Origin of the sequence: Citrobacter sp. Res13-Sevr-PEB04-36 (assembly GCF_015672735.1) — a bacterium.
Lineage (GTDB): Bacteria > Pseudomonadota > Gammaproteobacteria > Enterobacterales > Enterobacteriaceae > Citrobacter.
Genome location: NZ_JADABY010000029.1, coordinates 115,344 through 199,744 on the forward strand (window position 1 = coordinate 115,344; position 84,401 = coordinate 199,744).

78 protein-coding genes and 1 pseudogene (1 of these 79 only partly in view) are annotated in these 84,401 nt (G+C 52.2%); 34 read left to right on the forward strand and 45 right to left on the reverse strand.

Annotated features, from left to right (window positions below; translation table 11 throughout):
* The 4 genes from nagE to chiQ form a co-directional block, all read left to right on the forward strand.
* On the forward strand, positions 1-1,799 hold the 3' portion of the coding sequence (nagE, locus tag IMQ48_RS08500) for a PTS N-acetyl glucosamine transporter subunit IIABC (protein WP_196208673.1). The gene continues 148 nt to the left of window position 1, outside the view; the window shows 1,799 of its 1,947 coding nt (coding positions 149-1,947); its start codon lies off the left edge, out of view; it ends in the stop codon at positions 1,797-1,799.
* A 212-nt stretch (positions 1,800-2,011) separates the two neighbouring features.
* Positions 2,012-3,679 (forward strand): glutamine--tRNA ligase, encoded by a 1,668-nt coding sequence (gene glnS, locus IMQ48_RS08505; protein WP_196208674.1) that lies wholly within the window; start codon positions 2,012-2,014, stop codon positions 3,677-3,679.
* Positions 3,680-4,114: 435 nt separating this feature from the next.
* Positions 4,115-5,521, forward strand: coding sequence for a chitoporin (gene chiP / locus IMQ48_RS08510; protein ID WP_196208675.1), 1,407 nt, complete (start codon positions 4,115-4,117; stop codon positions 5,519-5,521).
* A 49-nt stretch (positions 5,522-5,570) separates the two neighbouring features.
* Positions 5,571-5,903 carry a ChiQ/YbfN family lipoprotein gene (gene chiQ / locus IMQ48_RS08515; RefSeq protein WP_196208676.1) on the forward strand — a complete coding sequence of 111 codons (333 nt, stop codon included), beginning with the start codon at positions 5,571-5,573 and terminating at the stop codon, positions 5,901-5,903.
* Between the two features lie 51 nt (positions 5,904-5,954).
* On the opposite strand, the gene IMQ48_RS08520 is transcribed toward chiQ, so the two are convergent.
* The 9 genes from IMQ48_RS08520 to ybfF all read right to left on the reverse strand — a co-directional run bounded on the left by IMQ48_RS08520 (position 5,955) and on the right by ybfF (position 13,597).
* Positions 5,955-7,250 carry an MFS transporter gene (locus tag IMQ48_RS08520; protein WP_196208677.1) on the reverse strand — a complete coding sequence of 432 codons (1,296 nt, stop codon included), beginning with the start codon at positions 7,248-7,250 and terminating at the stop codon, positions 5,955-5,957.
* Positions 7,251-7,303: 53 nt separating this feature from the next.
* On the reverse strand, positions 7,304-8,443 hold the full coding sequence (tcuB, locus tag IMQ48_RS08525) for a tricarballylate utilization 4Fe-4S protein TcuB (RefSeq protein WP_196208678.1): 1,140 nt from the start codon (positions 8,441-8,443) through the stop codon (positions 7,304-7,306).
* Complete coding sequence (gene tcuA, locus IMQ48_RS08530; RefSeq protein ID WP_196208679.1) at positions 8,430-9,833, reverse strand: FAD-dependent tricarballylate dehydrogenase TcuA; 1,404 nt, start codon at positions 9,831-9,833, stop codon at positions 8,430-8,432. The genes tcuB and tcuA overlap by 14 nt, the downstream gene beginning before the upstream one ends.
* Positions 9,834-9,930: 97 nt before the next feature.
* Positions 9,931-10,857: a tricarballylate utilization LysR family transcriptional regulator TcuR gene (gene tcuR / locus IMQ48_RS08535; RefSeq protein ID WP_196208680.1), complete on the reverse strand. Its 927-nt coding sequence runs from the start codon at positions 10,855-10,857 to the stop codon at positions 9,931-9,933.
* A gap of 128 nt (positions 10,858-10,985) precedes the next feature.
* Positions 10,986-11,432 (reverse strand): ferric iron uptake transcriptional regulator, encoded by a 447-nt coding sequence (fur, locus tag IMQ48_RS08540; protein WP_196208681.1) that lies wholly within the window; start codon positions 11,430-11,432, stop codon positions 10,986-10,988.
* Positions 11,425-11,511 carry a ryhB-regulated fur leader peptide gene (locus IMQ48_RS08545; protein ID WP_196208735.1) on the reverse strand — a complete coding sequence of 29 codons (87 nt, stop codon included), beginning with the start codon at positions 11,509-11,511 and terminating at the stop codon, positions 11,425-11,427. The genes fur and IMQ48_RS08545 overlap by 8 nt, the downstream gene beginning before the upstream one ends.
* 210 nt (positions 11,512-11,721) lie before the next feature.
* Positions 11,722-12,252: a flavodoxin FldA gene (fldA, locus tag IMQ48_RS08550; RefSeq protein ID WP_167456047.1), complete on the reverse strand. Its 531-nt coding sequence runs from the start codon at positions 12,250-12,252 to the stop codon at positions 11,722-11,724.
* Positions 12,253-12,407: 155 nt separating this feature from the next.
* On the reverse strand, positions 12,408-12,695 hold the full coding sequence (gene ybfE, locus IMQ48_RS08555; protein WP_196208682.1) for a LexA regulated protein: 288 nt from the start codon (positions 12,693-12,695) through the stop codon (positions 12,408-12,410).
* A gap of 128 nt (positions 12,696-12,823) precedes the next feature.
* A complete protein-coding gene (ybfF, locus tag IMQ48_RS08560; protein ID WP_196208683.1) occupies positions 12,824-13,597 on the reverse strand; it encodes an esterase in 774 nt (257 codons plus the stop codon).
* Between the two features lie 195 nt (positions 13,598-13,792).
* On the opposite strand from ybfF, the gene seqA reads away from it, so the two are divergent.
* The gene (gene seqA / locus IMQ48_RS08565; protein ID WP_096757864.1) at positions 13,793-14,335 is read left to right on the forward strand and encodes a replication initiation negative regulator SeqA; all 543 of its coding nucleotides are present in this window, start codon (positions 13,793-13,795) and stop codon (positions 14,333-14,335) included.
* A gap of 24 nt (positions 14,336-14,359) precedes the next feature.
* Positions 14,360-16,000 carry a phosphoglucomutase (alpha-D-glucose-1,6-bisphosphate-dependent) gene (pgm, locus tag IMQ48_RS08570; protein ID WP_196208684.1) on the forward strand — a complete coding sequence of 547 codons (1,641 nt, stop codon included), beginning with the start codon at positions 14,360-14,362 and terminating at the stop codon, positions 15,998-16,000.
* A 43-nt stretch (positions 16,001-16,043) separates the two neighbouring features.
* On the opposite strand, the gene IMQ48_RS08575 is transcribed toward pgm, so the two are convergent.
* The 10 genes from IMQ48_RS08575 to kdpF all read right to left on the reverse strand — a co-directional run bounded on the left by IMQ48_RS08575 (position 16,044) and on the right by kdpF (position 28,519).
* Positions 16,044-16,520: a pyridoxamine 5'-phosphate oxidase family protein gene (locus tag IMQ48_RS08575; protein WP_196208685.1), complete on the reverse strand. Its 477-nt coding sequence runs from the start codon at positions 16,518-16,520 to the stop codon at positions 16,044-16,046.
* A gap of 66 nt (positions 16,521-16,586) precedes the next feature.
* Positions 16,587-17,906, reverse strand: coding sequence for a putrescine-ornithine antiporter (potE, locus tag IMQ48_RS08580; protein ID WP_196208686.1), 1,320 nt, complete (start codon positions 17,904-17,906; stop codon positions 16,587-16,589).
* A complete protein-coding gene (gene speF, locus IMQ48_RS08585; RefSeq protein WP_196208687.1) occupies positions 17,903-20,101 on the reverse strand; it encodes an ornithine decarboxylase SpeF in 2,199 nt (732 codons plus the stop codon). Before speF ends, potE begins: the two co-directional genes overlap by 4 nt.
* A gap of 255 nt (positions 20,102-20,356) precedes the next feature.
* On the reverse strand, positions 20,357-20,461 hold the full coding sequence (gene speFL / locus IMQ48_RS08590) for a leader peptide SpeFL (protein ID WP_196208688.1): 105 nt from the start codon (positions 20,459-20,461) through the stop codon (positions 20,357-20,359).
* Positions 20,462-20,737: 276 nt separating this feature from the next.
* On the reverse strand, positions 20,738-21,415 hold the full coding sequence (kdpE, locus tag IMQ48_RS08595; protein ID WP_196208689.1) for a two-component system response regulator KdpE: 678 nt from the start codon (positions 21,413-21,415) through the stop codon (positions 20,738-20,740).
* The gene (gene kdpD, locus IMQ48_RS08600) at positions 21,412-24,096 is read right to left on the reverse strand and encodes a two-component system sensor histidine kinase KdpD (RefSeq protein ID WP_196208690.1); all 2,685 of its coding nucleotides are present in this window, start codon (positions 24,094-24,096) and stop codon (positions 21,412-21,414) included. Before kdpD ends, kdpE begins: the two co-directional genes overlap by 4 nt.
* Positions 24,097-24,106: 10 nt before the next feature.
* The gene (kdpC, locus tag IMQ48_RS08605; RefSeq protein ID WP_196208691.1) at positions 24,107-24,673 is read right to left on the reverse strand and encodes a potassium-transporting ATPase subunit KdpC; all 567 of its coding nucleotides are present in this window, start codon (positions 24,671-24,673) and stop codon (positions 24,107-24,109) included.
* 8 nt (positions 24,674-24,681) lie between these two features.
* The gene (kdpB, locus tag IMQ48_RS08610) at positions 24,682-26,730 is read right to left on the reverse strand and encodes a potassium-transporting ATPase subunit KdpB (protein ID WP_196208692.1); all 2,049 of its coding nucleotides are present in this window, start codon (positions 26,728-26,730) and stop codon (positions 24,682-24,684) included.
* A gap of 20 nt (positions 26,731-26,750) precedes the next feature.
* Positions 26,751-28,430: a potassium-transporting ATPase subunit KdpA gene (gene kdpA, locus IMQ48_RS08615; RefSeq protein ID WP_196208693.1), complete on the reverse strand. Its 1,680-nt coding sequence runs from the start codon at positions 28,428-28,430 to the stop codon at positions 26,751-26,753.
* Positions 28,430-28,519: a K(+)-transporting ATPase subunit F gene (kdpF, locus tag IMQ48_RS08620; protein WP_196208694.1), complete on the reverse strand. Its 90-nt coding sequence runs from the start codon at positions 28,517-28,519 to the stop codon at positions 28,430-28,432. The genes kdpA and kdpF overlap by 1 nt, the downstream gene beginning before the upstream one ends.
* A gap of 307 nt (positions 28,520-28,826) precedes the next feature.
* Between kdpF and IMQ48_RS08625 the strand changes: the two genes are divergently transcribed.
* From IMQ48_RS08625 to IMQ48_RS08640, 4 genes are all read left to right on the forward strand, one after another.
* Positions 28,827-29,033, forward strand: coding sequence for a YbfA family protein (locus IMQ48_RS08625; RefSeq protein ID WP_181490441.1), 207 nt, complete (start codon positions 28,827-28,829; stop codon positions 29,031-29,033).
* A 96-nt stretch (positions 29,034-29,129) separates the two neighbouring features.
* The gene (locus tag IMQ48_RS08630; RefSeq protein WP_196208695.1) at positions 29,130-29,699 is read left to right on the forward strand and encodes a DUF1722 domain-containing protein; all 570 of its coding nucleotides are present in this window, start codon (positions 29,130-29,132) and stop codon (positions 29,697-29,699) included.
* 18 nt (positions 29,700-29,717) lie between these two features.
* On the forward strand, positions 29,718-31,136 hold the full coding sequence (gene phrB, locus IMQ48_RS08635; RefSeq protein WP_196208696.1) for a deoxyribodipyrimidine photo-lyase: 1,419 nt from the start codon (positions 29,718-29,720) through the stop codon (positions 31,134-31,136).
* Between the two features lie 161 nt (positions 31,137-31,297).
* Positions 31,298-32,212 (forward strand): Rpn family recombination-promoting nuclease/putative transposase, encoded by a 915-nt coding sequence (locus IMQ48_RS08640; protein ID WP_196208697.1) that lies wholly within the window; start codon positions 31,298-31,300, stop codon positions 32,210-32,212.
* 52 nt (positions 32,213-32,264) lie between these two features.
* Here the strand turns inward: IMQ48_RS08640 and dtpD are convergent, their stop codons facing one another.
* Complete coding sequence (dtpD, locus tag IMQ48_RS08645; protein ID WP_196208698.1) at positions 32,265-33,746, reverse strand: dipeptide permease DtpD; 1,482 nt, start codon at positions 33,744-33,746, stop codon at positions 32,265-32,267.
* A gap of 288 nt (positions 33,747-34,034) precedes the next feature.
* On the opposite strand from dtpD, the gene ybgI reads away from it, so the two are divergent.
* From ybgI to nei, 8 genes are all read left to right on the forward strand, one after another.
* The gene (gene ybgI / locus IMQ48_RS08650; RefSeq protein ID WP_196208736.1) at positions 34,035-34,778 is read left to right on the forward strand and encodes a radiation resistance protein YbgI; all 744 of its coding nucleotides are present in this window, start codon (positions 34,035-34,037) and stop codon (positions 34,776-34,778) included.
* Between the two features lie 29 nt (positions 34,779-34,807).
* Positions 34,808-35,464 carry a 5-oxoprolinase subunit PxpB gene (gene pxpB, locus IMQ48_RS08655; protein ID WP_196208699.1) on the forward strand — a complete coding sequence of 219 codons (657 nt, stop codon included), beginning with the start codon at positions 34,808-34,810 and terminating at the stop codon, positions 35,462-35,464.
* Positions 35,458-36,390, forward strand: coding sequence for a 5-oxoprolinase subunit PxpC (gene pxpC, locus IMQ48_RS08660; protein ID WP_196208700.1), 933 nt, complete (start codon positions 35,458-35,460; stop codon positions 36,388-36,390). Before pxpB ends, pxpC begins: the two co-directional genes overlap by 7 nt.
* Complete coding sequence (pxpA, locus tag IMQ48_RS08665; protein ID WP_196208701.1) at positions 36,380-37,114, forward strand: 5-oxoprolinase subunit PxpA; 735 nt, start codon at positions 36,380-36,382, stop codon at positions 37,112-37,114. Before pxpC ends, pxpA begins: the two co-directional genes overlap by 11 nt.
* A gap of 180 nt (positions 37,115-37,294) precedes the next feature.
* Positions 37,295-38,017 (forward strand): DUF969 domain-containing protein, encoded by a 723-nt coding sequence (locus IMQ48_RS08670; RefSeq protein ID WP_096757850.1) that lies wholly within the window; start codon positions 37,295-37,297, stop codon positions 38,015-38,017.
* A complete protein-coding gene (locus IMQ48_RS08675) occupies positions 38,014-39,009 on the forward strand; it encodes a DUF979 domain-containing protein (protein WP_196208702.1) in 996 nt (331 codons plus the stop codon). The genes IMQ48_RS08670 and IMQ48_RS08675 overlap by 4 nt, the downstream gene beginning before the upstream one ends.
* Positions 39,010-39,018: 9 nt before the next feature.
* Positions 39,019-39,663: a pyroglutamyl-peptidase I gene (pcp, locus tag IMQ48_RS08680; RefSeq protein ID WP_196208703.1), complete on the forward strand. Its 645-nt coding sequence runs from the start codon at positions 39,019-39,021 to the stop codon at positions 39,661-39,663.
* 14 nt (positions 39,664-39,677) lie between these two features.
* Positions 39,678-40,469 carry an endonuclease VIII gene (gene nei, locus IMQ48_RS08685; protein WP_196208704.1) on the forward strand — a complete coding sequence of 264 codons (792 nt, stop codon included), beginning with the start codon at positions 39,678-39,680 and terminating at the stop codon, positions 40,467-40,469.
* Between the two features lie 2 nt (positions 40,470-40,471).
* Here nei and IMQ48_RS08690 read toward each other — a convergent pair whose 3' ends face one another.
* Positions 40,472-41,320, reverse strand: a complete 849-nt coding sequence (locus IMQ48_RS08690) for an AraC family transcriptional regulator (protein ID WP_196208705.1) — start codon at positions 41,318-41,320, stop codon at positions 40,472-40,474.
* 191 nt (positions 41,321-41,511) lie between these two features.
* On the opposite strand from IMQ48_RS08690, the gene IMQ48_RS23020 reads away from it, so the two are divergent.
* From IMQ48_RS23020 to IMQ48_RS08715, 6 genes are all read left to right on the forward strand, one after another.
* On the forward strand, positions 41,512-42,549 hold the full coding sequence (locus tag IMQ48_RS23020) for a DUF2264 domain-containing protein (protein WP_230326333.1): 1,038 nt from the start codon (positions 41,512-41,514) through the stop codon (positions 42,547-42,549).
* Positions 42,542-43,291, forward strand: coding sequence for a hypothetical protein (locus IMQ48_RS23025; protein WP_230326334.1), 750 nt, complete (start codon positions 42,542-42,544; stop codon positions 43,289-43,291). The genes IMQ48_RS23020 and IMQ48_RS23025 overlap by 8 nt, the downstream gene beginning before the upstream one ends.
* Positions 43,292-43,315: 24 nt before the next feature.
* Positions 43,316-44,581: an oligosaccharide MFS transporter gene (locus IMQ48_RS08700; RefSeq protein ID WP_196208706.1), complete on the forward strand. Its 1,266-nt coding sequence runs from the start codon at positions 43,316-43,318 to the stop codon at positions 44,579-44,581.
* Positions 44,582-44,602: 21 nt separating this feature from the next.
* On the forward strand, positions 44,603-45,793 hold the full coding sequence (locus tag IMQ48_RS08705) for a glycoside hydrolase family 88 protein (RefSeq protein ID WP_196208707.1): 1,191 nt from the start codon (positions 44,603-44,605) through the stop codon (positions 45,791-45,793).
* 77 nt (positions 45,794-45,870) lie between these two features.
* Positions 45,871-46,662 (forward strand): oligogalacturonate-specific porin KdgM family protein, encoded by a 792-nt coding sequence (locus IMQ48_RS08710; protein ID WP_196208708.1) that lies wholly within the window; start codon positions 45,871-45,873, stop codon positions 46,660-46,662.
* 148 nt (positions 46,663-46,810) lie between these two features.
* Entirely contained in the window at positions 46,811-47,227 is a 417-nt protein-coding gene (locus IMQ48_RS08715; RefSeq protein WP_196208709.1) for a hypothetical protein, read from the forward strand.
* A gap of 9 nt (positions 47,228-47,236) precedes the next feature.
* Here the strand turns inward: IMQ48_RS08715 and IMQ48_RS08720 are convergent, their stop codons facing one another.
* The 5 genes and pseudogenes from IMQ48_RS08720 to IMQ48_RS08745 all read right to left on the reverse strand — a co-directional run bounded on the left by IMQ48_RS08720 (position 47,237) and on the right by IMQ48_RS08745 (position 52,295).
* On the reverse strand, positions 47,237-48,286 hold the full coding sequence (locus IMQ48_RS08720) for an AbrB family transcriptional regulator (RefSeq protein WP_196208710.1): 1,050 nt from the start codon (positions 48,284-48,286) through the stop codon (positions 47,237-47,239).
* Positions 48,287-48,408: 122 nt separating this feature from the next.
* Positions 48,409-48,744 (reverse strand): bacteriocin immunity protein, encoded by a 336-nt coding sequence (locus IMQ48_RS08730; RefSeq protein WP_230326335.1) that lies wholly within the window; start codon positions 48,742-48,744, stop codon positions 48,409-48,411.
* A 57-nt stretch (positions 48,745-48,801) separates the two neighbouring features.
* Positions 48,802-49,143, reverse strand: coding sequence for a hypothetical protein (locus IMQ48_RS08735; protein WP_196208711.1), 342 nt, complete (start codon positions 49,141-49,143; stop codon positions 48,802-48,804).
* A pseudogene (tssD, locus tag IMQ48_RS08740) lies at positions 49,140-50,783 on the reverse strand (type VI secretion system tube protein TssD). The gene IMQ48_RS08735 and the pseudogene tssD overlap by 4 nt, the downstream one beginning before the upstream one ends.
* A 228-nt stretch (positions 50,784-51,011) precedes the next feature.
* Positions 51,012-52,295, reverse strand: a complete 1,284-nt coding sequence (locus IMQ48_RS08745; RefSeq protein ID WP_115259051.1) for a citrate synthase — start codon at positions 52,293-52,295, stop codon at positions 51,012-51,014.
* A 694-nt stretch (positions 52,296-52,989) separates the two neighbouring features.
* On the opposite strand from IMQ48_RS08745, the gene sdhC reads away from it, so the two are divergent.
* From sdhC to sucD, 8 genes are all read left to right on the forward strand, one after another.
* Positions 52,990-53,394, forward strand: coding sequence for a succinate dehydrogenase cytochrome b556 subunit (sdhC, locus tag IMQ48_RS08750; protein WP_167817543.1), 405 nt, complete (start codon positions 52,990-52,992; stop codon positions 53,392-53,394).
* Positions 53,388-53,735 carry a succinate dehydrogenase membrane anchor subunit gene (gene sdhD, locus IMQ48_RS08755; RefSeq protein ID WP_115259050.1) on the forward strand — a complete coding sequence of 116 codons (348 nt, stop codon included), beginning with the start codon at positions 53,388-53,390 and terminating at the stop codon, positions 53,733-53,735. Before sdhC ends, sdhD begins: the two co-directional genes overlap by 7 nt.
* Positions 53,735-55,501 (forward strand): succinate dehydrogenase flavoprotein subunit, encoded by a 1,767-nt coding sequence (gene sdhA, locus IMQ48_RS08760; protein WP_181618928.1) that lies wholly within the window; start codon positions 53,735-53,737, stop codon positions 55,499-55,501. The genes sdhD and sdhA overlap by 1 nt, the downstream gene beginning before the upstream one ends.
* Positions 55,502-55,516: 15 nt before the next feature.
* Complete coding sequence (gene sdhB / locus IMQ48_RS08765) at positions 55,517-56,233, forward strand: succinate dehydrogenase iron-sulfur subunit SdhB (RefSeq protein WP_032948848.1); 717 nt, start codon at positions 55,517-55,519, stop codon at positions 56,231-56,233.
* Between the two features lie 384 nt (positions 56,234-56,617).
* Complete coding sequence (gene sucA / locus IMQ48_RS08770; RefSeq protein WP_196208712.1) at positions 56,618-59,419, forward strand: 2-oxoglutarate dehydrogenase E1 component; 2,802 nt, start codon at positions 56,618-56,620, stop codon at positions 59,417-59,419.
* Positions 59,420-59,433: 14 nt separating this feature from the next.
* Positions 59,434-60,657, forward strand: a complete 1,224-nt coding sequence (gene odhB, locus IMQ48_RS08775) for a 2-oxoglutarate dehydrogenase complex dihydrolipoyllysine-residue succinyltransferase (protein ID WP_196208713.1) — start codon at positions 59,434-59,436, stop codon at positions 60,655-60,657.
* Positions 60,658-60,748: 91 nt separating this feature from the next.
* Positions 60,749-61,915, forward strand: a complete 1,167-nt coding sequence (gene sucC / locus IMQ48_RS08780; protein ID WP_196208714.1) for an ADP-forming succinate--CoA ligase subunit beta — start codon at positions 60,749-60,751, stop codon at positions 61,913-61,915.
* Positions 61,915-62,784, forward strand: coding sequence for a succinate--CoA ligase subunit alpha (gene sucD, locus IMQ48_RS08785; protein WP_196208715.1), 870 nt, complete (start codon positions 61,915-61,917; stop codon positions 62,782-62,784). Before sucC ends, sucD begins: the two co-directional genes overlap by 1 nt.
* 94 nt (positions 62,785-62,878) lie before the next feature.
* On the opposite strand, the gene IMQ48_RS08790 is transcribed toward sucD, so the two are convergent.
* The 8 genes from IMQ48_RS08790 to otnK are packed head-to-tail and all read right to left on the reverse strand — an operon-like array spanning position 62,879 to position 69,643.
* Positions 62,879-63,532, reverse strand: coding sequence for an aspartate/glutamate racemase family protein (locus tag IMQ48_RS08790; protein ID WP_196208716.1), 654 nt, complete (start codon positions 63,530-63,532; stop codon positions 62,879-62,881).
* Positions 63,529-63,948 (reverse strand): heme-binding protein, encoded by a 420-nt coding sequence (locus IMQ48_RS08795; RefSeq protein ID WP_196208737.1) that lies wholly within the window; start codon positions 63,946-63,948, stop codon positions 63,529-63,531. The genes IMQ48_RS08790 and IMQ48_RS08795 overlap by 4 nt, the downstream gene beginning before the upstream one ends.
* A gap of 6 nt (positions 63,949-63,954) precedes the next feature.
* Entirely contained in the window at positions 63,955-65,301 is a 1,347-nt protein-coding gene (locus IMQ48_RS08800; RefSeq protein WP_196208717.1) for a bile acid:sodium symporter family protein, read from the reverse strand.
* Between the two features lie 19 nt (positions 65,302-65,320).
* Entirely contained in the window at positions 65,321-66,133 is an 813-nt protein-coding gene (locus IMQ48_RS08805) for a 3-keto-5-aminohexanoate cleavage protein (RefSeq protein ID WP_196208718.1), read from the reverse strand.
* Between the two features lie 34 nt (positions 66,134-66,167).
* Positions 66,168-66,944 (reverse strand): hydroxypyruvate isomerase family protein, encoded by a 777-nt coding sequence (locus IMQ48_RS08810; protein WP_196208719.1) that lies wholly within the window; start codon positions 66,942-66,944, stop codon positions 66,168-66,170.
* Positions 66,925-67,734, reverse strand: coding sequence for a DeoR/GlpR family DNA-binding transcription regulator (locus IMQ48_RS08815; RefSeq protein ID WP_196208720.1), 810 nt, complete (start codon positions 67,732-67,734; stop codon positions 66,925-66,927). Before IMQ48_RS08815 ends, IMQ48_RS08810 begins: the two co-directional genes overlap by 20 nt.
* A gap of 11 nt (positions 67,735-67,745) precedes the next feature.
* Positions 67,746-68,390: an aldolase gene (locus tag IMQ48_RS08820; protein ID WP_196208721.1), complete on the reverse strand. Its 645-nt coding sequence runs from the start codon at positions 68,388-68,390 to the stop codon at positions 67,746-67,748.
* Positions 68,387-69,643, reverse strand: coding sequence for a 3-oxo-tetronate kinase (gene otnK / locus IMQ48_RS08825; RefSeq protein WP_196208722.1), 1,257 nt, complete (start codon positions 69,641-69,643; stop codon positions 68,387-68,389). The genes IMQ48_RS08820 and otnK overlap by 4 nt, the downstream gene beginning before the upstream one ends.
* Positions 69,644-70,016: 373 nt before the next feature.
* Here otnK and IMQ48_RS08830 point away from each other — a divergent pair, with 373 nt between their 5' ends.
* Positions 70,017-70,907, forward strand: coding sequence for a PocR ligand-binding domain-containing protein (locus IMQ48_RS08830; protein WP_196208723.1), 891 nt, complete (start codon positions 70,017-70,019; stop codon positions 70,905-70,907).
* Here IMQ48_RS08830 and cobA read toward each other — a convergent pair.
* Positions 70,886-71,674, reverse strand: a complete 789-nt coding sequence (gene cobA / locus IMQ48_RS08835; RefSeq protein ID WP_196208724.1) for a uroporphyrinogen-III C-methyltransferase — start codon at positions 71,672-71,674, stop codon at positions 70,886-70,888. The genes IMQ48_RS08830 and cobA overlap by 22 nt on opposite strands.
* 405 nt (positions 71,675-72,079) lie before the next feature.
* On the opposite strand from cobA, the gene IMQ48_RS08840 reads away from it, so the two are divergent.
* Complete coding sequence (locus tag IMQ48_RS08840) at positions 72,080-72,982, forward strand: LysR substrate-binding domain-containing protein (protein WP_196208725.1); 903 nt, start codon at positions 72,080-72,082, stop codon at positions 72,980-72,982.
* Positions 72,983-73,064: 82 nt separating this feature from the next.
* Here IMQ48_RS08840 and cobO read toward each other — a convergent pair whose 3' ends face one another.
* The 10 genes from cobO to glmS form a co-directional block, all read right to left on the reverse strand.
* Positions 73,065-73,667, reverse strand: coding sequence for a cob(I)yrinic acid a,c-diamide adenosyltransferase (gene cobO, locus IMQ48_RS08845; protein WP_196208726.1), 603 nt, complete (start codon positions 73,665-73,667; stop codon positions 73,065-73,067).
* 9 nt (positions 73,668-73,676) lie between these two features.
* Positions 73,677-75,329, reverse strand: coding sequence for a class I fumarate hydratase (locus IMQ48_RS08850; protein ID WP_196208727.1), 1,653 nt, complete (start codon positions 75,327-75,329; stop codon positions 73,677-73,679).
* Between the two features lie 59 nt (positions 75,330-75,388).
* Positions 75,389-76,390: a glutaminase A gene (glsA, locus tag IMQ48_RS08855; protein WP_196208728.1), complete on the reverse strand. Its 1,002-nt coding sequence runs from the start codon at positions 76,388-76,390 to the stop codon at positions 75,389-75,391.
* A 125-nt stretch (positions 76,391-76,515) separates the two neighbouring features.
* Complete coding sequence (locus tag IMQ48_RS08860) at positions 76,516-77,820, reverse strand: dicarboxylate/amino acid:cation symporter (RefSeq protein WP_196208729.1); 1,305 nt, start codon at positions 77,818-77,820, stop codon at positions 76,516-76,518.
* Between the two features lie 168 nt (positions 77,821-77,988).
* Positions 77,989-78,306: a DUF4387 domain-containing protein gene (locus tag IMQ48_RS08865; protein ID WP_196208730.1), complete on the reverse strand. Its 318-nt coding sequence runs from the start codon at positions 78,304-78,306 to the stop codon at positions 77,989-77,991.
* Positions 78,303-79,673: an acyclic terpene utilization AtuA family protein gene (locus IMQ48_RS08870; protein WP_196208731.1), complete on the reverse strand. Its 1,371-nt coding sequence runs from the start codon at positions 79,671-79,673 to the stop codon at positions 78,303-78,305. Before IMQ48_RS08870 ends, IMQ48_RS08865 begins: the two co-directional genes overlap by 4 nt.
* A gap of 3 nt (positions 79,674-79,676) precedes the next feature.
* Complete coding sequence (locus IMQ48_RS08875) at positions 79,677-80,918, reverse strand: methylaspartate ammonia-lyase (RefSeq protein WP_181618936.1); 1,242 nt, start codon at positions 80,916-80,918, stop codon at positions 79,677-79,679.
* Positions 80,918-82,363 (reverse strand): methylaspartate mutase subunit E, encoded by a 1,446-nt coding sequence (locus IMQ48_RS08880; protein ID WP_196208732.1) that lies wholly within the window; start codon positions 82,361-82,363, stop codon positions 80,918-80,920. Before IMQ48_RS08880 ends, IMQ48_RS08875 begins: the two co-directional genes overlap by 1 nt.
* 18 nt (positions 82,364-82,381) lie before the next feature.
* Positions 82,382-83,770 carry a methylaspartate mutase accessory protein GlmL gene (gene glmL / locus IMQ48_RS08885; RefSeq protein ID WP_196208733.1) on the reverse strand — a complete coding sequence of 463 codons (1,389 nt, stop codon included), beginning with the start codon at positions 83,768-83,770 and terminating at the stop codon, positions 82,382-82,384.
* Positions 83,770-84,219 (reverse strand): methylaspartate mutase subunit S, encoded by a 450-nt coding sequence (gene glmS / locus IMQ48_RS08890; RefSeq protein WP_096757824.1) that lies wholly within the window; start codon positions 84,217-84,219, stop codon positions 83,770-83,772. Before glmS ends, glmL begins: the two co-directional genes overlap by 1 nt.
* Positions 84,220-84,401 lie beyond the last annotated feature (182 nt).

The window sequence follows — 84,401 nt, forward strand, 5'->3', positions numbered from 1 at the left end:
ATAACCTCGCGTTAATATTTGCTATCGGTGTGGCATCCAGCTGGTCTAAAGACAGCGCGGGTGCGGCAGCATTGGCAGGTGCGGTCGGTTATTTCATCTTGACCAAAGCGATGATTACCATTAACCCGGCAATCAACATGGGTGTTCTGGCAGGTATCATCACCGGTCTGGTCGGCGGTGCCGCGTATAACCGCTGGTCTGGCATCAAACTGCCTGACTTCCTGAGCTTCTTTGGTGGTAAACGCTTTGTACCAATCGCTACCGGCTTCTTCTGTCTGGTGCTGGCTGCTATCTTCGGCTACGTGTGGCCGCCGGTGCAAAACGCTATCCATGCAGGTGGTGAGTGGATCGTAGGCGCTGGTGCGCTGGGTTCCGGTATTTTTGGTTTCATCAACCGTCTGCTGATCCCAACCGGTCTGCACCAGGTTCTGAACACCATTGCCTGGTTCCAGATTGGTGAATTCACCAACGCGGCAGGTACGGTCTTCCACGGTGATATCAACCGCTTCTATGCGGGTGACGGCACTGCAGGTATGTTCATGTCCGGCTTCTTCCCAATCATGATGTTTGGTCTGCCGGGTGCGGCGCTGGCGATGTACTTCGCCGCTCCGAAAGCACGTCGTCCGATGGTTGGCGGTATGCTGCTGTCTGTGGCAATCACCGCGTTCCTGACAGGTGTTACCGAGCCGCTGGAATTCCTGTTCATGTTCCTGGCGCCATTGCTGTATCTCCTGCACGCACTGTTAACGGGTATCAGCCTGTTCGTTGCAACGTTGCTGGGGATCCACGCGGGCTTCTCCTTCTCCGCAGGTGCTATCGACTACGTGTTGATGTACAACTTGCCGGCTGCAAGTCAGAACGTCTGGATGCTGGTAGCGATGGGCCTGGTGTTCTTCGTCATCTACTTTGTGTTGTTCAGCGCGGTTATTCGTATGTTTAACCTGAAAACGCCGGGCCGCGAAGATAAAGACGACGAAATTATTACTGACGAAGCCAACAGCAACACCGAAGAAGGTTTAGCACAACTGGCCACCAGCTACATTGCTGCGGTTGGCGGTACGGATAACCTGAAAGCGATTGACGCCTGTATCACTCGTTTGCGTCTGACCGTTGCCGATTCAGCGAAAGTGAACGATGCGATGTGCAAGCGTCTGGGTGCTTCCGGTGTGGTTAAGCTGAACAAGCAAACTATCCAGGTCATCGTGGGTGCGAAAGCAGAATCCATCGGCGACGAAATGAAGAAAGTGGTTGCACGTGGTCCGGTTGCAGCAGCGTCTGGTGAAAGTGCGCCTGCAGCAGCCCCGGTTGCAAAACCGCAGGCCGTGGCGAATTCTGTCACTGTTGAAGCGCTGGTTTCTCCGATTACCGGTGATGTGGTTGCACTGGAGCAGGTGCCTGATGAAGCCTTCGCCAGCAAAGCCGTCGGTGATGGCGTGGCGGTGAAACCAACGGATAAAACCGTGGTTTCTCCAGCAGCGGGCACCATCGTGAAAATCTTCAACACCAACCATGCGTTCTGTCTGGAAACCACGAAAGGCGCGGAGATCGTGGTCCACATGGGTATCGATACCGTGGCGCTGGAAGGTAAAGGCTTCAAACGTCTGGTCGAAGAGGGGGCGGAAGTGGTTGCAGGTCAGCCAATCCTGGAAATGGATCTGGACTTCCTCAACGCTAACGCGCGCTCGATGATTAGCCCGGTTGTTTGCAGCAACAGCGATGATTTTGGCGGCTTGGTTATCAAGGCTGACGGTCACGTGGTTGCCGGTCAAACACCACTGTACGAGATTAAAAGTAAGTAATCGCTCATAGGCCGGAGAAGGCGTAAGCGCAGCCATCCGGCAACATGAAATGCGTCACCTGCGGCGGGGAGCAATCTCCGCCGCTTTTTTTTGCAGCAAATGCCCTCATAATGACTGTCTGATACGTATTTTGCGTAACTAAAGGTTGTCAGTCAGTCCTGCTTATAAGATCATACGCCGTTATACGTTGTTTACGCTTTGAGGAATCCACGATGAGTGAGGCTGAAGCCCGCCCGAGTAACTTTATTCGTCAGATCATCGATGAAGATCTGGCCAGTGGTAAGCACACCACTATCCATACCCGTTTCCCGCCGGAGCCAAATGGCTATCTGCATATTGGCCACGCGAAATCCATTTGTCTGAACTTTGGTATTGCGCAAGATTACCAGGGCCAGTGCAACCTGCGTTTTGATGATACGAACCCGGTCAAAGAAGATATCGAGTACGTTGAATCCATCAAAAATGACGTTGAATGGTTAGGTTTCCACTGGACTGGCGACATTCGCTACTCGTCGGATTACTTCGATCAACTTCATGCCTATGCGGTAGAGCTCATCAACAAAGGTCTGGCGTACGTCGACGAACTGTCTGCTGACGAGATCCGCGAATACCGCGGCACCTTGACGCAGCCAGGCAAAAACAGCCCTTACCGCGATCGTAGCGTTGAAGAGAATCTCGCGCTGTTCGAAAAAATGCGTGCCGGTGGTTTTGAAGAAGGCAAAGCCTGCTTGCGTGCGAAGATCGACATGGCCTCGCCGTTTATTGTTATGCGCGACCCGGTGCTGTACCGCATTAAGTTCGCTGACCACCACCAGACTGGCAATAAGTGGTGCATCTACCCGATGTACGACTTCACCCACTGTATCAGCGATGCGCTGGAAGGCATCACGCATTCGCTGTGTACGCTGGAGTTCCAGGACAACCGTCGTCTGTACGACTGGGTGCTGGACAACATCACTATTCCTGTTCACCCGCGCCAGTACGAATTCTCGCGCCTGAATCTGGAATACACCGTGATGTCCAAGCGTAAGCTGAACCTGCTGGTGACCGACAAGCACGTTGAAGGCTGGGATGACCCGCGTATGCCGACTATCTCCGGCCTGCGTCGTCGTGGTTACACTGCTGCCGCTATCCGTGAGTTCTGCAAACGCATTGGCGTGACCAAGCAGGATAACACCATTGAGATTGCCTCCCTGGAATCCTGTATTCGCGAAGATCTGAACGAAAATGCGCCGCGCGCGATGGCAGTCATCGATCCGGTGAAACTGGTTATCGAAAACTACCCGCAGGGTGAAAGCGAACTGGTCACTATGCCGAACCATCCGAACAAACCGGAAATGGGCAGCCGTGAAGTGCCGTTCAGCGGTGAAATTTGGATCGATCGCGCCGATTTCCGTGAAGAAGCCAACAAACAGTACAAGCGTCTGGTGATGGGCAAAGAAGTCCGTCTGCGTAATGCTTATGTGATCAAAGCTGAGCGTGTAGAGAAAGATGCAGAAGGCAATATCACCACCATTTTCTGTACCTACGATGCCGACACTCTGAGCAAAGATCCGGCTGATGGACGTAAAGTCAAAGGCGTTATTCATTGGGTTAGCGCGGCACATGCGCTGCCAATTGAAATTCGTCTGTACGATCGTCTGTTTAGCGTACCGAACCCTGGTGCTGCGGACGACTTCCTGTCCGTCATTAATCCGGATTCACTGGTTATCAAGCAAGGTTACGGTGAGCCTTCGCTGCAGTCCGCAGTAGCGGGTAAAGCCTATCAGTTTGAGCGTGAAGGGTACTTCTGCCTCGATAGTCGCTATGCAACGGCGGACAAGCTGGTGTTTAACCGCACCGTTGGTCTGCGTGATACGTGGGCTAAAGCGGGCGAGTAAGCCGCATTGCATCTTTTCAAACGCCGCGTTCAGCGGCGTTTTTTTGTCTTTATATCCCGCATTACAGGCTCTGTTTGCAGAGCGAATTAATTACTATTTAGCCTGATGTTTAGAATAAATTAATTTTCCATCAAAACCTTATGTTTTAGGTGAACGATGGACTGTAACCGTTTTCATCCATATGGAAAACAAGCAATTATTTCATTGTTGCAACGTTTTTTATCTGCGAGTGAAAATGTAACAGAAAGCAATCAAATATGTGCGGTTGCTCATGTTCTTACATACTGGTTACAAAAAGAGATTGATAATTCGCGTCGCGAAAAATAGTCTATTCATTGTAGTCAATGAGGTTTTCTCAACGCTAATTTTTTACTTTTTTGTTTTTCGCTGTTTGCCTTTGGTAACAGCATTTTATATGTCAAAGAGGATTAACATATGCGTACGTTTAGTGGCAAACGTAGTACGCTGGCGCTGGCTATCGCCGGTATCACAGCAATGTCAGGTTTAGTTGTCGTTCCCCAAGCCCAGGCTGAAGGTTTCTTTGATGATTCCACTCTAACAGGCGGCATCTATTACTGGCAGCGTGAGCGTGACCGTAAAGATGTCACTGACGGCGACAAATACAAAACCAACCTTTCTCACGCCACCTGGAACGCCAACCTTGATTTCCAGTCTGGCTATGTAGCCGATATGTTCGGTCTTGATGTGGCTGCCTTTACCGCGATAGAAATGGCGGAGAATGGCGACAGCGGACATCCAAACGAAATTGCATTTTCGAAGAAAAATAAAGGCTATGATGAAGATTACTCCGGCGATAAGAGCGGGATTAGCCTTTATAAAGCGGCGGCGAAATTCAAATATGGCCCAACCTGGGCACGCGCCGGTTATATTCAACCTACCGGGCAGACTTTGCTGGCTCCGCACTGGAGTTTTATGCCAGGTACCTATCAGGGTGCTGAAGCCGGTGCCAACTTTGACTATGGAGATGCCGGTGCGCTGAGTTTCTCCTACATGTGGGCCAACGAATATAAAGCACCGTGGCACACCGAAGTTGATAAATTCTATCAGGCCGATAAAAAGACCAGCGTTGATTACCTCCACTCGATCGGCGCGAAATATGACTTTAAAAATAACCTGCTGCTGGAAGCGGCATTTGGCCAGTCCGAAGGTTATGTTGATCAATACTTCGCGAAAGCCAGCTACAAATTTGATTTAGGCGGCAACCCGTTTACCACCAGCTATCAGTTCTACGGTACACGCGACAAGGTTGATGACCGTACCGTCAACGATATTTATGACGGTACAGCCTGGCTGCAGGCGCTGACTTTTGGCTATAAAGTAGCGGAAGTGGTTGATCTGCGTCTGGAAGGTACCTGGGTTAAAGCGGACGGGCAGCAGGGCTACTTCCTGCAGCGTATGACTCCAACCTATGCTTCTTCAAACGGCCGTCTGGACGTGTGGTGGGATAACCGTTCTGACTTCAACGCCAACGGCGAAAAGGCGGTTTTCTTCGGCGCAATGTATGACCTGAAGAACTGGAATCTGCCGGGTTGGGCTGTGGGTGCTTCTTACGTTTACGCATGGGATGCCAAGCCAGCGACCTGGCAGGCTAACCCGGATGCGTACTACGACAAAAATCGTACCATCGAAGAGTCGTCTTACAGCCTGGATGCGGTCTATACCCTGCAGGATGGTCGCGCGAAAGGCACCATGTTTAAACTGCACTTCACTGAATACGACAACCATTCAAACATCCCGAGCTGGGGCGGTGGTTACGGCAACATCTTCCAGGATGAGCGTGATGTGAAGTTTATTGTGATTGCACCATTCACCATCTTCTAATGCCAACTGCGGCGGGCCTGGTGCCTGCCGCAACGTTGAGGACTGTTCTATGAAAAAACTGATACTCATCGCCGTTATGGCATCTGGGTTGGTGGCTTGTGCACAATCTCCGGCACCAAAAGAAGACAGCCGTTTGAAAGAAGCCTACAGCGCCTGTATTAACACCGCGCAGGGATCGCCAGAGAAAATCGAGGCCTGCCAAAGTGTGTTAAACGTGCTGAAGAAAGAAAAGCAGCACCAGCAGTTTGCCAATGAAGAAAGTGTTCGCGTACTGGATTATCAGCAGTGTATCCAGGCGACGCGTACAGGCAACGATCAGGCCGTTAACGCTGATTGTGATAAGGTCTGGCAGGAAATTCGTAGCAAGAATACCGCGCAGTAAAGCGGAAAACGAAAAAGATAACGGGCGGAGAATTCTCCGCCCGTTTACATTTCAGAGCTTATGTTCCACCGGTTGATAATGGCGACTCAGGCGGACAAACAGCATAGCCGTGGCGGCGAGTCCGCACAGTGCCGCGCACATCAGCCACCATCCAGGTGAGCTTTTATCTCCGGTTAGCTGGACCAGTGCCGTGGATATGACCGGCGTCAGCCCTCCAAAAATCGCCGTAGCAAGACTGAAGGCCAGTGAAAAAACCACCGTACGGACATAGACAGGCATCACCTCGGTGAGTGCCGCGACCATTGCCCCGTTGTACATGCCAAAAAAGAACGAGAACCAAAGCAGGACCAGCGTCATGCGCGTGAAGTCTGGTGCGGCGGTGAGCCAGTGCATGGCAGGCCAGGTGGTGAGTAGTGCGAGTACGGTAATCCCCATCAATACCGGACGACGACCAATTCGGTCAGAAATCGCCCCGCCAATCGGCAACCAGATAAAGTTAGAGATACCGACCAGCATGGTAACGATTAGGCTGTCGCGAGCGCTCAGGTGGAGTACGGCCCTGCCATAGGTTGGGGTATAGACGGTAATGAAGTAGAACGTCGTGGTAGTCATTGCCACCAGCAGCGTACCCGCGGCAATGAGGCGCCAGTTTTTGATGATAGTAGTGAAAATTTCCCTGGTGTCGGGACGGTGCGTACGTTGTAAAAATTCGTCTGTTTCCTGAAGCGAACGGCGCAGGACGAAGATCAATGGAATAATCATGCAACCAATAAAGAACGGAATGCGCCAGCCCCATTCAGAGATCTCATCGTGCCCCAGCGTGGCATTCAGGCCGTAGCCGATCAGAGCTGCCACCACAATGGCGACTTGTTGGCTGGCGGACTGCCAGCTGGTGTAGAAACCTTTATTGCCAGGCGTGGCGATTTCAGAAAGATAAACTGAAACGCCTCCCAGCTCCACACCCGCAGAGAATCCCTGTAATAATCGACCGACTAACACCAGCACAGGAGCCAGCAGGCCAATACTTTGATAACCGGGTACCAGGGCAATCAGCAGGGTTCCGCAGCCCATGATCGCCAGCGTCACCATCAGTCCTTTACGACGACCAATTCTGTCGATGTAAGCACCCAGTACGATTGCGCCAATGGGCCGCATTAAGAAACCCGAACCGAAAACCGCAAAGGTTAACATTAGCCCGGCAAATTCACTCTCCGCGGGAAAGAAAGTCTTTGCGATATAGGTGGCGTAAAACCCGAACAGAAAAAAGTCGAACTGTTCGAGGAAATTACCGCTGGTAACCCGTAGTATTGCGCCGAAAGTTCCGGCGCGCGATGGTTGTTGTGTCATTGGGTTTGCTCCACTGTCTTATCATAATATTTATAGAGGTAAGAGTTTGCGGGCTAGTCGCTTGTGACCCCCGCCTGTTTGCCGCGCCGTTTCTCAATCGCCCACTTGAGTAAGGCTGCGCAGCGGTAAAATCCGTGGGCAAATTTTCCGTAAGGAATGGTCAGAAAAAGCGCCATGACTACGCCAAGATGAATGGCCAGTAAAATAGCCATCCATGAGGTGTCTCTTCCCGCCAGCAGCGCCAGACCGGTCAGACTGGTCAGCAGTAGCAGCAAAATAAAACCGCGGTCCATCGGTTTTTGCCGTGCGTCGCCATGTAGCGGTGAGCGCTTAAGATTCAGCCATAGTAAGCCAGCCGGGCCGACAACCAGACCAATGCCGCCCAACGTGCCCAGCATCACCGGAACGCTGAAGAACGGGTAGGGCGCTTCTATGCCTGCAAAGTAGTGATAGCCCGTTGCCACTACGGTGGCGGCAAAACAGAGCATAAAACCGTAGAAGGTAAAGTGGTGGAAACGGCGCCGCATCAGGGTGAAAGCATCATCCGCTTCGTTACAACCTTTGCCGTGGCCACCATCGAGATATTTCAGCGTCAGCGCATCGTGTGAGGCTTCAGCAATCTCGGCAGAACGCGGCATACCCGGAGAGATCTCTCTCCAGAAACGGATCACGCCCGCCATAAGCAAACCGATTGCCAGAATAAAGACCGAGCCAAACATCCATGCCAACAGGTTATGCGGGAAAATTTGATAGAAATCCCCGGCCAGCGGAGGATGGAATAGTGAACCTTTCAAACCTATGGCGAGGAGTAAAAACAGGATCAGACCGAATACCAGCGCCAGCGTCACGGTGACGCCTGCGCGACGATAAAGCGCGCCAAAGGCGGCGGGGTGCGCGTAGTGTTGATAGGTTTCAAGCCGTACTTCCGCCATCGCCTTCGGCACATTGATGGCAAATTCATGAGGCGGGGCATACTGACACGCGTGCAGGCAAGCGCCGCAGTTATGGCACAAGTTTGCCAGATAATTGATATCCGCTTTACCGAATTCCAGACGCTGAGTCATTGCCGGAAACACGGCGCAAAAGCCTTCACAATAGCGGCAGGCGTTACAGACCTGCATCACGCGTTCAACTTCCGCTTCCGGTTCGGTGATAATTTGCGCTTCGATGATCAAGTTCTCAAGCTGCTTCATGACGTCTCTCCTTACGTGCGGCCAGCGCGGCTTCTTTTCCGGCAATGCGACCAAAGGTGGTACCGATCGACATCCCCACACCTGCGGTGTAGCCCTTGCCCAGCACGTTGCCCGCCATCATCTCTCCGGCGACGAACAGGTTACGGCTTGGAAGCCCTGCAAAATGTACAGCGGCGCGTTCGTTCACTTTTAACCCAAGATAAGTGAAGGTGATCCCTGGCCGCAGGGCATAGCCGTAGTAAGGCGGTTGGTCCAGCGGTCGTGCCCAGTGCGTTTTTGCGGGTATCACATCTTTTGTGGCGCAGTTATCCAGAACGGTGTGGTCGAACTGACCGGGCTGGCAGGCGTTGTTGTACTCTGTCACGGTGTGGGTAAAACGTTCGGCATCCAGTCCTAACTGAAGGGCCAGCTCCGCTAGCGTATTGGCCTGCGCGCCGGGAAAGACCGGAGGCATGAAGTGGCCGATAGCTTTACTGTCGATAATGGAGTAGCCAATCTGTCCAGGCTGTTGAGCGACCAGGCGCCCCCAGATGGCGTAGCGTTTGGGCCAGAAATCTTCGCCTTCATCATAAAAACGCTCGGCATCACGGTTTACCACGATGCCGAGTGACACACAGTCCACGCGGGTGCAAATTCCCCCGTCATATAATGGCGCTCTGGCATCAATGGCCACGCAGTGTGACTGAGAGGGATCGCCGATAATGTCTGCTCCGGCATCCATCATAAATTTGAGCAATACGCCTTGGTTAAAGCGCGTGCCGCGGATCAGAAAGTTATCCGCAGGCCACTCGCCGCGGTCGTTTTCTCCCCACGCTTCTCGCAGCCATTCGCGGTTCGACTCAAACCCGCCAGCGGCAAGGACGCAAGACTTAGCTGCGATGCGCTCTTCGCCTGCCAGCGCCGCCACGAACTCGCCATTATGCAGTTCAAGCGCCTGAACGGGGGTGTTATAGCGGATCTGCACTCCCAGCTTTTCTGCGCTGCGATAATAGGCATTCACAAGGGCTTTTCCGCCGCCCATAAAAAAGGCGTTGGTTCGCGCCACGTGCAAAGCGCCGGAGAGAGGAGGCTGAAAGTTAACGCCGTGCTGGCGCATCCAGTCGCGGCATTGTGAAGAGGTTCGGATCACCAGACGCGCCAGCGCTTCGTTGGTATTTCCCTCAGTGACGCGCCACAGATCTTGCCAGAATTCTTCTTCAGGATAGCTTTCTACCAGCACATCCTGCGGCGCATCATGCATACAACGTAAATTACGGGTGTGTTGGGAGTTTCCCCCGCGCCATTCCCGGGGCGCCGCTTCGAGCAGGAGTACCGAAGCTCCTTGCTCCCGGGCGGTAAGGGCAGCGCATAAGGCAGCATTGCCACCGCCAATCACCAGAACATCAACCATCGTATACTCCATTACCATTTAACCAATTGTTAAATTTGTAATTAAAATGTATACGTACGGCTTGTGCGGGCGCTATGACGTAGCGCTAAAGAGGACTTTAGTTATTGTAAAGGATGGCACCTGGCCAGCTTCCTGCTTCTACCAGTTGATGCATCACTTTCGTCAGCACCACGCGGGCAGCGAGGCCCGCCGGGGTGAGCTCATCGTCAGAGAGGCTGACCAGAAAGTTGGGGCGGCTAAGTATCGGATTATGGACGCCGATCACTCTTAGGGTTTCTTTATCTAGATGGGAGATCGCCGCACCAGGCTGAAGAGTGGCGCCGATCCCGCTGCGAACGGCGCGCATCAATAGCGCCAGACCATCAATTTCGGTGGCGATCTCAATGTTCAGCGCGTGTTCCTGACTAATTGCCTCCAGCCTGCCGCGCAGACCGTGGCCAGGGCTTGGCATTATCAATGGAATACTCGCCAGTTGGGCTGGCGCAATATTTTCATCGACAATATCAGCCAGTAGGGTATGGGTCCCAATCAAAAACAGCCGTTCTTCAAGAATCGGTCTGGCGCTCCAGCGCAGGATCTTTTCTTTTTGAAACACGACAGCCAGATCAATCTGGCGGGTATTAATCATCCTTTCCAGGTTGCCAGAGAGGCTTTCCACCACATGCAGGCGAACATCAGCATAGCTTTCCCGCATGGCATTAATAAAAGGCATGCCGAGAACGGAAGCTGTACTGGGGGCCATGCCGACGCTAACATGCCCGGAAAGCCGGGCCTCGCGTGCGGCGAGGATCGCATCGTCTGCATGACGGAGTGCCAGCTGCGCCTGGGAGTAAAAAGCCAGTCCGGCGCTGGTGGGCGTCACGCCGCGCGAAGTGCGTTGCAGCAGGCGAATAGCGAGTTCGTTTTCCAGACGCGTCATTTGCTGACTGAGCGCCGAAACACCGATATTGAGATCGAGCGCCGCGCTACCCATGCTGCCGGTTTCTACAATACGAACAAAATAGCGTAGCTGGCGAAGTTCCATTTCAACTCTCCGGAAGGGCAATTAATTTTTACATTAAAGCAACATTGACGTAGAAGGAAGAGGGGGCAGGTCAAATTCGGGCCATAAAAAAAGCCAACCTTTAGGTTGGCTTTTCAGAACTCAGGAGATTACTTGCTGTCGTGAGCATGCTCATCTTCGCGGCAATCGCCTTCAGCGCAGTGACCGTAAAGATAGAGGCTATGGTTGGTTAAACGAATACCATGCTTAGTCGCAATCTCACGCTGGCGCGCTTCGATAGATTCATCGCTGAATTCAACCACTTTGCCGCAGTCGAGGCAAATCAGGTGATCGTGATGATGTTGCTGGGTCAGTTCGAAGACGGACTTGCCCCCTTCGAAATTATGGCGGGTCACGATACCGGCATCATCAAACTGGTTCAGCACGCGATACACGGTCGCCAGACCAATTTCTTCACCCATATCGATCAGGCGTTTGTATAAGTCTTCCGCACTGACGTGATGGTTATCCGGTTCCTGAAGAACTTCCAGAATTTTTAAACGAGGAAGCGTTACTTTCAGGCCAGCCTTCTTTAATGCGGTATTGTTGTCAGTCATGCGGAATCTGTCCTGTAGCTAAACGGTTCACTTCATTAAAAGAAGTGCCAGAAATTGCACTTGAGATAATGCGTATCATTATAGAACTGCCACGCCTAAATGAAAACTGCAAGTCTCTGGCATATATTGTTAATCAAAACGTGGTATCGCCAACAAAGACACTGTGCAATACCCGATTGGCATCCAGCCATTGTACAGGGTCAGGCGAAAAAGTTAAAAATTTGTAGCAATTATTTTGATTGGTTTTAACTATTGATGCGGCGCAGATGATGATCTGCGCCGCACGAAATCAGGCGTTAATGATTTCGTCGAGATGCAGTTCTGCGGAAATCTGCTTAACCCATTTTTCTACGCGTTCAGCTGTCAGTTCAGGCTGACGATCTTCGTCGATAGCCAGGCCAACAAAGTGATCGTCGTCAGCCAAACCTTTGGACGCTTCAAAATGATAGCCCGCCGTAGGCCAGTGGCCGACGATGGTTGCGCCGCGTGGTTCGATGATGTCGCGAATTGTGCCTAATGCATCACAGAAATATTCTGCGTAATCTTCCTGGTCGCCACAGCCAAATAGAGCAACAAGTTTGCCATTAAAATCAATGTCTTCGAGGGTCGGGAAAAAGTCGTCCCAGTCACACTGCGCTTCACCGTAGTACCAGGTTGGGATGCCGAGCAGCAGAATGTCATACCCTTCCAGGTCTTCTTTGCTGCTTTTTGCAATGTCATGGACATCGGCTACGTCTTTACCAAGCTGTTTTTGAATCATTTTTGCGATGTTTTCGGTATTACCGGTGTCGCTGCCGAAAAAGATGCCAGTGATTGCCATGAGTAAAATAACCTCTTGAAACTTATTGAAATGGTGGTGGCGCATTGCCCACGGATAACGGCAATCATAGCAGAACAGTCAGGCATGCGGAAACAGCAAACACGCAGGACTGCACTCTGTGCTACACGATTTATGATTTAGAGCAGGAATTCAGACTATGCCTGACCACGCAATGTGGCGAGTTGGGTCATCAGCATTTCTTCAATGAGCTCACTGCGACTCATATTACGCGCGTCCGCCAGTTCATTCAGTGCGTCAACGGCGTCGGCGTTCAGTTTCAGTTCGACACGCTTAAGCCCACGAACTTTATCGCGTTTAAGCTGATTACGTTTATTAATACGTAACTGTTCATCTCGCGAAAGCGGATTGGTTTTGGGTCGTCCCGGGCGACGCTCCTGCGCGAACAGATCTAATGTCGTACGGTCCGTTTGTTCTTTGGCCATGATCTTGGTGACTTCGGGGAAACAATCAGCCAGGCGTCTGCCCGGATGGATAGCGCGCCATCATACATCAGCAGGGGAGGCGCGCCAACGCCCATGCACGTAATCGCGCGCGGACGCTGAGTTTTTAATCAGTTAGCCTGTTCTGCCAGATAACGACGGATGGCGCGCAGCACCGCTTCCGGTTTTTCTGCATGCACCCAATGGCCCGCGCCGGCAATGACGTGTGCCCGCGCCTGTGGGAATTGCGCCAGTAGTTGATCGCGATATGCTTCGCTCACGTACGGTGAGTTGCCCCCAGGGATGAACAGCGTTGGGTGGTTCCATGCCGGGATGGTTTCCCAGCCGACAATATGCGGGTACTGCTCCCACAACACTGGGACGTTAAAGCGCCACTCACCGTCCACGAAGGATTTCAGCAGAAACTGGATCACGCCTTCTTCATTAAGGAATTGGCGCATCACGCCTGCCGCCTGCTGGCGTGAAGCGGCTTGCGCATCCGTCACTGCATTGATCGCCGCAAATATCTCATCGTGACGGCGGACATGATAGTCCACCGGGGCGATATCGATAGCCACCAGCCGATCAATGCGTTCTGGTGCCAGAGCGGTTAGCGCCATGACGGCCTTGCCCCCCATTGAATGACCAATAAAGGTGGCTTTCTCTATGTGTTGGGCATCCAGCGTATCCAGCAGATCTTGCGCCATCGCCGGGTAGTTCATCTCCGGAGAACGGGGCGAGAGGCCATGATTTCGCATATCCACCTGGATGATATTGTGATCGACAACCAGAGAGCGGGCCAGTATGCCCAGATTGTCCAGGCTGCCAAACAGGCCGTGCACCAGGACGATGGGAGAATTATTGTGCAGGTTTTGTGCAGATTGCGCTCGGATATTCAATTTCATGGCAAAGTTCTTTTTTTCACGCTAGCGGGTTAGGGTATCATGTTGACCATTCTGCCACACGGCTGCAACAACTACGGTTACTCCGAGTTTTTCCGGCCATCGGGCTTGACGCTATCCGCTGTTGGGATTTGCCTTTACACTACGCGTGTACAGTCCCAACAACTTGTATTCAGCTAAACACCGCACTGGATTAAGATGAAAACGATTGAAGTTGATGATGAACTCTATAGCTATATTGCCAGCCACACCAAGCATATCGGCGAGAGCGCATCCGACATTTTACGGCGTATGTTGAAGTTTTCCGCCGCATCACAACCTGCCACGCCGGTAGTGAAAGACGTCCGCGCTGTGCAACCTGTCGTGGAAGCCAAGCCGGTCAACCCTGTAAAAGATAAAGTACGCGCCATGCGTGAACTGCTGCTTTCCGATGAATATGCGGAACAGAAAAAAGCAGTGAATCGCTTTATGCTGGTGCTGTCTACACTCTATTCACTGGATCAACACGCATTTGCCGAGGCAACAGAATCGTTGCACGGTCGTACGCGCGTCTATTTTGCAGCGGATGAACAGACGCTGTTGAAAAATGGTAATCAAACCAAGCCGAAACACGTGCCAGGCACACCGTATTGGGTGATCACCAACACAAATACCGGCCGTAAATGCAGCATGGTTGAACACATCATGCAGTCAATGCAATTCCCTGCGGAATTGATTGAAAAGGTTTGCGGAACAATTTAATCCTTGCATTAGAAGGACCAGGCAATGGCAATCCACAAACGTGCAGGTCAACCTGCACAACAGAGTGATTTGATTAACGTCGCCCAACTGACGGCACAGTACTATGTACTGAAACCAGAGGCAGGGAATGCAGAGCACGCCGTTAAGTTCGGTACGTCCGGGCATCGCGGCAGTGCAGGTCGTCACAGTTTTAACGAACCGCATATTCTGGCTATCGCTCAGGCAATTGCTGAAGAACGTGCGAAAAACGGAATTACTGGCCCTTGTTACGTGGGCAAGGATACCCATGCACTGTCTGAACCGGCATTTATCTCTGTACTGGAAGTGCTGGCGGCAAACGGTGTTGATGTCATCGTGCAGGAAAATAATGGCTATACGCCAACGCCAGCTGTGTCTAACGCCATCCTGGTCCACAACAAAAAAGGCGGCCCGCTGGCTGACGGTATTGTAATAACGCCGTCCCATAACCCGCCGGAAGATGGCGGGATTAAATACAACCCGCCAAACGGTGGTCCGGCAGATACTAACGTCACTAAAGTGGTGGAAGACAGGGCCAATGCACTGCTGGCCGATGGCCTTAACGGTGTAAAACGTATTTCACTGGATGCGGCGCTGGCGTCGGGTCACGTGAAAGAACAGGATCTGGTACAGCCGTTCGTAGAAGGACTGGCAGACATCGTCGATATGGCGGCGATCCAGAAAGCGGGCCTGACGCTAGGTGTCGATCCGCTGGGTGGCTCCGGTATCGAATACTGGAAGCGTATTGCTGAGCACTACAAACTGAATCTGACCATCGTTAACGATCAGGTTGATCAGACTTTCCGCTTCATGCATCTCGACAAAGATGGCGCCATCCGTATGGACTGCTCCTCCGAGTGTGCAATGGCGGGTCTGTTGGCGCTGCGTGATAAGTTCGATCTGGCGTTTGCCAACGATCCGGACTACGACCGTCACGGCATTGTCACCCCGGCTGGGTTGATGAACCCGAACCACTATCTGGCGGTGGCGATCAACTACCTGTTCCAGCATCGTCCGCAGTGGGGCAAAGACGTTGCCGTCGGTAAAACGCTGGTCTCCTCTGCGATGATTGACCGCGTGGTGAATGACCTGGGTCGCAAGCTGGTGGAAGTGCCGGTTGGCTTTAAATGGTTTGTTGACGGTCTGTTTGACGGCAGCTTTGGCTTTGGTGGTGAAGAGAGCGCGGGCGCGTCATTCCTGCGTTTCGACGGTACGCCGTGGTCGACCGACAAAGACGGGATCATCATGTGCTTGCTGGCGGCGGAAATTACTGCGGTTACCGGTAAGAACCCGCAGGAACACTATAATGAACTGGCCGCGCGCTTTGGTGCGCCAAGCTACAACCGTTTACAGGCTTCCGCGACGTCTGCACAGAAAGCGGCGCTGTCTAAACTGTCTCCGGAAATGGTTAGTGCCAGCACGCTTGCCGGTGATCCGATCACCGCACGTCTGACGGCCGCACCGGGTAACGGTGCCTCCATTGGTGGTCTGAAGGTGATGACCGACAACGGCTGGTTTGCCGCACGTCCGTCCGGCACCGAAGACGCCTACAAAATTTACTGTGAAAGCTTCCTCGGCGCTGAGCATCGCCAGCAGATTGAGAAAGAAGCAGTAGAGATTGTCAGCGAAGTGCTGAAAAACGCGTAAACCGTAGGCAGGATAAGCATCTTATCCTGCCTGAATTCTGAGATTATGTTACCGCGTGTCGACGACAGGTCAGCGTCTGGCAGTCGATGCGCACTACACAGACCGCCTTGATCATATCGTCACGATAGCTGAACGATCTTCCCGGTGCAGCCTGGCGCATAATCACGTCCAGACCGTGCTCCATTTCTTTTCGATCCTGCACAATCGTCGCTTCTCCGCTGGCAATAATACTGGTGTAAGCGTAGCTGTAATCGCAGGCATTTTCTGCTTCAATTAGCCTATGATCGCCATCGAGCTCAACGCTTATTGCCGAGTTCTTACGTAGCAGACGCATCTTCTTCCCGGTGCGTGCGCCATGGAACCAGATTGTCCAGCGATCACCCATATATTCGTAACCAAAATTGACTGGCACGATGTAGGGATGGCTCTCATTATTGAGTGCTATCCGACAAATCTGGTGAGTTTTGATAATGGTGAGGATGTCATCAGGGTTGCTGATTATCCGTTCTGGGTTGCCCATGATTTTCAACTTACAAGTCAGTATGAAGAGAAAACGGACCGCAGATTGCAGCGGTCCGTGGTGCGCTTAACTGTGTTTATTTTTCAATTCGAAGCGTGGTGATACGAGGCCATATAACGTCCAACCCAGGAAGGTTACAATGGAGCCATACAACATAGCTTCTTCACGAGATGAGTAAAGTGCATAGAAGCTGTACAGGGCGCCAATGAACGCCACGACATTAGCAGACTTCGCTTTTACCGGGCTGACATTCGCCATTTTCTGAATAATAACCAGTGCGGCCATCGATAAAATGTACGGGATAATGTTCGTTACCACCGCCAGGTTAACCAGCACGTTGAACTGACTGTTCAGTGACGGGCTAATGGTCATCAGCGAGAGTCCGCTCTGGATGATTACGATCACCAGCATCCCCTGTACCGGAGCATCCACTTTGGTCACGCGGGAGAACACTTTTGGAAAGTAACCTTCATCTGCAGAAGATTTGAATACCTGAGCAATGGTGAACTGCCAGCCCAGTAGCGAACCACAGCAGGACATTACCATCAGTGCCATGATCACTTTCCCCACTTCTGGAGTGAACATCTGAGCAAAGGCCAAACCGAACGGTGCAGTTGAGTTAGCCAAATCCATATTCGGTACAATTCCGGCAATGACGTTAGTGGAGATAATGTAAATTACCGCTGCACCCAGCGTACCGCCCAGTACGGCGATCGGTACGTTACGTTCAGGATTTTCCACGACTTCGGCATTGGCACAAGCCGATTCCAGACCGAGGAATGCCCATAGCGTCATGGCAATAGAAGAGCCAACTGCGCCAAAGAATGGTACGTGATGCGGGTTCCAGGAGCTGGCGTAAAGGGTCGGACTAAACCAGAACCAGCCGATGATGCACAGACCGACAACCGGGATAATAACCCCCCAGACAGTCACACTACTGATCTGCCCGGTAATACGCGCACCGCCAAAGTTAGCTACGGTGCATATCCACAATACACCAATTGTCGCGAGCCCAATTTGCAGAGGCGTCAGCATCGCGCCGAACAGTTCGGTACCGTAACCGACGGCTGAAATGGCGATGGCTACGTTGGCAATCAGCAGCGAAACGCCATAGGTATAGTTCGCCATAAAATTACCGGATTTACCGAAAGCATATTCGGCATAGCCACCCATACCTCCTGATTTACGGCTGAACATACCGCACTTAGCAAACGCCCATGCCAGCGCCATCGACCCTACAGCGGTAACCAGCCATGAGATTATGGAAATAGTTCCGACTTCTGCCAGTTTTGTGGGCAGCATAATAATCCCCGAGCCCATCATGTTGACTATTGTCAGAATGGTGAGTTGGACAACGCCCATTTTGTTGGATTTAGCTTTGCTCATAATTGTTCCCCTTTCAGCAGGGCGCTTTGTGCTTCGCGTTGCTTAACGACGTAACACCATACCTGTTTGCGACCATCTTGCTCTTCGATATAGACGCCTTGTAACTCAGGCGCAAAACCAGGTAATAGATTGATTCCTTCTTCCAGTGCGCTGAAGTAGTGCAGCACCGCCCCGCCCCAGACTTCCCCCGGAACGACACACAACACTCCTGGTGGGTAAGGAAGCGCACCTTCAGCCGCAATGCGGCCTTCAGCTTCTGGTAGACGAACCAGTTCGACTTCACCACGCAGGTAGGCGTAGTTAGCATCCTGAGGAGTCATACTGACTCGTGGGAAATGTGATTTACGGAACATCTCTTTCTGCAGTTGTTTAACATTATGCCGGGAGTACAGGTTGTGCATTTCCTGACATAGCTGGCGCAGGGTATAACCGGCGTAACGCACTTCGTACTGCTTGTAAATCGACGGGAGAACTTCGGCTAGCGGAGCATCAGATTCCAGCAGTTTTTCAAACCGTACCAGTAGGGCGACAAGCTGTTGTAGCTTGGCCATGTCTTCGGCTGGCGTCAGCAGGAAAAGTATGGAGTTAAGATCGCATTTCTCTGGCACCACGCCGTTTTCACGCAGGAAGTTGGCGAGAATAGTGGCAGGGACGCCGAAGGTATCGTATTCGCCATTACGCCCGTTGATGCCTGGTGTGGTGAGCAACAGCTTGCACGGATCAACGAAGTACTGATGCTCAGCATAGCCTTCAAATGCATGCCAGTGCTCACCAGGTACAAAGTGAAAGAAGCGTAGATCGTTTGAAATCTCAGACGTTGCATAAGACTGCCATGGTTTGCCATCAACCATTTCCGGAATAAATGGGCGAATATGCTGGCAGTTATCAAGAATCAGTTTGCGTGTATCAATCCCGTTAACCACACAGTCCATCCACATATTGCGGCCGCTGACGCCTTCGTGCATTTTTGCGTTGATATCCAGGGCTGCAAACAGCGGATAAAATGGGCTGGTGGAGGCGTGCATCATGAACGCGTTATTCATACGCTTATGTGGCACGTAGCGAGACTGTCCCTTGATATGACTGTCTTTTTTGTGGATTTGAGACGTCTGGGAGAAGCCGGCCTGCTGTTTGTGAACGGACTGGGTGACCAGAATACCTGGGGAATTTTCGTTCAAATCCAACAACAGTGGAGAGCAATCAGCCATCATCGGAATAAACTGCTCATAGCCCACCCATGCCGAATCAAACAAGATGTAGTCACACAGATGACCAATTTTATCCACCACTTGGCGTGCGTTATAGATGGTACCGTCGTAGGTACCCAACTGAATGACTGCCAGGCGGAACGGACGGGTATCTTTCGCCCGTTGTGGGGCAACGTCACTCACCAGTTCACGCAGGTAATCTTCTTCAAAACAGTGGGCGTCGATCCCTCCGATAAACCCGTACGGGTTACGGGCAGTTTCCAGATAAACGGGCGTTGCGCCAGCCTGAAGTAATGCACCGTGGTGGTTAGATTTGTGGTTGTTACGGTCAAATAACACCAGATCGCCGGGCGTTAGCAATGCGTTAAGTACGACTTTGTTGGAGGAGGAGGTGCCGTTTAGCACAAAGTAGGTCTTGTCGGCGTTAAACACTTTTGCCGCATGCTTTTGAGCGATACAGGGGGCACCTTCGTGGATCAGTAGATCGCCCATTGCGACATCGGCGTTGCACAAGTCGGAGCGAAAAAGTGTTTCGCCGAAGTACTCAACAAACTGATTACCGGCAGGGTGACGACGGAAGAATTCACCACCCTGGTGTCCTGGGCAGTCAAACGCGCTGTTACCCTGGCTCACGTAGTCGACTAGTGCGCGGAAGAAAGGGGGGCGGAGTTGTGTTTCGTAATGGCTGGCAGCCGTTTCTAACTGACGACCATAGAAGGCGGTACGGGCTTCATGATGTTCGAATACGCCCGAGATCCGTGGCAGATACTCTGCCGGAACGCGTTCTTCATTTTCAGTCGCGATAAAAACGGGAATACCGTAGCCCGTGGCGTCAATTTCATCGAGTTTTCCACGTTCAATATCATTGACAGATAACACGACTGCTGCAACGTCAATAAAATTACTTTCATTAATACTCACAATATTACGTTGAGTGGAAAAACTATCAGGGCATGTACGACTAACGGCAATATTTAATTCAGACATTTTCATCTCTTTATTTCAGGTAATAGCAGGTCCTCAATTTCTCGAATAAGAAATTGATAGCTCCGGAAAAAAAGCAAAGTGCTGCCGCTGATAAATAAATCAGTAAATTGCTTTTTTTTAGATGCAAGAAACCCTAACCAGTCCGGTCACAGGTAAAGCAGGGTTCTGCAGGGTGAGCACCACGAAATACAGGCGTTAGCCTGCGATACAGAGGGTCAGGAAGACCTGTATGTTGGAGTGCCCTTAGTCGATAGACTAACGGGCATTAAAGAAATGAAAGTCGAAGCTGTTTCGGTGGGCGAACATCATAATATGCGTTGTCCGCCTTATATGCGGCATTGCACGGCTATTATTTTCCATTTTGTTTACCTTTCCTGTAATAGTTGAAGGTGCGGGTATTTTATCCAGGAAATGGCAACTTTCTGTGAAGATGATCAATAAAAAACGATCACTTTCAAAATATTTAATCGCTATTTATGCATATCGTGCGATAAAACGCTGTTTTTTTGCATTCGTGTTATTTTTTTGTATTTTTTATTTTTAAACGCATGAGTGGACACTGCAATAATTAATTATTGCAGTGTTGGAGATTATTAAAATTAATTTCTAACTTAGTTAAAAATAATGAATAACTATTCACGGCATAAACCGATAGCCGATCCCAGTTTCAGTAATAAAATGACGTGGACGGGCTGGGTCTTGTTCCAGCTTTTGGCGCAAGTGTGCCATGTAGATTCGCAGGTAGTGGCTGTGTTCGACGGCATTGGGTCCCCATACCTGGTTTAACAACTGGCGTTGGGTGAGCACTTTACCCGCGTTGTTTAGCAGGACCGCCAGCAGGCGAAACTCAATCGGGGTCAGATGTATTTCTTCTTCACCACGGTGTACCAGCCGCGCGGCAATATCCACTTTAATATTTGAGAATTGCACCACCGGTTCGGGCGTTTGCCCGGTTGCGTGGCGGCGTAAGGCCACGCGTAAACGCGCCTGCAGCTCGCCAATACCAAACGGTTTGCTGAGATAATCATCGGCACCGGCGTCCAGCGCGGCGATTTTGTCGCTCTCCTCACTGCGGGCAGAAAGCACAATCACCGGGATGGCGCTCCATTGTCGCAGGTCGCGAATAAAATCGATGCCGTCACCGTCCGGCAGGCCGAGATCGAGAATGATGAGATCGGGTTTTCGCGTGGCCGCTTGCAGCAGGCCACGTTGCAGCGTTTCTGCTTCGTAAACGCGCAGGCCATCGGCTTCCAGCGCGGTGCGCAGAAAGCGGCGAATGGCCTGTTCATCTTCAACAATCAGTACGTTTGTCACATATCCTCATGAAAATCTTCAAGTTCAGGGGGCGTTTCCTGCGGGAGTGTAACACGGAAGCATGCGCCACCCTGCGGTCGATTGTGGGCGGTAATCGTCCCGCCGTGTACGTTCACAATCGCCTGACAAATAGCCAATCCCAACCCAACGCCCGGGACAGCGGATTCTTTGTTTCCCCGGGAGAATTTGTCGAAGATAGCGTGCTCCTGGCCTGCTGGAATGCCGGGGCCATTATCCCATACATCCAGAAGCAGATGATCACCTTCTACCTGTGCATCAATGCCGATTTGTGCCTGCGGACCTGCGTACTTAATAGCGTTTTCCAGCAGGTTAATCAGCACCCGCTCAAACAGTGGACCGTCAACGTGGATCAGTGTCAACGGCGTCGGAAGCGACAGGTTAATCGGCGCGGCTAAGCCAGGCTCCAGCATTTGCAGGGCACTACCTACCACTTCTTCCAGCGTTAACCACTCCTTCTTAAGATTAAAGCCGCCAGACTGGATCCGCGCCATATCCAGCAAATTATTAACCAGCCGGGTGGTATTAAGTACGTGCTGGCGAATTTCACTGGCCTGACGGGCGTGAGGGGAACCTTCGCTGGCGAGGTCCAGTGTTAAAATCTCCGCCTGACCGAACAGCACCGTGAGTGGCGTGCGTAAATCATGAGAGAGTGCCGCCAGCAGGGCATTGCGGATGCTCTCTCGTTCGCTGGCCAATCGCGCCAGTTCTTCGCTGGCGGTCAGTGTCAGGCGTTCGAGCGCACTGGCAACCAGCAGGGTAAAGGTTTCCAGTAGACGCTGCTGTTCCGGGATCATCAACTGACGCAGGTTCCCCGGCTCCACCACCAGCAGCCCGTGCGTTTTATCAGCGCTTTTTAACGGTAAGATCTGATACGGCACGCCGGGGAGGGTATCGGTGCCTGCGCCTGCCGGCTGCCCCTTATCAAAGCTCCATTGGGCAATGGCATCATCCCATGGCGTCATGCCCTGCTGCTGAGTCAGCGGTGCCAGCTTTCCGCGCCCATCCGGTAATAACACCTGGCTGCGAGCCTGAAAGGTTGAGGCGATAAACTGTTCGCTGGTGGCTGCGATATCCTTTTGGCTACGTCCCACGGCCAGCGCTTTAGACATCTCGTACAGATGGCGCGTACGCTGCTCCCGATAACGCGCGACCCGCGCCTGATAGCGCACGCCTGCGGTTAGATTCCCAATAACCAGTCCGACCGTTAACATTACCGCGAAAGTGAGCAGATACTGGACGTCTGAGACAGCAAGCGTTCCGCGTGGCGCAATAAAGAACAGATCGAAGCTGGCGACGTTTATCACAGTCGCCACCACAGAGGGCCAGCGACCATAAAACAGGGCGATAACCACCACGCCTAGCAGATAGAGCATCACCAGGTTGGCAGCGTCAAAGGCAACCAGCCATTGCATGGCAATTAACGTGGTGATGGCGCACAGCGCGGCGGCAACCAGACAACCCTGAATTTGTACCCGCCATTTATCCTTAAAGGTACGAGTATCCGTGGTTTGGACCGTCGGGCGTGGCGGGGGATCGTCCAACGCGACAATCATCAGATCGAGATCCGGGGCACGATGAGCCAGCTTGTCGGCGAAGGAATCGCTGCGCCACCAGCGGCGTGTGGTTGGCCGTCCCAGCACAATTTTTCCCAGATTATGTTCCCGAGCGTAGCGAACCACCGCCTTGTCTTCAGCGGGATCGGAAAGGGTGGCGGTTTCCGCGCCCAGTTCCTGTGCCAGTCGTAGCGCGCTTAGGATCGCGCGGCGCTGTTTTTCCGGGAGTTGATGCAACGCTGGAGTCTCAACATACACTGCGTGCCACACGCTGCCAAGGCGCGCCGCCAGACGTGCGGCGGCACGTACCAGCTTTTCGCTGCCGGTATTGTGTCCAATACACAGCAAGATAGCGTCGCGGGTGTGCCAGACTTTCTCCTCGCCCGGACGTCCGCGCCAGGCGCGCATCTGATCGTCTACCCGGTCAGCGGTACGGCGCAGGGCCAGTTCGCGCAGGGCGATTAGATTACCTTTACGAAAGAAATGTTCAATCGCCCGTTCTGCCTGACCGGCGATATAGACCTTGCCTTCGTTGAGGCGCTGGCGTAAGTCGTCAGGGGGCAGATCGACCAACACCACATCATCGGCGGCATCGAAAAAGGGATCGGGGACGGTTTCACGCACCTGAATACCGGTTACGCCGCTGACTACGTCGTTCAGGCTTTCCAGATGCTGCACGTTAACGGTGGTAAAGACGTCAATGCCGGCTTCCAGCAGTTCTTCAATGTCCTGCCAACGGCGGGGATGGCGCGAGCCTGGCGCATTACTGTGCGCCAGTTCGTCCATTAATATCAGCGCCGGGCGGCGGGCGAGGGCCGCATCAAGATCGAACTCGCTGATGCGTCGCCCGCGGTGAATCTGACGTTTTAACGGCAGCACGGCGAGACCGTCCAGCAACGCAGCGGTCTCTTTGCGTCCGTGGGTTTCCACCACACCTATCAGTACATCCAGACCTTGCGCCCGTAGCCGCTGGGCCTGTGCCAGCATGGCCCAGGTTTTACCCACACCGGCACAGGCTCCGAAGAAAATTTTCAGTTTTCCACGATGCGGGGCGGGAGATTGTTCCAGTAAACGGTCCGGATCGGGGCGTAAGGGTTCGCTATGCATGTCCTTTTTCTCAGTGCTTATCCAGCGCTAAATTAAGTTCCACCAGGTTCACCACCGGCTGACCGATAAAACTGACCAGCGGTTTTTGCGTGTATTGTGCAACCAACTGCCCAACCTCCTCAACGCTGAGGTTGCGCGCATGCGCCACACGTGGAATTTGCCAGATAACGGCTTCTGGCGTCAGGTTATTATCCAGCCCGCTGGCGGATGCGGTCACTAACTCCACAGGAACGGTAGGGCTGGCCAGCGGGTTGGCAGCACGCAGTGCGGCAATCCGGCTTTGCAATTGCTTATCCAACTCGGGGTTGCTGGCTGCCAGATTACTGCCACCCGAAGCCATTGGATTATAGGGCATTTCTGCCGTTGCTGACGGGCGACCCTGAAAATATCCGGCGGCGGTGAAGTGTTGCCCGATGCGTTCAGAACCGCGGATCGTCTGACCTTCGCGGATGAGCGAACCGTTGGCCTGATGGGGAAACCACCATTGCCCCAGTGCGGTGGTCAGCAGCGGGTAAACCCCGCCGGTAATAAGTATCAGGAAAAATAATGTCGATAATGCAGGACGTAATCCACTCATCTGAAACCTCACACCAGACCCAGCAGGGTCAGCAGTAAATCAATCACTTTAATGCCAATAAACGGCACGACCAGACCACCCAGGCCGTAAATCCACAGATTACGACGTAACATGGCGGAGGCGGATAACGGTTTGTAGCTCACCCCTTTCAGTGCCAGAGGGATCAGAAAAACAATCACCAGCGCATTGAAGATAACCGCGCTGAGGATCGCCGAATCCGGTGAATGTAGACGCATCACGTTAAGCGCGTTGAGCTGCGGGTAGGTGGCGGCAAACGCTGCCGGGATAATGGCAAAATATTTGGCAACATCATTGGCAATACTGAAGGTGGTCAGTGAACCGCGCGTCATCAGCATCTGTTTGCCAATATGGACCACTTCAATCAGCTTGGTGGGGTTAGAATCAAGATCCACCATGTTGCCCGCTTCTTTCGCCGCCTGGGTCCCGGAGTTCATGGCGACGGCAACATCTGCCTGAGCCAGCGCGGGTGCGTCGTTTGTACCGTCACCGGTCATTGCCACCAGACGACCTTCCGCCTGGTACTGGCGGATTAGCGCCAGCTTAGCTTCAGGTGTGGCTTCTGCTAAAAAGTCATCCACCCCGGCCTCTGCGGCAATCGCGGCGGCAGTCAGGCGGTTATCGCCGGTAATCATTACCGTTTTGATACCCATTTTGCGTAGCTGGGCAAAACGTTCTTTGATCCCGCCTTTGACGATATCTTTCAGGGCAATTACGCCCAGAACGCGCGAACCTTCGACAACCACCAGCGGCGTCGCGCCAAGACGGGCAACGTTTTCCACTTTCTGTTCGACATCTGCAGGGAAGTGTCCGCCGCTGGCCTCGACGTGACGACGAATGGCGTCGACCGAGCCTTTACGGATCATGCGGTCGTCGATGTTAATGCCGCTCATCCGGCTTTGCGCAGTAAATGGCACGAACGTGGCGTGCAGCGATTGTACGTCGCGGATGCGCAGATTAAAGCGCTGTTTTGCCAGAATCACTATACTGCGACCTTCCGGCGTTTCATCTGCCAGTGACGAAAGCTGTGCGGCATCGGCCAGCGTTTTTTCGTCCACGCCGTGAGCGGGAATAAAATCCGACGCCTGACGGTTACCTAGCGTAATGGTGCCGGTTTTATCCAGCAACAGCACGTCGACGTCACCTGCCGCTTCCACCGCGCGCCCGCTGGTGGCGATCACGTTCGCGCCGAGCATTCGGCTCATACCGGCCACGCCAATCGCTGAGAGTAACCCGCCGATGGTCGTCGGGATTAAGCACACCAGCAGGGCAACCAGCACCGTGATGCTGACCGCACTCCCGCCCCAGGCGGAAAACGGCCACAGGGTGGCGGTTGCCAGTAAAAAGACGATAGTCAGGGCAATCAGTAGGATCGTGAGCGCGATTTCGTTGGGCGTCTTACGCCGTTGGGCACCTTCAACCATGGCGATCATCCGGTCGAGGAAGGTTTCACCGGGGTTCACGCTGCATTCGATAACCAGCCAGTCGGAAAGAATGCGGGTCCCGCCGGTTACGGAAGCAAAATCACCGCCGGACTCACGGATAACCGGTGCAGATTCCCCGGTAATGGCGCTTTCGTCCACCGATGCGCCGCCTTCAATCACCTCGCCGTCGCAGGGAATAATATCGCCTGCTTCCACCAGCACGATATCGCCTTTGCGTAGTTCCTCTGCGGGAACATGATCCATTTCTGCGCCGTATTTCGGTTCACGCAATTTACGGGCAAACGCCGTTTTCTTAACCCCTTTCAGGCTGTTGGCCTGAGCTTTACTGCGTCCTTCCGCCAGCGCTTCGGCAAAGTTGGCGAACAGGACGGTGACCCACAGCCAGAGGCTTATCGCACCGGTAAACAGAGGGTTCCCTGTCATGTGTCCGGTTGTCATCGCGACGGCTAACAGGGTTGTCAGCAAGCTGCCCAGCCAGACGATAAACATCACCGGATTTCGCCACTGAGTATGTGGGCTTAACTTTTTGACTGCGTCCATCAGCGCGTGTGCGACCAGAGAAGGTTCGAACAGTGCCAGTTGTTTGCGACTCATAACAATGTGCTCCGCATCGCTCAACGTAAAGAGAGGTATTCTGCGACCGGGCCAAGCGCCAGGGCAGGAATAAAGGTGAGGGCGCCAACCAGTAACACTGTACCGATCAACAACCCGACAAATAGTGCGCCATGGGTGGGAAGCGTGCCCTGACTTGCCGGCTGGCTCTTTTTACTCACCAGCGAACCGGCAATCGCCAGCACTGGAATAATGACCCCGAAGCGACCGAAGAACATGCAGAATGCCAGCAGACAGTTCCAGAAGGGGCTGTTAGCGCTTAACCCGGCAAAGGCGCTGCCGTTGTTGTTGGCGGCAGATGACACGGCGTACAGCACTTCGCTGAAACCGTGCGGGCCGGGGTTGAGCATGGCGCTACGTCCGGCGTCGCTCATCATGGCTATCGCTGTGCCGATCAGCACCAGCGCAGGCGTGACCAGAATCGCCAGTGCGGTCATTTTCATTTCCCGCACGTCGATTTTCTTACCCAGATATTCCGGTGTGCGCCCGATCATCAGCCCGGCGATAAATACCGCCAGCAGGACGAACAGCAGCATGCCGTACAAACCGGAACCCACGCCGCCGAACACCACTTCGCCAATCTGCATCAACCACATCGGTACCATTCCGCCCATAGCGGTGAAGGAGTCGTGCATAGCAATGACCGCCCCACAGGAGGCTGCCGTCGTGACGACCGCAAACAGGCTGCTGACCAGTACGCCAAAGCGGCTCTCTTTACCTTCTATATTGAGACTGCTGTCTGCGCCAAACGCCAGCAGATGCGGGTTTCCTTGTACTTCCGCCCACATCACTACCGCCACACAGATGATAAAAATTAACGACATGGCCCACAGCAGGGTGCGTCCCTGACGGCGATCGCCCACGACGTCGCCAAAGGCAAAGCACAGAGCGGTAGGAATGCAGAAGATAGCCAACATCTGCACCATATTGGTTAAGGCGGTTGGGTTTTCAAACGGATGTGATGAGTTAGCATTAAAGAAGCCGCCGCCGTTGGTACCGAGCATCTTAATGGCCTCCTGCGAGGCGACGGGTCCCATTGGCAACAGCTGTTTGACGCCTTCAAGGGTGGTGAATGGCTGATAAGGCAGCAGGTTTTGCAGTGCGCCTTGCTGAATAAATAACAGGGCGATAAGCAGAGAAAGAGGGAACAGGATCCACAGCGTAATGCGCACCAGATCCACCCACGCGTTGCCCAGTGTATTCATACTCTGGCGTGTAAAGGCGCGGATCAGGGCAAAAATCACCGCAATACCGGTCGCTGCAGACAGGAAGTTCTGCACGGTTAAGCCTGCCATCTGGCTGAAGTAGCTTAAGGTGGTTTCGCCACTGTAAGACTGCCAGTTGGTATTGGTGACAAAGCTCACGGCGGTATTCAGCGCGAGGTGCCATGACAGCCCCGGCAGTTGCTGAGGATTCAGTGGTAACAAGTTTTGCGCCATCAGCAGGGAAAACAGCACCAACAGACCCAGGATATTGAGCATCAGGATTGCCAGCAGGTACTGTTTCCAGTTCATCTCATGTTGTGAAACGCCTAACCCGCGCCAGAGAATACGCTCAACACCGGTTACGCCCGGCAGGGGGATGTTGCCTATGAGTCTTGCCAGCACGGCACCCAGCGGCCTGGCGATGATAAATAACACCAATAAGAAACTGGCGATGAGTAAAAATCCTTGTGCCGCCATCAGAACGCCTCCGCATTAATCAGGGCATACACCAGATAAACTAATAATAAAAAAACCAGCACAATGCCGGTCATCACGCCTGCACCCACGGTGCACCTCCAGTGACATCAATGTGATAACCAGAGCGTAGGTTTTTGGTTGCAAAGATTTCGCAAAAATTGGCGGGTGGGGTGTAAAAAAAGTATAAAAATAGCAAAGACCGTTATTTAACTAATGATTAGTATTAATTTAACTTTTATGTAACTTAATTACAGTTTAAGTCTAAACGGAGCATCAATAGATAAAAATAAGTGGTCGGATGAGTAGCAAAATTACACACAGGGCGGTATTATTTTCATCAGTTAACCAAATTTATTTTCCGGTGCCATTCACCGAACAGATATAGGGGAGAGGATTATGGATTTTTATAAAGAATATCCAGCGCACATTGTCTTATTACGCCGTACTTTCGCCGTCGTGGCGGGCGTGCTGGCGCTGCCGGTTATGCTGTTCTGGAAAGACCGTGCCCGTTTTTACAGCTACCTGCACCGCGTCTGGTCGAAAACCAGTGATAAACCGGTGTGGATGGATCAGGCTGAAAAAGCGACCTGCGATTTCTATTAAGTCATCGTAATTGCTAAAAAAACCGCCAACAGCAATGTGGCGGTTTTTTTATGCACGGACGTCTACACTTACCCGAATAACGGATAAGGAGTCGTGATGAGCAAGAGAATTCCTGTGGGTATCCGCACCTGTGTTACGGCACCTGCGGTTGGTTGTTCTGTCAGAGAAGCCTGCCCGTTCGACGACAGTACCCTGGTGCGTATTTATGCGTTGCATGAACTGTATAAGCTTCGCCAGCGGGGGCTAACGCGCGGGGCGTTGATTGACTATCACACCCGCTACAAACTGATCCTGCTGGCGCATTCCCAACCAGAGTATCGTGAACTAGGCCCTTTCGTTGCGGCCATCCACGAATGGAAAAGTCTTGAGGCGTTTTTTAATGAGTACCGTTTACGACTGACCCATCTGCTGCTGAATAATGCGACCCGACGTAACCATACCAATGTTTTGATGCACGTTCAGGGCTACTTCCGCAATCAACTCGATCTGCATCAACGTCAGGAACTGACCTCGATAATCGATAGCTATCGACGCGAAGCGCAGCCACTGCTTGCACCGTTAATGCTCATCAAACACTATATGGCTGAGCACCCGAACACCTGGCTGTCCGGGCAACGTTACTTTGAACTCTGGCCAGCGATTTTGCATTTCCGCAGCCCAGATTAATTTTTATTCGGGAGTTTTATGACCACGCACCTGGTCTGGTTTCGGCGTGATTTGCGCCTGCATGACAATCTTGCTCTTGCGGCGGCGTGTCGGGATCGTTCAGCCCGGGTGCTGGCGTTATATATCTCCACTCCTGAACAATGGGCGGCTCATGATATGTCTGCGCGTCAGGCGGCGTTTATCAGCGCGCAGTTGAATTCGCTACATGCGGCGCTGACAGAAAAAGGGATCCCACTCCTGTTTCATGAAGTTGCCGATTTTGCTGCCAGCATCGAGACAGTAAAAAGTGTTTGCGCACAGCATGGCGTCAGGCGGTTGTTTTATAACTATGAGTATGAAATCAACGAGCGGCAGCGGGATGCGAGGGTAGAGAAGCAGTTGCCTGACGTCGTGTGCGAAGGCTTTGATGATAGCGTGATCCTGCCCCCGGGCGCGGTTATGACTGGCAATCATGAAATGTATAAAGTCTTCACGCCGTTTAAAAATGCCTGGCTGAAGCGAATTAAAGACGGCATTCCGGAATGTGTTAGCGCGCCAAAGATGCGGGAGAGTGGGGCGCTAACCGCGCCGTTAGCACCGTTGGTGCTGGATTATCCGCAGCAGGATTTTGATGCAGCACTTTTCCCGGCGCAAGAAAAACAGGCTATTGCGCAGTTACGCCAGTTTTGCCAGCAGGCGGCGAGCGACTATGAACAACAGCGTGATTACCCGGCAATTGAAGGCACCAGTCGCTTGTCTGCGAGTCTGGCCACGGGCGGGTTGTCACCGCGTCAATGCCTGAACCGTCTGTTAGTGGAACAGCCACTGGCGCTAGAAGGCGGGGCCGGGAGCGTCTGGCTGAATGAACTTATCTGGCGTGAATTTTACCGACATTTAATGACCTGGTATCCGGCGCTGTGTCGGCATCAACCGTTTATTCGCTGGACTGACCGCGTGCAATGGCAGAACAACGCGGCGCATCTTCAGGCGTGGCAGACGGGAAATACGGGATACCCCATTGTTGATGCCGCGATGCGCCAGCTTAGCGCTACCGGCTGGATGCATAACCGTTTACGCATGATAACTGCCAGCTTCCTGGTGAAAGATCTGCTGATTGACTGGCGTAAAGGCGAGCAGTACTTCATGTCGCAACTGATCGACGGCGACCTGGCGGCCAATAATGGTGGCTGGCAGTGGGCTGCGTCTACCGGAACCGATGCTGCACCGTATTTCCGCATTTTTAACCCCACAACTCAGGGGGAGAAATTCGACCGCGACGGTGAGTTTATTCGCCAGTGGGTACCAGAACTGTGTGATGTTCCGGGTAAAGCTATCCACGACCCGTGGACGTGGGCAGAAAAAGCGCAGGTTACCCTCGATTATCCCCGTCCGATTGTAGATCATAAACAGGCACGGCTGGCGACGCTGGCAGCCTACGAGGCGGCACGCAAGGGGTGAGAGTACGGTCGATTTTTGCGTACTACCATCCGGTAGCATGAATGTGTTGCTGCCGGGCGCATTTAGGGTTGGAGCGTGTACGCAAGGCTGTGAATGCCTGGATGCACGCGTCACACTCGGGCAGTAAAGTTCCGTCATCTTCTTTCAGGTGACGGAACACGATGACAACGCCAGCGACGTCCACACCGCATGATGCGGTATTCAAAACATTTTTACGCCATCCCGAAACAGCGCGCGATTTCCTCGACATTCACCTTCCGGCTTCTCTGCGGACGCTTTGCGATTTATCCACGTTGAAACTGGAGTCAGAGAGCTTTATCGACGCTGATCTACGTTCCTGCTACTCCGATGTGCTCTGGTCTTTACACACACGCGAAGGCGATGGTTATGTTTATGTCGTTATAGAGCATCAGAGTTCAGCCGATCCGCATATGGCTTTTCGTCTGCTGCGTTATGCGATGGCAGCTATGCAGCGCCATCTGGATGCTGGGCACAAGGAATTACCGCTGGTCATTCCGATGCTGTTTTATCATGGCTGTCGAAGCCCGTACCCGTATTCACTGTGCTGGCTGGATGCGTTCACCGATCCCGTGGCGGCAAAACAACTTTATGCCAGCGCATTTCCGCTGGTGGATATAACGGTTGTGCCTGATGACGACATCATGGCTCACAGGCGAATGGCGTTGCTGGAACTGATGCAAAAGCATATCCGTCAGCGGGATTTGATGGAGTTGGTAGAGCAACTAAGCACACTGCTACTAACAGGTTGCACTAATGACACCCAGCTACAGGCGATGTTTAATTACATTCTGCAATCCGGCGATGAATCTCGTTTTACTGAATTTATGCAAGAGATGGCGCAACGGGTCCCCCAACACAAGGAGAGGCTGATGACTATTGCGGAGCGGTTACGGTTAGATGGAGTACAGGAAGGATTACAACAAGGACTACAGCAGGGTAAGCAAGAAGCCGCGTTGCGTATTGCGCAAACCATGCTGGCACAAGGAATAGATCGTGAAATGGTGTTACTGATTACCGGTCTGTCTGACGGCGATCTGGCAGCAAATAATTCGTAACCGAAGGATAAAAAGCAGGCCCGAGATATGTGACATCACCGGGCCTGCAAACTCAGGATGCTAGTGCCAGCGCGCGTTTTTTAAATTTGACTGACTGATACAGCCAGATCAGCAATACCAGTGCCACGCAGGCCAGCGCGCCCCAGGTAATTTCGCTAAAGACATCAATATACGCGTTAATGGAATAGTTGATGGCCCCGGAGGCATCAAACGCGCCTTGTGACGTCTGGTCGGCAATCACCCCCGCCAGATAGTTGGCAATGGCACCGGAAAGCAGCATATAGATACCGGTTAACACGCCGGTGACGCCAGGGATCTCAATGCGCGTAATCTGCGACATGGCGACCGGGTCGATAAACAGTTCGGCAAATCCCATTACTGCCAGCCCTAACACCATCAGCGGCATAGAGGAGTGACCGTAGGTTGCAGACCAGCGTGCGCTTAAGGTCAGAATGCAGAACCCGGCGCTCATCAAACCCAGGCCGAGGGCGAATTTCCCCCAGATGCGTACGGTACGATTACCGCTGACGCTTTCTTTTACCACCCAGGCCAACACGATGCCGCACAGCATCACGGCAAAGGCGTTTACCGACTGGAACATGGCGGTAGGAACGGAATATCCAAGAATATCGCGATTAACAAAGCGGTCGATATACAGGCTAATGGAGCTGCCACCCTGCTGTGCAAAGGCCCAGAACAACAGGCTGAAGAACGTCAGCGTGACGATAAGCCCCAGTTCTTTGCGCTGCTTTTGCGTCTGCGCCTGACGGTAAATTTTTGCCAGAACGACCAGACCAATAAGGGTGGCGACGATCAGTGCATAGACGGACCACTCTTTCCAGAACAGAACGGTAATTAGCAGCGGTGCGGCGACCAGCAGCACTAACAGCCAGGCCCAGTTTGGCAGAACAAACGTTCTGGCACACAGGACCGCTTTGTTGACGCCAGTGGTGTGCGCGAAATGTCGGTTACCGCACAGGAAAATCACCAGGCCTGCCAGCATACCAATTGCGGCCAGCGCGAAGCCCATCGCCCAGCTGTACTCTTCCTGCACATAGCCACAGGCAATGGGGGCGATAATTGAACCGATATTTCCGGCGGCGTAGAGCAGTGAAAATCCACCATCGCGGCGCGGATCGTCGGTCTGGTACAGTTCACCCAGCAGGCAGCTAATGTTGGATTTAAACAGACCGTAGCCGCAGACAATGATTGCCAAAGATAAATAAAGGAATGCTGGCGCCATTTCACTGGCACCCAGTACTAAGTGCCCAACCGCCATTAACAACGCGCCTATCATCACAGCCATACGGTTGCCAAGGACCTTATCCGCCAGGTATCCCCCGAGGATAGGTGTGACATACACCAGCGAGCAGTAGGCGCTGAATAACGCATATGCATGAGTGTCGTTGTACTTGAGTTGGTTGGTGAGATACAGGATCAGCAGGGCGCGCATGCCGTAAAAACTGAAGTATTCCCAAATTTGCAGCGCAACGACGTAATAAATTGCGCGTGGCTGAGATGCTTGTTTATTCATTCTATTCTCGAAGTGAATACCTCACGGCAGGATGAAGGTACTGCGTGAGCGTGTTTCCTTGAAGTTGTAACCTTGATACAGATCTGATTATTTTTGCAATATGCTGTCTGATTGCATAAATATACATGAATACGATTGCGTGGTGGTAAGCAATTTACGTTCAAATAGCGAGTGATTGTTTCTTAATGTGTCAGTGAAATGGTTATCGACGAATGGAGGCGGGGACGCTATTTTACATAAGCAGTATTGCTGATTGGACAGGCAGAATTTATGACAACGAGGGCGATGATGAAAAACACCGAACTGGAACAACTGATCAACGACAAACTGAACAGTGCCGCGATTAGCGACTATGCGCCGAATGGTTTGCAGGTTGAGGGCAAAGAGACGGTGCATAAAATCGTGACCGGTGTGACCGCAAGCCAGGCATTGCTGGATGAGGCTGTTCGCCTGGGAGCTGATGCGGTCATCGTTCACCACGGTTACTTCTGGAAAGGTGAATCTCCGGTGATTCGCGGCATGAAGCGCCATCGTCTGAAAACGCTGTTGGAAAATGACATTAACCTGTATGGCTGGCACCTGCCGCTGGATGCCCACCCGGAGCTGGGTAATAACGCACAGCTGGCTGCGTTATTGGGCATTACCGTGATGGGGGAAATTGAGCCGTTGGTACCCTGGGGTGAACTGGCCATGCCGGTTCCGGGGCTGGAACTTGCCTCGTGGATTGAAGCGCGTTTAGGGCGTAAACCATTGTGGTGTGGCGATAGCGGGCCGGAAAAAATTCAGCGCGTTGCCTGGTGTACCGGGGGCGGGCAAAGCTTCATTGATAGCGCGGCCCGTTTTGGCGTTGATGCCTTTATTACCGGCGAGGTCTCAGAGCAAACCATTCACTCAGCCCGTGAGCAGGGGCTGCATTTCTATGCTGCCGGACACCATGCTACCGAACGCGGCGGTATCCGGGCGTTAAGTGAATGGCTGAATGAAAATACCGAACTGGATGTGTCGTTTATCGATATTCCTAACCCCGCCTAATGAATCAGGTTGTAAAAAGAGGGACGAAAGTGCAGCGAGCGCGTTGTTATCTGTTAGGTGAAACTGCGGTGGTTCTGGAACTGGAACCCCCCATTACGCTGGCGACCCAGAAACGTATCTGGGGTTTGGCTCAGCGCCTGGTTGATGCCCCGAATGTGCTTGAAGTGATTCCGGGCATGAACAATATCACGGTGACGCTGCGTAATCCGCAAACTCTGGCGCTGGATGCTATTGAACGTCTGCAGCGCTGGTGGGAGGAGAGTGAAGCGCTGGAGCCGGAGTCGCGCTTTATTGAAATTCCTGTGACCTACGGCGGAAAGCAGGGACCGGATCTGGCCGACGTCGCGCAGCACAGTGGATTAAGCGAGAAGCAGGTTGTTGAATTGCATGCATCTGTTGACTATGTGGTCTGGTTTTTAGGCTTTCAGCCAGGTTTCCCGTATCTCGGGAGCTTACCGGAACAACTGCATACCCCACGACGTGCGGAACCGCGTCTGATTGTTCCAGCAGGTTCGGTCGGTATCGGTGGCTCACAAACCGGTATCTACCCGCTCGCCACGCCGGGAGGATGGCAGCTGATAGGGCATACCGCCATTAAGTTGTTTGATCCACTCCAGGATGAACCCATTCTCTTACGACCTGGAGATACCGTGCGCTTTGTACCGCAGAGGGAGGGTGTATGTTAACTATCATTCGTGCCGGCATGTACACCTCCGTCCAGGACGGTGGTCGTCACGGTTTTCGCCAGTCAGGGATCAGCCATTGTGGGGCGCTGGATAAGCCTGCACTGAACGTCGCTAACCTGCTGGTAGGTAATGATGCTAATGCCGCTGCGCTGGAGATAACGCTCGGTCAGCTGGTGGTGGAGTTTGATGCAGATGGCTGGTTCGCGCTGACCGGTGCGGGATGTGACGCGCATTTAGACGGTAGCCCCGTGTGGAGCGGATGGCGGCTGCCGGTGAAGGCCGGACAACGTCTGACGCTAAAACGTCCTCAACATGGCATGCGCAGTTATCTGGCGGTGGCCGGCGGCATCGATGTTCCCGATGTCATGGGCTCGTGCAGTACCGATCTGAAAGTCGGCATTGGCGGTCTGGAAGGGCGTCTGCTACGCGATGGTGACCGGCTGGCGCTGGGCGTATCAACCCGACAGTTCAGCGGACCGCAGGGGGTAAAACAGCTCATGTGGGGCAACCGCATTCGTGCGTTACCCGGACCTGAGTATCATGAGTTTGACGAGGCTTCACAGGCGTCGTTCTGGCGCTCACCGTGGCAACTCAGCCCGCAGAGTAACCGAATGGGGTATCGCCTGCAGGGGCAGCCGCTGACGCGTACCACTGAGCGTGAGATGTTATCGCACGGTCTGCTTCCCGGGGTGGTGCAGGTGCCGCATAACGGCCAGCCGATCGTGCTGATGAACGATGCCCAGACCACAGGTGGTTATCCGCGCATCGCCTGTATCATTGAGGCGGATATGTACCATCTGGCGCAAATCCCCCTCGGGCAGCCGATTCATTTTGTTCAGTGTTCGCTGGAGGAGGCGCTAAAGGCGCGTCACGATCGGCTGCGTTATCTGGAACAATTAACATGGCGGCTTAACGATGAAAATTGATCTGAATGCAGACCTCGGCGAAGGTTGCGCAAATGACGCAGCGCTGCTGCAACTGGTGTCTTCTGCCAACATAGCCTGCGGATTTCACGCCGGGGATGCGCAAACCATGCTGGCAAGCGTGCGTGAAGCGTTAAAAAATGGCGTGGTAGTAGGGGCTCACCCAAGCTTCCCGGATCGGGAAAACTTTGGCCGTAGCGCCATGACCCTGCCCGTTGACACGGTTTATGCCCAGACGCTGTATCAAGTCGGTGCGCTGGCGGCGATAACCCGGGCGGAAGGCGGCGTGATGCGTCACGTCAAACCGCACGGCATGCTGTACAACCAGGCAGCAAAGGACCCGCAGTTGGCCGATGCCATCGCCAGGGCGGTGTATGCCTGCGATCCGTCGCTGGTATTGGTAGGACTGGCGGGCAGCGAATTGATTCGAGCCGGCGAACATTATGGGCTGGTGACGCGTCAGGAGGTATTTGCCGATCGAGGTTATCAGGCGGATGGCTGCCTGGTTCCGCGAAGCCAGCCGGGGGCGCTGATTGAAGATGAAGAGCAAGCGCTGGCGCAAACCTTAGAAATGGTGCAGTTTGGGAGAGTCAAAAGCCAGACCGGAGAATGGGCCAACGTCACGGCGCAGACGGTCTGTATTCATGGTGATGGTGAGCACGCACTCGCTTTTGCCCGCCGCTTGCGCAGCGCGTTTAATGCATGCAATATTGAAATTAGCGCATAAGATTTGCCATACAAAACAATAATATATTACACAACAACATATACTCTAAATATTTCGAGTTGCAGGAAGATGACCAGTGAGTGAGTTCCCAGGAGCTTACATAAGTAAGTGACTGGGGTGAACGAACGCAGTCAACGCACCTGCAGCTTGAAGTATGACGAGTTTTAACAGGAATGAATTATGGAAGAGGTAATTTCTCTTTGGCCATTGACGGGGATCGCCGTCATCGTGGTCGGATTTCTTTTACGTTTTAACCCGGTATTGGTGGTCATCATTGCCGGGATCGTCACAGGACTGGCGGCGCATATGCCGATCGCCACTATCCTCGAAAAACTGGGTGAAGGTTTTCTCAACACCCGCAATCTGCCGTTTATCTTATTGATCCCACTGGCGGTCATTGGCCTGCTGGAGCGCCATGGCCTGAAAGAACGCGCCCAGGCGTGGATCGCGAAAATCCGCAGCGCCACCAGTGGCCGTCTGCTGATTGTTTATCTGTTTATCCGTGAAGCAACCGCCGCGCTGGGGCTGACCAGTCTGGGTGGGCATCCGCAAATGGTGCGTCCACTTCTGGCGCCGATGGCGGAAGGGGCCGCTGAGAAAAATCACGGCGAACTGCCGGGTTCGGTACGCTATCGCCTGCGTGCAATGTCGGCGGCGACCGATAACGTCGGGCTGTTTTTCGGCGAAGATATCTTTGTTGCCTTTGGGGCAATCATCTTCATGCACAACTTTATGCTGGAGTCCGGCGGGATCCAGACCGAGCCGCTGCACATTGCCTTGTGGGGGATCCCAACGGCGATTTGTGCCTTCCTGATCCACGGTGCGCGCTTGTGGCGGCTGGATAGCTATCTGCAACGAGAAGTCGCGAAAGCGAATGCCGCAGCGAAAGGGGAAGCGAAATGAATTTTCAGCAAAGCTATCTCTACTGGCTGGCGGGCGTGGTCCTGTTGATTGTGGCTGTGATGTCCTGGCAGGACAAAGCGAATCCCCGGCGTTTAACCACCGGCCTGTTCTGGGGCGTGTACGGTCTGCTGTTTTTGCTGGGTGACTGGACCTATTCGCTGTTTGGCGACAAACGTACGGTGCATATCGCAGTGGGTATCGCAGTAGTCATACTGGCGCTGATCGCAGGCTTTGGCGGCGTGAAGCTTGGTAGCTACCATCAACGTACGCAACAACAACGTGAAGAAAGCGCCAGTCGACTGGGCAACAAGTTGTTTTTCCCGGCACTGGCAATCCCGGTGGTGACCGTTATTGGCGTGCTGATGTTTAATCATATTCCGGGTTTACAGGATGCGCTGTTTGGGCCCGGGAATCACGCCACGCTGGTGACGCTGTTTTCAATGACCGCTGGTTCGCTAATTGGTCTGGCAATGGCGGTTAAAATGACCCATGAGCGGGCACATCAGCCGATTCAGGAAGCGCGTCGCCTGCTGGACTCCATTGGCTGGGCGTTCATCCTGCCGCAAATTCTAGCCACGCTTGGTCTGCTGTTTACGGCGGCGGGCGTCGGCAGCGGAATTTCGTATCTGACGCAGGAATATCTGGCGGTGGACAGCCGCTTTATCGCCGTGGCGGTGTACACCATTGGCATGGCGCTGCTGACCATGATTATGGGTAACGCCTTTGCCGCCTTCCCGATTGTGACCGCCGGGATTGGGATTCCAATCCTCGTCTTGCAGCACGGCGGCAACCCGGCGGTGATGGCGGCAATTGGTATGTTCTCCGGGTATTGCGGAACGCTGATGACGCCAATGGCGGCAAACTTTAACATCGTACCGGCGGCGCTGCTGGAGCTGCCGGATAAAAACGCGGTGATTAAGGCGCAGGTGCCGACCGGCATATTGCTGCTGTTGGTCAACGTATTCCTGATGTATTTCCTGATGTTCCTGTAAGGAGGAAGGATGAAAACGGTATTAATCACCGGATTTGAACCCTTTGGCGGCGAGTCAGTTAACCCTTCCTGGGAAGTGGTCTCAGGGCTCGACAATGCTATCATCGCCGGATGCCGCGTCGTGGCGCGCCAGCTGCCGTGCGTGTTTGGCGACTCTCTGACGGTACTCAATAGTGCGATTGAAACGCTGTCACCGTCGCTGGTGCTGGCGGTTGGTCAGGCTGGAGGTCGTACGGACATCACCGTTGAACGCGTTGCCATCAACGTGGACGATGCGCGTATTGCGGATAACCGTGGTCAGCAACCGGTAGATGAACCGATTGTGGCCGATGGCCCGGCGGCATGGTTCAGCACACTGCCGATCAAAGCTATGGTGACAGCCATGCGCAGCGCCGGGATTCCGGCCTCGGTTTCGCAAACCGCAGGTACCTTCGTCTGTAACCACGTGATGTATGGCTTGCTGCACAAACTGCGAGATACGCCGACGGTGAAGGGGGGATTCATTCATATTCCTTATCTGCCACAGCAGGCAGCAGCCCATCCCGGTGCGCCAAGTATGGCGAGTGATACGGTGCGTCGTGCACTGGAAATCGCCATTGTCACGGCGTTACAGGTGGAGCGCGATATCGCCGTGACGGGCGGTGCAACTCATTAACAAAGGACAGTATTATGCCTGAAGGCCCGGAGATCCGCCGCGCGGCGGATACCCTGGAGGCGGCAGTCAAAGGCAAACCGTTGACGGATGTCTGGTTTGCCTTTGAGCAGTTAAAACCGTATCAATCTCAACTGATTGGGCAGCGTATTACTCAGCTCGAAACGCGGGGTAAAGCCTTACTCACCCACTTTTCCAATGGTTTGACGTTATATAGCCATAATCAACTGTACGGCGTCTGGCGGGTAGTGGACACGGGGAATATCCCGGAGACTACCCGGGTGCTGCGCGTCAGGCTGCAAACCGCCGATAAAACTATCCTGCTCTATAGCGCGTCGGATATCGAAATGCTGACGCCGGAACAGCTCACTATCCACCCCTTCCTGCAGCGGGTAGGGCCGGACGTGCTGGATCTGCACTTAACGCCCGCTGAAGTCAAAACACGTCTGCTGTCATCGCGTTTTCGCAACCGGCAGTTTTCCGGCTTGCTGCTGGATCAGGCGTTTCTTGCGGGATTAGGTAACTACCTGCGGGTAGAGATCCTCTGGCAGGTTGGGCTGACGGGTCAACATAAAGCGTCGCAGCTAAGCGAGCAACAGTTGGACGCATTGGCGCAGGCGCTGCTCGATATTCCTCGTTTATCCTATAACACTCGTGGGCTGGCCGATGAGAATAAGCATCACGGCGCGCTGTTTAGCTTTAAGGTCTTTCACCGCGACGGCGAAGCCTGCGAGCGATGCGGCGGGATTATTGAAAAAACCATGCTGTCGTCAAGGCCCTTTTACTGGTGTCCGGGATGCCAAAAGTAGAGCTATATCGAAGCATACGTTTTGCGATACTGCAGCGGCGTTTTGCCCATGTTTTTACGAAAGCAGGTAATAAACCAGGCGTACTCGGAGAATCCGACCTGGCCGGCAATTTCGCGTACTGAGCTGCTGCTATGTAGCAGAAGCTCGCAGGCCTGCCGAATGCGGCGCATCATCAGATACTCCTGGATTGTACCGCCGGTTTCCTCATGAAAGCGGCGAGAAGCATGCCCGCGTGAGCACCCCATCTCACAGGCGATATCCTCCAGTGAGCAACGCTGATGAAAGTGTGTCTCTATCCAGCGGATGATGCTGACCGAAAATGTATTCTGTCCTGTGGCCTGAGCTTGATGTGGTAGCAGGCTAATGAGCTGCATTACCAGAAATGCGCTGTCACTGATGCTGAAGGTCTGGCTTCTGAGCTGTTCTTCAAAGCGGCTCAGTAGGGTTTCAATTACCGGCTGCACGTCACCGACATCAAATACCCGCGCTTTCTCTCCCCGCGCACACAGCTGACGCAGCAGCATTTGCTGACGCGGAAAATCCCGCAGGTATTGCTCAATCTGCGGACTGTTAAAGTGTAGAGTTGTACGGTGATAAATATTGCGGGCATCCTGTTCGACAAATACTTTATGTAGCTTTCCCGGTGGGAAAATAAAAATACGCCCAGGTTTGACGGTGTACTGCTGATGCTCCATGAGCGCGATCCCAACCCCCTGAGAGACCGACAAAATCTCCACACACTGATGCCAGTGATAGTAATTGGCCGGCATATTCGTCATACGATTAAAGTAAATAAACTTATCGTTGAGACTAATGTGCTCAAGATAGCTACTGTCTTCCGTCTGCTGCATTTATGTTCCACCTGACAATGTGAACAAACTTAAGTTTTTATCACCGTAATCGAATTTTAGCCGCACAAAATCGATGAATGTTGTTCTTCATAACCGGAGTTGTGCGGAAATAAGACAATTATCACATTTGTGTGTCTGCCCTAATCCTTATTATGCGCCCAATACTTCATCAAATGAAACGAGGTTTCATTATGCAAGAAAGGCAAAAATATGTAGAGAAGGCGCAGCAATGGTTGGCATCAGCCATCCCCCATCTCGCACGCAGTAACACATGCCTGTACATAGGAGAAACATCTGCACAGTATCCGGCGGAGATTGCCGGGATGGAGGGCTTCGCTCGTCTGCTGTGGATCTTGGCGCCTTTACTGAGCGGGGGAGAGGCGAGTGATTATCGTGAGACATTTATTCGCGGTATTCGTCATGGCTGCGATCCTGAACATCCAAACTATTGGGGGAATCTGGTCGATAACGATCAGCGCTGTGTTGAAATGGCCGCTTTTGGTCTTGCGCTGGCGCTGCCGAATACCGGGCTATGGGATTCGTTAACAACCGATGAGCAACGCAATCTGGCGTGCTGGTTACGCCAAAGTGCGGATATTCAGATACCCGACAACAACTGGCATTTTTTCCCTGTGCTGGTACAGGTAGGGCTGAAGTGTGTGGGATGTCATTACGACATGATGGTGGTTGATAAGCATCTCAATGCCATAGAACCCTTTTGGCTCGGCAATGGCTGGTATTCCGATGGTGCTGGCAAGCCGCGTGATTATTACATTTCCAGCGGTTTTCATTTTTACAGCCTGCTCTACAGCCACTTTATGCAGGATGTTGATCCGGAACGTTGCCTGCGCTATCGCCAGCGCGCACGTCAGTTTGCTAAAGATTACATCCATTATTTTACTTGCGACGGTAATGCCATCCCGTTTGGTCGCAGCTTAACCTATCGTTTCGTGCAGGTCGCTTTCTGGAGCGCGGTGGCATTTACCGGGCTGGATGTCTTTTCCACGTCGGTGGTCAAAGGGCTAATATTGCGTCACCTTGACTGGTGGATGGCACAACCGTTTATTGGGCATGATGGGCTGTTTTCTCTTGGCTATACCTACCCTAATCTGGTGATGACCGAAGATTACAACAGTCCCGGTTCACCGTACTGCGTGCAAAGCATTACTGATTCTGGCGCTGCCGGAGGAGAGTGCGTTCTGGCAGGCAGAACCTGCAGAATTGCCTGAACTTAACATTGTGCATCCCATCAAGGAAGCCGGGCAATTTATTATCCATAGCGATGGTAACCGCCATGCCTCGCTGCTGATGTCCGGGCAGTACGATCGCAATAATTTTGTGAATTTTGATGCTAAGTACGGCAAGTTTGCCTACTCCAGCCACTTTGGTTTTACCCTCGAACGCGGGATCTATGGCCTGAATCATGCCGCCTGTGACTCCATGCTGATGTTCAGTGAACAGGACAATTACTGGCGTGGGCGTCGTGAGTGCGAGTCTGTTGAAATGACGGATGCGCTAATCCGAAGCGTGTGGCGCCCGTGGTCTGATGTGATTGTCACGACCTGGCTTATTCCCCATGAATACGGGCATGTTCGTATTCATCGTGTAGAGACTCAGAGAACACTTGATTGTGTGGAGGGCGGATTTGCGGTTAACCGTCACCAGCTCACGCATAACGATACCTCGGAAAACCAGCTGACGCTTACCACCCGCACCGGAGTGTGTCAGATAGTTGATCTTCTGACAACGCGCCAGCCACTGACGGTGACCACGCCACCAAATAGCAATATTTTGTATGCCTCACCGGGAGAGATCCCATGTCTGAGCACCACGCTCACGCCGGGCGCCCACTGGCTGGCCTGTGCCATCAATGCCACGATGCATTCGTCTTTGCCGCCGCCGGTAATCATGGCGTTCGACTGCGGCAATCAGGTGCTGATGCTGGATTCGAAAATGCTGGAAATAAAATAACTGACGCATGTGCGGAGAAAAATAATGACTAACCCTGTTCAGTCGACGCGTTCGGCATACATCAAACTCAGTCTGTTTGTTTTCTTATTTACGTTTACCTGGGCTGCAAGTTTTGGCCTTTACGCTATCTGGCTCGGAGATAAAGCCGGGTTGGATGGTGTGGAGATCGGCACGGTGTTTGCCGTTAACGGCGTTTTTGCCGTGATTATCAAACCTGTTTACGGCTACATCATGGATAAAATGGGCATGAAAAAGCACCTGCTCTATTTTGTCTGCATTGTGTCGGCCTTGATGGCACCTTTTTTCATCTGGTGTTACTTGCCGTTATTACAAACCCACTTTATCAGTGGGATGGTTGTTGGCGCGCTCTTTTTCAGCCTTGGTTGGTATGCTGGTGTGGCGGCGGAAGAGTCCTATGTTGACCGTTTTAGTCGCCTGTATGACATGGAATTTGGCCGCATCCGCATGTGGGCGGCATTGGGCTGGGCGACGGCATCATCGTTCTCAGGCTTTCTCTATAACATCTCGCCAAAAATTAACTTTGTCATCAGTAGCGTTTCTGCTCTGTGTATGTTTGCGGTTCTGTTGACGTTGAAAGTTGATCACTTTGGCCAGGAAGAGAACGACGTACTGTCGAAAGAGAAGATTGTGATTGGCGATGTGTTCGAACTGTTGCGCAATAAAAAGTTCTGGACCTTTGCGCTGTATATTGCAGGGGTCGCATGGATGATGTTTATCGCCGAGCAGCAGTTCTCCCGCTATTTCGTTACCTTCTTTAGCACCAAAGAGGAAGGGAATGCGATGTTTGGCTATATGAGTACCGCACAGTCTGCTGCTGAATTCTTCGGCATGATGTTGGTACCTGCCATTATTAACCGCATTGGCGCAAAGCAGGGGATGATCCTGACTGGGCTGGTCATCAGCTTGCGCCTGATTATTTCTGGTTTAACCAACGATCCGCTAATTATCTGCCTGGTCAAACCGCTATATGGAATTGAAATTGCGTTGATTTTGGTTTCGGTCTTCAAGTACATCGCCGAGCATTTTGATAAACGCGTCAACGCGACAATGTACTTGCTGGGTTATCAGGCCATGATTTATGTCGGTTCCATCGTCGTAGCGCCACCTGCGGGCTATGCCTATCAAACCATCGGTTTTGAACATACCTATCTGATTATGGGCGTGATTGCGCTGGTGTTTACCGGAATATCTGCCATCACACTGTCCACTTGTTATCAGCATAAAAAAGCCGCAATTACTTCGCCCCAGGGGCAAGAAGCTATTCACTAAAGCAGAGAAAACGAGAGAATTATGTCTGAGTCTATCCGTAAAGAATCGATTGCCCATTATGCCTTTCGTCCCGGAGAAAGGGACGGCATTGCACTGAAAATCCGGGAAGCGATGCCGGTAATTTTAAACGCCATCGACCGTAACAGCATTTATTTTGGTCAGCGTTTTCCTGATGCTGCTTGTAAAAATGGCGTGTATCCAATAATCGACAATAAGGAATGGACGACCAGTTTCTGGACCGGGCAACTGTGGCTAGCCTGGGAATGGACGGGAAAGTCAGCGTACCGTGAGCTGGCTGAACAGCACGTTCATTCCTTTGGCAAGCGCATCGCCACACGCGATTGCACCAATCATCATGACCTGGGCTTTCTGTACAGCCTTTCTTGCATTGCCGCCAATAAACTGACTGGCGACCGACAGGCGAAGTATATTGCGCAGCAGGCGGCGGAAGCGCTGATGGAGCGTTATCACGATAAATGCGGCATTATTCAGGCATGGGGAGAGCTGGATAATCCCGAGCAGCAGGGCAGGATGATTATCGACTGCAATATGAATCTGCCGCTGCTGTATCAGGCAAGTGAGTCAACCGGCGATCCGCGCTATGCCGAGGCGGCGAAGAGGCATATTGAGCAAGCCAGACGTTATATTGTGCGTGATGATGGTTCGACGTTTCACACGTATTACATGGATGTTGACACCGGAGAGCCGCGATTCGGGAATACTCACCAGGGTTTCTCCGATGATTCCTGCTGGTCCCGTGGGCAGGCTTGGGGAGTGTACGGCTTTCTGCTGAATTACCTGTATACCGGTGATGATAAACTGCTGGAACTGAGCCTGACACTGGCAAACTATTTTATCAATCGCCTACCGGAAGACCTGATTTGCTACTGGGATCTGGCGTTGACCGATCCCAACAGTGAAAAGGACAGTTCCGCCAGCGCTATTCTCGCCTGTGCGTTGCTGGAATTGGTGAAACAACTGCCCGTGACGCATCAAGACCGTGAAAGCTACGAAACTCTGGCATTGCGCATGATTGAACGTATGCTCGATAGTTATCTTAACCAGACACATAAAGAAGGTGAGGGATTATTAAAACACTCTGTTTATTATTTTAAAGGTAATGTTGGAGTCAATGAGTGTTGTGCATGGGGGGATTATTTTCTGATGGAAGCACTCGCTCGAGCAACATCATGCTGGAATAGTTACTGGTAATTACCCACCCCTCTGCTAAATAATTATATTTTTATTATGTAGGGGGATTTTATCTCTGTATCGGCAAGGATTATAAAGTGAACAACAATTATATTAATAAGGCCACATTATTGGCCGTATTGCTCATGCCTTCCGCTGGTGTTTTTGCGGATAATAATGTTAATACAACTACGGCTCCACAGGTAACGTCGACACCTTTTACTACCGTCTACTTTGCGCCAAGAACGCAATATCGCACTGCAAGCAAAGGTTTTTTACAAAGACTGATGCTAACCGGCGTGGTGCAGGATCCTGACAGTATATTTAAGCGTATGTACTGGAGTTTTGAGACCGATGCTGATTTAGGTAAAAATATGGATCAGTGGAAAAGCAGCTATCAGGAAGCTGAATTTAATAAACCTTTTCCAGTCGGAGATAGTCAGTTCTGGCTTGAGCCGGGTGTCGTTTTTCACTGGGAATCCGCAGGGTCTCGCGTTGATCCTTACTTCGGTGTAGGTTATCACTTTGATCCTACGTTGGGAGCTGTATTACGTTACCGCTATAATCATCAGAATCATGACAGCGAAACATTGCAGGGTGACTGGGATGATTCCTCAGAACACCGTGTTGATATTTATTTAACAAAATATTTCACCCCAAATTTCTGGGTGCAATATAACCCGACGTACTACAGTAAAACCCATAGCGATAAATTTGTTTATGCCAATGGAAAAAATCATACGCTCCAGCATAATTTTGTTTTTAATTTTCATACCACTCCGCGATTTTATCCATTCTTCGAACTTGGCTATCTGGATAAATACCAGGATGGCAATGATACAAAAAATGAATATCAGATAAGAGTTGGCTTTAAGTATAATTTAAACTAGCCATCGGATTGATGGCGAGGAATCTGGTTGTTTAATTGTTGTGTAAGACATCTATATTGCTTAAACTGCGTGCTTTCAGGATTATCTGTGATTTACAGGTGTTTTCCTGACGATAAAACGACTTCAGGGAAATGAGCTGGTGTGGAATATGGATGCTAATCGTTTTTTTTGTACAGCCTTACTTATTACAACAACCGGTTCCTTTTCCGCGTTGGCCAGCGCCGATGAGTCGGTAGCCCCTCAATGTGAGTCCGGGCCGCGCGATATGGAATATGTCTATGAGCATGGTGCGCTGACCCGCTGTTTTTATCCTGCGATGACGCTGGAAGATACGTATCAGGCACTGCGAAAAGCGCGGTCGGACCGTCAAAACCTGACGCCCACGTTGACCCCAGGTAAGGATCGTAAAATAGAAAATCTTGGGGATACGGATCTCGTGGAATATGTCTGGAAAGGCAAAAACAATCTGCATATTACGCAGAATTTTCCGGGTGGTATGACCGAGTTTATGTTAACCGTGGATAAATCCGGAACGACCGTGACGGAGATTGGGCACCCGGATTAACGCTCCGCGTTAAGACGGCGGCTTTCTCGGCGCATGTGCCGAGATAAACCGGGCGATGGCCGGCCCGGTGAGCAAAATACTGAACAGCCGCAGGGTTTGCATTGCCATGATCAGCGCCATATCGGCGTGACTCCCTGCGGCAATCACCGCAACAGAATCCACGCCACCAGGACTGGTCGCCAGATAGGCGGTGAGAAAGTCTATTTGCATGTAATGCGCCAGTCCCCAGGCCATAGCGGCGCAGATCGCCATCAGTGAAAAAATGGACAACAGGATCTGCGGTAGGGGGCGCAATGCCATTAAAAAGATCTGTTTGTCAAAGCCAAGGCCGATTTGCCAGCCGATGGCCATATACGCTATCGCCAGCAGCCACTCCGGCAGTTCGATTACCATCACGCCACCGGCATTTAGCATTGCGCCTGCCAGCATCGGCAGCAACATCACGCCAGAGGGGATGCGCAGTAAGCGCCCGGCCATGCCAGCAACGGCGGCCAGCGCCAGGGTGCTGAACAGATTGCTGCTCAGCGGCGGAAACCAAACCATTTGCTCACTTACAGTTTGCGCCTGGTCGCCCATCATCAGTCGGGTGACCAGTGCAGCCGCACCGACCACCAACAGTACGCGCAGATACTGCATAAACGCCACCAGACGGATATCAGCGCCATACTCCTGTGCCATGGCGACCATTGCCGCCGCACCACCCGGTGACGAGCCCCATGCACCGGTGTTCCCTGGTAGATTACTGTAGCGAACCAGCAGCCAGCCAATTGCGGTGCTGGATATAAGGGTCGCCAGCAGGATGGCAATCACCATCGGCCAGTGTGCCGCCAGCGTAGTAAAAATAGAGCCCGTGAGGTTTTGCGCAATCATGCAGCCGAGAATCGCCTGTGCGGCAAGAAACGTACAGCGAGGAGGATGTAGTGCGATGCCGCGCATACTGAAGATAATGCCGACGATCATCGAACCGAGCAGCAGTGGTCCAGGAAGATGGATAAACAGAAAGAGCAGGGAAAGCAGGAGCGATAGCAGAAATAATAGGCTCCATTGCAAAACACGCATCCCATGCTCCCGAGTTATATGCTGCGTTTAACGTATTGATACAGCATAGAGAAAAAGTACGCTGAAAAAAATATCAGGTATCAATAAAAACGGACTAACCGGTGATCGGGTATTGATGCCTGTTATCTGAATAAATCGTCGACAGCATCATTCCAGGCATGCCCGAAGACAGACCATTCCTGACTGATTGTAGGTGGAAAACCGCTCCGGCAGTATCCATTTTTAGATTCAAAATCAAAGACACCGTGTGGGCTATCTTCCCTGCCATCTGGGGGATAAAAAATCAAACCATTACCTTCCGGATGATTCACTATTTTATCGAAGTGGTTGACTAACATATTACTGTGAGATTCAAATTCTCTTCCCTTCAGATTATTAGGGTTTTCAATTAATTCATTCAGGAATTCTATGAATTCGGCTTCGGTGTAGTCTTCGAGTTTTTGCTTAAGATGATTCATATATTCAACTTAATAATAAGAGGCTTTGCAGAGTGCTGTTATTTGGTTTTGAAATGGTTATTCAGCTTTTAAAATGAAAGGCAACTGACCTAAAACCTTGTTTAATTTTTCAATCGGCTCATTTTTATCCCAACCGGAAGATATTGTTACTGAAGGGTTTTCCCAGTCACTATTCAGGATCATCTGAATAATAAACTCTCCATTTTCATCAAATGGGGGATACCAACCAACATCTATGATTAACTTATCGTTAAAAACCAGTTGCAACAAATCTTCATCTAGCCGAGTGACCTCATCTGATACCTTTTTGGTAAAATCTAAACCAGACAACTCATCATAAATATTGTTAACCTTTTCAATGTGATAGTTTTTTCCTAAAATATTGTAATCATTTTTCATTTTATTAACTTTCTGGCCTCATTTGAACCTATCGGATGAGAGTGAATAGTTCCCTGTGGCTCTTTGGTAACCACCCATGTCGTTTCTTTCCCTTTGTAAGCGCCTTGGACGTTATTGAATTCTTTAACTTTCCAGTTTTGTCCATTAGTCGTTGGAGTACCATTCTCCCATACATTCTGATCTACAGATTCGATATTGACTTCTGGTTTGAATTTTGCTGGACCAGACTTCGTGTTTTTTATTACTTCTTCCCAAGGTCTATTTTTGGGAGGATAGTGCTTATGCCCATGAGTATAAGATGTTTTTCTCTCACTGAGATAAATATAAATCGGCTGAATGCCTGAATCGGCCGGAAAGACCAGAATATAATCGTTAAAATCGGCGACATCCGGCACAAGGAACGGTGGCGTGGTGTACTCATTTTTGCCATCCGGGATGGGTGTTACCAGAATGGTTGGCTGATCAAGCGGTGGAACATCACTTCCAGTATGCTTAGGTAAATCACCCGTCGCGGGATTTTCAGGCGTCCAGGTGATTAACGGTCCGTCTGCGTCGTGGGCAGGCGTAAATTCATAGCGATGATGTTCATCATTCCACACCATATTTGCGACGCGCACGTTTTCATACGGAGTACCCTCGCCGGTATGCACGCCGTAGACTTGCGATTTACCGTGAATGTCGGTTCCCCAAAAAAAACGAACCCGGGTTGTAGCTGTGCCACCTACCAGCGCCTTTTTCCGCAGTTCTTCTTCATACCAAAACTCATCGTGTCCGGGAACGCGTGCACTGTCTGTACCCGCGGACGGAATATACAGTGCAGAAGCCAATGCTCCGATATAAGGAACGCCGCGTGCGGCGCTGAGAATGCCACTGAGTGACCATTCCCCCCACACCTGCGTCAGCCTACCCAGGATAGGCAGCGCAGCCGAGGCTTCTGCGGGCTGCGCATATCCGCAACAATCATCGACGGAAGATTGTGCGAAAACCGCCATCTGACCGAAGTTTTCAGCCGATTCTTCACGGCTCCCGGCGTCTGTACAGCCTTTCTCTTTCAGGCAGGATTTGGCATAGACCGGTGTGATTGCAGGAATGTGGGGTGCTGGGGTGGAAGGACGGTTCGCAACGGGTATTATCGAACTAGCCGGCTGATTGCGGGGCGGTATAAACAAACGATTGTACTCAGCAGGCAATGCCAGATAGTCAAACTCCGTATTGGCAATCAGGTGCTTGCAAAGAATATAGTCATACGACACCGCAATTTCTTCGGTATCCAGCGCGTTTAGGGCCACATAGGTTTGTATGCTTTTTACCGAAGCATTTCTTAATTGAATATAATAGTAGCGTTCCCACCTGCCGAATCTGTTTATTCTCCAGAAATCAATTCCAATAAACAGACGTTCATTATTATTGATGGCGTTAATAAATAATGGCGTACTTTTATCAATTAATTTTTCAAATCTTAACGCCTGGGTATTAACACCTGAACCTGTATTAACTAATCCGTTAGAGAGTGAAAAAGCATAAATCTCATCAGGATGATTTTCCTGCCAGCGATTTCCAACCTATGCCTCGGTACCGCAACCAGAAGAGATCTCGCCTTGTCGCTCACCTGTTATTTTCAGATAAATAAGGTCACCCATGCCATTTAATCCAGTGCTGTGCTTTATAAGGCTGGATTAAATAGTTAATGAATTTAAAAATCAAATAATGTATTGGCAATTAATGCTATATTAAATATGGTTGGAATTACGCTCAATTAAATATATTAAAGTGCGAGTAAGCGAGGAGAAATAATATTGAAGAGGTGAATGCAAGGAACAGGACGGGAACTGAAAAAAGCCACCGGAATTATCCGGTGGCCTGAACAATTAGCGCTTAATATCAGCTTTAAAGTCGCGTTTGTCGTAGCCGGTATACAGCTGACGCGGACGGGCGATTTTCATGCCGTCGGTGTGCATTTCGTTCCAGTGTGCAATCCAGCCAACGGTACGCGCCATGGCGAAGATAACGGTGAACATGGAGGACGGAATACCCATCGCTTTCAGGATGATGCCGGAGTAGAAGTCTACGTTCGGGTACAGTTTCTTCTCGATGAAGTACGGGTCATTGAGCGCAATGTGCTCAAGTTCCATCGCCACTTCCAGCAGATCATCTTTGGTGCCCAGTTCTTTCAGCACTTCGTGGCAGGTTTCACGCATCACGGTGGCGCGCGGGTCATAGTTTTTGTAAACACGGTGACCAAAGCCCATCAGACGGAAAGAGTCATTCTTGTCTTTCGCACGGCGAACAAATTCCGGAATGTGTTTAACCGAGCTGATTTCTTCCAGCATCTTCAGTGCAGCTTCGTTTGCGCCGCCGTGTGCCGGTCCCCACAGCGAAGCAATACCAGCAGCGATACAGGCAAACGGGTTAGCGCCAGAAGAGCCCGCGGTACGTACGGTAGAGGTTGAGGCGTTCTGTTCGTGGTCGGCGTGCAGGATCAGAATACGGTCCATGGCGCGTTCCAGGATCGGATTCACTTCATATTTTTCGCACGGTGTGGAGAACATCATGTTCAGGAAGTTACCGGCGTAAGACAGGTCATTACGCGGGTACACGAACGGCTGTCCGATGGAATATTTATAACACATTGCTGCCATGGTTGGCATTTTGGACAGCAGACGGAAAGCGGCGATTTCACGGTGACGCGGATTATTCACATCCAGCGAGTCGTGGTAGAACGCAGCCAACGCCCCGGTAACGCCGCACATTACGGCCATCGGGTGGGAGTCGCGGCGGAAACCGTGGAACAGACGGGTGATCTGCTCGTGGATCATGGTATGGCGAGTGACCGTGGTTTTGAACTCGTCGTACTCTTCCTGCGTCGGTTTTTCGCCGTACAGCAGGATATAACACACTTCCAGATAGTTGGATTCGGTTGCCAACTGGTCAATCGGGAAGCCGCGATGCAGCAAAATACCTTCGTCACCGTCGATGAACGTAATTTTGGATTCGCAGGATGCGGTAGAGGTGAAACCTGGGTCAAAAGTAAACATGCCTTTTGAGCCAAGACTACGAATATCAATAACGTCCTGACCGAGCGTGCCTTTTAGCACATCCAGTTCGATAGCAGTATCACCGTTTAGTGTGAGTTTTGCTTTAGTATCAGCCATTTACGGTCTCCTTAGCGCCTTATTGCTTAAGACTACTCAGGTGGGATCTGTTTCAACTCATCAATTAACCGTTACCACTTTGTTATTCGGCTCGCCGCTCTGCGAAAGAGGAGAAAACCAGGGTACAGAGCAATGGGCGCTTGCAGGTAAATCAGTTAACTCATGGTGAATTAGCAACAAATCAACAACTTAGCAATCCGAATTATTAAACCTGTCTACACTAATAACTGTACTGAATTCATTGGTCAACCTTTCCACACTGTTACATAACTTACCCATCGGTGAAAGAGTGACCCCATAACTTTTACGCATTATATGCCTTTTCTGGTGTCGTTTGTAACAAGTTTGTTTAATGATTGTCAAATCAGATGATTGAAAATTAAAATAATGTTGTTATCGTGACCTATGTCACTGTTCGGGATAAAACCCGACAAACTATATGTAGGTTAATTGTAATGATTTTGTGAACAGCCTATACTGCCGCCAGGTCTCCGGAATACCCTGCAATCCCGAGCCAACCAGCGTTGTAACGTGTCGTTTTAGCAACTGGAAGCAGTGTTTTATATGACGCGTAGTTATAGTAAGGACGCTGTCTGACCCGCACGCAGACCGGAGGAAGGAAACCCCGTCGTCTTTCAGGCGCAGGAGTCTTCATCTTCTGTACCCGAAGTCCAAAGGGAATAATAAGAACAGCATGTGGGCGTTATTCATGATAAGAAATGTGAAAAAACAAAGACCTGTCAATCTGGATCTGCAAACGATTCGGTTCCCAATCACGGCGATAGCGTCCATTCTCCATCGCGTATCTGGAGTGATCACCTTCGTGGCGGTCGGGATACTGTTGTGGTTATTGGGTACCAGCCTTTCCTCCCCTGAAGGTTTCCTCGCGGCGTCTTCCATTATGAATAACTTCTTTGTGGAGTTAATTCTGTGGGGGATTCTGGTCGCGCTGGCCTACCACGCCGTCATGGGCATTCGCCATCTGTTGATGGATTTTGGCTACATCGAAGAAACCCTCGAAGCAGGGACGCGTTCCGCCAAAATTTCTTTTGTTATCATTGTCGTGCTTTCACTTCTCGCAGGAGTCCTCGTATGGTAAGCAATGCCTCCGCATTAGGACGCAACGGCGTACATGACTTCATTCTGGTCCGTGCTACCGCTATCGTTCTGACGTTATACATCATCTATATGGTCGGCTTTTTCGCCACCAGTGGCACGCTGACCTGGGAAATCTGGACCGGTTTCTTCTCATCGGCATTCACCAAAGTCTTCACCCTGCTGGCACTGTTTTCTATCTTGATTCATGCCTGGATTGGCATGTGGCAGGTGTTGACCGACTACGTTAAACCACTGGCCGTGCGCCTGATTTTGCAACTTGCTATCGTCGTTGCACTGGTGGTTTACGTCATTTATGGATTCGTTGTGGTGTGGGGTGTGTAATGAAACTGCCAGTCAGAGAATTTGATGCTGTTGTGATTGGTGCCGGTGGCGCAGGTATGCGCGCGGCGCTGCAAATTTCCCAGAGCGGCCAGACCTGTGCGCTGCTCTCCAAAGTGTTCCCAACCCGTTCCCATACCGTTTCCGCGCAGGGTGGCATCACCGTAGCGCTTGGTAATACCCATGAAGATAACTGGGAATGGCACATGTACGACACCGTTAAAGGGTCGGATTACATTGGTGACCAGGACGCGATTGAATATATGTGTAAGACCGGCCCGGAAGCGATTCTGGAGCTGGACCATATGGGCCTGCCATTCTCACGTCTTGACGATGGCACCATCTATCAACGTCCGTTTGGCGGCCAGTCGAAAAACTTCGGCGGCGAGCAGGCGGCACGTACTGCAGCGGCAGCTGACCGTACCGGTCATGCGCTGTTGCACACGCTGTATCAGCAGAACCTGAAAAACCACACCACTATTTTCTCCGAGTGGTACGCGCTGGACCTGGTGAAAAACGCCGATGGTGCAGTGGTTGGGTGTACCGCCCTGTGTATCGAAACCGGTGAAGTGGTTTACTTCAAAGCCCGCGCCACCGTGCTGGCGACCGGCGGCGCAGGCCGTATTTACCAGTCCACCACCAACGCGCATATCAATACCGGTGACGGCGTTGGCATGGCAATCCGCGCTGGTGTTCCGGTGCAGGATATGGAGATGTGGCAGTTCCACCCAACCGGTATCGCCGGGGCAGGGGTTCTGGTTACCGAAGGCTGCCGTGGTGAAGGTGGCTACCTGCTAAACAAACACGGCGAGCGCTTTATGGAGCGTTATGCCCCGAATGCGAAAGACCTGGCGGGTCGTGACGTGGTGGCGCGTTCCATCATGATCGAAATCCGTGAAGGTCGTGGTTGCGACGGCCCGTGGGGCCCGCACGCCAAGCTGAAACTCGACCATCTGGGTAAAGAGGTACTCGAATCCCGTCTGCCGGGTATCCTTGAACTCTCCCGTACCTTTGCCCACGTTGACCCGGTGAAAGAGCCGATTCCGGTTATCCCAACCTGCCACTACATGATGGGCGGCGTGCCGACCAAAGTGACCGGCCAGGCGTTGACGGTGAACGAGCAGGGGGAAGACGTGGTGATTCCTGGACTGTTTGCGGTGGGCGAAATCGCCTGCGTCTCGGTTCACGGCGCCAACCGTCTGGGCGGCAACTCGCTGCTGGACCTGGTGGTGTTCGGTCGTGCGGTCGGTCTGCATCTGCAGGAATCTATCGCCGAGCAGGGCGACCTTCGTGATGCCACAGAAGACGAGATTGATGCTTCTCTGGAACGCCTGAACCGCTGGAACGGTAACCGTGATGGCGAAGATCCGGTGGTCATCCGTAAAGCGCTGCAGGAATGTATGCAACATAACTTCTCGGTATTCCGTGAAGGTGATGCGATGGCGAAGGGCCTTGAAGAGTTGAAGGCGATTCGCGAACGTCTGAAAAATGCCCGTCTGGATGATACCTCCAGCGAGTTCAATACCCAGCGTGTTGAGTGCCTGGAGCTGGATAACCTGATGGAAACTGCATACGCCACGGCGGTGTCTGCGAACTTCCGTACCGAAAGCCGTGGCGCCCATAGCCGCTTCGACTTCCCGGAACGCGATGATGAAAACTGGCTGTGCCATTCCCTGTACCTGCCAGAATCGGAATCCATGACGCGACGTCAGGTCAACATGGAACCGAAACTGCGCCCGGCATTCCCGCCGAAGATTCGTACTTATTAATGCGGAGACAGGACAATGAAACTCGAGTTTTCAGTTTATCGTTATAACCCGGACGTAGACGATGCTCCGCATATGCAGGATTACACCCTGGAAGCGGAAGAAGGTCGCGACATGATGCTGCTGGATGCGTTGATGCAGCTGAAAGAAAAAGACCCGTCACTGTCGTTCCGTCGCTCTTGCCGTGAAGGGGTGTGTGGCTCCGACGGTCTGAACATGAACGGCAAAAATGGTCTGGCCTGTATCACACCTATTTCTGCACTGAATCAGCCTGGCAAGAAAATTGTCATCCGCCCGTTGCCGGGTTTACCGGTGGTGCGCGATTTGGTGGTAGACATGGGGCAATTCTACGCACAGTATGAGAAGATTAAACCTTACTTGTTGAATAATGGGAAAAATCCACCGGCTCGTGAGCATTTACAAATGCCTGAGCAGCGTGAGAAGCTCGATGGGCTGTATGAATGTATTTTATGTGCATGCTGCTCAACGTCCTGCCCGTCATTCTGGTGGAATCCGGACAAGTTTATTGGCCCGGCAGGTCTGCTGGCTGCGTACCGCTTCCTGATTGACAGTCGCGATACCGAAACCGACAGCCGCCTGGAAGGGCTAAGTGACGCTTTCAGCGTATTCCGCTGCCATAGCATCATGAACTGCGTCAGTGTATGTCCTAAGGGGCTGAACCCGACGCGCGCCATCGGCCATATTAAGTCGATGCTGCTGAAGCGTAGTGCATAAGTAGTTGTTGCCGGATAGCGACGTAAACGTCTTATCCGGCCTACAGGTACAATCCCGTAGGCCTGATAAGTGAAGCGCCATCCGGCTACAGTAAGTGCAGGAAACCTCTAAAAACTGCCTCTTATCTCTGACAGTTTTTAAAGGTTCCTTCGCGAGCCAAACAAAAAGAGCTCGCAAGTGAACCCCGGCACGCATACGCGTATGCGTGGTAGTATCCACGGCGAAATACTCGTCATAGTTCAGGTTGCATGTGCGTTGGCTGCACTTGCTCACCCCGGTCACTTACTGGCTGTAAGCTCCCGGGGATTCGCAAGCTTGCCGCCTTCCTGAAACGTGAACTATTTAGAGTATTAAATAAGCAGAAAAGATGCTTAAGGGATCACGATGCAGAACAGCGCTTTGAAAGCCTGGTTGGACTCTTCTTACCTCTCTGGTTCGAACCAGAGTTGGATAGAACAGCTCTATGAAGACTTCTTAACCGACCCTGACTCGGTAGATGCTAACTGGCGTTCGACGTTCCAGCAGTTACCTGGTACCGGAGTCAAACCGGATCAACTCCATTCAAAAACGCGTGATTATTTCCGTCGTCAGGCGTTGGCTACCCCACGTTACTCTTCTTCTATTTCCGACCCTGATGCCAATGTGAAGCAGGTTAAAGTCCTGCAGCTCATCAACGCATACCGTTTCCGCGGTCATCAGCAAGCGAATCTCGATCCGCTGGGACTGTGGCAGCAAGAAAACGTCGCCGATCTGGATCCGTCTTTCCACGATCTGACCGAGGCCGATCTCCAGGAAAGCTTTAATGTCGGTTCTTTTGCCGGTGGCAAAGACACGATGAAGCTGGGCGAGTTACTGGAAGCACTGAAGCAAACTTACTGCGGCCCGATTGGCGCCGAGTATATGCACATCACCAGCACTGAAGAGAAACGCTGGCTTCAACAGCGTATCGAATCCGGTCGCGCGGCGTTCAGCGGCGAAGAGAAAAAACGTTTCCTCAGTGAACTGACCGCAGCAGAAGGTCTGGAACGCTACCTGGGGGCGAAATTCCCGGGTGCTAAACGCTTCTCGCTGGAAGGCGGCGATGCGTTAATTCCGATGCTCAAAGAGATGGTTCGCCATGCTGGTAACAGCGGCACGCGTGAAGTGGTTCTGGGCATGGCGCACCGTGGTCGTCTGAACGTACTGGTGAACGTGCTGGGTAAACGCCCACAAGAACTGTTCGATGAATTTGCGGGCAAACATAAAGAACACCTCGGTACCGGTGACGTGAAGTACCACATGGGCTTCTCATCGGATATCGAAACCGAAGGCGGCTTAGTTCACCTGGCGCTGGCGTTTAACCCGTCGCACCTGGAAATCGTCAGCCCGGTGGTTATCGGTTCCGTTCGTGCGCGTCTGGACAGACTGGATGAGCCGAGCAGCAATAAAGTTCTGCCGATCACTATTCACGGTGACGCGGCGGTAACCGGGCAGGGCGTGGTTCAGGAAACCCTGAACATGTCGAAAGCGCGCGGTTATGAAGTGGGCGGTACCGTTCGCATCGTTATCAACAACCAGGTCGGTTTCACCACATCTAACCCGTTGGATGCGCGTTCTACGCCGTACTGTACCGATATCGGCAAGATGGTGATGGCGCCGATTTTCCACGTCAACGCGGATGATCCGGAAGCGGTCGCTTTCGTCACTCGTCTGGCGTTAGATTTCCGTAATACCTTTAAACGCGATGTGTTCATTGATCTGGTGTGCTACCGCCGTCACGGCCATAACGAAGCCGACGAGCCGAGCGCAACCCAGCCGCTGATGTATCAGAAAATCAAAAAACACCCGACGCCGCGCAAAATCTACGCTGACAAGCTGGAAGCCGGTAAAGTCGTCACGCTGGAAGACGCGACCGAAATGGTCAACCTGTATCGCGATGCGTTAGATGCGGGTGAATGCGTAGTGAAAGAGTGGCGTCCAATGAATATGCATTCTTTCACCTGGTCACCGTACCTCAACCACGAATGGGACGAAAACTACCCAAGCAAGGTTGAAATGAAGCGTTTGCAGGAGCTGGCAAAACGCATCAGTACTGTTCCTGAAGCGGTTGAAATGCAGTCGCGCGTCGCCAAGATTTACGGTGACCGTCAGTCAATGGCCGCCGGCGAAAAGTTGTTCGACTGGGGTGGTGCTGAGAATCTGGCCTACGCCACGCTGGTAGACGAAGGTATTCCGGTACGTCTGTCTGGTGAAGACTCTGGTCGTGGGACCTTCTTCCACCGCCATGCGGTGATTCATAATCAGGCGAACGGTTCAACCTATACGCCGCTGCAGCATGTGCATAACGGTCAGGGCGCGTTCCGCGTGTGGGATTCCGTCCTGTCTGAAGAAGCGGTACTGGCATTTGAATACGGTTATGCGACGGCTGAGCCGCGCACGCTGACCATCTGGGAAGCGCAGTTTGGCGACTTCGCCAACGGTGCTCAGGTGGTTATCGACCAGTTCATCTCCTCTGGCGAGCAGAAATGGGGCCGTATGTGTGGTCTGGTGATGCTGCTGCCGCACGGCTATGAAGGTCAGGGTCCGGAGCACTCCTCCGCGCGTCTGGAACGTTATCTGCAACTTTGCGCTGAGCAGAACATGCAGGTTTGCGTCCCGTCTACCCCGGCACAGGTTTACCATATGCTGCGTCGTCAGGCGCTGCGCGGCATGCGTCGTCCGCTGGTGGTGATGTCACCGAAATCATTGCTGCGTCATCCGCTGGCAGTGTCCACGCTGGACGAACTGGCGAACGGTACATTCCTGCCAGCCATTGGCGAGGTTGATGAACTGGATCCGAAAGGCGTGAAGCGCGTCGTAATGTGTTCTGGTAAGGTTTATTACGACCTGCTGGAGCAGCGCCGCAAGAATGGTCAGAAAGATGTTGCCATTGTGCGCATCGAACAGCTTTATCCGTTCCCGCACAAAGCGATGCAGGACGTGTTGAAACAGTACGCTCACGTACATGATTTTGTCTGGTGCCAGGAAGAGCCGCTCAACCAGGGCGCATGGTACTGCAGCCAGCATCATTTCCGTGAAGTGATTCCATTTGGGTCTGCTCTGCGTTACGCAGGTCGCCCGGCCTCTGCCTCACCGGCAGTAGGATATATGTCCGTTCACCAGAAGCAGCAACAAGATCTGGTAAATGACGCGCTGAACGTCGATTAAATAAAGGATAAATAATGAGTAGCGTAGATATTCTTGTTCCCGACCTGCCTGAATCTGTGGCTGACGCAACCGTAGCGACCTGGCATAAAAAACCGGGCGATAGCGTTAAGCGCGATGAAGTGCTGGTAGAAATCGAAACTGACAAAGTGGTACTGGAAGTACCGGCATCAGCGGACGGTATTCTTGATGCGGTTCTGGAAGATGAAGGTACAACCGTTACTTCTCGCCAGATCCTCGGTCGCCTGCGTGAAGGTAACAGCGCCGGGAAAGAGACCAGCGCCAAGTCTGAAGAAAAAGATTCTACTCCGGCGCAGCGCCAGCAGGCCTCGCTCTCCGAGCAGAATAACGATGCCCTGAGCCCGGCGATTCGTCGCCTGCTGGGTGAGCATAACCTCGAAGCCAGCGCCATTAATGGTACCGGCGTCGGTGGTCGTATCACTCGCGAAGATGTTGAAAAACATCTGGCTAAAGCTCCGGCAGCGAAAGCGGAAGCCAAAGCGCCGGTCGCAGCACCTGCAGCCCAGCCTGCACTGGGTGCGCGTGGTGAGAAACGTGTTCCGATGACCCGTCTGCGTAAGCGCGTGGCCGAGCGTCTGCTGGAAGCGAAAAACTCCACCGCGATGCTGACGACCTTCAACGAAGTCAACATGAAGCCAATCATGGATCTGCGTAAGCAGTACGGTGATGCGTTTGAAAAACGTCACGGTATCCGTCTGGGCTTTATGTCGTTCTACGTGAAAGCCGTGGTTGAAGCTCTGAAACGCTTCCCGGAAGTCAACGCCTCTATCGATGGCGATGACGTGGTGTATCACAACTACTTTGATGTCAGCATGGCGGTCTCTACGCCGCGCGGCCTGGTGACCCCGGTGCTGCGCAATGTTGACCTGCTGGGTATGGCTGACATCGAGAAGAACATTAAAGAACTGGCAGTGAAAGGTCGCGACGGCAAGTTGACGGTCGAGGATCTGACGGGCGGGAACTTCACTATCACCAACGGTGGTGTGTTCGGTTCCCTGATGTCTACGCCGATCATCAACCCGCCGCAGAGCGCCATCCTGGGAATGCATGCCATCAAAGACAGGCCGATGGCGGTAGACGGCAAGGTTGAAATCCTGCCGATGATGTATCTGGCGCTGTCTTATGACCACCGCCTGATCGATGGTCGTGAGTCAGTGGGCTTCCTGGTGACCATTAAAGAGTTGCTGGAAGATCCAACGCGTCTGCTGTTGGACGTGTAACTATAAAGAGTATCACCTGCCCCGTAGGTCTGCGGCCTTATCAGGCCTACGGGTTATAAGATAACGATTACCTGAAGGATGGACAGAACACATGAACTTACATGAATATCAGGCAAAACAACTTTTTGCCCGCTATGGCTTACCGGCACCGGTGGGTTATGCCTGTACTACTCCGCGTGAAGCCGAAGAAGCTGCCTCTAAAATCGGCGCAGGTCCATGGGTAGTAAAATGTCAGGTTCACGCTGGTGGCCGTGGTAAAGCGGGCGGTGTGAAGGTAGTTAACAGCAAAGAAGACATTCGCGCTTTTGCTGAACACTGGCTGGGTAAACGTCTGGTCACTTACCAGACGGATGCCAATGGCCAACCGGTAAATCAGATTCTGGTTGAAGCTGCGACCGATATTGGTAAAGAACTTTACCTCGGCGCCGTGGTTGACCGTAGCACCCGTCGTGTGGTCTTTATGGCCTCTACTGAAGGCGGCGTGGAAATCGAAAAAGTCGCGGAAGAAACTCCGCACCTGATCCACAAAGTCGCACTGGATCCGCTGGCGGGCCCAATGCCGTATCAGGGACGTGAGCTGGCATTCAAACTGGGTCTGGAAGGTAAACAGGTTCAGCAGTTCACCAAAATCTTTATGGGTCTGGCGACCATCTTCCTTGAGCGTGACCTGGCGCTGATCGAAATCAACCCGTTGGTTGTCACCAAGCAGGGCGACCTGATTTGCCTCGACGGCAAACTGGGTGCTGACGGCAACGCGCTGTTCCGCCAGGCTGACCTGCGTGAAATGCGCGACCAGTCTCAGGAAGATCCGCGTGAAGCGCAGGCTGCACAGTGGGAACTGAACTACGTCGCACTGGACGGCAACATCGGTTGCATGGTTAACGGCGCAGGCCTGGCAATGGGCACCATGGACATCGTTAAACTGCACGGCGGTGAACCGGCTAACTTCCTTGATGTTGGCGGCGGCGCAACCAAAGAGCGCGTCACCGAAGCGTTCAAAATCATCCTCTCTGACGACAATGTTAAAGCCGTACTGGTTAACATCTTCGGCGGTATCGTACGTTGCGATCTGATCGCCGACGGTATCATCGGCGCGGTAGCGGAAGTGGGCGTTAACGTCCCGGTTGTCGTTCGTCTGGAAGGCAACAACGCCGAACTCGGCGCGAAAAAACTGGCTGACAGTGGCCTGAATATTATTGCAGCGAAAAGTCTGACGGATGCAGCTCAGCAGGTTGTTGCCGCAGTGGAGGGGAAATAATGTCTGTTTTAATTAATAAAGATACCAAGGTCATTTGCCAGGGTTTCACCGGCAGCCAGGGGACATTCCACTCTGAACAAGCGATTGCTTATGGTACACAAATGGTCGGCGGCGTTACGCCGGGCAAAGGCGGCACTTCTCACCTGGGCCTGCCGGTGTTTAACACTGTGCGAGAAGCCGTTGAAGCAACTGGCGCGACGGCGTCAGTTATCTATGTACCGGCACCGTTTTGCAAAGACTCCATTCTGGAAGCGATTGACGCCGGTATCAAACTGATTATCACCATCACCGAAGGTATCCCGACTCTGGATATGCTGACCGTGAAAGTGAAGTTGGATGAAGCAGGCGTGCGCATGATTGGCCCGAACTGTCCGGGCGTTATCACTCCGGGCGAATGCAAAATTGGCATCATGCCGGGTCACATTCACAAGCCGGGTAAAGTGGGCATCGTTTCCCGTTCTGGTACCCTGACCTATGAAGCGGTTAAGCAGACCACCGACTACGGTTTTGGCCAGTCCACTTGTGTGGGCATCGGCGGTGACCCGATCCCAGGCTCTAACTTTATCGACATCCTGAAGCTGTTCCAGGAAGACCCGCAAACTGAAGCGATCGTCATGATCGGTGAGATCGGCGGCAGCGCCGAAGAAGAAGCGGCAGCCTACATTAAAGATCATGTGACCAAACCGGTTGTCGGCTACATTGCCGGCGTGACCGCGCCGAAAGGCAAACGTATGGGCCATGCGGGTGCAATTATCTCTGGTGGCAAAGGAACGGCGGATGAGAAGTTCGCGGCGCTGGAAGCTGCTGGCGTGAAAACCGTACGCAGCCTGGCCGATATCGGCGAAGCGCTGAAATCAGTCATTAAGTAATAAGTAAAAAACAGCCCTGACTCTGTGTGGTCAAGGGCTGTTCTCGTTTCGACATGGTTGGCCATCAGATGATGGCCTTTTTTGTACCTGTAAATCAGCTTTCAGCCAGCGCCTTCAGCCAGCGAATACCGCTTTCGGGCGAGGTCATCACTGGTACGGGCGGTGCAGGGAGCTGCTGTAATACCCGCGCCATCGAGGCCTGCGCCAGCATCACCACATCCGCCTGGGTAAATGCGCTCTGTAGCCCCTCGCTGACGATACGGTCATGGGTGTCCATATCTCCCGCTAACAGCGCATGGAAGGCTTCTTCCATTAATATCGGCGTGATAGTGCGTGGTTTACCGCTTTCGTGGACTTTGCGCTGCACGTAATCCAGCGTCGGCTTCAGCGTGGTTGCCACGGTTGCCAGCACGGCGATACGCTCGCCTTTATTGATGGCTTCTTCCACCATCGCACAATCAATGCGCGCCAGCTGGAGCGAGGTCATAAACTGGCATTGCTCGACTGCGGTGCCAATAGAAGAGCAGGCGGTAATAAAGATATCGCAATCTGCTTTTTCGGCGATATGCACGTAGTCGGCGATGCGGGCAGCAATATTTGGCGTTACGCCTCCGGCCTTCATCACCTGTTTAATCATCGATTCCTCGACCAGATGCATCACGTCGACTTCCGGCATGATGTCGGTAATCAGCTGCTGCATCATGGCGAGCGTGGCGGCGCTGGTGTGTAGCATGGCAACTTTTTTCATTGGGCAATCTCCTTAAGCAAATTTTCCGCGACGGCCATTGCCGCGTCATGATCCTCCTGTGCCGACAAGCCGCCGACCGCGACGGCACCCAGACATTTGCCGTCATGAAGAATTGGAACTCCGCCGGGCAGAGCGGTAAAGCGCGGGTCGGCAAAATAACCAATATCTAACTGTTCTTTTTGCAGGTGCTGCAAAAAAGCCTGGGTGGTACAGCCTAAGCGGCTGCTGGTGCGCGCTTTGCGCTGAGTCAGCTCAATGGTTAACAGTTTGGCGTTATCCATTCGGGCGAAGCTCAGTAGCTCCCCGCTGGCATCGCATACCGCCACGCTTAACGGGCGATTTGCGTAACGATTTTCGGAGAGGGTGAGCGCACTCTCCACGGCACGAATTGCTTGTTGTAAGGTCAGGGTAGTCATCATGAATTATCCTTTTGAAAGATGTTCAGAAACGGGCTGATGCGTCTGTTGAGCGGCTGCGGCTTGCGCCTTGCGGGCATCTTTTTTACGCCAGTAGTTTGCCAGCAGCGAGCCGCTGACGTTGCCAAGCGGGGTCATTACCGCCGAGGCGAGGCCGACGGTCGCCAGCTTGCCCATGGCTGCGGCAAGTCCTGATGCCATGCCGCCGTTTTGCAGGCCGACTTCAAAGGCCACTGTGCGGGCGGACTGTACATCCATGCGGAAGATCCAGCGGCTCATCAGGTAGCCAATCAGGAAGCCGCCGAGGTTGTGCATTAGCATGGCGAAGCAGAGCAGAAAGCCGACCTGTACCAGGTTGTCGCGCCCTGCGGCTGCGGCTGTGGTGGTGAAGAAAATGATCCCAATCATCGAGATGGTCGGCATGATTTTCTTAATACTCTCGACGCGACCGTACAGCCAGTTGTAGAACAGCGCCCAGACGAGACCGCCAGCGACAAAGTTCAGTACCACCGCGTACATCTGCGCTTCGGCGCTGGCGGAGCCGAACTGCGTATCCCAGCCACCTGCGCTCATATACAGCAGCCACAGAGCGCCGATCCCGGCCAGAATCTGCACGGTACGGCGACCGCGCACGCCAGCGTAGGTTTTCAGGTAATCATGTAAAATTGCCGCGCCGATAGGGATGAGCACGATTTTCACCACGTCCATCACCATCGCGGTGAGCTGAATATCGATCATCGAACCGGCCAGTAAATTCACCCACAGCGGCGTCATTACCGTTGCCGCCAGCGTCGAAACTGCGGCAATGGACACGGCCAGTGCGAGGTTGGCGTTAGCGATATACACCATTACCGTCGAAGAGAGGCCGCTTGGGCAGGCACCGATCAGCAGAATACCTACCGCCACTTCAGGCGGAAAATCAAAGATCAAAGTAATACTCAGACCCAGCAGCGGCATGATCACGAAGTGGCAGAAGGTGCCGATAAATACCGCCCACGGCATTTTGGCGACGTCGATAAAATCCTGGATCGTCAGCTTGGTGCCCATGCTGAACATGGTGGCCTGGATAACCAAAAACACGATCCATTTATGGGTGATATTGAAACCGCCCCAGACAATCAGATCCGTAGACCAGATCATCGCGGCGACAAAACCGGCGATGATCCACAGCGTAAACTGGTAGCTGCGTAGTCCGGGCCAGTAGCCTGCGCCTGCCGCAAACCCGGCGGTGAACATCACCAGTCCGGGCTGCCAGAGAGCAGGGGACTGCATCAGTGCGCCAATCGCTGCCAGCGCGATCCCGGCGATGCTGACACCAAGCCCGGCTTTATGTATAACGCTCGTCATAGTCATAATGAAATGTCCTTCCTCGTTATTGCTGCCGGGGCGGAATGGCTAACATTTTCCGCGCTATTTCTGGTGTGGCGACTTTTTTATCCATGCTACGAATTAACGTGGCGAGTTTGGCGACCTGCTGGTAATTATGTTCAGCGCGTTCATCAACGCTCAAATAATAACTGTCTTCAAAACCGATACGCACTTCGCTGGCACCCATACCCACCGCAGCGGCAATAATATCGAAGTTCTTTCTGCCGAAATGAGTAATTCCCCATAAGGCATCGCGCGGGATCATACTGCGCAGGGCAATTAAAGCATCAACGGTTGCCGGGGTACTGCCGCGATGTCCCAGTACGATATTAAATAACATCGGTTGTTTGAATTTAATATTATCTTGCAGGGCAAGGATATTGTTAATCATACCAATTTCGAAAACTTCAAACTCCGGAATAATATTGCGTTCGGTGATTTGTCGTGAGCAATACTCCACGTCAGGACCGGGATTAAAGTAAACCACGTCGCCGAGATTGACGGAACCGACGTTCAGCGAGGCCATTTCTACGCCTGGACAGGCCAGCGGCGCGCAGCGTTCAGCGATGGACATTGCAGAGACTCCGCCGGTTGAGGCCTGAATAATCAGCTCAGAGTGGCGCATTACGCGGTCGATCGTCGCCTGAAAATCGCGGGTATCCGGCGTTAGACGCCCCTGTTGATCGCGAACGTGCAAATGGACAATGGCCGCGCCATATTCCACGCTGGCGAGTATTTCCTGCGCCAGTTCTTCGGGTATAACTCTGGGGCAATCCGCAGCCACGGGGGCCAGCGAGATAATAACGGTATCCGACATTTATTCCTCCGGTACAGAGATAGAAATATTAAAATTATAAGTAAGGTGTTATCCAGTGTAATGATTCAGGTCCTGACGTTGATGGCTGATATTCACAGCCGACCCAGCCCTGATAGTTCAGTTGTGTAATAAAATCGAAAATCCATTTTTCATTTAATTCACCGGTTCCTGGTTCATGACGATAAGGAACAGATGCAATCTGAAAATGTTTTATCAATGGAAAATAGCGTTCAATATTTTTTGCCACATTACCGTGAGTTTTCTGACAATGGTAAATATCAAACTGCAAGCCGATGTTTTTCTTGCCGACCTCGCGAATAATAGATTCGGCCAGCGGGAAATTATCAATCATATAGCCCGGCATGTCCTGCGGATTTAATGGCTCGATAAGTACGTCAATCCCGACCTCAGCCATCACATCACAGGCTGTGCGCAATCTGTCGGTCAGCAGAGTGCGCTGGGCATTGAGGGGAAGCTCATCACAGCGCAGGCCCGACATCACGTGAACCCGGCGACAGCCCAGCGCGGTGGCGTATTCCCGGGCCAGATTCAGGCTATCGCGAAACGCCTCATCGCGGCCCGGTAATGCCGCCAGTCCTCGTTCACCCTGCTGCCAGTATCCTGCCGGGGCGTTCATTAGCACTACCGGCAGGCCGGTTTGTCGTTGGGCAGCCAGCAACGTCTCCAGCGGATGCTGCCAGAGAAACAGCCCTTCCACGCCGCGAAAACCCGCATCTTTTGCGGCTTGAAAACGTGCCGCTATCGGTAATTCAGTAAACAACCAGTCGAGGTTAGCCGCTAATTTCAGCATGGTGTTTCCCCTCCCGGCTATCGACCAGGTGCAGTTTTACTCCCTGATTGGCGATAGTTTGTTGCGCATCATCCGGTAGCTGATTATCAGAAATAATATCGGTTAGCTGATCCAGACCGCAGATATGGAACATCCCGTACTTGCCGAACTTGCTGCTGTCGCAGACCAGCACCCGGCGGCGGGAAACAGTGAGTACCGCCTCTTTTACCGACGCTTTGCCTTCGCTTGGGGTCGACATGCCGCGCTCGGTATCCCACGACGAGGAGCTGAGAAACGCCACGTCGATATTAATGGTGCGCAAAAAACTGGCGGCGCTTTTACCTATACTTGAGCGATTGCGCTGATCCACCAGGCCACCGGTGTGATAGAGGGTGATATGCGGCATATCCATCAGATAGTGGCTGATGGAGAAATCGTTCGTCACTACCGTCAGGTTAAAACAGTGGCTGGCGGCCACCGCTTTTGCCACTTCGAACAGCGAGGTTCCCGCATCCAGATACAGCGTTTGCCCTGGCTCGATCAGCATGGCGGCAAGCTGACCCATCCTGCGTTTCACCTCATGGTGCAGTTCTGCTTTTTCTCGCCATGGCAGTTCCGATTTCAGCAGGTTATTGAGCTTCACGCCGCCGTTAATCGCGATAACTTTGCCTTCTTCTTCCAGTAGTTGAATGTCGCGGCGCACGGTCATGTGTGACACGCTCATCAGATCCGCCAACTCATTAAACGAGGCGACGTTTTTTTCATGCACGTAGCGATAGATAAAATCACGACGCTGTTCGGGGATCATCATCTCATTTCACCTCACGCTTGCCGGGCTTGTTCGAGTTCGACTACGGCTTCCGGGGACAGCGGAACGTAACCAATGGGTTTTAAGGTCAGCCAGATGCGGGCGCTGTCTTCGAGTTCCTCGGCGTTAAACACTGCCTCGCGCAGCGAGCGACCGCTTACTACCGGGCCATGGTTGGCCAGCAGCGCCGCTGTGTGATCTGCAGCGATGTCACTGAGCGCGCTGGCAATGCCCTCATGTCCGGGTTTGAAGTAGGGCAGTAGCGGCAGTTTCCCGACGCGCATCACGTAGTACGGCGTTAGCGGCGGCAGGCAGTTCTCCGGTGTTTCACACGGCAGACAAGACAATGCGGTCAGCCACGGTGAATGCAGATGAACCACTGCCCCGCAGGAAGGACGGTGGCGATACCACGCCAGATGCATCGGGACCTCTTTCGACGGTTTGTCACCGCTGAGATGAACGCCGTTGGCATCCAGTTTGCTCAGCGTAGCCGCGTCAAGTTCTCCCAGACAGGAGTTAGTTGGGGTGACCAGATAGCCGCCATCGGCGAGCTTAACGCTCAGATTGCCGGAGCCGCCGCTGCTGTAGCCACGCATAAACAGAGAGCGGCCATAGTGAACGAGTTGCTCGCGAAGTTGTTGCTCACTCATCTGGCTCATGATGCGTACTCCTGGGCGGTAAAAAAGAAATCCTCGTCGCCAAAATTGCCAGACTTTAACGCCAGCGCCAGTTCGGCGGAAAAGACCCACGGTACCCCTGGGGCGATGGCTTTGCCGACTGACAAACGCGCTACCTGTAGCGCTTCCACGACGGTGCCGGATGTCTCGCCGCCAGCAACAATAAAGGTGTTCACGCCTGCGGCCTTGAGTTTGGCGCTTAGCCGGGCAAACGTGTGTTCAATCGCCTGACTGGCGGACCGTTCGCCATGCTCCAGTTGAATGCGTTTTAGTGCGTCAGGTGGCTGGGTGGCGTAAATCAGTGGTGCACGCGGGTCGTTTATATGTGACATGACCCACTGCGACAGCTCATCGGTGTAGCGCTCTACATCTGACAGGCAGCGCGCCACGTCGAGTAAATGCGAGGCAGCAGCTGTTTTATAGCGATTAACCTGACGATTGCTCATCACCGAACAGCTACCAGAAAAGATCACCGCTTTTACTGGATGCGGAAAGTCCAGAGGTGGCGATGTCTGCTGAGCGCCAGCGTTGGCAGCCAGCGCGCCCCCGAGTCCGGACCCTCCGGCTAACAGAGGGTAATCGTGCAGCGTCTGGGCTAGCGTGTGGAGATCGGTTTGGTTCAGCGCATCGACAATCACGTGGCGTTTTCCTTCAGCCTTGAGGCTGGCCAGCGAGTGAGTGACTGCTTGCACACCGCTGCGAATGGTATTGAGATCAATATTGCCAACGGCGTTCGGCGTTTGCGCGGCCAGCAGGCGTGGCACACTGGCATCTGTCATCGGGTTAAGCGGATGTTTTTCCATGCCGGATTCGTTCAACAGAACCCCGTTGACAAACAGATGACCATGCACCACCGTGCGTCCGTTTTGCGGCAGAGCAGGGCAGTGAACGATAAGCGGGGCCTGCATCGCGTTCATCAGGGCATCGCTCACCGGGCCAATATTTCCCGCTGGCGTAGAGTCAAATGTTGAGCAGTATTTAAAGTAGATTTGCTGCGCGCCTGCCTGATTTCTTAGCCACTGGCAGCAATACAAGGATTGCTCGATCGCCAGATGAGAGGGAAGAGAACGGCTTTTAAGGGAGATGACAATAGCGTCAGCTTCTTCGTCCCAGCATTGATCTTCATCGGGCATGCCGGGTAATAGCACGACTCGCCAGCCTTGATCTGCCATAAAACTCGCAATATCCGTCGCACCGGTGAAATCGTCGGCGATAACGCCTGTGATGATGGGCATACTTCCACTCCGTTTAAATCGTCTAGTAATTAAGCATATTATTCAGGAGCTGCTTTCACATTCACATGATGATTATCACAAATAAGCACATTGCAAAATTGCATGCTTTTAACTTAACTTATTGAAATTTAATAGGTGATAATGATTTTTATCTTGAAAGGTGTTCACAGGTGTTTGTGATGATTCGTTAATCTTTGGGAAAAACGTTGCGTGTGCCGTTGCTAGCCTATGATGGCGGGGTAATTCAGCCTACTTGCAATTTGATCACAATCATCTTCACAAATGAGATTATTTTTTGCGGTAAGCATCATTCTTTCTTTGGGTTAAATTCTGCATATTACCGGCTTAAATATCAACATTGCCGGAGGATGGCATGTCGCTGAAAATTCAGGATGACTACTTACAATGTTTTTTCTCCATCGCCGATGTTTTTGCCCGTGCGACAGGATTAGCGACAGCAGTGATTGATGTTATGGGCAACGTTATATCGGATTGCCATAATTTTAATTCATTTTGCACTCTTATGCGTAAGAATGAGCAGTACCGTGCGAGTTGTCAAAAGTGTGATAAATATTGCGCATTTGAAGGATTAAAACAGGTTAAACCCAGAATACTCTGCTGTCATGCAGGATTAAGCCTCTTTTCAATGCCACATATTCATGAAGGAAATCTTTATGGTTTTATCATCTGTGGTCAGGTGCGGGCAAGATATCAGGAATACAAAACGATTGTTATTGATGGTCAATCGCAATGGATGAATGACCTCAAAATAAAAAGAGAATGGGATCAGGTGGTTGTCGTGGATAATAATGCGCTAACCGCATCGGCAAATTTGCTTAATTATATTGTTGATAACTTTGAGCGCGAGAGTGATTCTGAAATGATTGGCTTTTACGAGGTAAGTAACCCCAAGGTATATTCCTCTGAACTTTCCCGGCACGAGAAAAAATTAATGGAAGCACTACGCTACATTGATGATAATTTATATGGTGAGTTATCTCTGGAGTCCGTTGCGGCGCATGTTTGTCTGAGCGCTAATTATTTCAGTCGTTTCTTTAAGAAACGTCAGGGAGTGAATTTTAAAACGTGGGTGAACCAGAAGAAAATGCAAAAAGCGGGCGAATTATTGCATGACCCTGTGCATTCAATAGACAGTATTGCCCGGAAACTTCAGTACGCGCAAACCAGTTACTTTTGCCGCGTCTTCCGGGCGGCGCATCAAACGTCGCCCCAGTCTTTTCGTCACGCGAGGCTTTCGCAGTAGAGGTTTTCCGGTAGCGCGAGTGCCTCAGGAATAAAAGACAATCTATCGCTCAGCGTCACGACATCACCAATAACGATAAGTGCAGGTGGCGTGATGTTCGCCTCGTGTGCTTTGTTCAGTAATGAACCCAGTGTACAGGTCAGGCGGCGCTGATTGTCTCGCGTGGCAGACATGATAATGGCGGCAGGGGTGTCTGCTGGCTTCCCCCCCATGAGCAACTCTTCGCAGATAAATGCCAGATTGGCGATCCCCATAACAATAACCAGCGTACCGTGGAGCCTGGCCAACTGTCGCCAGTCCTGCTGCTGATTTCCTTCCCGCGTATGACCTGTCACCACGTGAAAACCGGAGGCGTAATCTCGATGCGTGACCGGAATACCGGCGCAGGTCAGGCCGCCAATGGTGGAACTGATACCGGGCACAACTTCGAAAGGAATGCCGATTTCAACGAGGTCCTCAACTTCCTCAGCGCCCCGGCCAAACACGTAAGGATCGCCACCTTTTAAACGAACGATCCGGTGATGGGTTTCCGCGTACTGAACGAGCAGCGCGTTGATTTCATCTTGCGGCACACAATGAAAACCTGGATTTTTGCCGACATTGATAAGCTGGCAGCCAGGGGCGGCCCATTCCAAAATTTTAGGGTTGACCAGCCGATCGTAAATAATGACATCGGCCTGCTTAATGCACATCATCGCCTTGAGGGTCAGTAATGAAATATCACCAGGACCTGCACCAACGAGCCAGACTTTTCCGAAAGTTTTCACATTGTGTCCTTTATCACGTCTCACATAAGAATGGCAGAAACTACATCAAGGAATGATTAAAAGCAGTCGTTTGCCTGTAAGTTATAGCGTTGAATTGTCCTAAAATATCGCAGCAATAATATTGATTAAGCTCGCAAAGTTTTTTCTGCAATAAACAAGATAACTTGAAAAATTATTAAGAACTTATAGGCACTATTTGCTCAGTATTAACCTTATTTAAATTGTGTTTATTGCCTGGTTTGAGTATTATTGATTAATATTTATCCTCCTCAGTGTGAGTAAATCATGGATTGGATCAATGACATCAATAGACAAAATAAAATATAACTCTCGATGCTTATCTGGGGGTGTTGAAATTTATTTTATATATTAAACGTTTTTTGTACGCTGCATATGGAAGAGGTTATGAGAGGAAAAATACCGAAGACGGAGTTGCTGGTAACTTTTGAAGTGGTTGCGCGTCACGAAAGTTATACCCGGGCTGCAGAAGAACTTGCGTTGACACAAAGTGCTGTTTTCCGTCAGGTTAATGCACTGGAGGACTTTCTAAATACAGCGCTATTTAATCATGCAAAAAAGCGTATTTTTTTAAATGCGGCAGGGAAGCATTATTTAAGCATAGTTAAGGAAACGCTTAACAAGCTGGAACGTGACACCACTACCATAATGACCTGGCAGCCGACCGTACAGGTTATTGAACTGGCGGTTAATCCAACGTTTAGTACGCACTGGCTGATCCCTAACTTGCGTGAGTTCAATAAACTGAACCCTGATATTATCGTTAATATCCATTCTTTGGCGAATATCGGCGATTTCCTCAACCGTGAGTATGATGCGGCAATCATGCGGGAAGATTTTTACTCGCCATGGTCAGAGGTGGAGTACCTCTTTGAAGAGGAAATTTTACCCGTATGCAGCAGATGCCTGCTGGACGAAGCCGATCGGAAGCTGGCAGTTAACGATCTGCTGAATGAATTTCCCCTGCTGCACCAAAGTACGCGTATCAAAGGCTGGCAGGAATGGTTTGCGTTGTCTGATGTCAGCAGTCCGCTGGTCAATAAAGGTCCACGATTTGATTTACTCTCGATGCTGATTGCCGCAGTGCGTTCGAATTTGGGCGTCGCGTTGTTACCCCGATTTGCTATTCAGCACGATCTGGACTGCGGCGATATGGTGATTCCCTGCGATGTTCCGATGCGTACCGGGAACCGTTTCATCATGACGTGGCGTGAAGAGAAGGCGGAATCCCCGCATTTAGAGACATTTCGTAATTGGTTGCTCAGTAAGTCCGTGGTGTCGGCTGTCTGATGGTGACTTGCGTCTTATCCGGCCTACAACGATCGGTAGGCCGGATAAGACGCGTTAGCCTCGTCATCCGGCAAAAGAACCGCTACCAGTCAATCCCAACCTGTGCCTGAATACCGCTATCAAACGCGTGCTTGACCGGGCGCATCTCACTGACCGTATCGGCAAGTTCCAGTAAAAGTGCGTGGCATCCGCGCCCCGTGACGATCACGCTTTGCTCGACAGGACGATTCTCGATGGCGTCGATCACCTCCTGCGTATCTAGGTAGTGATAAGCCAACATATAAGTGAGCTCATCCAGCACCACCAGGTCGTAGCGCGCATCGGCGAGCATACGCTTACTTTCCTGCCAGACCGCTGTCGCTGCCGCGATGTCCGCTTCCTTATTTTGGGTTTCCCAGGTAAATCCGGTGCCCATAATATGGAATTCCACACCGAGCGGTTGTAGCGTGTTGTATTCGCCATTATCCCACTGGCCTTTAATAAACTGCGCGACGCCAACGGTTTTTCCATGACCTACCGCGCGCGTTGCTGTACCAAAGGCGGCGGTGGATTTTCCTTTACCGTTGCCAGTGAAGACGATCAGAATACCTTTCTTCTCCGTTGCCGCCGCCACGCGGGTATCAACTTGTTCTTTCAGTTTCTGCTGACGCTGGCGGTGCCTGTCATTATTGGCTCGCGCTTCCATGATGACCCCTTAATGTCCTGCCGGACAGGTTGCGCAGCGATGCTGCTGCTCAAACTGGCTAAAGAAATTATTGCCTTTGTCATCCACCAATACGAAGGCAGGCATATTTTTAACTTCCATCATCCACACCGCTTCCATTCCCAGCTCGGGATATTCAAGGCACTGCAGGCTCTTCACGTACTGCTGCGCTAGCAGGGCTGCGGCACCGCCAATGCTGCCGAGGCTAAATCCACCGTGTTTGTGGCAGGCATCAGTGACCTGCTGGCTGCGGTTACCCTTGGTGAGCATAATGAGGCTGCCGCCTTGTGCCTGGAAAGCATCGACATACCCATCCATACGCCCGCCGGTGGTGGGACCCATTGAGCCACAGGCCTGATTTTCCGGGGTTTTGGCGGGACCTGCGTAATAAACGATATGCTTTTTCATGTATTCCGGCATCGGTTCGCCGTTATCCAGACGCGCTTTGATGTTCGCGTGGGCGATATCGCGAGCGACAACAATCGGGCCGCTTAACGACAAACGCGTCCCAATGGGCAGGGCGGAGAGATCCTGCATGATCTCGCGCAGCGGACGGTTCAGATCCAGTTGTACGCTCTGGGCGCCGTTTTCTACGCGCTGAGAATCGGGGATAAATTTGCCTGGGTTATGCTCAAGTTTCTCCAGCCAGATACCGTGTTTGTTAATTTTAGCTTTAATGTTGCGGTCGGCAGAGCACGAGAGGGCCATGGCGATAGGGCAAGAGCCACCGTGGCGCGGCAGACGAATCACGCGAATATCGTGCGCGAAGTATTTACCGCCAAACTGTGCGCCAATACCAAACTCGCGGCTGGCATTAAGCAGCTCTGTTTCCAGTGCGGTATCGCGGAATGCCTGACCCAGTTCGTTGCCGCTGGTCGGCAGGTTATCGTAATACTTTGTTGAGGCCAGCTTCGCCACCTTCAGTGATTGATCGGCAGAGAGACCTCCCACCACGAATGCGATGTGATACGGCGGACAGGCAGCGGTGCCCAGCGATTTCATTTTTTCGATCAGGAAGGCGGTGAGCTTATCCGGCTGCAGAATAGATTTGGTTTCCTGATACAGCGCGGCTTTGTTGGCTGAGCCGCCGCCTTTGTTGACGAACAGGAATCGGTATTCGTTACCCGGGGTGGCGCTAATGTCGATTTGTGCAGGCAGGTTGTTTTGTGTATTAACCTCGGTGTACATATCCAGCGGGGCGTTTTGCGAGTAGCGCAGATTGTTTTCCGTGAAGGTGGTATATACGCCCTTGCTTAATGCTTCGGCATCATCACCGCCGGTCCAGACCTGCTGTCCTTTGCTGGCGACAATGGTTGCGGTACCGGTGTCCTGGCAGTTTGGCAGTACACCTTTGGCAGAAACTTCCGCATTGCGCAGGAGTTGGAGTGCGACGTATTTATCGTTACTGCTGGCCTGCGGATCGTGCAGAATGCTGGCTATCTGTTTCAAATGTCCGGCGCGCAGGAAAAAGGATGCTTCATAAAATGCCTGCTGTGCCAACAAGGTTAGCGCCTCTGGCGCCACCTTGATCACTTCCTCTCCGTCTAACTCAGTTACCGTAACGTATTGGTTAGTGAGTAATTCATATTCTGTATTATCTTTACTCTGAACAAAGAGTTCCTGCCAGACAAATGGTTTAGACATTTTACTTCTCACCTCTTCGTGTTGTTTGCCGGATTAGCAAGGTGCTATCCGGCACGGGCTTATTTCGCTAAAAAGACGTTGGCTTTTGTTGCTTCGGCGACATATTCGATAGTTTGCTGGGCGCGAACGCTGTTACCGGCCTCATCCAGTGGCGGGGAATAGACGGCAATCGCATATTCACCTGGGACGACGGCGACCATTCCACCGCCGACGCCGCTTTTCGCCGGGATGCCGACGGTGTACAGCCACTTGCCACTGCCGTCGTACAATCCGGCAATGGCCATTTCCGCCAGGACTTGCGGGACATATTTTTCGTTCAGCAGCTGTTTGCCGTTGAACGGGGACTTACCTTTGTTGGCGAGTACGGCACCCATTTTGGCCAGTTGCTCAACGGTGATATCGACCGAGCACTGACGGGTATAAATTTCAACGGCTTCATCGGTATTGCCATAGAAGCTGTTATAGGATTCCATCAGCTTTGCCAGCGCCTGATTGTGCTGGTTGGTTTCCATTTCAGATTTGAAAACCGGTTCGTTGACAGTGAGTCTGGCATCTGCCCAAACGTTCAGGTTATCGAGGATTTTGTTCCAGCGATCGGTTTTGTCTTTGGCTTCAATCAGGCTAACGGTGCTCATCGCGCCGGCGTTAACCAGTGGGTTTTCTGGTGCGCCTTTGGTCAGTTCAACGGCTAACCCTGAGTTGAATGGCATGCCGGTGGCATTGGCGCCGAGTTTATCCAGAACTACTTGCGGGCCATGCTGTTCCATAGCCAGCGCCATGGTGAAGACTTTACTCAGGGATTCCATCGGGAAAGGTTTGTTGACATCGCCAACCTGGTAGATTTTACCGTCAACGGTTGCGATGGTGATGGCAAAATTTTTCGGGCTGTAGGTCGCCAGAGCAGGGATGTAGTCAGCGACTTTTCCATTATTGTTACTTTTATATTTCTGGTGTGCCTGTTCAATTAGCCTGGCGTAATCCGGCGTGGTTTGCGCGAGAGTCGTTGCGCTAAACAAAACACTGAAGGAAAAAATACTCACGCCGAGAAGAGTTTTAGTCATGATGCGATCCTGTTGGTTTGCTCATCTTGGTGCCGGATGGCGGCGTACCGCCTTATCCGGCCAACGGATAGTTAAACGTTATGTAGGCCGGATAAGCGTCAGCGCCATCCGGCAATAACGTGGTATCAGGACAACGCGACTTCCGTTTCAGTAACCGGACGTTCCTGTTCCGGGGTTTTCGCTGGTGCCGTTCCGCGACAACCCTGGCCGAAGTGTTCACCTTCCCAACGGCCCACGATGGCAGCACCCATGGCATTACTCATTACGTTAGTGGCAGAGCGACCCATATCGAGGAACGGATCGACGCCCATCAGCAGGATCAAACCGGCTTCTGGAATGTTGAATTGGTTCAGTGTGGCGGCAATTACGACCATCGACGCACGCGGTACGCCCGCCATCCCTTTCGAGGTCAACATCAGGATCAGCAGCATGGTGATTTGCTCGCCCATGCTCAGTTCAATGTTGCACGCCTGGGCAATAAAGACGGTGGCAAAGGAGCAGTAGGCCATGGAGCCGACCAGGTTAAACGAGTAACCGATAGGCAGCACGAAGCTGGCAATTTTTGAAGAGACGCCAAACTTCTCCAGTTTGTCCAGCGTACCCGGGAAAGCGGCTTCAGAGCTGGAGGTGGTAAAGGCCAGCAGTGCGGGTTCAAGAATGGATTTGGTCAGACGGCTGATGCATGGACCGACGATCATAGCCGACAAACCAATCAGGATGGCCCACAGCATACTCAGAGTCAGATAGAACTCGCCCATAAAGATCCCGGCGCTGACCATCACACCCAGACCACGTTCAGCAATCAAGCCTGAAATCGCGGCAAAAACAGTCAGCGGAGCAAACAGCATGACGTAGCCAGTCAATTTCAGCATCACGTGTACCAGCGAATCCAGAACCTTCACGATAGGTTCGGCTTTTTCACCAATGGCGGCGAGGCTGCAACCGAGGAAAATGGAGAACACCACGATCTGCAGGATTTCGTTACGCGCCATCGCGTCAACGATACTGGTTGGCACCGCGTGGGAGATAAATACTTTCAGCGTGAACGGTTCTGACTTAACGGCGGCGACAGCACCTACGTCATGCGGAACAAAGTTAATGCCGACGCCCGGCTGGAAGATGTTGACGATAACCAGACCCAGCGCAATTGATAGCAATGAGGCGCAAATAAACAGGAAAAATGTTTTTGAAAATATACGTCCCAGCGTTTTGGCATCGCCCATTTTGGCAATACCGACAACCAGCGTGGAGATAACCAATGGCGCGATAATCATTTTCACCATACGTAAGAATATGGTGGTGAAAATGGAAATATCTGCTGCATAAGATTTCGCTGTCTCAGCCGTGGCCATATTATTTATGGCCACCCCGGCAATCATGCCGAGTATCAGGCCTAATATGATTATCTTCGTTAAACTAATTTTCTTCATGTGTACTCCATCGGATAAAGGCTGGCAATTGAATTTGTGTAGGGTAACGTGCACCTGAGCCAGGACAGCAGCTCAGGCGCACGCCTGTTGTGACCAACCGCATGAATATTCGAAGCACTGTGATACCGCTGAATTCTGTGCTCCAATGGTTGTTATTGTGTTTTTTTATTACAAGTCGAACTCAATACTTAATAATGGAGCGTGTTGCTGCGCACCATAAACATCATTGTCACCGACGTTGCCGGAAATAATATCGCGAGGCATAACGATCTTTACTGCATTTGCTGGATCAAACCAGACAATATTGTGAATAAAGTTAGGCTCGACGTTATATAAGCCAGCAATCAGCTGTGGTGTTAATTGCTCGCAGGCTTTTACCCGCAGATAGTCTTCTTTGGTTTTAAATAAAACATCTAAAACCAGTTCGTAAGGTCCGGCGTTTTTGGAACGAATGACCTGCGCCAGTGAACAAATTGAGTGTTTCATGCCTGAACTCCTTCTGGCGTCACCTGTTCAATGTGGAAATCAAAACGCAGTGCATCGCTCGCTTCAATCAGGTGATAGATTGAAAACTCATACACCGGACCACTTTGAATATCTGATGGTGAGAACGGGAAGGCGAGGTTGCCCGCAGTCGCAATGCGATTCTCATAGCCGTAGTGCAACAGGGTAGAGCGCACCAGCGAACATACACTGTTGGCGATATCCTGCGTCGGTGCGACCACATCCAGTAAAATCCCCAATTCATGACCGGCAGTTTTGACGGGTTCATGATTGCCCATTACGCCGTTCTTACCGTACAGGTGGAACGTCATGCGGATACTGTCATCATTCAGTGAAAGGTTACGTGCAACGCTTGCCTGTACCTCTTCGAGAATGGTGTCAATCCCCGCAATCATAATCGGGTCGCGTGTTCCGGCGATGGTCAGACAGCGGAAGCCAACCTGACGAGCACCTTCCAGTTTCAGCGCATACGGCGTCTCTTCATGACGTGAGCCGCTAACATACACTTCGCCGTCGTTTACCGCAGTGAAGGTACATGCTTTCAGGTTCAGCACGCCGCCCGGTCCCGGCAGGAAGTACGGATCGGACTTCTCATACAGGGTGTGAGCTGCGGCGGAGGTTTCAGTGAACTTACGCTTGGGATTGAACGCCTTCAGCGTAAAGCCGTTATCGTCAATGATCCCCATAGCACAATCTGAGCCGGAGCCCGGGGTGGCGGCAATAGCAGCACACTCAAGGATCTTACCGCAGTGAAGCGCCAGACCTTCATCAAAGCCCTGCATAATCGGCAGTGCGGCGAAGCAGGCCGGATCGTAGGCTCGTCCACCCAGTACCACCTGTGCACCCGCTTTCAGCGCACGCTGGAAAGGTTCGACGCCCATCTGTGCGACGATGTAGGTGCTCTCTTCGATCGCTTCGTGAGTCAGTTCAGGGACAAAATCCAGGGCAGTGATCTTGCCGTTATCCAACGCCTGATGAACGACTTCTTTGTCGACGTCTGATGGGATCAGCGCCATTGAGAAGGACAGTTTTTCTTCCTGTGCGATCTCATGAATAATCTGGCGACACCACTCCAGATGCGGAGCGGCACCTGAACCACCGGCTGTGCCGATGACCACTGGGATGTTGTTCTTAACGCCCGCTACGATCATATAGCGCAGATCGCGTTTTACGCCGGCCCTGTCGGTAAACGGTTTACCTGCCCCCAGGTAGTGGGGGCCAGGATCGGAGGAACCCGCGTCAACAGCAATAAGATCCGGTGACTCTTCCATGGCTTTACGAAAACTTTCTTCCGGGAAGCCATAACCCAGGATAGCCGTAGGCGATAAGATCTTAAATGTGCGTGCCATTTCTTAATCCTTAGTCTGCAACAGCGCGATAGTGCGGTTCATTTCGTTAAACACGATGTTGAGACCTTCATCGAAACCCATACCCGGTTTGATCAGCATGCGCATTGGACGCGCGGCCAGCGCGACGTGTACGCAGGTGCGAGCACTGATCTCGGTTTCGTTACAGGTACCGCCCTGATAGGCTTCCATTGCGTGTTTGTTGCAGTACAGCACTGCATCTACGATGTTGTGAATGCCGCCGAGATCCGGGGTTTTGATCTGCACCATATGGCAGCTACCGGCATCGGTGAAATCGACGATATCCTGATAGGTGTTACACCATTCATCAGCCACGATTTTCACGCCGGAACCCAGACGGGTTAGTTCTTTGGTGATGGCGGTCAGCATGCGGATCTGATCCGGCTTGTTACCTGCATCAACCGGGCCTTCGATGTACAGCGGCAGGCCCTGTGCTTCTGCTTCGAGGCTGGCGATGTATTCGGCGCAGCGAACCGGATCCATATCAAAAATCAAACCGATCGTGCCGTACACATCAATATGCAGCGTTGGGTGGTAACGCTCGCTGGTGCGCAGGCTTAAGATACGGTTAGACAACCAGCGCACATACTCACGCAGTTTTTCGCCTTTAAAGCCCAGTTTCTCTTCGACGTTGTTGATCAGCGCGTGCGGCAGGACATCAACGCCTTTAAGGATCATTTTGTCGACGGCGATGTAGCGGTCATCACCGCTCTGACCGAATAAAGGAATTGCTTCCGGGACGCACGGCAGCTGCCATTCATCGCAAACAACCTCTGTTTTCAGACGGCCGGTGGCCAGCGCAGCGGCATCGAGCAGTGCCTGAGACAGACCGTAACGAACAGCGGTATGCAACAGATGGCCATCAATACGCAGTTGATCGAAGAAACGGGCGTTCGGCAGGAACGCATCGACATCGCGGCCTTCCAGCAGCGGTTTGATGTGATCGTTGAGGAACGGAATGAAGTTCTCTGCCAGGAACAGCGGGTCACGACCGCCTGCACCGGAATACTGTACGGCTGCACAGTCACCGACTGCTACCGCGCCGTTTTCCAGAATCAACTGAACCGAAACGCATTCACCCGCCTGACGAACAGAGGTAAAGCCTGGCGTAACTGGCGCGCCGGTATAGATGAACCCATCGTGACCCGCGCCGTCTTTAATGGCCTGCTGGTCGTCAAAATAAAATGAGGAGTAGCCAGCGGTGAAAAGGGCCTGTTTAATTTTCATTATGGTCTTCCTATTAATTTACTGTGGGATACGGCGTTGATGTCATCAATGACCATCTGGAAAGAAGGCTTGCGGCCTTCAAAGTGGGCACGCTCTGCGACGTAGTCGTGGTGCAGGGCGAGAATATCTTTTGGCAACGGAACGGAACCCGCTTCAAGAATACGGATGGCGCCTGAGTTATCGCGAACAGGCAGGATTTTGCCAGCGTTACAGGCTGCTGGTGCAAAAGGCACATCCAGTACGCCTGCTTCAAAGGCCAGCACCGTACCGCGTGCAATGTCGCCATTGCCCAGTTCGAAGACCTTCTTCAGCACTGCGCGGACTTCGCTCTTAATCAGATCAACTTCTTGTTCTACCGCCGCACACTGCGGGAATTTCTGGTCGCTGACCATGTTGAGCATCTGGCGTGACGCTTTGAGGCCCTGGGCGTTAGCCGCCGCAGTCGGGATACCAAACGCTTCATGCGGGCTCTTGGTGATCACTTTCGTGGCACCGGACATACCGGCCACGGCAGCGCCCCAGGCGATGACGGAGAAGGCTTTCGCTTCATCTTCCGGGAATCCGCCCATCCACTGGTGGAATACGGTGCTCAGCTCATAGTCGTCGAAACCGTAGTTCTGGAAGTATTCGTGAGACAGTTCACGCAGCGCCTGGATGGCGGCGATATCCTGAGTCAGACTACCGACCTGGCCGTAGCCCACGGTGATGGATTTCACGCCCTGTTCCAGCGCCAGCAGACCTTCGATGATCGCGACGGAGTGGGACATAAACGGCGGGATCAGGGTGCCGGTCAGCGGGCCAAATGGCTCACGGTTAATGCGGATCCCATTTTCTTCGTACAGTCCCATCAGACGGTCGCAGTACTGCCAGTCACGGATGGATTTTTCCAGGGTGACGCGCTTAGCGTAAGGGATGTTGTAGGAGATACCGCCACCTTCGTAGCTGGTAAAACCACTGGCCATGGCAATCTCTGCCAGCAGACGCGCATCCGGGGTACCATGTCGAACCTGGATAGGTTTTTCCAACGATTCAGTCATCCGACGGCAGGCAGCAACCCCGTGGTTGACGACCGGTAAACCGTTCAGCTTGGACGTGCCTGCTTCGATGGATTTCTGGATCCCGACGGCGGCTTCTTCATAACGGTTCAGGCGGGTATAGGCATCGATGGTGCTGGGCAGCAGGTCGCACTCTTGCTGCAATGTTTTGAGCAGCGCAATGTGCTCATCCATTAATGCAACGCCTGCACGCGGCTGGCTCAGGGTTTTACCTTCCTGATCGGCCTTTAACAGCGCGAGGGAGAAGCGCTTATGGTCTGGAATTGTTTGTTGGTACTTCACGCCATCTTCGAATTTCTCAACGTCTTTGCCTGTTTCCCAGGTTTGTAACACCTGCAGCCTTTCGGTCATAAATTCGTCATGAGTCAGTTTTTTATTTCGAAGTTCCATTCGTAGCTGCCTTAAGTTTTATAGGGTTAAACACTGAATGCTGGTGCGAGCAGCGGCTTGCGGGTACAGCCTGGCGACGTTTGCCAGTAGAGGGAGCAGGCCTTTTGAATCGCGGTAATACTCAAACTGATTCGGTAATAAAATTCTTTTACCCTGGTCGTCCAACTCCCGATATTTGAGCCAGTTATGAATATCAAACTGGCTGGCGCGAGAGAGCCATCCACCTGAACCGACAACTTTTCGTACGGTGGTGAGATCGCGACCCATCTGTAAATCCACGTTACCTACGCAGGTGCAAACCTGCTTTTTAGTGCCCGCGTGGCGCTCAGTGGCATAGCCCACGCATAAACCTGCCAGCAGGGTATCGAAATATTTCTCTTCCTCGTTGAGTGGCAGGTAATCCGGATGCCCAACCAGATGGCGCAAATAGCGGTAAAACGCTTCTTCGCGCTGTGGTTGTTGGGCGAAGATGACTTTCACCATTTCCTGTGTGCTTTCCCCCACGACGACGGCGGACACGCGCATCCCGAGATCGCCTTCAACGGTACGTTTGACGAAGGGTTCAGGGACGCCGTGCAGGACGGTGTCGGGGGAGAGGGTATTCGCGCTGGCGGAATAGACATCCGTGGTGGCACCGCCCATATCGATCAGCATGAATTCCTTCCATGCGCTGTCGTAATCGCTAATCGCTTTTACCAGTTCGTACACCGTCCACGGCGTGGGCATCGGTTCTTCGCCGGTTTCACCGACGATAACGTCCAGGCCTTTGCCTTTGACGATGCGGGACAAAAACACATCGCAAATGGCCTGACGTGCAGCAAACGGGTTGGGGTGGTCGAGATCGGGCAGGATGTTATCTACCGTGGTCAGGTCTTTATGCCCCAGAATGGTTTGAACATCGTCCTGAATGTCGCGGTTCCCGGCGTAGATAATGGAGCAATCTAGCGTTGACTCGGCCAGTGCTCTCGCATTAGCCAGACCGTAGCTTTCTTCACCACCATCCGTGCCGCCGGTAAACAGCAGGATGTCTGGTGGTGATGTTTCCAGCTCCTGAATGTCATGACGGTTAAGTTTGTACGAATAATATTGCGCGATTTTTGCGCCAGCCGAATGGGCGGTCACTTTCGCCGATTCCAGCGTAATGGAAGGCACCAAACCCATTGCTGCAACGGCGAGCCCCCCTTTGGCCGACGAGGAGTACTTCAACTGCACTTCACCACTTTTCAGTAACGGGCGAGCATCGGCAACATTCAGCACCTGATTCAGGCTGGCAAAAAAACCGTCTGCCAGATGATGTGTGGTGGTTGGGGTCAGGACATGGTTTACCAGCGTTAATTCATCCCCTTCATGCGCGAAGAGGGCCGCCTTGGTCCATGTCGAGCCGATATCGACAGAAACTGTTTGCATCAGATAGCCTCTTCCAGGCAACGCTGCTCGAGGCCATTGTGTTGGTGAATATCATTGGTGATAAGCGCGCAGACATCTTCCAGATCGTGGCTTGGTGCGAAGACGCGGTTAAAGCCCATTTCTTTAAACTTCACTTCCACGTCTGCAAAGTCGTGTTTACCAACAACCAGATTGCCGCCAACGTAGAGCAGGATGTCGCCGAGGCCACGTTCGATGCAGCGCTCACGCAAGCCGAGGCAATCAATATCACCGTGTCCGTAGATAGATGACACCACGATGGCATCAGCGCCTGTTTCAATCGCGGCATCAATATATTCATCCTGACTCACCATCACCCCGAGGTTGATTACGTGAAAATCATGGGAGGTAAAAACGCGATCCAGAACTTTATTGCCTACTGCATGGCAGTCAGCACCGATAACGCCAATAACAAGTGTAGATTTCTTCATGGGTAATCCTCTGTAGGGCTGATGGTCAATAAGTAAAAATTATTTTTAATATTTAGGGTATGGATGGTGGCAACCTTTTAATAGGTTTGGAGTTTCTGTGGAAGCTGAAAAGGAAGCAATTGATCTATTTTCAAAATATCCTGATTAAAATGATTGTTATAATTGATTATTAATAAATCTGC

Bases quoted from the DNA above. Each gene is read 5' to 3' on its own strand.
- speFL (WP_196208688.1), bottom strand. From the start codon at position 20,461: ATGGAAAATAATAGCCGTGCAATGCCGCATATAAGGCGGACAACGCAT.
- sucC (WP_196208714.1), top strand. From the start codon at position 60,749: ATGAACTTACATGAATATCAGGCAAAACAACTTTTTGCCCGCTATGGC.
- IMQ48_RS08625 (WP_181490441.1), top strand. From the start codon at position 28,827: ATGGATTTTTATAAAGAATATCCAGCGCACATTGTCTTATTACGCCGT.
- IMQ48_RS08820 (WP_196208721.1), bottom strand. From the start codon at position 68,390: ATGAGCCAGATGAGTGAGCAACAACTTCGCGAGCAACTCGTTCACTAT.
- kdpA (WP_196208693.1), bottom strand. From the start codon at position 28,430: ATGGCGGCACAAGGATTTTTACTCATCGCCAGTTTCTTATTGGTGTTA.
- sucA (WP_196208712.1), top strand. From the start codon at position 56,618: ATGCAGAACAGCGCTTTGAAAGCCTGGTTGGACTCTTCTTACCTCTCT.
- sdhA (WP_181618928.1), top strand. From the start codon at position 53,735: ATGAAACTGCCAGTCAGAGAATTTGATGCTGTTGTGATTGGTGCCGGT.
- IMQ48_RS08520 (WP_196208677.1), bottom strand. From the start codon at position 7,250: ATGACACAACAACCATCGCGCGCCGGAACTTTCGGCGCAATACTACGG.
- IMQ48_RS08875 (WP_181618936.1), bottom strand. From the start codon at position 80,918: ATGAAAATTAAACAGGCCCTTTTCACCGCTGGCTACTCCTCATTTTAT.
- IMQ48_RS08690 (WP_196208705.1), bottom strand. From the start codon at position 41,320: ATGCAGCAGACGGAAGACAGTAGCTATCTTGAGCACATTAGTCTCAAC.
- IMQ48_RS08705 (WP_196208707.1), top strand. From the start codon at position 44,603: ATGTCTGAGTCTATCCGTAAAGAATCGATTGCCCATTATGCCTTTCGT.
- IMQ48_RS08675 (WP_196208702.1), top strand. From the start codon at position 38,014: ATGAATTTTCAGCAAAGCTATCTCTACTGGCTGGCGGGCGTGGTCCTG.
- IMQ48_RS08810 (WP_196208719.1), bottom strand. From the start codon at position 66,944: ATGCTGAAATTAGCGGCTAACCTCGACTGGTTGTTTACTGAATTACCG.
- kdpB (WP_196208692.1), bottom strand. From the start codon at position 26,730: ATGAGTCGCAAACAACTGGCACTGTTCGAACCTTCTCTGGTCGCACAC.
- fldA (WP_167456047.1), bottom strand. From the start codon at position 12,252: ATGGCAATCACTGGCATCTTTTTCGGCAGCGACACCGGTAATACCGAA.
- ybfE (WP_196208682.1), bottom strand. From the start codon at position 12,695: ATGGCCAAAGAACAAACGGACCGTACGACATTAGATCTGTTCGCGCAG.
- seqA (WP_096757864.1), top strand. From the start codon at position 13,793: ATGAAAACGATTGAAGTTGATGATGAACTCTATAGCTATATTGCCAGC.
- speF (WP_196208687.1), bottom strand. From the start codon at position 20,101: ATGTCTGAATTAAATATTGCCGTTAGTCGTACATGCCCTGATAGTTTT.
- odhB (WP_196208713.1), top strand. From the start codon at position 59,434: ATGAGTAGCGTAGATATTCTTGTTCCCGACCTGCCTGAATCTGTGGCT.
- IMQ48_RS08720 (WP_196208710.1), bottom strand. From the start codon at position 48,286: ATGCGTGTTTTGCAATGGAGCCTATTATTTCTGCTATCGCTCCTGCTT.
- sucD (WP_196208715.1), top strand. From the start codon at position 61,915: ATGTCTGTTTTAATTAATAAAGATACCAAGGTCATTTGCCAGGGTTTC.
- IMQ48_RS08640 (WP_196208697.1), top strand. From the start codon at position 31,298: ATGACAACGCCAGCGACGTCCACACCGCATGATGCGGTATTCAAAACA.
- chiP (WP_196208675.1), top strand. From the start codon at position 4,115: ATGCGTACGTTTAGTGGCAAACGTAGTACGCTGGCGCTGGCTATCGCC.
- glmS (WP_096757824.1), bottom strand. From the start codon at position 84,219: ATGAAGAAATCTACACTTGTTATTGGCGTTATCGGTGCTGACTGCCAT.
- IMQ48_RS08700 (WP_196208706.1), top strand. From the start codon at position 43,316: ATGACTAACCCTGTTCAGTCGACGCGTTCGGCATACATCAAACTCAGT.
- glnS (WP_196208674.1), top strand. From the start codon at position 2,012: ATGAGTGAGGCTGAAGCCCGCCCGAGTAACTTTATTCGTCAGATCATC.
- pgm (WP_196208684.1), top strand. From the start codon at position 14,360: ATGGCAATCCACAAACGTGCAGGTCAACCTGCACAACAGAGTGATTTG.
- potE (WP_196208686.1), bottom strand. From the start codon at position 17,906: ATGAGCAAAGCTAAATCCAACAAAATGGGCGTTGTCCAACTCACCATT.
- ybfF (WP_196208683.1), bottom strand. From the start codon at position 13,597: ATGAAATTGAATATCCGAGCGCAATCTGCACAAAACCTGCACAATAAT.
- ybgI (WP_196208736.1), top strand. From the start codon at position 34,035: ATGAAAAACACCGAACTGGAACAACTGATCAACGACAAACTGAACAGT.
- cobO (WP_196208726.1), bottom strand. From the start codon at position 73,667: ATGGAAGCGCGAGCCAATAATGACAGGCACCGCCAGCGTCAGCAGAAA.
- IMQ48_RS08795 (WP_196208737.1), bottom strand. From the start codon at position 63,948: ATGACTACCCTGACCTTACAACAAGCAATTCGTGCCGTGGAGAGTGCG.
- IMQ48_RS08630 (WP_196208695.1), top strand. From the start codon at position 29,130: ATGAGCAAGAGAATTCCTGTGGGTATCCGCACCTGTGTTACGGCACCT.
- pcp (WP_196208703.1), top strand. From the start codon at position 39,019: ATGAAAACGGTATTAATCACCGGATTTGAACCCTTTGGCGGCGAGTCA.
- IMQ48_RS08790 (WP_196208716.1), bottom strand. From the start codon at position 63,532: ATGAAAAAAGTTGCCATGCTACACACCAGCGCCGCCACGCTCGCCATG.
- IMQ48_RS08840 (WP_196208725.1), top strand. From the start codon at position 72,080: ATGAGAGGAAAAATACCGAAGACGGAGTTGCTGGTAACTTTTGAAGTG.
- IMQ48_RS08805 (WP_196208718.1), bottom strand. From the start codon at position 66,133: ATGTCGGATACCGTTATTATCTCGCTGGCCCCCGTGGCTGCGGATTGC.
- kdpC (WP_196208691.1), bottom strand. From the start codon at position 24,673: ATGAGTGGATTACGTCCTGCATTATCGACATTATTTTTCCTGATACTT.
- IMQ48_RS23020 (WP_230326333.1), top strand. From the start codon at position 41,512: ATGCAAGAAAGGCAAAAATATGTAGAGAAGGCGCAGCAATGGTTGGCA.
- IMQ48_RS08735 (WP_196208711.1), bottom strand. From the start codon at position 49,143: ATGAAAAATGATTACAATATTTTAGGAAAAAACTATCACATTGAAAAG.
- IMQ48_RS08745 (WP_115259051.1), bottom strand. From the start codon at position 52,295: ATGGCTGATACTAAAGCAAAACTCACACTAAACGGTGATACTGCTATC.
- sdhD (WP_115259050.1), top strand. From the start codon at position 53,388: ATGGTAAGCAATGCCTCCGCATTAGGACGCAACGGCGTACATGACTTC.
- IMQ48_RS08730 (WP_230326335.1), bottom strand. From the start codon at position 48,744: ATGAATCATCTTAAGCAAAAACTCGAAGACTACACCGAAGCCGAATTC.
- IMQ48_RS08545 (WP_196208735.1), bottom strand. From the start codon at position 11,511: ATGATACGCATTATCTCAAGTGCAATTTCTGGCACTTCTTTTAATGAA.
- IMQ48_RS08880 (WP_196208732.1), bottom strand. From the start codon at position 82,363: ATGGAACTTCGAAATAAAAAACTGACTCATGACGAATTTATGACCGAA.
- tcuB (WP_196208678.1), bottom strand. From the start codon at position 8,443: ATGAAGCAGCTTGAGAACTTGATCATCGAAGCGCAAATTATCACCGAA.
- pxpC (WP_196208700.1), top strand. From the start codon at position 35,458: ATGTTAACTATCATTCGTGCCGGCATGTACACCTCCGTCCAGGACGGT.
- otnK (WP_196208722.1), bottom strand. From the start codon at position 69,643: ATGCCCATCATCACAGGCGTTATCGCCGACGATTTCACCGGTGCGACG.
- kdpD (WP_196208690.1), bottom strand. From the start codon at position 24,096: ATGCATAGCGAACCCTTACGCCCCGATCCGGACCGTTTACTGGAACAA.
- sdhB (WP_032948848.1), top strand. From the start codon at position 55,517: ATGAAACTCGAGTTTTCAGTTTATCGTTATAACCCGGACGTAGACGAT.
- sdhC (WP_167817543.1), top strand. From the start codon at position 52,990: ATGTGGGCGTTATTCATGATAAGAAATGTGAAAAAACAAAGACCTGTC.
- IMQ48_RS08860 (WP_196208729.1), bottom strand. From the start codon at position 77,820: ATGAAGAAAATTAGTTTAACGAAGATAATCATATTAGGCCTGATACTC.
- IMQ48_RS08850 (WP_196208727.1), bottom strand. From the start codon at position 75,329: ATGTCTAAACCATTTGTCTGGCAGGAACTCTTTGTTCAGAGTAAAGAT.
- dtpD (WP_196208698.1), bottom strand. From the start codon at position 33,746: ATGAATAAACAAGCATCTCAGCCACGCGCAATTTATTACGTCGTTGCG.
- fur (WP_196208681.1), bottom strand. From the start codon at position 11,432: ATGACTGACAACAATACCGCATTAAAGAAGGCTGGCCTGAAAGTAACG.
- IMQ48_RS08830 (WP_196208723.1), top strand. From the start codon at position 70,017: ATGTCGCTGAAAATTCAGGATGACTACTTACAATGTTTTTTCTCCATC.
- IMQ48_RS08815 (WP_196208720.1), bottom strand. From the start codon at position 67,734: ATGATGATCCCCGAACAGCGTCGTGATTTTATCTATCGCTACGTGCAT.
- IMQ48_RS08870 (WP_196208731.1), bottom strand. From the start codon at position 79,673: ATGGCACGCACATTTAAGATCTTATCGCCTACGGCTATCCTGGGTTAT.
- nei (WP_196208704.1), top strand. From the start codon at position 39,678: ATGCCTGAAGGCCCGGAGATCCGCCGCGCGGCGGATACCCTGGAGGCG.
- tcuA (WP_196208679.1), bottom strand. From the start codon at position 9,833: ATGGTTGATGTTCTGGTGATTGGCGGTGGCAATGCTGCCTTATGCGCT.
- IMQ48_RS08800 (WP_196208717.1), bottom strand. From the start codon at position 65,301: ATGACTATGACGAGCGTTATACATAAAGCCGGGCTTGGTGTCAGCATC.
- phrB (WP_196208696.1), top strand. From the start codon at position 29,718: ATGACCACGCACCTGGTCTGGTTTCGGCGTGATTTGCGCCTGCATGAC.
- glsA (WP_196208728.1), bottom strand. From the start codon at position 76,390: ATGACTAAAACTCTTCTCGGCGTGAGTATTTTTTCCTTCAGTGTTTTG.
- pxpA (WP_196208701.1), top strand. From the start codon at position 36,380: ATGAAAATTGATCTGAATGCAGACCTCGGCGAAGGTTGCGCAAATGAC.
- tcuR (WP_196208680.1), bottom strand. From the start codon at position 10,857: ATGGAACTTCGCCAGCTACGCTATTTTGTTCGTATTGTAGAAACCGGC.
- IMQ48_RS08865 (WP_196208730.1), bottom strand. From the start codon at position 78,306: ATGAAACACTCAATTTGTTCACTGGCGCAGGTCATTCGTTCCAAAAAC.
- IMQ48_RS08670 (WP_096757850.1), top strand. From the start codon at position 37,295: ATGGAAGAGGTAATTTCTCTTTGGCCATTGACGGGGATCGCCGTCATC.
- glmL (WP_196208733.1), bottom strand. From the start codon at position 83,770: ATGCAAACAGTTTCTGTCGATATCGGCTCGACATGGACCAAGGCGGCC.
- chiQ (WP_196208676.1), top strand. From the start codon at position 5,571: ATGAAAAAACTGATACTCATCGCCGTTATGGCATCTGGGTTGGTGGCT.
- IMQ48_RS08575 (WP_196208685.1), bottom strand. From the start codon at position 16,520: ATGGGCAACCCAGAACGGATAATCAGCAACCCTGATGACATCCTCACC.
- IMQ48_RS08715 (WP_196208709.1), top strand. From the start codon at position 46,811: ATGGATGCTAATCGTTTTTTTTGTACAGCCTTACTTATTACAACAACC.